The sequence below is a fragment of the Streptomyces herbicida genome (assembly GCF_032656585.1).
GTDB lineage: Bacteria > Actinomycetota > Actinomycetes > Streptomycetales > Streptomycetaceae > Streptomyces > Streptomyces herbicida.
The window spans coordinates 55,888-171,230 of sequence record NZ_JAUYWJ010000007.1; the positions used below are offsets into that span (position 1 = coordinate 55,888).

General features: G+C 70.7%; 97 protein-coding genes and 1 pseudogene (1 of these 98 running past the window's edge). 51 read left to right on the plus strand and 47 right to left on the minus strand.

Annotation, left to right across the window (positions count from 1 at the left end; all coding sequences use genetic code 11):
- Positions 1 to 154: the 5' portion of a hypothetical protein gene (locus Q8A52_RS16415; protein ID WP_316752663.1), read on the minus strand. It extends 578 nt beyond the left edge of the window; the window shows 154 of its 732 coding nt (coding positions 1-154); its start codon is at positions 152 to 154; its stop codon lies off the left edge, out of view.
- A 79-nt stretch (positions 155 to 233) separates the two neighbouring features.
- Positions 234 to 365 carry a hypothetical protein gene (locus tag Q8A52_RS16420; protein WP_316752666.1) on the minus strand — a complete coding sequence of 44 codons (132 nt, stop codon included), beginning with the start codon at positions 363 to 365 and terminating at the stop codon, positions 234 to 236.
- Positions 366 to 761: 396 nt separating this feature from the next.
- Here Q8A52_RS16420 and Q8A52_RS16425 point away from each other — a divergent pair, with 396 nt between their 5' ends.
- The 4 genes from Q8A52_RS16425 to Q8A52_RS16440 all read left to right on the plus strand — a co-directional run bounded on the left by Q8A52_RS16425 (position 762) and on the right by Q8A52_RS16440 (position 5,165).
- Entirely contained in the window at positions 762 to 2,729 is a 1,968-nt protein-coding gene (locus tag Q8A52_RS16425) for a tetratricopeptide repeat protein (RefSeq protein WP_316752668.1), read from the plus strand.
- Entirely contained in the window at positions 2,722 to 3,114 is a 393-nt protein-coding gene (locus Q8A52_RS16430) for a hypothetical protein (RefSeq protein ID WP_316752670.1), read from the plus strand. Before Q8A52_RS16425 ends, Q8A52_RS16430 begins: the two co-directional genes overlap by 8 nt.
- On the plus strand, positions 3,114 to 4,016 hold the full coding sequence (locus Q8A52_RS16435) for an LD-carboxypeptidase (protein ID WP_316752672.1): 903 nt from the start codon (positions 3,114 to 3,116) through the stop codon (positions 4,014 to 4,016). The genes Q8A52_RS16430 and Q8A52_RS16435 overlap by 1 nt, the downstream gene beginning before the upstream one ends.
- Before the next feature lie 150 nt (positions 4,017 to 4,166).
- Positions 4,167 to 5,165 (plus strand): LuxR C-terminal-related transcriptional regulator, encoded by a 999-nt coding sequence (locus Q8A52_RS16440; RefSeq protein WP_316752673.1) that lies wholly within the window; start codon positions 4,167 to 4,169, stop codon positions 5,163 to 5,165.
- On the opposite strand, the gene Q8A52_RS16445 is transcribed toward Q8A52_RS16440, so the two are convergent.
- The 6 genes from Q8A52_RS16445 to Q8A52_RS16470 form a co-directional block, all read right to left on the minus strand.
- Positions 5,134 to 7,929 carry a class III lanthionine synthetase LanKC N-terminal domain-containing protein gene (locus tag Q8A52_RS16445; protein ID WP_316752676.1) on the minus strand — a complete coding sequence of 932 codons (2,796 nt, stop codon included), beginning with the start codon at positions 7,927 to 7,929 and terminating at the stop codon, positions 5,134 to 5,136. The genes Q8A52_RS16440 and Q8A52_RS16445 overlap by 32 nt on opposite strands.
- Positions 7,930 to 7,933: 4 nt before the next feature.
- Complete coding sequence (locus Q8A52_RS16450; protein WP_316752678.1) at positions 7,934 to 9,217, minus strand: M16 family metallopeptidase; 1,284 nt, start codon at positions 9,215 to 9,217, stop codon at positions 7,934 to 7,936.
- A complete protein-coding gene (locus Q8A52_RS16455) occupies positions 9,214 to 9,786 on the minus strand; it encodes an NADPH-dependent FMN reductase (protein WP_316752680.1) in 573 nt (190 codons plus the stop codon). The genes Q8A52_RS16450 and Q8A52_RS16455 overlap by 4 nt, the downstream gene beginning before the upstream one ends.
- A 116-nt stretch (positions 9,787 to 9,902) precedes the next feature.
- Positions 9,903 to 10,631: a class I SAM-dependent methyltransferase gene (locus Q8A52_RS16460; RefSeq protein WP_316752682.1), complete on the minus strand. Its 729-nt coding sequence runs from the start codon at positions 10,629 to 10,631 to the stop codon at positions 9,903 to 9,905.
- On the minus strand, positions 10,628 to 12,646 hold the full coding sequence (locus Q8A52_RS16465) for a hypothetical protein (protein ID WP_316752684.1): 2,019 nt from the start codon (positions 12,644 to 12,646) through the stop codon (positions 10,628 to 10,630). Before Q8A52_RS16465 ends, Q8A52_RS16460 begins: the two co-directional genes overlap by 4 nt.
- Positions 12,647 to 13,315: 669 nt before the next feature.
- Positions 13,316 to 14,845 (minus strand): helix-turn-helix domain-containing protein, encoded by a 1,530-nt coding sequence (locus tag Q8A52_RS16470; RefSeq protein WP_316752685.1) that lies wholly within the window; start codon positions 14,843 to 14,845, stop codon positions 13,316 to 13,318.
- A 460-nt stretch (positions 14,846 to 15,305) separates the two neighbouring features.
- Here Q8A52_RS16470 and acnA point away from each other — a divergent pair, with 460 nt between their 5' ends.
- The 3 genes from acnA (at position 15,306) to Q8A52_RS16485 (ending at position 20,135) form a co-directional block, all read left to right on the plus strand.
- Positions 15,306 to 18,023 (plus strand): aconitate hydratase AcnA, encoded by a 2,718-nt coding sequence (acnA, locus tag Q8A52_RS16475; RefSeq protein ID WP_316752688.1) that lies wholly within the window; start codon positions 15,306 to 15,308, stop codon positions 18,021 to 18,023.
- Positions 18,024 to 18,180: 157 nt separating this feature from the next.
- Complete coding sequence (locus Q8A52_RS16480) at positions 18,181 to 19,665, plus strand: ATP-binding protein (RefSeq protein WP_316752691.1); 1,485 nt, start codon at positions 18,181 to 18,183, stop codon at positions 19,663 to 19,665.
- Positions 19,666 to 19,892: 227 nt separating this feature from the next.
- Entirely contained in the window at positions 19,893 to 20,135 is a 243-nt protein-coding gene (locus Q8A52_RS16485; RefSeq protein ID WP_316752693.1) for a DUF397 domain-containing protein, read from the plus strand.
- A 269-nt stretch (positions 20,136 to 20,404) separates the two neighbouring features.
- On the opposite strand, the gene Q8A52_RS16490 is transcribed toward Q8A52_RS16485, so the two are convergent.
- The 3 genes from Q8A52_RS16490 to Q8A52_RS16500 form a co-directional block, all read right to left on the minus strand.
- A complete protein-coding gene (locus Q8A52_RS16490; RefSeq protein ID WP_316752696.1) occupies positions 20,405 to 20,845 on the minus strand; it encodes a hypothetical protein in 441 nt (146 codons plus the stop codon).
- Between the two features lie 45 nt (positions 20,846 to 20,890).
- Positions 20,891 to 21,751, minus strand: a complete 861-nt coding sequence (locus tag Q8A52_RS16495) for a helix-turn-helix domain-containing protein (RefSeq protein WP_316752698.1) — start codon at positions 21,749 to 21,751, stop codon at positions 20,891 to 20,893.
- Positions 21,752 to 22,150: 399 nt separating this feature from the next.
- Positions 22,151 to 24,871, minus strand: a complete 2,721-nt coding sequence (locus Q8A52_RS16500) for a SpoIIE family protein phosphatase (RefSeq protein WP_316752700.1) — start codon at positions 24,869 to 24,871, stop codon at positions 22,151 to 22,153.
- 549 nt (positions 24,872 to 25,420) lie between these two features.
- On the opposite strand from Q8A52_RS16500, the gene Q8A52_RS48925 reads away from it, so the two are divergent.
- Both Q8A52_RS48925 and Q8A52_RS16505 read left to right on the plus strand, forming a co-directional pair.
- On the plus strand, positions 25,421 to 25,753 hold the full coding sequence (locus tag Q8A52_RS48925) for a hypothetical protein (protein WP_332845895.1): 333 nt from the start codon (positions 25,421 to 25,423) through the stop codon (positions 25,751 to 25,753).
- Between the two features lie 178 nt (positions 25,754 to 25,931).
- Entirely contained in the window at positions 25,932 to 29,198 is a 3,267-nt protein-coding gene (locus Q8A52_RS16505) for a GH92 family glycosyl hydrolase (protein ID WP_316752701.1), read from the plus strand.
- 241 nt (positions 29,199 to 29,439) lie between these two features.
- Here Q8A52_RS16505 and Q8A52_RS16510 read toward each other — a convergent pair whose 3' ends face one another.
- Complete coding sequence (locus Q8A52_RS16510) at positions 29,440 to 33,195, minus strand: GH92 family glycosyl hydrolase (protein ID WP_316753235.1); 3,756 nt, start codon at positions 33,193 to 33,195, stop codon at positions 29,440 to 29,442.
- Between the two features lie 402 nt (positions 33,196 to 33,597).
- Here Q8A52_RS16510 and ngcE point away from each other — a divergent pair, with 402 nt between their 5' ends.
- The 10 genes from ngcE (at position 33,598) to Q8A52_RS16560 (ending at position 47,305) form a co-directional block, all read left to right on the plus strand.
- Positions 33,598 to 35,043 (plus strand): N-acetylglucosamine/diacetylchitobiose ABC transporter substrate-binding protein, encoded by a 1,446-nt coding sequence (ngcE, locus tag Q8A52_RS16515; RefSeq protein ID WP_316752704.1) that lies wholly within the window; start codon positions 33,598 to 33,600, stop codon positions 35,041 to 35,043.
- Between the two features lie 65 nt (positions 35,044 to 35,108).
- Entirely contained in the window at positions 35,109 to 36,044 is a 936-nt protein-coding gene (locus Q8A52_RS16520) for a carbohydrate ABC transporter permease (RefSeq protein WP_316752706.1), read from the plus strand.
- Between the two features lie 17 nt (positions 36,045 to 36,061).
- Complete coding sequence (locus Q8A52_RS16525; protein WP_316752708.1) at positions 36,062 to 36,985, plus strand: carbohydrate ABC transporter permease; 924 nt, start codon at positions 36,062 to 36,064, stop codon at positions 36,983 to 36,985.
- A gap of 208 nt (positions 36,986 to 37,193) precedes the next feature.
- On the plus strand, positions 37,194 to 38,393 hold the full coding sequence (locus Q8A52_RS16530; RefSeq protein ID WP_316753236.1) for an ROK family transcriptional regulator: 1,200 nt from the start codon (positions 37,194 to 37,196) through the stop codon (positions 38,391 to 38,393).
- A 122-nt stretch (positions 38,394 to 38,515) separates the two neighbouring features.
- Positions 38,516 to 39,619 (plus strand): sugar ABC transporter substrate-binding protein, encoded by a 1,104-nt coding sequence (locus Q8A52_RS16535; protein ID WP_316752710.1) that lies wholly within the window; start codon positions 38,516 to 38,518, stop codon positions 39,617 to 39,619.
- Between the two features lie 245 nt (positions 39,620 to 39,864).
- Positions 39,865 to 40,656, plus strand: a complete 792-nt coding sequence (locus Q8A52_RS16540; RefSeq protein WP_316752713.1) for an ATP-binding cassette domain-containing protein — start codon at positions 39,865 to 39,867, stop codon at positions 40,654 to 40,656.
- On the plus strand, positions 40,653 to 41,975 hold the full coding sequence (locus tag Q8A52_RS16545) for a sugar ABC transporter permease (protein ID WP_316752715.1): 1,323 nt from the start codon (positions 40,653 to 40,655) through the stop codon (positions 41,973 to 41,975). Before Q8A52_RS16540 ends, Q8A52_RS16545 begins: the two co-directional genes overlap by 4 nt.
- Before the next feature lie 201 nt (positions 41,976 to 42,176).
- Complete coding sequence (gene dxs, locus Q8A52_RS16550) at positions 42,177 to 44,105, plus strand: 1-deoxy-D-xylulose-5-phosphate synthase (RefSeq protein WP_316752718.1); 1,929 nt, start codon at positions 42,177 to 42,179, stop codon at positions 44,103 to 44,105.
- 154 nt (positions 44,106 to 44,259) lie between these two features.
- Entirely contained in the window at positions 44,260 to 45,783 is a 1,524-nt protein-coding gene (locus Q8A52_RS16555) for an amino acid permease (RefSeq protein WP_316752720.1), read from the plus strand.
- A 73-nt stretch (positions 45,784 to 45,856) separates the two neighbouring features.
- Complete coding sequence (locus Q8A52_RS16560) at positions 45,857 to 47,305, plus strand: ArnT family glycosyltransferase (protein WP_316752722.1); 1,449 nt, start codon at positions 45,857 to 45,859, stop codon at positions 47,303 to 47,305.
- Between the two features lie 229 nt (positions 47,306 to 47,534).
- Here the strand turns inward: Q8A52_RS16560 and Q8A52_RS16565 are convergent, their stop codons facing one another.
- A complete protein-coding gene (locus tag Q8A52_RS16565) occupies positions 47,535 to 47,915 on the minus strand; it encodes an NTP pyrophosphohydrolase (RefSeq protein WP_316752723.1) in 381 nt (126 codons plus the stop codon).
- A 145-nt stretch (positions 47,916 to 48,060) separates the two neighbouring features.
- On the opposite strand from Q8A52_RS16565, the gene Q8A52_RS16570 reads away from it, so the two are divergent.
- Positions 48,061 to 49,077 (plus strand): hypothetical protein, encoded by a 1,017-nt coding sequence (locus tag Q8A52_RS16570; protein ID WP_316752725.1) that lies wholly within the window; start codon positions 48,061 to 48,063, stop codon positions 49,075 to 49,077.
- Positions 49,078 to 49,095: 18 nt separating this feature from the next.
- Positions 49,096 to 49,479, plus strand: coding sequence for a hypothetical protein (locus Q8A52_RS16575; RefSeq protein ID WP_316752727.1), 384 nt, complete (start codon positions 49,096 to 49,098; stop codon positions 49,477 to 49,479).
- A gap of 69 nt (positions 49,480 to 49,548) precedes the next feature.
- On the opposite strand, the gene Q8A52_RS16580 is transcribed toward Q8A52_RS16575, so the two are convergent.
- From Q8A52_RS16580 to Q8A52_RS16600, 5 genes are all read right to left on the minus strand, one after another.
- Positions 49,549 to 51,678: a 3-hydroxyacyl-CoA dehydrogenase NAD-binding domain-containing protein gene (locus tag Q8A52_RS16580; RefSeq protein WP_316752730.1), complete on the minus strand. Its 2,130-nt coding sequence runs from the start codon at positions 51,676 to 51,678 to the stop codon at positions 49,549 to 49,551.
- Complete coding sequence (locus Q8A52_RS16585) at positions 51,675 to 52,892, minus strand: thiolase family protein (RefSeq protein WP_316752731.1); 1,218 nt, start codon at positions 52,890 to 52,892, stop codon at positions 51,675 to 51,677. Before Q8A52_RS16585 ends, Q8A52_RS16580 begins: the two co-directional genes overlap by 4 nt.
- Before the next feature lie 269 nt (positions 52,893 to 53,161).
- The gene (locus tag Q8A52_RS16590) at positions 53,162 to 54,451 is read right to left on the minus strand and encodes a ribonuclease D (protein WP_316752734.1); all 1,290 of its coding nucleotides are present in this window, start codon (positions 54,449 to 54,451) and stop codon (positions 53,162 to 53,164) included.
- A 171-nt stretch (positions 54,452 to 54,622) separates the two neighbouring features.
- The gene (locus Q8A52_RS16595; RefSeq protein ID WP_263213751.1) at positions 54,623 to 55,285 is read right to left on the minus strand and encodes a response regulator transcription factor; all 663 of its coding nucleotides are present in this window, start codon (positions 55,283 to 55,285) and stop codon (positions 54,623 to 54,625) included.
- A gap of 329 nt (positions 55,286 to 55,614) precedes the next feature.
- Complete coding sequence (locus Q8A52_RS16600) at positions 55,615 to 56,295, minus strand: DUF3000 domain-containing protein (protein WP_316752740.1); 681 nt, start codon at positions 56,293 to 56,295, stop codon at positions 55,615 to 55,617.
- A 96-nt stretch (positions 56,296 to 56,391) separates the two neighbouring features.
- On the opposite strand from Q8A52_RS16600, the gene hemE reads away from it, so the two are divergent.
- Positions 56,392 to 57,459: a uroporphyrinogen decarboxylase gene (gene hemE, locus Q8A52_RS16605; protein WP_316752742.1), complete on the plus strand. Its 1,068-nt coding sequence runs from the start codon at positions 56,392 to 56,394 to the stop codon at positions 57,457 to 57,459.
- Position 57,460: 1 nt separating this feature from the next.
- On the opposite strand, the gene Q8A52_RS16610 is transcribed toward hemE, so the two are convergent.
- Positions 57,461 to 58,285 carry a rhomboid family intramembrane serine protease gene (locus Q8A52_RS16610; RefSeq protein ID WP_316752744.1) on the minus strand — a complete coding sequence of 275 codons (825 nt, stop codon included), beginning with the start codon at positions 58,283 to 58,285 and terminating at the stop codon, positions 57,461 to 57,463.
- A 92-nt stretch (positions 58,286 to 58,377) separates the two neighbouring features.
- Here Q8A52_RS16610 and Q8A52_RS16615 point away from each other — a divergent pair, with 92 nt between their 5' ends.
- A complete protein-coding gene (locus Q8A52_RS16615) occupies positions 58,378 to 58,662 on the plus strand; it encodes a hypothetical protein (protein WP_316752746.1) in 285 nt (94 codons plus the stop codon).
- Between the two features lie 6 nt (positions 58,663 to 58,668).
- Here Q8A52_RS16615 and Q8A52_RS16620 read toward each other — a convergent pair whose 3' ends face one another.
- Positions 58,669 to 60,117, minus strand: coding sequence for an FAD-dependent oxidoreductase (locus Q8A52_RS16620; RefSeq protein WP_316752748.1), 1,449 nt, complete (start codon positions 60,115 to 60,117; stop codon positions 58,669 to 58,671).
- A gap of 37 nt (positions 60,118 to 60,154) precedes the next feature.
- Entirely contained in the window at positions 60,155 to 61,102 is a 948-nt protein-coding gene (locus Q8A52_RS16625) for a DUF4349 domain-containing protein (RefSeq protein ID WP_316752750.1), read from the minus strand.
- Positions 61,103 to 61,259: 157 nt separating this feature from the next.
- On the opposite strand from Q8A52_RS16625, the gene hemG reads away from it, so the two are divergent.
- Both hemG and hemQ read left to right on the plus strand, forming a co-directional pair.
- Positions 61,260 to 62,714, plus strand: coding sequence for a protoporphyrinogen oxidase (gene hemG / locus Q8A52_RS16630; protein WP_316752752.1), 1,455 nt, complete (start codon positions 61,260 to 61,262; stop codon positions 62,712 to 62,714).
- Positions 62,715 to 62,719: 5 nt separating this feature from the next.
- On the plus strand, positions 62,720 to 63,451 hold the full coding sequence (gene hemQ / locus Q8A52_RS16635) for a hydrogen peroxide-dependent heme synthase (RefSeq protein ID WP_316752754.1): 732 nt from the start codon (positions 62,720 to 62,722) through the stop codon (positions 63,449 to 63,451).
- Positions 63,452 to 63,594: 143 nt separating this feature from the next.
- Here the strand turns inward: hemQ and Q8A52_RS16640 are convergent, their stop codons facing one another.
- From Q8A52_RS16640 to Q8A52_RS16660, 5 genes are all read right to left on the minus strand, one after another.
- Positions 63,595 to 65,247, minus strand: coding sequence for an alpha/beta hydrolase (locus Q8A52_RS16640; RefSeq protein ID WP_316752757.1), 1,653 nt, complete (start codon positions 65,245 to 65,247; stop codon positions 63,595 to 63,597).
- 134 nt (positions 65,248 to 65,381) lie between these two features.
- A complete protein-coding gene (locus Q8A52_RS16645) occupies positions 65,382 to 66,167 on the minus strand; it encodes a TIGR04222 domain-containing membrane protein (RefSeq protein WP_316752759.1) in 786 nt (261 codons plus the stop codon).
- A gap of 95 nt (positions 66,168 to 66,262) precedes the next feature.
- Positions 66,263 to 67,036 (minus strand): DUF4142 domain-containing protein, encoded by a 774-nt coding sequence (locus Q8A52_RS16650; RefSeq protein ID WP_316752762.1) that lies wholly within the window; start codon positions 67,034 to 67,036, stop codon positions 66,263 to 66,265.
- Between the two features lie 147 nt (positions 67,037 to 67,183).
- Entirely contained in the window at positions 67,184 to 68,536 is a 1,353-nt protein-coding gene (locus Q8A52_RS16655) for a DUF692 domain-containing protein (RefSeq protein WP_316752764.1), read from the minus strand.
- Between the two features lie 144 nt (positions 68,537 to 68,680).
- A complete protein-coding gene (locus Q8A52_RS16660) occupies positions 68,681 to 69,430 on the minus strand; it encodes a peptidyl-tRNA hydrolase (protein WP_316752766.1) in 750 nt (249 codons plus the stop codon).
- A 35-nt stretch (positions 69,431 to 69,465) separates the two neighbouring features.
- Here Q8A52_RS16660 and Q8A52_RS16665 point away from each other — a divergent pair, with 35 nt between their 5' ends.
- Positions 69,466 to 70,347, plus strand: coding sequence for an ABC transporter ATP-binding protein (locus Q8A52_RS16665; RefSeq protein WP_316752769.1), 882 nt, complete (start codon positions 69,466 to 69,468; stop codon positions 70,345 to 70,347).
- Positions 70,344 to 71,015 (plus strand): ABC transporter, encoded by a 672-nt coding sequence (locus Q8A52_RS16670; RefSeq protein WP_316752772.1) that lies wholly within the window; start codon positions 70,344 to 70,346, stop codon positions 71,013 to 71,015. Before Q8A52_RS16665 ends, Q8A52_RS16670 begins: the two co-directional genes overlap by 4 nt.
- On the opposite strand, the gene Q8A52_RS16675 is transcribed toward Q8A52_RS16670, so the two are convergent.
- The 7 genes from Q8A52_RS16675 to zapE form a co-directional block, all read right to left on the minus strand.
- Positions 71,007 to 71,189, minus strand: a complete 183-nt coding sequence (locus Q8A52_RS16675; protein WP_316752774.1) for a hypothetical protein — start codon at positions 71,187 to 71,189, stop codon at positions 71,007 to 71,009. The two genes, Q8A52_RS16670 and Q8A52_RS16675, sit on opposite strands and share 9 nt — an antisense overlap.
- A 47-nt stretch (positions 71,190 to 71,236) precedes the next feature.
- On the minus strand, positions 71,237 to 72,088 hold the full coding sequence (locus Q8A52_RS16680) for a polysaccharide deacetylase family protein (RefSeq protein ID WP_408649208.1): 852 nt from the start codon (positions 72,086 to 72,088) through the stop codon (positions 71,237 to 71,239).
- 85 nt (positions 72,089 to 72,173) lie between these two features.
- Positions 72,174 to 72,725, minus strand: a complete 552-nt coding sequence (locus Q8A52_RS16685; RefSeq protein ID WP_316752775.1) for a YbhB/YbcL family Raf kinase inhibitor-like protein — start codon at positions 72,723 to 72,725, stop codon at positions 72,174 to 72,176.
- 264 nt (positions 72,726 to 72,989) lie between these two features.
- Entirely contained in the window at positions 72,990 to 73,922 is a 933-nt protein-coding gene (locus tag Q8A52_RS16690; protein WP_316752777.1) for a slipin family protein, read from the minus strand.
- A gap of 108 nt (positions 73,923 to 74,030) precedes the next feature.
- On the minus strand, positions 74,031 to 75,503 hold the full coding sequence (locus Q8A52_RS16695) for a SulP family inorganic anion transporter (protein ID WP_316752779.1): 1,473 nt from the start codon (positions 75,501 to 75,503) through the stop codon (positions 74,031 to 74,033).
- Between the two features lie 8 nt (positions 75,504 to 75,511).
- Positions 75,512 to 76,090: a carbonic anhydrase gene (locus Q8A52_RS16700; RefSeq protein ID WP_316752783.1), complete on the minus strand. Its 579-nt coding sequence runs from the start codon at positions 76,088 to 76,090 to the stop codon at positions 75,512 to 75,514.
- Between the two features lie 445 nt (positions 76,091 to 76,535).
- Positions 76,536 to 77,642, minus strand: a complete 1,107-nt coding sequence (gene zapE / locus Q8A52_RS16705) for a cell division protein ZapE (RefSeq protein ID WP_316752785.1) — start codon at positions 77,640 to 77,642, stop codon at positions 76,536 to 76,538.
- 37 nt (positions 77,643 to 77,679) lie between these two features.
- On the opposite strand from zapE, the gene Q8A52_RS16710 reads away from it, so the two are divergent.
- The 6 genes from Q8A52_RS16710 (at position 77,680) to betA (ending at position 85,789) form a co-directional block, all read left to right on the plus strand.
- Entirely contained in the window at positions 77,680 to 78,537 is an 858-nt protein-coding gene (locus Q8A52_RS16710; protein ID WP_316752787.1) for a pyrimidine reductase family protein, read from the plus strand.
- Positions 78,538 to 78,665: 128 nt separating this feature from the next.
- The gene (locus tag Q8A52_RS16715) at positions 78,666 to 79,139 is read left to right on the plus strand and encodes an indole-3-glycerol phosphate synthase (protein WP_316752789.1); all 474 of its coding nucleotides are present in this window, start codon (positions 78,666 to 78,668) and stop codon (positions 79,137 to 79,139) included.
- A 125-nt stretch (positions 79,140 to 79,264) separates the two neighbouring features.
- Positions 79,265 to 80,656 (plus strand): UDP-N-acetylmuramate--L-alanine ligase, encoded by a 1,392-nt coding sequence (murC, locus tag Q8A52_RS16720; RefSeq protein ID WP_316752791.1) that lies wholly within the window; start codon positions 79,265 to 79,267, stop codon positions 80,654 to 80,656.
- A 13-nt stretch (positions 80,657 to 80,669) separates the two neighbouring features.
- Positions 80,670 to 81,077 carry a peptide-methionine (R)-S-oxide reductase MsrB gene (gene msrB, locus Q8A52_RS16725; protein ID WP_316752793.1) on the plus strand — a complete coding sequence of 136 codons (408 nt, stop codon included), beginning with the start codon at positions 80,670 to 80,672 and terminating at the stop codon, positions 81,075 to 81,077.
- 160 nt (positions 81,078 to 81,237) lie between these two features.
- A complete protein-coding gene (locus Q8A52_RS16730) occupies positions 81,238 to 84,042 on the plus strand; it encodes a SpoIIE family protein phosphatase (RefSeq protein WP_316752795.1) in 2,805 nt (934 codons plus the stop codon).
- A gap of 88 nt (positions 84,043 to 84,130) precedes the next feature.
- Positions 84,131 to 85,789, plus strand: coding sequence for a choline dehydrogenase (gene betA, locus Q8A52_RS16735; protein ID WP_316752798.1), 1,659 nt, complete (start codon positions 84,131 to 84,133; stop codon positions 85,787 to 85,789).
- 38 nt (positions 85,790 to 85,827) lie between these two features.
- Here betA and Q8A52_RS16740 read toward each other — a convergent pair whose 3' ends face one another.
- Positions 85,828 to 87,366, minus strand: coding sequence for an amino acid permease (locus Q8A52_RS16740; protein ID WP_316752801.1), 1,539 nt, complete (start codon positions 87,364 to 87,366; stop codon positions 85,828 to 85,830).
- Positions 87,367 to 88,259: 893 nt separating this feature from the next.
- Here Q8A52_RS16740 and Q8A52_RS16745 point away from each other — a divergent pair.
- Positions 88,260 to 89,516, plus strand: coding sequence for a PP2C family protein-serine/threonine phosphatase (locus Q8A52_RS16745; protein ID WP_316752803.1), 1,257 nt, complete (start codon positions 88,260 to 88,262; stop codon positions 89,514 to 89,516).
- 26 nt (positions 89,517 to 89,542) lie between these two features.
- Here the strand turns inward: Q8A52_RS16745 and Q8A52_RS16750 are convergent, their stop codons facing one another.
- From Q8A52_RS16750 to Q8A52_RS16765, 4 genes are read right to left on the minus strand one after another with little or no spacing between them, the layout of a single operon-like run.
- Positions 89,543 to 90,694 carry a CHAT domain-containing protein gene (locus tag Q8A52_RS16750; RefSeq protein WP_316752805.1) on the minus strand — a complete coding sequence of 384 codons (1,152 nt, stop codon included), beginning with the start codon at positions 90,692 to 90,694 and terminating at the stop codon, positions 89,543 to 89,545.
- Positions 90,695 to 90,704: 10 nt separating this feature from the next.
- Positions 90,705 to 91,091 carry a hypothetical protein gene (locus Q8A52_RS16755; protein WP_316752807.1) on the minus strand — a complete coding sequence of 129 codons (387 nt, stop codon included), beginning with the start codon at positions 91,089 to 91,091 and terminating at the stop codon, positions 90,705 to 90,707.
- 35 nt (positions 91,092 to 91,126) lie between these two features.
- Positions 91,127 to 92,599, minus strand: a complete 1,473-nt coding sequence (locus tag Q8A52_RS16760) for a sensor histidine kinase (RefSeq protein WP_316752809.1) — start codon at positions 92,597 to 92,599, stop codon at positions 91,127 to 91,129.
- Positions 92,596 to 93,288: a response regulator transcription factor gene (locus tag Q8A52_RS16765; RefSeq protein ID WP_316752811.1), complete on the minus strand. Its 693-nt coding sequence runs from the start codon at positions 93,286 to 93,288 to the stop codon at positions 92,596 to 92,598. Before Q8A52_RS16765 ends, Q8A52_RS16760 begins: the two co-directional genes overlap by 4 nt.
- 150 nt (positions 93,289 to 93,438) lie before the next feature.
- Here Q8A52_RS16765 and Q8A52_RS16770 point away from each other — a divergent pair, with 150 nt between their 5' ends.
- From Q8A52_RS16770 to Q8A52_RS16795, 6 genes are all read left to right on the plus strand, one after another.
- Entirely contained in the window at positions 93,439 to 94,776 is a 1,338-nt protein-coding gene (locus Q8A52_RS16770; RefSeq protein WP_316752813.1) for a ferredoxin reductase family protein, read from the plus strand.
- A gap of 25 nt (positions 94,777 to 94,801) precedes the next feature.
- Positions 94,802 to 95,194 carry an FMN-binding protein gene (locus tag Q8A52_RS16775; protein ID WP_316752815.1) on the plus strand — a complete coding sequence of 131 codons (393 nt, stop codon included), beginning with the start codon at positions 94,802 to 94,804 and terminating at the stop codon, positions 95,192 to 95,194.
- A complete protein-coding gene (locus Q8A52_RS16780; RefSeq protein ID WP_316752817.1) occupies positions 95,195 to 95,947 on the plus strand; it encodes an FAD:protein FMN transferase in 753 nt (250 codons plus the stop codon). It abuts the gene before it with no gap.
- 84 nt (positions 95,948 to 96,031) lie between these two features.
- Positions 96,032 to 97,165, plus strand: coding sequence for an ABC transporter ATP-binding protein (locus tag Q8A52_RS16785; RefSeq protein ID WP_316752820.1), 1,134 nt, complete (start codon positions 96,032 to 96,034; stop codon positions 97,163 to 97,165).
- The gene (locus tag Q8A52_RS16790) at positions 97,162 to 97,815 is read left to right on the plus strand and encodes an ABC transporter permease (RefSeq protein ID WP_316752823.1); all 654 of its coding nucleotides are present in this window, start codon (positions 97,162 to 97,164) and stop codon (positions 97,813 to 97,815) included. Before Q8A52_RS16785 ends, Q8A52_RS16790 begins: the two co-directional genes overlap by 4 nt.
- On the plus strand, positions 97,812 to 98,480 hold the full coding sequence (locus Q8A52_RS16795; RefSeq protein WP_316752825.1) for an ABC transporter permease: 669 nt from the start codon (positions 97,812 to 97,814) through the stop codon (positions 98,478 to 98,480). The genes Q8A52_RS16790 and Q8A52_RS16795 overlap by 4 nt, the downstream gene beginning before the upstream one ends.
- A 3-nt stretch (positions 98,481 to 98,483) precedes the next feature.
- Here the strand turns inward: Q8A52_RS16795 and Q8A52_RS16800 are convergent, their stop codons facing one another.
- The 4 genes from Q8A52_RS16800 to Q8A52_RS16815 are packed head-to-tail and all read right to left on the minus strand — an operon-like array spanning position 98,484 to position 102,535.
- On the minus strand, positions 98,484 to 99,077 hold the full coding sequence (locus Q8A52_RS16800) for a GTP-binding protein (protein WP_316752828.1): 594 nt from the start codon (positions 99,075 to 99,077) through the stop codon (positions 98,484 to 98,486).
- A complete protein-coding gene (locus Q8A52_RS16805) occupies positions 99,064 to 99,480 on the minus strand; it encodes a DUF742 domain-containing protein (RefSeq protein WP_316752830.1) in 417 nt (138 codons plus the stop codon). The genes Q8A52_RS16800 and Q8A52_RS16805 overlap by 14 nt, the downstream gene beginning before the upstream one ends.
- Before the next feature lie 35 nt (positions 99,481 to 99,515).
- Positions 99,516 to 99,992, minus strand: coding sequence for a roadblock/LC7 domain-containing protein (locus tag Q8A52_RS16810; protein ID WP_316752833.1), 477 nt, complete (start codon positions 99,990 to 99,992; stop codon positions 99,516 to 99,518).
- Positions 99,989 to 102,535: a sensor histidine kinase gene (locus tag Q8A52_RS16815; RefSeq protein WP_316752835.1), complete on the minus strand. Its 2,547-nt coding sequence runs from the start codon at positions 102,533 to 102,535 to the stop codon at positions 99,989 to 99,991. Before Q8A52_RS16815 ends, Q8A52_RS16810 begins: the two co-directional genes overlap by 4 nt.
- Before the next feature lie 320 nt (positions 102,536 to 102,855).
- Here Q8A52_RS16815 and Q8A52_RS16820 point away from each other — a divergent pair, with 320 nt between their 5' ends.
- From Q8A52_RS16820 to Q8A52_RS16835, 4 genes are all read left to right on the plus strand, one after another.
- Positions 102,856 to 103,821, plus strand: coding sequence for an ABC transporter substrate-binding protein (locus Q8A52_RS16820; protein WP_316752837.1), 966 nt, complete (start codon positions 102,856 to 102,858; stop codon positions 103,819 to 103,821).
- 10 nt (positions 103,822 to 103,831) lie between these two features.
- A complete protein-coding gene (locus Q8A52_RS16825; RefSeq protein WP_316752839.1) occupies positions 103,832 to 104,128 on the plus strand; it encodes a hypothetical protein in 297 nt (98 codons plus the stop codon).
- Positions 104,129 to 104,319: 191 nt separating this feature from the next.
- A complete protein-coding gene (locus Q8A52_RS16830) occupies positions 104,320 to 105,834 on the plus strand; it encodes an MFS transporter (protein WP_316752842.1) in 1,515 nt (504 codons plus the stop codon).
- A complete protein-coding gene (locus Q8A52_RS16835; RefSeq protein WP_316752844.1) occupies positions 105,791 to 106,252 on the plus strand; it encodes a nuclear transport factor 2 family protein in 462 nt (153 codons plus the stop codon). Before Q8A52_RS16830 ends, Q8A52_RS16835 begins: the two co-directional genes overlap by 44 nt.
- Here Q8A52_RS16835 and Q8A52_RS16840 read toward each other — a convergent pair.
- Complete coding sequence (locus Q8A52_RS16840; RefSeq protein WP_316752846.1) at positions 106,185 to 107,285, minus strand: Lrp/AsnC family transcriptional regulator; 1,101 nt, start codon at positions 107,283 to 107,285, stop codon at positions 106,185 to 106,187. The genes Q8A52_RS16835 and Q8A52_RS16840 overlap by 68 nt on opposite strands.
- Before the next feature lie 129 nt (positions 107,286 to 107,414).
- On the opposite strand from Q8A52_RS16840, the gene Q8A52_RS16845 reads away from it, so the two are divergent.
- From Q8A52_RS16845 to Q8A52_RS16855, 3 genes and pseudogenes are all read left to right on the plus strand, one after another.
- On the plus strand, positions 107,415 to 107,768 hold the full coding sequence (locus Q8A52_RS16845) for an ArsR/SmtB family transcription factor (protein ID WP_316752847.1): 354 nt from the start codon (positions 107,415 to 107,417) through the stop codon (positions 107,766 to 107,768).
- 13 nt (positions 107,769 to 107,781) lie between these two features.
- Positions 107,782 to 108,057: a cation-transporting P-type ATPase gene (locus Q8A52_RS16850; protein ID WP_408649212.1), complete on the plus strand. Its 276-nt coding sequence runs from the start codon at positions 107,782 to 107,784 to the stop codon at positions 108,055 to 108,057.
- Positions 108,054 to 109,007 (plus strand): annotated as a pseudogene (locus Q8A52_RS16855) (HAD-IC family P-type ATPase); the annotation flags it as partial. The gene Q8A52_RS16850 and the pseudogene Q8A52_RS16855, both read left to right, overlap by 4 nt.
- Here Q8A52_RS16855 and Q8A52_RS16860 read toward each other — a convergent pair.
- Positions 108,998 to 110,485 carry an LCP family protein gene (locus Q8A52_RS16860; RefSeq protein ID WP_316752852.1) on the minus strand — a complete coding sequence of 496 codons (1,488 nt, stop codon included), beginning with the start codon at positions 110,483 to 110,485 and terminating at the stop codon, positions 108,998 to 109,000. The pseudogene Q8A52_RS16855 and the gene Q8A52_RS16860 overlap by 10 nt on opposite strands.
- 94 nt (positions 110,486 to 110,579) lie before the next feature.
- Between Q8A52_RS16860 and tatA the strand changes: the two genes are divergently transcribed.
- Both tatA and Q8A52_RS16870 read left to right on the plus strand, forming a co-directional pair.
- Complete coding sequence (gene tatA, locus Q8A52_RS16865; protein WP_316752856.1) at positions 110,580 to 110,783, plus strand: Sec-independent protein translocase subunit TatA; 204 nt, start codon at positions 110,580 to 110,582, stop codon at positions 110,781 to 110,783.
- Between the two features lie 28 nt (positions 110,784 to 110,811).
- On the plus strand, positions 110,812 to 111,546 hold the full coding sequence (locus Q8A52_RS16870; protein ID WP_316752859.1) for a Type 1 glutamine amidotransferase-like domain-containing protein: 735 nt from the start codon (positions 110,812 to 110,814) through the stop codon (positions 111,544 to 111,546).
- A gap of 50 nt (positions 111,547 to 111,596) precedes the next feature.
- On the opposite strand, the gene Q8A52_RS16875 is transcribed toward Q8A52_RS16870, so the two are convergent.
- Both Q8A52_RS16875 and Q8A52_RS16880 read right to left on the minus strand, forming a co-directional pair.
- On the minus strand, positions 111,597 to 112,049 hold the full coding sequence (locus Q8A52_RS16875; protein ID WP_316752863.1) for a DUF6114 domain-containing protein: 453 nt from the start codon (positions 112,047 to 112,049) through the stop codon (positions 111,597 to 111,599).
- Positions 112,049 to 112,711, minus strand: a complete 663-nt coding sequence (locus Q8A52_RS16880) for a DUF6230 family protein (protein ID WP_316753239.1) — start codon at positions 112,709 to 112,711, stop codon at positions 112,049 to 112,051. Before Q8A52_RS16880 ends, Q8A52_RS16875 begins: the two co-directional genes overlap by 1 nt.
- Positions 112,712 to 113,312: 601 nt before the next feature.
- Between Q8A52_RS16880 and Q8A52_RS16885 the strand changes: the two genes are divergently transcribed.
- Entirely contained in the window at positions 113,313 to 113,963 is a 651-nt protein-coding gene (locus tag Q8A52_RS16885) for a Tat pathway signal sequence domain protein (RefSeq protein ID WP_316752865.1), read from the plus strand.
- An 18-nt stretch (positions 113,964 to 113,981) separates the two neighbouring features.
- Here Q8A52_RS16885 and Q8A52_RS16890 read toward each other — a convergent pair whose 3' ends face one another.
- Entirely contained in the window at positions 113,982 to 114,923 is a 942-nt protein-coding gene (locus Q8A52_RS16890) for a lytic polysaccharide monooxygenase (RefSeq protein WP_316752867.1), read from the minus strand.
- A 39-nt stretch (positions 114,924 to 114,962) separates the two neighbouring features.
- Here Q8A52_RS16890 and Q8A52_RS16895 point away from each other — a divergent pair, with 39 nt between their 5' ends.
- Entirely contained in the window at positions 114,963 to 115,142 is a 180-nt protein-coding gene (locus Q8A52_RS16895) for a hypothetical protein (protein WP_316752870.1), read from the plus strand.
- The last annotated feature ends 201 nt before the right edge of the window (positions 115,143 to 115,343 follow it).

Below are 115,343 nucleotides of genomic sequence, written 5' to 3' on the forward strand. Positions count from 1 at the left end.
TGTCGAACAACGTCCGCGTGATGCCGTACATGGCCGGCACCTGGTAGGAGAGCTGGTGGTCGAGCGCCGCCGTCATCGACTCGATGTAGAGCGGACCCAGCTCGATTTCGCGTTCCTTGTAGAGGTTCTTCAGGTCAGCCAAGACGTCGTACACTGCCGGGCTCCTTTTTCGGTGATGAGATCGGCAGGAAAGGGAGGCGTCCTGTCGCGGACGCCTCCCGTCCCTCGATGCCTTACTTCTTCTCGCTGGGCTTGGCGAACGCCGAGTTGGCGCGAACCAGGCGCGGCGGCTCCTGCCCCGGGGCGGCAAGCTTCTTGCCGATAACCGCCTCGAGCTTGGTGTTGAGCTGCTGAGTGGAAGCCATTTCGAATCACCTCCTCGTTTTCCGACCTGCCACAGATCTTTCGCCGGACCGGCATCATGTGTCAATGAAATCCAGGGCAGTTGGCCGGGTCATGACGGCGCGGTCGGAAAGCGGCCAGAGCGCTTCTCCCGGCACACCGAATGTTTCACGGTGGAGTTCGCGTCCGGCGAACTGAAAGGAAGAGCCGCATGTGGAACATCGAGCTGACCTGTGCGCTCGACCGGGTTCCGGCCGGCCTCGACTGACAACGCGCCCGGGCGCCGGCCGGAGTCCCGGACCGAGACGGCCATCACGGACGAGGAGTGCCCGGCCCGCGGGACGGGCCGGGCACTCGCCCGTACCCCGGATCCCGGCGCGCGCACGGGAGCCCCTGGCCCCTGGAGGGAGAGTCCCACCGTGATCACGAAAGGCCCTGAGCTTTCCACCAGCCTTTCCTTTCCCGTCTTCACCGACGCGAGCGTGGAGTTGGTCGTCGACCCGCAGGCCCACGCCGCGGCCTCCGTCCCGGCGTCGGGCGAATCGGACCCCTCCCGCACGGTCCGGGTACCGCCACCCGGACCGGACACCGGTTTCGCCACCATGGCGGGCGTGATCGCCCTGACCGATGCAGCCCTGCCGGTGCTGGGCTCCGGCGCCATGGGCGCCCGAGATGAACTCACCGCCCAGCTGTGCGGCTTCCGGAACGCGATCGACCGTGCCGAACCGGACGGTCTGCTGCCGCTGACCCGATCGGCCGTGCTCGGTGTGACCCGGCGTCTCCACCGTGAGTCCCACGACAGTGCCGTGATCATCGACCGGCTGGCACGCACTCTGGCGGCGAGCCTGACCCCGCCGACACCCGCAACGGGGGCCGGACGCGGCCGGATCACGGTGCTGGTGGAACGGCTGGACCTGTGGGACCGGCCCTCGTTGCGCGTCCTGTACCGGCTCTGCCTCCTGTCCGGGAACAGCGGCCCCCTGGTGGTGGCCTCCGCCCACGAGTGGCACGGCATGGATGTCACCGGCCTCACACCGCTGTGCCGGCTGGCAGCGGACGCCCGTATCGACTGGCTGAACCGGCTGCGCGACCTGCCGCACGTCGTCTGGCGCATCCCGGCGGACGAACCGGTCGTGGACCCGGCGGAGCCGGCGTCGGTGGCCCGGCACGCGGGCGGGCGCTGGCTGGAGCTGCGTGAGCGGTCGTTCGAGACGGCCCTGCTGGAGCTGGAGAACGCTCTGGCCTTCCAGAATTTCGAGCACTTCTTCTTCGTCGCCGCCGCCGCACTCGAGGCAGCCCGGGATCCGGAGGAAATCTCCGGCATCCACCGGCTGACGGCCATCGCCGAGGTGCAGTCGGGCCACTACGACGCCGCCATGGAATGGCTTCGACAGGCCAGGAGCGCCACGGCCGTCGCGACGACCGCAGCCCACATCAGCGGTCTCATGGGCCTGTTGCGGACCGAGCGGACCCTGTCCCCGGCCGAGGGAGCCAGGCACCACGACGAAGGTCTGGCACTGCTGGAGGCCGCCGAGGTCACCCCTCGCGCCGCTGTGGAGCACGGCTGGCTCCTCAACGGCAAAGCCCTGAGCCTGGCGATGTCCGCTCGCCGCGCGGCGACGCAGCAGGAACGGACCGAGACCTTTGACAGGGCTTTCCGGCTGTGCTCCGACGCACTGGCCCGCATCAGCGGACTGAGTGGGGGGCACGCCGAGCACCTGCGGCACAACCTCGTCTCCGACATCACGTTCCTGTTGGAGATCACCGGACGGCACCGAGAGGGGGCACGCTTCTGGGAGCGTGCCTTCGGCGGTCTCGCCGCCACCGGCGCATCCGGTTGCCTCGTGCCCTACCACGCCCGGCTCGGCCGGCTCCTGGGCCACGAGCGCGACGACGGGGCCCAGGAGCACTTCGCGCAGGCGACCACCCACGCCCGCCGGCTCGGCGACCGCTTCCACGAGGAGCGGATCCGCTATGCCCGCGGTTATGCCTGCTTCCGCGCCGACCGGTTCGACGCCGCCGTGCAGCACTTCCGTACCGGGGCACATCTCGCGGCCGGCCTGTGCGACCGCACGGGCTATTTCCAGCAGTTGTCCGGCGCGCTCGTGGCGCTGGTGGAGGCGGGCGACGCCGAGACGGCCGCCGCACTGGCGGAACGATCGCCGCTGCTGCCCGACGGCCTGGCCGGTGGGCTGCGCGCCGCCGGGACCGTTCAGGCGCAGCGCCAGGTCCTGACCCTCAACAGCGTACGTCTGGAGAAACCCTTGCCCGAACTGCCTGCATACATCGCCCACGTGGACCTGGAGGGCACGGAAGAGGAATCGCTCAGCCGGATCCCGGTGACGCCGGCGGGCACCGGAGACCGAGGAGCCGGCCGTGGTGAGTGAGTCAGGGCACCAGCCGCCGAGCAGGCTGGTGGCGGCACTGCTGCAGACGCTGCGCGACTTCCCCGGCGCGATCGCGGTGGTGCGCGGTGACGGATGGTCGGCCAACCTGTGCGGACAACTGGTCATGGGGCGGGACGGCGCGGACCCGTACGCGCTGCGTCTCAAGGACTGCGGCTGCCATCTGCACTTCGACTGGAGCCGGGTGGCCCGTTTCACCTACCACGACGAGGACGTGGGATACGGCCCCGAACCGATGGTGGCGCTGCGCGACGCCGAAGGGGCGGTGGTGGCACGGTTCTTCTATCAGCCCGACAGCCGCACGGAGCTGATCGCCGCCCTGCGCGATCTCGTCGCACAGCTGCGTTGCGCTGGGGAGCCCGGCTGATGACCGTCCGAGCCGCGGTCGTACACACCTCCGGCCGCCCGCTGCTGTCCGCGCGGGGCCGGGCCGCGCATCGTACGGCCCTCAGGCGGCTGGGTGTCGAACTGGACGACCGGGGGCCCGGCGACGACGCCGCCGCACGTCATGGCTACAGCGTCGCCACTCCGCGGGAGCGGGCGGCGATCCTGGCCGCCGCCCTCACCGACCCGGACATCCCGGTGGTGTGGGCTGCGCAAGGCGGGTTCGGAGCCACCGAAGTGCTACCCGATCTGGAACGGCTGCTGCCCGCCCGGCTGCCCGCCACGACGTTCGTGGGGTTCTCGGACTCGTGTGCGATCGGTGCCACACTCGCGCTGTGCCACACCGGTGTGGACTTCCTCCACGCCACCCACGCCTTCGACCCGCACCTGCTCACCGGGCGCCGCACGGATGCGGCCGCCTTGATCCGGCACCTCCACGGCGTACCGAAAGTGATCACCGGGACGGCCACGGCCGGCGGTACGGGTGGCCACGGAAGGGTCGCAGGGCACGTGGTCCCGCTCAATCTGAGCATCGCGGCCTGCCTGCCGGCCGTAGTCGAACTGCCGGACGGACCGGTGCTGTTCCTCGAAGACGTCGACGACGACCTGCGGCGGCTGCTGCGCGCCCTGGACGTGCTGTGCGCGGCGGGCTGGCTGGAAGCGGCGAAGGCCGTCGTCCTGGGAGAGTTCGCGGCCTGCCGGGACGAGAGCGGCGCCACACTCCCGCTGGAGCGGATCGCCCGCGCGGTGGCCGAGCGGACCGCGACGCCCGTCCTCGTGTGGCCGGAGTTCGGTCATGGCCGTGCGCGGGTGCCGCTGCGGCTCGGCGCGCCGGTGGAGCTCGTCCCCGCCGGGGACATGTGCCGGCTGACCGTCGGTGTCTGAACGAGGGCGTGCGACCTGCCCGCCGGCCCGGGAGAAGAGGAGCGGTGGCAGCCGACGTCGCAAGCCATTGCCTGCGGTGACCGGCGCCCTGGCAAACACGGAAGGGGGAACCGCCGTCCGGTCCGTCAACGGGTGCGGCGGTGAACAGATATGTCCGATGAGCTCGAATCTCTGCGATCCGACGTACTGCCACGCCAGGTCTACGAGACCCTGAGAGCCCGTGGCCCACTGCAGGCGGAACAGCTGCGGTCGTGCCTCGGAGTGTCACAGGAGCGGCTCACCTCCGCACTCGACGACCTGTGCGATCTGCGGATGGTGAGGCCGGACCCGCAGGACCGCAGGATCACCGCCTTGCCGACCGGTGCCGCACTCAGAGAGCTCCTTCGGGACCAGCGTGACCAGCTCGACGCCGCTCTGGAAGACGTCCTCCGCCGGACCGCCACCGTTGACCGAGTACTGAGGGACTACCCCCTGCGATTCGAGGGGGAGCAGGCGGAGCCTCCGGTGACGGTGCTCACCGAGCGCAGTGAGATCGAGCAGTTCCTCACGGATCTGGCCGAGACGGCGACCTCCACCCTGGAGTCGATGCACCCTGGCCCGCTGCCCTCCGCCGAGATGCTCTCCGCTTCGCTGGCCAAGGACCGACGGCTGCTCAGCCGCGGCGTTGTCGTCCGATCCCTCTATCCGACGAGCTTCCCCGCGGCCACCCGGCTGCGCCGCTACTTCCAGGACGCGGCCGAGGCGGGCAGTCGCATAAGGCTCAGCAGCCATGTCCCGGTCGATCTGCTGATCGCGGACCGGCGGGAGGTGGTCCTGCCGCTGGATGTCGCCAACCCGGGTCTGGGCATATGCATCCTGCACGGGGGCCCGGTGGTCCAGGCGTTCGTCTCGTTCTTCGAGTGCTTCTGGCTCCTGGCCGCGCCCCCTTCGGCCGAGGCGCCCGGACAGAGCGAGGCACCACTGGGCGACCAGCAACTGGTGCTGCTGAAGCTGCTCGCCGGCGGCATGAAGGACGAGCGCATCGCCCGCGTGCTGGGAGTGTCGCCGAGGACCTTGAGCCGACTGATCTCCGAACTGATGGCCATCCTGGAAGCGGAAAGCCGATTCGAAGCCGGGGTCAAGGCCGCCCGGCGCGGCTGGCTCGGCTAGACCGACCTCTCTCAGAATCTCGTGTGCCCGGGGGATACTCATGCACTTCTGTGACAGCAAGATCTGGTGGCCCGACCCGCCCCCGGAGCGGCGTCGCGGCTGCCGGGGTTCGTACGGTACGGGCCGTGGCCGGGTCCCACAGGCCGGGCCTCTGGTCGGCGGCTCGTAGCAGCACCCACAGGGCGCCGCAGCCGCCGTCGGCGAGCGAGTGGTTGACGTGCGCTCCCGAGTCGTCGGGGACGGTGATCCGGCCGTGGCGGATGTTGGCCCGCGCGGCGATGGCCGCGAGCAACGGCTCTGCTGTGCCGCCACCAGCGTCCACGTCCAGTAGGAACTCGGTCCACCCGCTGATTCCTCGTGCGAGCCCGGTGGGTGCCGTACTGTGGCGGGCCTTGACGAGGTCCTCGATCCGCCGGAGGGCGTACTCGGTGGTCATTCCGTGGCGAGCGGCGGCGGCCAGCAGACGCCCCTCGCCTGCCAGTCCGTCGTGGTGCGCCAAGCGGGGACCAGGCCCTGTCACCGCCTTGACCACTCGTTCGCAACGCTTTCGCACCGTCTGCTCGGCCCAGCTGACGGCCGGGTCATGGTCCAGCGCATGACCGAGAGCCAGCAGGAACCAGGCGACTCCGGCCGTTCCGTCCAGCAACCCGCCCGCATCCGGTTCAGCCGCCCGCTCGTGTGCCGCCAGCAGGGCATCGGCGCAGGTCAGCGCCGCCTGCCGCAGTTCCGCGCTGCCAGTGGCGAGGTACAGCTTCAGTTGCAGGGTGCCCAGACCTGCGATGCCATGACCCAAGCTCAGCCGCAGCGGTGTCCCCCCGGCCCCGGCAAGCGGGCGGACCGCTGTGGTCAGTTCGGTTGCCCGTGCCAGCAGCCGCGCGCGGATGCCGCGGTCGTCCAGCACGGCGGCTGCGTCCCAGAGGGCCCACAAGCACCCTGCTTCTCCCGTGCCCAGGCCGAGGCGAGGGCCAGAGCTCAGGGAGTCCGGACGTGGCAGCCGCTGGAGATGCTCGACGATCCGTCGGATCGCGTCGTGGAGCCGGGTCGGGTCGACGCCGGTGAGGGAGGGGGGCACCGCCATGGCACGAGTCAGCAGCAGGAGAGGTCCGCACACGCCGAAGTCCGCGCCGACTCCGTCCCGTCGACTTCGCCAGGGGACGTCCAGGAGGAGGGCTTCGGGGCCACGCCTGCGGACGAGTTCGACCAGTTCACCGATGCCGTCGGCCAGGACCGTCCGGGCAGCGGAGCGGGGAACCTCGGCTTCTGCTCTGCCACCGCCCGGCCGGCCGGTGGCGGCCGACGTCCGGGAGCGGGCCGCCTTGAGCCGGACCAGCCGGGACGCGGTCGCCGCCGCGGTGGGCCGGTCCCGGGGATCCCCGTGCAACAGGGCTTCCACCAAGGGCGCGACAGAGGCGGCGAACCCCTGCCGGTCTTGCAGCGCGCTCAGTTGACCGGCCAGGCGCTCGCCCGCACTCCACATACCGTTCAGGTGAAGCGGATCGCGCCCAGCGGCCAGCAGGAACAGCAGGCCGCCCAGCGCGTGGCAGTCGGCTGCCGGACCCGGAGCCCGGTCGACGAGGGCTGCGTATCGCTGTTCGGGGGACGCGTAGCCGGGAGTGTTGTCACGCAGGACACGGTCGCCGGGCCGGGCCGCCAACTCGAGGTCGACAAGGGTGCAGTGGCCGGCCGGGCCGACCATCACATTGCCCGGCGACAGGTCGCACAGGGTCCAGCCTGCGGCGTGTACGGCACTGACGGCGCGTGCCAGTGACGTGGCCACCTGCCACACCTGGTCGCCGACGGTCTGCCCGGGGCTCCACTGCTCGGCGGCGAACTGCCGCAAGGTGACGCCTTCCAGCCGCTCCTCGACGAGGTACGTGGCCCGCTCGGTCTCCACGAGATCGATCAGGTCGGGCACCACGCCGGTGCCCGACAGTTCCCGCAGGACCCGCGCCTCGTGCCCCAGCACATCGCGTGCGTCCTGACCGGCGGGAGTGACGCCGACGTGCGCCCGCGCATGTTTGATCACCACCGGCTGGCCAGTGGCGAGGTCCTGACCCGAGAAGACCCCGCCGCGGGCGGAACGCCGCAGCACCGATTCGATGCGGTACCGGTCGGCGACGAGCAGCGCCCGGCCGGCATCCGGAGTGCGGACGGCCGCGGGCCGGGGCAGGGCGGGTGCCCAGGAGGGAGGCGAGAACCGGTCGCGGACATCACGCTCGGCGGTTCCGTCGGGCCTGAGCAGCACAGGGACGAACCTGCCGTCGTCGGTGAGGCGGTCCTCTGTGGTGAAGGCTCCGTAGCGGAAGTGGACGGGCGAACCCGGTTGCCAGGTCGCGTCGGAGACCACGGTAGGACCCGCCAGCCCTGCGGTGGCCTCGGCAAGGAGGTCGCCGACGGCGACACAGGTGCCGGCGTCGGGCGGGTAGGCGGTGAGGAACTTGCCCATCCCGCCGGCCTCGTACCGGCTCGACAGCAACTGGAGGAGCACAGCGGTGTCCTCGGCGCACTTGAACGCCACCCGATGCTCGCGCAGGACCGGCACGCAGGCGGCCAGAACGGTCGCGGCAGTGTCGGGGACGGCCGATACGTGAAGTTTCCATCCCTGGACCGGCAGCCGGCTGCCGATCAGGCGGGCATGCAGCCAGAAGCCGTCCGCTCGGGACTCCCAGTCGTTGCCGAGCAGGGAGTCGACCAAGGGTGTGAACGGGGTGTTGCCGTCCGCAGTGAGGACCTCGCGCCATTCGGCGCCTCGGTGACCGAACACCCTGTCACTCCGCCGGCTGCCAGGTGCCGGGGAGTACCGCGGTCTCGCGCAGGGGCTGAAGGGTGCCCGGTGGCCCGACCACCGCGCACCTGGTCTGCTTCGGGACGAGGACCCGCCGAGCCGTCTCCAGGACCTCCTCGGCGCCTATGTCGGCCCAGAGGGCAAACTGCTCGTCCTCGGACTGCGGCACGCCGCGCCGCAGGATCTCCCTGCCTCTGGCCAGGCACCGGGCGGCGGCCGTTTCACGGTTCCGCACGTGGTCGCCCCGGTTCATGGCGACTGCCCCGGCCAGTTCCGATGTGCTCATCGGTGCGTCCAGCGCCTCGTCGACGAGTGCCGTCACCGCGCGCACAGCCTCCGCGACCCGCTCGGGCGCACAGGTGAAGAGCGCGAGGAGGGCTCCGGTGCCGGCGTGGGGTTCCAGGACGGTGCGGGCCTGGTAGGCCACACCGAGTTCGTTGCGCAAGCGGGTGCTGAGGCGGCTGCCCCGAATGCCGCCGAGGACGGTGTGGAACAGGCGAATGGCGTGCATTTCACGCGAAGTGAGCCGGTATGAGACACCGGGTATCGCGAGGGCCACGATGGCGGTGCGGCCCGGGAGTTCCAAGGCCAGATGGGTCAGAGGGCCGTAGTCGGCCGGAGAAGGCCCGGCGGTCGGCCTGCCCGCTGCCGGCACGACGTGCCGGGCGATGACATCGTCGACGCGGCTGTCGTGGCGTGGGCTGTCGACGAGTATCGTCAGCCGGTCGGGGCCGGCGTGGCCTCGGGCGAAGGCCGCGACATCGGTGCCGGTGAGGGGGGCGATCTCGTCCGCTCTGCCGAGCGGCGACAGCGCGAAGGGCCCGGGGCCGTGCAGGGCCTCGGTGGCCAACTGGCGTACCCGCCGCCCGCGGTCGTCGGCGAACATGCGCAGCTCGTTGTCGATCGCACGCTTTTGGATGGCCATTTCACCGTCTTCCCGGCGGGGGGCCGTGTAGCAGGTGAGGAGGAGCTCCATGGCTTGGTCGAGGGTGTCCTCCGGGCCGCTGAGGTAGAAGTAGGAATACTCCGCAGTTGTATGGCCGTTGAAGGTGTGACCGAGCGCGGTCGCCGCCGCGGCGATGTCGTGTGCCGTGTGGTGGCGACCGGAACCGGCGAAGAACGCGTGCTCCCACAGATGCGCCAGCCCGGACTTGCCCTGTGGGTCCGACCAGGATCCCGCGGACACGAACACCATGGCGCATGCGGAGCGGCCGGGCCCCGAGCTGCCGCGATGCACCGGGACCGAGCCCGTGACCGTCGCGGTCATCGTTGGGCCGCTTTGACCACCGCGGCCGCCAGGCCGTCGACTCGGGCACGCATCCGGGGCGCCGACAGGCGCCAGTCCCCGCTGTCGTCGCGGTCGTAGTCCTCCGGTGTGGTGACGGCCTGTTCCGGGACGCAGTGGCCGTAGAGGCTGCGCACCACGATACGCAGGTGATCGCAGACCTGTACGGCGGTCAGCTGGGGGCCGTGGGCGAGGAGGCCGACGGATTTGCCGGCGAACTCGGACATGGACACGCAGTCGAGGGCGTTCTTGAGCACCCCGGAGTAGGAGCTGTGGTACACGGGGCTCGCAAGGAGCAAGGCGTCGGCACGCCGCGCAGCGGCCACGAATCGGCGTACGGCTGGGTCCGGGTTGGCCGCCGGCTCATGGTGGTATGCGGGATTCGCCATGGGCAGTGGGCGTTCGGCCAGGTTCCAGAGCATGACCCGGTGACCGTCGCCGTCGAGCCGGGCGGCGGCGTACCGGGTGAGGGCCTGGGTGTGTCCGCCGGGGCGCACGCTGCCGCACACGATGAGCACCTCGGGCGATCGGGCGGCGGTGTGATCGGTCATGGTCCGTCCTTTCTCAAGTGCGCGCACCGGCCGGCGAGGCCGTCAGGCGAGGGGGTGCGATCGGTGAAGTCCGGCACCGGCCACCGGGGCCCGTCGGCCATGGAGTTCGGCGGACATCATGCGGTGATGCCGGCCCGATCACTCCAACGGGACACTTCAAGCCCGCACACGTCGGCCGGCAGTGTGGTGGTGGCGATGGCTCCGAGTCTGCGGGTGTGTTCGGCATATCCGGCGAGGTCGTGCGCGAAAGCGGGGTGTTTGACGTCGTGGGCGACCACGACTGCCCCCTCGGCCAGGTACGGCACCCAACGTTCCAGCACCCGGTGGTATCCGGCCTTACGGGCGCCGGGCTCGTCCACGTCGATCACTACGAGGTCCCAGGGACCCTGCGCGGCAAAGGCGTCCGCCGCGTAGGCGTCCGCGCACACCGCACGAGCCCCGGGGCTGTAGCCGGCCCCGCGGAGATTCCGCTCGGCGAGCGCGACCGCCGCCGCGTCCACGTCCAGACCGACGGCGCAGGCGCCCGTGAACCGCGCCTGCGGCCCGAACCCCGGCCCTGCCGTCCAGCCCAGCAGATTGCCGGCGTAGCACCCGAGGACCGCGAGGCGCTGCGGCCGGTGAAGGGCGGCGATGCCGTGCAGCAGCCGGGCGGCCAGTGGCGTCAGATGGGTGTCCGGGATGGTGAAGGTGTCGTACAGCCGGGACCGCAGCCGGTGATAGCCCTGCCAGAGCCCCTCGGGGCCGGGGGGCAGGATGCCCTGCTGCCGGCAGTGCTCCAGCATCCGGTCGGCCAGCGCGTCGGTCTGGGCGACGGTGAGAGTCGGCGGCACGGTCTCCTGACTCACCGCGTCTCCTTCTCGGCGCAGGGCGCTTCGGTGGTCGCCACACCGGCCAGGAACCGGTTGAGGTCCCGGCTGGGCCGGCCCTCCAGATCCACGGAGGCGACATAGGACGGCAACTTGGAAGAAGGCACCAGGAGTTGGGCATCGGCCGCACGCAGGGCGGCAATGGCACGGTCCCGGTCGTCCCCGTCCAGGTCGCGTACCACGGTGGGGAACCAGATCTCCGCCGCCTCGCGCACCTGCTCTTCCAGGTCCCTCCCGCCGAGGACGACCGACCACAGCAGACCGGTGAGCTGCTGACGGTAGGCGTCTTCGTCGCGTAGCCAACGGGCCAACCGGACCCCCTCCCGGAACACCGCGGCGGCCTCGACGTGGTTGCCGCGCCGGTGCTCGACATAGCCGAGAGCCGACAGCATGCGCTCCAGGTAGAACGGGTCGTGAAGCGATTCGGCCAGTTCTGTGGCGCGGCGCAGGGAGTGCGCGGCCCCGGCCAGGTCCTCGGTGCGCAGCCGCAGCAACCCGATTGCGTACTCGTACAGAGCGCCGTAGTCCGCCCGCTCGGCGGACAGCAGGACGGAGGAGACGGAGGCCAGGAACGACTGGGCCTGCTCGAACTTGCCGGTGATCTCTAGCAGGAACGACAAGTTGTAGCCCAGGTTGTAGCGGAGATAGAACGCGCTCATCCCGGGCAGCCCGCGGACCGCCGCGAAGGCGGCCAGCTCTTCCTCGTACGCCTCGGCGTAGCGCGCCTCCCGGACCTGTGGGTCTGTCGCGCTGCGGGCTTCCATGACCGCGACCAGCGCGAGCCCGTTGCCCACCCAGGCCCGTTCGACCAGGGCATCGACGCTGGGGTCGGCCAGATCGTCCACCGCGCGGCGGGCACGTCCGTAGTATTCACGGGCCGTCGCGAGGTCGTAATTGCGTTTCGTGGCGATCAGCGCAAGCAGATAATTGAGATGAGAAACGTCCTCGGGCCGCTGTGCCAGATCAAGGGCCTGTCGGAGCAGTTCCTCGGCTTCGGAGACATCGCCGACCTGCGCCGCCGCGATGGCTTCAAGACGCGTTATCTGAATGGGCAGGTCGAGCCCGGCCTCGGCAGGCAGCATGTCTTCCCGGTGCATTCGCAGGGCGGTAGCCGAAATGAGCCGGGCCCGCTCGAAGTTCTGCATGGCCAGAGAGCCGCCGACAAGCCGGAGAAGGCCGGGCAGCCCCTCCGCCAGCGACCGGCGCACCATGTCCTCCACGCCGGCTGTGCGGGCGCTCAGGTCAACGCTGCGCGCATCGGCGGGAATTCCGGCGCGGGAATGGACCATCACGCCACGACGCTGGGCGAGGTGGGTGAAGAACGTCTTGCGCAAGCGTCCGATGACCTCGTCCTCGCCGTCGGCATGAGCCATCCGGCCGCGCACGAGCAGCTCGGCTCGCTCGCTCGCGGCCACCAGCGCCGAGCGGTAGAGCACTCGCAGGGATGGACGGTCCCAACTGTCCAGCGCCTCGATGTCGAGCAGCAGCGGACCGCCTCCGGCCACCAGTCGCGCGCAGTCCGCGATCAGGCGCGCCGCCTGGTCGATCCACAACGCGCTGGTGTGGGACTCCCTGCTGATGCGGCGGGTCGTGCCCAGCGCTGCCGCCTCCGAGATCGGCAGCAGGCGGCCGATGCCCTCGCGGTGGCCGGGAGATGTCAGCAAGTCGATCGTCCGGTGATGGCGCGAGCGCAGCTCGGCAGCCGCGTCCGGGGCTGAAGACTCCTCGACCTTCTTCAGCAGTGCGCGCAACAGGACGTCGGTGCCCGCGAGGTCCTCGAACCCCGCCGGCGGGGTGCTGATCCGGATGCGGAAGCCGGGCAGTTCCAGCCCGGCCGACGCCAGGCAGTCGGCGGTGCCGTGCCGCCGCGAGCACAATACGACAAGCCGATGGTCAGGCCGCCAGGCCAGGCCCGCCTCGGCCTGCCACGGTCCCCGGGATCCCCATGAGGAGACCGGCTCGGCTTCCAGCCTCGAACTCACCACTGCGCACACCCCGCTGTTTCCTCGAATTCCGGGACAGGGCGGCCCCGGTCGCCCGGGGGCCGCACCTTTGTCGCTGTTCCGAATTCTTTCCGGATCGGCCTTTTCGGTTACCAGGCCTTGGTCTCGCGAGCGAGCTCGTACTCACGCTCGGTCAGGTTCTCGTCAGCGGCCTCGAAAGAAGCGAGAACCTCTTCGAGCGCGCTGTTCAGGTCGGCGTCGGTCATGACAACCAATCCCTTCTGTCGATGGAGAATCGGAACCCTTCGAGGCGTCGAAGGGCATGCCAGAAGAGTGAACCCGCGGAATGACCGGCGGCAATGATCTGAGGTTGCGAGAGCGCGCCATGGCGTATGCCCGCCATACCGGACCCCGAAGGCCCGGGCATTCGGCCGGTGGCCGCAGGACGTCGAGGCCGGCGCCGAGCGGCCGGCGCCGAGCGGCCGGGGGCGATGAGGCAGCCCTCTGTGCGAGCCGGCCGACTTGTGCATGATGAGGATCGCTTCAAGTGGGCGACGCGTCAGGGTTCCGGATCCGGGAGGAGAATCACTCGCCGCCGTCAACCCGCCCGTTCAATGGGCCCAAAGTCCCAGAAAAGCGCCAGAGGCGCCGCCACGCCCCCTCCTGCCTGACGTTCATGCAGGCCAGGAGGGGTGTGGCGGCGGCTTTTGGGTAAGGCGTTCAGATGTCCCGGAAGATCTCGATCTGCGCCCCGATCGAGTTGAGGCGCTCGGCGAGGTCCTCGTAACCCCGGTTGATGACGTACACGTTGCGCAGCACCGAGGTGCCCTCGGCCGCCATCATCGCCAGCAGGACGACCACGGCGGGCCGCAGCGCGGGCGGGCACATCATCTCGGCGGCGCGCCAGCGCGTCGGGCCCTCGACGAGGACACGGTGCGGGTCCAGGAGCTGGAGACGGCCGCCGAGCCGGTTGAGGTCCGTCAGGTAGATGGCCCGGTTGTCGTAGACCCAGTCGTGGATCAGGGTCTTGCCCTGGGCCACCGCGGCGATGGCCGCGAAGAAGGGGACGTTGTCGATGTTCAGGCCGGGGAACGGCATCGGGTGGATCTTGTCGATCGGCGCCTCCAGCTTGGAGGGGCGCACGGTCAGGTCCACCAGACGGGTACGGCCGTTGTCGGCGACGTACTCCGGAGTGCGATCGTGGTCGAGGCCCATCTCCTCCAGGACCGCGAGTTCGATCTCGAGGAACTCGATGGGCACCCGGCGCACCGTCAGCTCCGACTCCGTGACGACCGCGGCGGCCAGCAGGCTCATCGCCTCGACCGGATCCTCCGAGGGGGAGTAGTCGACGTCGGCGTCGATGTCCGGCACGCCGTGCACGGTGAGGGTCGTCGTGCCGATGCCCTCGACCTTGACGCCCAGCACCTCGAGGAAGAAACAGAGGTCCTGGACCATGTAGTTGGAGGACGCGTTGCGGATGACGGTGACGCCGTCGTGCCGTGCGGCGGCCAGCAGCGCGTTCTCGGTCACGGTGTCGCCGCGCTCGGTCAGCACGATCGGCCGGTCGGGCCGTACGGAACGGTCCACCTGGGCGTGGTACTGCCCCTCGGTGGCGGCGATGTCGAGCCCGAAGCGGCGCAGCGCGATCATGTGCGGCTCGATGGTCCGCGTGCCGAGGTCGCAGCCGCCGGCGTAGGGCAGTTTGAACCGGTCCATACGGTGCAGCAGCGGGCCGAGGAACATGATGATGGAGCGCGTGCGCACGGCCGCGTCGGAGTCGATGGCGCCCATGTCGAGCTCGGCCGGCGGCACGATCTCCAGGTCGACCCCGTCGTTGATCCAGCGGGTCCGCACGCCGATCGAGTTGAGTACCTCCAGCAGGCGGTACACCTCCTCGATCCGGGCGACCCGACGCAGCACCGTGCGGCCCTTGTTGAGCAGCGTCGCGCACAGCAGGGCCACGCAGGCGTTCTTGCTGGTCTTCACATCGATGGCCCCGGACAGCCGGCGGCCGCCGACCACTCGCAGATGCATCGGACCCGCGTAGCCCAACGAGACGATCTCGCTGTCCAGGGCTTCACCGATTCGAGCGATCATCTCAAGGCTGATGTTTTGGTTGCCGCGCTCGATGCGATTGACAGCGCTCTGACTTGTGCCGAGCGCTTCCGCGAGCTGCGCCTGTGTCCAGCCACGGTGTTGCCGGGCGTCACGGATGAGCTTGCCGATGCGTACGAGGTAGTCGTCTGCCATGAGGCTGAGGCTATCTCAGATATGAGATGGCGCCTGTTGGGGGGTCCATTCGGGTGATGGGGTGTCAGTGTACTTCTGGATGAGAGGGATTGATCAGGTTATGTCGCACAAAAGTCTTACGTACTGATTTGCGAAGAACATTCCGCACTCGGTGCGCAGGTCGGGCACTCCGGGTTCCGGGCGGTGCCCCTGGTAATGCGTGACGTCGTCGCCCAGGGTGTTGTGTGGGTCACGCCACTGAATATCGGGGCGGCGGATTCGGTCCGGGCATGACCATTCGGCCCCCGTGTACTAGAGTTATCTCGACATCGAGATATCTGCCGAGGAGCACCGCAGCTGCACGCCGCCATCGAGTCCGGCGGTAAGGGTTACCTAACTTAGCCTTACCTTAGCGGAACGGCCAAGATGCCGTGGCGGCAGGATCGTGGTGAGTACGCGCACATCAATGAAGGAGACTGTCGTGTCGGCGAACAGCTTCGACGCCCGCAGCACGCTGCAGGTGGGCGACGAGTCGTACGAGATCTTCCGGCTGGACAAGGTGGAGGGCTCGGCCCGGCTGCCGTACAGCCTCAAGGTCCTGCTGGAGAACCTGCTCCGCACGGAGGACGGCGCGAACATCACCGCCGACCACATCCGCGCTCTCGGCGGCTGGGACTCGCAGGCCCAGCCCAGCCAGGAGATCCAGTTCACGCCGGCCCGCGTGATCATGCAGGACTTCACCGGCGTCCCCTGCGTCGTGGATCTCGCGACCATGCGTGAGGCCGTGAAGGAGCTGGGCGGCGACCCGGCGAAGATCAACCCGCTGGCCCCGGCCGAGCTGGTCATCGACCACTCCGTCATCGCCGACAAGTTCGGCACCAACGACGCCTTCAAGCAGAACGTCGAGCTGGAGTACGGCCGCAACAAGGAGCGCTACCAGTTCCTGCGCTGGGGTCAGACCGCCTTCGACGAGTTCAAGGTCGTCCCCCCGGGCACCGGCATCGTCCACCAGGTGAACATCGAGCACCTGGCGCGCACGGTCATGGTCCGAGGCGGCCAGGCCTACCCCGACACCCTCGTCGGCACCGACTCGCACACCACCATGGTCAACGGCCTCGGCGTCCTCGGCTGGGGCGTCGGCGGCATCGAGGCCGAGGCCGCCATGCTCGGCCAGCCGGTCTCCATGCTCATCCCGCGCGTCGTCGGCTTCAAGCTGACCGGTGAGCTCCAGCCCGGCACCACCGCCACCGACCTCGTGCTGACCATCACCGAGATGCTCCGCAAGCACGGTGTCGTCGGCAAGTTCGTCGAGTTCTACGGCGAGGGCGTGGCCGCGACCTCGCTCGCCAACCGCGCCACCATCGGCAACATGTCGCCGGAGTTCGGCTCCACCGCCGCGATCTTCCCGATCGACGGCGAGACCCTGAACTACCTGCGCCTGACCGGCCGCTCCGACCAGCAGGTCGCGCTCGTCGAGGCCTACGCCAAGGAGCAGGGCCTCTGGCTGGACCCGCAGGCCGAGCCGGACTTCTCCGAGAAGCTCGAGCTGGACCTGTCGACGGTCGTCCCGTCGATCGCCGGCCCGAAGCGCCCGCAGGACCGTATCGTCCTCGCCAACGCGGCCGAGCAGTTCAAGACCGACGTCCTGAACTACGTCTCCACCGCCGACGAGGCGGGCGAGGAGTCCTTCCCGGCCTCCGACGCCCCGGCCATCCACCCGAACGGCGCGCCGTCCAACCCGGTCCAGGTCACCGCCCCCGACGGCACGACCTACACCATCGACCACGGTGCGGTGACGGTCGCGGCCATCACCTCCTGCACCAACACCTCGAACCCGTACGTCATGGTCGCCGCCGCCCTGGTGGCCAAGAAGGCGGTCGAGAAGGGCCTGACCCGCAAGCCGTGGGTCAAGACCACCCTCGCCCCGGGCTCGAAGGTCGTCACGGACTACTTCGACAAGGCGGGTCTGACGCCGTACCTCGACAAGGTCGGCTTCAACCTGGTCGGTTACGGCTGCACCACGTGCATCGGCAACTCCGGCCCGCTGCCGGAGGAGGTCTCCAAGGCCGTCAACGACCACGACCTCGCGGTCACCTCGGTCCTCTCCGGCAACCGGAACTTCGAGGGCCGTATCAACCCCGACGTCAAGATGAACTACCTGGCCTCCCCGCCGCTGGTCGTCGCGTACGCCCTCGCGGGTTCCATGAAGGTGGACATCACCAAGGACGCGCTCGGCACCGACCAGGACGGCAAGCCGGTCTACCTGACCGACATCTGGCCGACCGAGGCCGAGGTCAACGACGTCGTGGCGAACGCCATCGGCGAGGACATGTTCAACAAGTCCTACCAGGACGTCTTCGCCGGCGACGCTCAGTGGCAGTCCCTGCCGATCCCGACCGGCAACACCTTCGAGTGGGACGCCGAGTCGACGTACGTCCGCAAGCCCCCGTACTTCGAGGGCATGCAGATGGAGCCGGCCCCGGTCACCGATATCGCCGGTGCCCGCGTACTCGCCAAGCTGGGCGACTCGGTCACCACCGACCACATCTCCCCGGCCGGCGCCATCAAGGCCGACACCCCGGCCGGCAAGTACCTCACCGAGCACGGTGTGGAGCGTCGTGACTTCAACTCCTACGGCTCCCGCCGTGGCAACCACGAGGTCATGATCCGCGGTACGTTCGCCAACATCCGCCTGCGCAACCAGATCGCGCCGGGCACCGAGGGCGGCTACACCCGAGACTTCACCCAGGCGGACGCGCCGGTGTCGTTCATCTACGACGCCTCGCGCAACTACATCGAGCAGGGCATCCCGCTGGTCGTCCTGGCCGGCAAGGAGTACGGCTCCGGCTCGTCCCGCGACTGGGCCGCCAAGGGCACCGCGCTGCTCGGCGTCAAGGCCGTCATCGCCGAGTCGTACGAGCGCATCCACCGCTCGAACCTCATCGGCATGGGCGTCCTGCCGCTGCAGTTCCCGGAGGGCGCCTCGGCCGAGTCCCTCGGTCTGACCGGCGAGGAGACCTTCTCCTTCGCGGGTGTCGAGGAGCTCAACAACGGCACCACGCCGCGCACGGTCAAGGTCACCACCGACACCGGTGTCGAGTTCGACGCGGTCGTCCGCATCGACACCCCCGGCGAGGCCGACTACTACCGCAACGGCGGCATCATGCAGTACGTGCTGCGCAACCTGATCCGCAAGTAAGCGGCAGCGCACGGCGGTACAGGGCCGCATCCCCGGTGACGGGGGTGCGGCCCTTCGCCATGTCCGGGCCGGGTAGGGCGATGGCCGTCATGAAGGTCATCACCCACCCTCAGACGGAACACAGGCTTCCCCCAGCGAACCGGGACAGGATCGGTACATGAGCCGCCGCCCGTGGGCCCGCTCGCTGCGCACACGCCTGCTGGTCCTCGTCACCGCCACCCTCGTGTGCGTGTGCGCCGCGCTCGCCCTCACCACCGTCCTCGCCCAGCGCGCCTGTCTCATGGGCAACCTGGACGACCGGGTGAACGACGCCGCCGAACGCAGCGTGGGCGGCGCCGCGCTGCACCCCGGACCCCCCGCCGACCTCGCCTTCCTCGGCGAGGGCGGCCACACCGAGGGCCTGCTCGCCGCCCGGCTCGACGCCGCCGGGCACATCGTCTCCGCCGCGGTCGTCACCCGGGACGCGGCCCCACGCACCCTCGGCCCCGCCCAGCGCGGCGTCCTCAACGGCATCCGGCCCGACGGCTCGCTGCACACCCGGACGCTGCCCGGACTCGGCACCTACCGGGTCACCGCCCTCGACGCGAGCGGCATCCGCGTCCTCACCGGCCTGCCCCTGGACGACGTCCGGGCCACGCTCGGCAGACTGGTCGAGATCGAGGCGGTCGTCGGCGCCGCCGGACTCGCCCTCGCCGGCGGCGTCTGCGCGATCGTCATCCGACGTCAGCTCCGCCCGCTCGCCCGGGTCGCCGCCAACGCCGTCGAGGTCTCCCGGGTACTACCGCTCGGCCACGGCTGCGTCGGCGCGCTGCCCCGGGTCCCCGGACGCGACACCGACCCCGGCAGCGAGGCCGGGCAGGTCGGTGCCGCCCTCAACCGGATGATCGACCACGTCGAGACCTCGCTCGCCGAACGCCGGCGCGGCGAGGAACGCATGCGCCGCTTCATCGCCGACGCGAGCCACGAACTGCGCACCCCGCTCGCCTCCATCGCCGGGTACGCCGAGCTGATGAACCGTGTCGCCCCCGACCCCGCCTGGAGCCGGGTCTTCGCCGATTCGGCGCGCATGACGGAGCTGGTCGAGGACCTGCTGCTGCTCGCCCGCCTCGACGAGGGCCGCCCGCCGTACAGCGCCGAGGTGGACCTCGCCGCCCTGGTCGCCGAGGCGGTATGGGACGCGCGGGCCGCGGGCGCCGGCCATGTCTGGCAACTCGACCTCTCCCCGGACAGCCCCGCACTGGTCGTGGGCGACGAGGCCCGCCTCCACCAGGTGGTGGCCAACCTGTTGGCCAACGCGCGTGTGCACACGCCTGTGGGCACGACGGTGACCGCCTCCGTCGCGTCCACACCCACCCATCACCTCATCCGCGTCCGCGACGACGGTCCCGGCATCCCGCCGGAACTCGTTCCGTCCGTCTTCGATCGGTTCACCAGGGCGGACACGTCCCGCACCCGGGCCGGGGCAACGGAAGGCGGATCGGGGCTGGGGCTGGCGATCGCGGCGGCCGTCACGGCGGCGCACGCGGGTCGTATCGACGTGCGGAGCGAGCCCGGGCGCACGGAGTTCACGGTCGTGCTCCCGTCGGCAGGCGGCTCGGGGGCGGACGCGTCGGCGTGCCGGTCCAGGGCCTCACTGCGGTGAGCACCGGCCGCGGGATCACGGCCCCGCGTCACTCTCTCGCCGAGCGGTCGGGGCGTTCAAATACGTATGGCATATCGACTGGATCGGGTATGGCTGCGGGAGTCCCGACTCGCCTACCCTTGCAATGTAGTAGCTGTGCGTAGTCTTTCGGGTGCCGCGTGTGTTTCCTGTGGCCCCGCGTGTTGGGGCATTTGCCTGCGGTAGTGCACAACCGTCCACTAACCTGGATGGGCACCATCCAGGCGCATCGGGGGAGCAGGGGGGCTGAGGTGGTGCATGGGGGGCAACTGTTCTGGCGCAGGAGCAGCATGTGCGGCAATGAGAACGAGTGCGTGGAGGTCGCCTCATGGGAGGGCCGAGTGCTCACCCGCGACTCCAAGAGGCCCACGCGTTCCCCTCTCTGCTTCACCGCCTCCGCCTGGACGGAGTTCCTCCGTGCGGTCGCGCAAGCCGAGTTACACGGCCCGTGACGTTTTTATCGAGCCATCGGCTGGAGGGTAGGGGGCCTTAATGGGTGCCGGGGTATCTGCAGTGGAGCGCTCCGGGGGGAAGATACCGAAGCGGTCCGGTGGTGTGACCGGAGCCGTGAGCTTCTCCCTGGGTGTCGGTGCGGCGGCGACGCTGTCCGCCGCTCTCGCTTCGCTGCTCGTCGACAACGTGATGGCCAAGCGGATTCTGTGGGTGCTCGTGGCCGTGGCGGTGGCCGTCGGTGCGGGGCTGTGGCGTGCGGCGTGCGCCACTATGACGCCATCTGATTCTGATCTCCTTCCGGAGGGTTCGCGGTCGGGTTCGCCGGAGTAGTGCCGACGGCCGCGCGGCGCTTCAGTACCCGCTTCGCCCACCAGGCCGTCAACGCGGCGAGGGCGGGCGCGCCCATGTACGTGCCCGCGATGGTCACGATCCGCGACCAGGGGAGCTTCAGGTCCGCGGCCGCCTGGACGACCACGAGCGCGGCCGAGACCAGCACCAGAAAGGCGCCCAGCAGCAGGCAGCCGACGAGCGCCACCAGCTTGAACTGATTCCTGCTGCGCTCGTTCTCTATTCGGATCAGGTTGTCCGTCTGCTTGTCGTCCTGGATCGCCCCAGCTTTGAGCTCCTCGTCGGACAGGCCGGTCTGTCCTGCCCCGAGTTGTGTATTGGCCCAGTCCTGCAGGGCCTGCCATATCGACCTGAAGACCACGTCGGTCCTCCCCCTGGCTCAACCAGCCATGGGCGCCGCAGCTCTCTAGCGGGCCCCGAGGTCTTGCTTGATGTGATCGATCAGGTCGAGAGACTCGGTGTCGCCGAGTGCCAGATCCGTGATCGTTTGAAAGCACTCCTGGTAACGCGCCAGCAGCTCCAGGTCCTCGCCGCCGGTCATGCTGCCCGCGGCGTGCTCCAGGTAGAGCAGATCGTCGTCGTCCGGAAAGCCCAGCAGGACGAAACTGCCCAGGGTGCTGTAGTGCGCCCCGGCACCGAAGGGCAGGACGCGGATCGTGACGCGCCGGCGCTCGCCGAAGTCGAGCAACTGCTGCAACTGTTCGGCGAGCACCTCCTTCCCGCCGATCTGCCGCCGCACGGCGGCCTCGTCCAGTACGAAGGTGGTGGTGGGCCCCTCGTCGCCGTCGAACATCCTCTTCTGCCGTTCCATCCTGAGGTCCACCACCCGCTCGGCCCGCTCCGGGGTCAGACCGCGGGGAGCGAGGAGCGCTTCGGCGTACCCACGCGTCTGCAGGTGTCCCGGGACGACGATGGGATGGTACGTGTTCAGGGACGTGGCAGCGCTCTCGTAGCCCAGGTACTGGGCGAACTGCGGGGTCACGACCTCGTGGTGCCGCGACCACCAGCTGGGCCCCTTGCTGCCGCGGGCCGCCTCCTCCAGCTCATGCACCCGGTCCGGGTCGGTGATCTCGTACAGCGTCATCAGCGCACGCAGGTCGCTGACGGACACACTGACGGTGCCGGTCTCGACCCTGATGAGTTTCGACTGCGACCACTCCACCCGCTCGGCGGCCTCACGCTGGCTCAACCCCGCGTGCTCGCGAGCCTGCCGCAGGGCAAGGCGCAGTTTCCGCCGGTTGAGGCTCGGGTCCACGGGGGGTGTCATCGTCGCTCCTTCGACCGTGCACGTACCCTGGCAACGACCGGCCATGCACAGAAAGTTCCTAGCTCTTAGACATGACCATTATGCCTCGCGCAAAATGCATAGAGCTGATTGACCTGAGCCTGATCGCTCACGGGTCGTGGTGTGCACCGGTCGCCCCCGAGCGGGCCCGTCCTCATTTAAGGGACAACGAACGTACGGGCATCTGTGCTCCGAAGAGGCGTTCTTCCGCCTCGATCGGCGGATGCGAGGGGGCTCAACCGGCGCACGAAATCCCCTGGCGGCGTGCAGAATTGCGCCCCGCGCGCACAGGGGCGCTCGTTGCGTTCACCGTAGTGCGGGGCGTCCAGTGCGGGTCGTCGAGTGCCAGGCCGGCCGTGGGGCAGTCCGGGAAGGCGTGGATCAGTCCGGGAAGAGGTCGTCCGGGAAGTCCGGCAGACCGACCTCGTCGGGATCCGGCGGGACCAGTTCGGCCCAGATCACCTTGCCCTGCGGGGTGTACCGGGTGCCCCAGCGCTCGGCCATCTGGGAGACCAGGAACAGGCCCCGGCCTCCCTCGTCGGTCGTCGCGGCGTACCGCAGATGCGGCGAGGTGCTGCTGCCGTCGGACACCTCGCAGGTCAGCGTGCGGTCCCGGATCAGGCGTACATGGATGAACTCGGAGCCGTAGCGGATGGCGTTGGTGATCAGTTCGCTCAGAACGAGTTCCATGCCGAAGCCGAGCTCGGACAGATCCCACTCGTCCAGCTTCGCGGAGACGGCGCTGCGCATCCCCGACACGGCGGCCGGATCGCGCGGCACGTCCCAGTCGGCGACCTGGTCGGACGGAAGTGCCCGGGTGCGCGCGATGAGCAGGGCGACGTCGTCCTTGGGCCGCCCGGGCAACAGCTCCTCCACCACCGCCCGGCAGCTCTCGTCGGGAGGACGGTCGGGGTGGCCCGACAGCGCCTGGCGCAGCAGTTCCATGCCCACGTCCAGATCGCGCGTACGGTCCTCGATGAGGCCATCGGTGTACAGAACCAGCTGGGTGCCCTCCGCGACGTCCACCTCGGCCGTCTGGAAGGGCATGCCGCCCAGGCCGAGCGGGGGCCCGGCAGGCAGGTCGGGGAAGGTGACGCTGCCGTCGGGATGGACCAGCGCCGGCTCCAGGTGTCCCGCGCGTGCCATGGCGCAGCGGCGGCTCACGGGGTCGTAGATCGCGTACAGGCAGGTGGCGCCCACCACCTCGGACGCCTCCGCGCACGCCTCGTCCTGGTCGATGCGGCCGACCAGGTCGTCCAGGTGGCTCAGCAGCTCGTCCGGCGGCAGGTCCAGGGTGGAGAAGTTGTGCACCGCGGTCCGCAGCCGGCCCATCGTCGCGGCGGCGTGCAGACCGTGCCCGACGACGTCGCCGACGGCCAGCGCCACCCGGTTCCCCGGCAGCGGGATCACATCGAACCAGTCACCGCTCACGCCCGACTGGGCGGGGATGTAGCGGTAGCCGACCTGCAGGGCGCTCAGCTCGGGCAGGGCCCGCGGCAGCAGGCTGCGCTGGAGAGTGACCGCCAGGGCGTGCTCGCGGGTGTACCGGCGGGCGTTGTCGATGCTCACCGCGGCGCGGGCGACCAGTTCCTCCGCGAGCGACAGCTCCTCGTCGTCGAAGGGTTCGTGCCGTTTGGAACGCCAGAAGTTGGCCATGCCCAGCACGACGCCGCGGGCCTGGATCGGTGCGGCGATGAGTGAGTGGATGCCGTAGGCGACGATCTCCCGGGCGCGCTCCGGGTCCTGTGCGCGCCACTCCGGTGCGCCCGACAGGTCCGTCACCAGCTCGGAGCGGCCGGTGCCATAGCCGCGTGCCTGGGGGGTGGAGGGCAGAAAGTCGATCAGCCGGCCCTTTTCGTAGAGCGGATGGTCCTCCCGGATGCCGCACACGGCGACCCGTCGCATGTCGGTCGCCGTGGGGGCGGGTTCCTCTCCGTGGATGACGGCGTCCGCCAGGTCCACGGTGACGAAGTCGGCGAAGCGGGGGACGGCGACCTGCGCCAGCTCGTCGGCGGTCTGGAGCACGTCGAGCGTGGTGCCGATGCTGAGTCCCGCGTCGTACAGCAGCTTGAGCCGCTCACGAGCGAGCTCCGCGCGGCCGGACACCGCCTGGAGCTCGGTGGAGTCGCGGAGCGTCACCACGGTTCCCCTGGGGCCGCCGTCGCGGTCCGTGGGCCGCTGGTTGACCGCGAGCAGCCGCTCCCCGGCGAAGTGCACCTCGTCGGTGGCCTCGCGCCCCGAGACGAGCAGGTCCACCATGTCGGGCTCGAGGTCGGAGAGCTCCCACACGTGCCACCCCTCCACGTCCGGGGCCAGCTCGAGGAGCCGTCTCGCCTCGTCGTTGGCGAGGAGCAACCGCCCGTCCTCACCGACGATCAGCACTCCTTCCCGTACGGAGTGCAGCACCGTGTCGTGGTGCTCGTACATGCGGGTCATCTCGGCCGGGGCCAGGCTGTGGGTCTGCCGCTGCAGCCGCCGGCCCACCAGTGCCGTACCGCCGGTCGCCACCACGAGCGCACCGGTTCCGGCGGCGAGGATGATCGGCAGCTGCCGGTTCACCTCGCTGGTCACGTTCTTGACCTTCATCCCCGCGGACACGAGGGCGACCACCTTGCCGTCGGCGTTCTCGATGGGCACCGTCGCCTGCACCTCATGACCCAGCGGGCCGTGAACGCTCTCGGTGTAGACCTTGCCTTCCAGCGACGGCTCGATCCTTCCCACGAACCGATGGCCGATCCGGCCCGGCATGGGGTGGGTGTAACGGATGCCTTTCGTGTCCATGACCACAATGAAGTCGACGCCCGCCGCCTTCCGTCCCGCCTCGGTCAGCGGCTGGAGCACCTTCGACGGTTGCTTGGTCTTCAGCGCCTCCAGGACGCCCGGGGAGTGCGCGAATGTCTGTGCAACGGCCACGGAGCGGCGCTTGGCCTCCGTGCTCGTGTCCCGCTCCGACTGCAGGACGAGGGCGAAGACGGCACCGATCACCAGCAACGCGACCAGCGTCACCTGCAGTACGAAGACCTGCCCGGCGACGCTTCGCGGGCTCTTGCCGGCAAGCGAGCGCCATGAGAAGCGTCGAAACCGGGCGAATCGGTCCGCCATGCGACATTTGTAGCACCGGCAATTCCCCCTGGCTATGGCCCGGCCCAATGTAGGGACAGAGTCACCGCATCTTCACGGACGGCGCTGCCGCCTCCTTTCCCACAGAAAGTGGCCTTTTTTGCCGGAAACCCCCCGCCTCCCGGGAGGTCACCCGCCCTTGCGGCATCGGGCGTTCACAGCCGTCTCAGTCCGCGCCGGCTTCACGAGGGAGTGGGCGGGAGCGCTCCCATTCGGCGGACCGGAACCCGCCGTCCCGGCCCGCTACCACGCGCCCTTCGGTGCACATCCGCGCATGTTCGGCACGGCCGTCGAGTGTTCCGCATGATGAAGGAAGAGCTGTCATGCCTACGGCAATCAAAGCTGTCATGCCTACGGCAATCTCGACTGGTCCCCTCTTGGCCGGTCCCCGGTCCCCGGGGCGCCCGCGACTACCGCACTCGACTTCCCGCGGCAGGGTGTTCTTCCTGATTTCGCCCGCAAGGGGGCCCAGCAGGTCGGACGGACGGTGAGCCGTGCAGCGGCGGCAACCCCGACTCCACCCGATTCGACCTGCCGCGGAGCAACCGGTCCCGCACCCGCCTCACCTCGGGCGCGACAGTCGACTTCTTCTGCAACGCCCGGGTGGCGCGCCCGGGTTGGTCCCATGTTCACGTCACCAAGGACGGCTACGACCCGACCGACCGCTCACCTGGTACGACGTGGAGGACCGGCCCCACATCATTCACTGGTCTGGCAGCGTACGGTCGCTCTGGGCGGACCCGGTGGCGGTGCACACCGGGTCCGCGAGCCGGGCGGGCGAGGGGGTGCGGCCCGCCCGGGTGGAGCGTGGCTTGTGTCGACGCCGTGATGTGCGACAACGTTGTCTACTCGGTCTGTACATGACTCTACCGCCCCAACCGACAACGATGTCAAGCGACTTGGGGTCACCCGACAGGGTGGTCCCGGAGTGCGTCGGCGCCAGTGCGCGCGGTCTTCCGTGGTACTGCCGACGCGCGTTACTGTCCCTGCGGCTTGTGCGACCTGTGATGCGCGACCCGTCCGAAGGAGGAGGGGCCGCGTCATGCGTTTCCGTCCCACGTCACTGCTGCTCGCCGCGGTACTCGCGGTGGGCGGCGGCACCCCCGCCCTGGCGGCGACCGCCGATCCCCCCGATCTCGTCAAGGACCCCACCGCATACGTCGATCCGCTGATCGGCACCAAGAACGGCGGCAATGTCTTCCCGGGTGCCGTCGTGCCGTTCGGCATGCTCTCCTGGAGCCCCGAGAACACCCGAGGCGACGCCACCCGCACCGCCGCACCCGGCGGTTACCAGTACGACGCCACCCGCATCCGCGGCTTCAGCCTCACCCATATGTCCGGCACGGGCTGTGCGGGCGGCAGCGGAGACATCCCGCTCTTCCCGTACGTGGGCGAGGTCACCTCGTCCCCGGCGAGCGATACCAAGGACGCCGTCTACGCCTCCGACTTCAGCCATGCGGACGAGACCGCCGAACCCGGCCACTACAAGGTGGGCCTCGCCTCCGGCGTCACGGCCGACCTCACCGCGACCGCCCGCACCGGCTCGGCCCGCTTCACCTTCCCGGCGGACAAGCCGGCCTCGCTGCTCGTCCGCACCGCCAACTCCGAAGTGGGGTCGGCCGGTTCGACGGTCACGATCGACCCCGCGACCCGAACGGTCTCCGGCTCCGTCACCTCCGGCGACTTCTGTGGCTATCTGGACACGGAGGGCCGACGCGCCTACTACACCCTCTACTTCACCGCCCGCTTCGACCGAGCCTTCAAGTCCACCGGCACCTGGCAGGACGACCGGCTCGACCCGGGATCCACGACGGCCTCCGGCGGCACGGGCGGCTTCGCCGGCGGCGGGCGGCCCGTCGCGGGCAAGGGCGCGGGCGGGTACGTCGAGTTCGCGCCCGGAACCGGCCCGGTGAACGTCAAGGTCGGTATCTCGTACGTGAGTCAGGCCGGCGCCGAGGCGAACCTCTCGGCCGAGAACCCGTCGTACCGCTCCTTCGAGTCGGTCCAGGCCGCGGCCCGGCACGCCTGGCGGCACCGGCTGGGCGCCGTACGGGTCGGCGGCGGCACGGACACGGACCGCACCACCTTCTACACCGCCCTCTACCACTCCCTGCTGCACCCGAACGTCATCAGCGACGCCGACCGCAGATACCGGGGCAGCGACGACAGGGTGCACCGGGTGGGCGGCGGTCACCGGGCCCAGTACGGCACCTTCTCCGGCTGGGACGTCTACCGCGACCAGGTGCAGCTGCTCACCCTCCTCGATCCGCGCACCGGCTCCGACATCGCCCAGTCGCTGTACGAACTCGCCCGGCAGAACGGCGGCATCTGGGACCGCTGGCTGCACGGCGCGAGCGGCACGCACGTCATGAACGGCGACCCGTCGCCCACCGCCCTGGCCGGTATCCACGCGTTCGGCGGCACCCGCTTCGACCTGCGCGGCGCGCTGGACTCGCTGGTGAAGGCGGCGACCGTACCGACCGACAAGGACCTGTCGGCCGCGGGCAAGCCGGTGCTGTCGGTCGGCCAACGCCCGTCCCTGGACAAGTACTTGGCCCACCACTACATGCCGTCCGTGTCCAACGCCTGGGGCGGCGCGGCCGAGACCCTGGAGATGTCCACCGCCGACTTCTCACTCTCCCGGCTCGCCGCGGCGGCGGGGGAGAAGGACACGGCGGCGGCCTTCGCCCGGCGCGCCCAGTGGTGGCAGAACAACTTCAACATCGCCGCGGACTCCACGGGCGGATACATCGCCAACCGCAAGGCCGACGGCAGCTGGGTCACCGGCTTCACCCCGGACACCGGCAACGGGTTCGTCGAGGGCACGGCCGCCCAGTACACCTGGATGGTCCAGCACAACCCGGCCGGCCTGTTCGCGGCGATGGGCGGCACGGACAAGGCGCTGGCCCGGCTCGACGACTTCTTCCACAACGCGGACGGCAGCTGGGCCTTCACCGGCAGCGGTGGCGCCAAGTCCGAGCTGGACAACGAGCCCTCCCTCAACGTCCCCTACCTGTACGACTACGCGGGTGCTGCGTACAAGACGCAGGAAACGGTCCGCGCGGCGATGAAGCAGCTCTGGTCGACGCGGCCCGGCGGCATCCCCGGCAACGACGACCTCGGCGCCATGTCGTCCTGGTACGTCTTCTCCGCGCTCGGCATGTACCCCCAGGTCCCCTCCCGCGCCGAACTCGTCCTCGCGTCACCGCTGTTCGAGCGCATCGAGATCGGCCGTCCGCAGGGGAACGACATCTCGATCCGCGCGAGGGGAGCGGGCGCCGACGCCCCCTACGTCCAGTCCCTGAAGGTCAACGGCCGTACCAGTGACCAGCCTTGGCTTCCGGACTCCTTCGTGCGTGACGGCGGCCGTCTGGACTACACGCTCTCCGCCACCCCGAACCGGTCTTGGGGCACCTCCGCCCCGCCCCCGTCCTTCCGGGAGGGCGAGCAGCCTTACCAGATCGGCGTCGGCCCGACCGCGGCGACCGTCGCGCCCGGCGGCAGCACCGAGCTCGGCATCCGCGCCCTGTCGCTGAGCGGCGGCGCCGGCCCCGAGGTCCGCTTCCGCGTCGAGACCCCGGACGGTGTCACGGCCGCACCCGCCGACGGCACGGTCACCGACGGCTCGCAGGAGATCACCCTCTCCGCGGCCGACGGCGCCCGCCAGGGCTTCTACTCCGTCAAGGTCACCGTGACCTCGGGCGACACCTCGTACGAGCAGCCGGTCGCCCTGACCGTGGCCGCCCCCGGCACCCTCCTCGCCGCCTACAACAGCACCGGCGTTTCGGACGACGAGGGCGACCACGACGAGGCCGACTTCGACGGCGGCGGCTGGAGCTACTCCCGTCAGGCGCTCGCGGCGGCGGGTCTGATCCCCGGCAGGCAGGGCACGGTGGACGGACTCACCTTCATCTGGCCGAGCTCGCCCACGGGCCGCCCGGACAACGCCGCAGCGGCCGGTCAGACCGTTGAACTGCCCACCCCGGCCGCCAAGTTGTCCTTCATCGGCAGCGGGGTCAACGGAAACCAGCAGACGAAGGCGACCGTCACCTACACCGACGGCACCACCGACGCGGTCGACCTCTCCTTCACCGACTGGACCGTCGGCGGAGGCGGCGGAACCGTCCAGTACGGCAACGAGGTCGTCGCCAAGAGCGCGTACCGCAATGTCGCGGGCGCGGACAAGGACCCGGTGGCGACCTACGTCTTCGCGACGAAGCCGTTCGAGGCGCCGTCCGGGAAGACCATCAGGAGCGTGAAACTCCCGGACGACACGGATCTGCACGTGTTCACGCTCGCGGTGGGCTGAGCATCCTGCCGTCACCCCGGGCGCAAGAGGCCGCCCCCGGTTCTTCCGGGGGCGGCCCCTTCGCACAGCACGACGGCCCGGACCTCATCGGGCTTGGGGAACGGCAGGTCGCTGCCGAACTCCGGCGGGGCACCACCCGTAGCCCTCGTCCGGCCCGCGGACGACCAGCGGCCCATGCAGCGAGGAGCCGGTGGGCTTCCTGCGTCTCCTGCACGGGCCGGCTGTCTCACCGTGGGTTGGGTCAGGCCAGCAGCTCCACCTCCGCCAGCGTCGCCTCGCCGTCGAGGACCAGGCGGTACTTGGCGTACGAGCCCGGTGTGGTGATCGTGAAGGCCCGGGTCTGCCGGTCCCAGGCGAACGATTCTCCGGTGCGCCGGTCCAGGGTCTGCCAGGTCGTGCCGTCCGCCGAGCCCTGCAGCGTCCAGCCGGTCGGCGCCTTGGCGCGGTCCGCGGAGGACGTCAGCGTGTACTGGACGGCCTTGGCGGCGCCGCCCACCGGCAGGTCCGCCGAGGTGACCGTGGCGTCCGTCGCCGACGTGTTGTCGAACAGGGCGCCGTCACCCTTCAGCACGTCCGCGCGCGGCGTGGGCACCTCGTCGTTCCGGGTGATGGAGACCGGGGCCGCGTTCTTGCCGGTGCCCCAGGTCGAGGACTTGGAGCCCATGTGGAAGTCCAGCACCCCGCCCTTGGCGAGCAGCGAGTGGGGGAGCGAAGTCGACGTCCAGGGATGGCCGTTGACGGTAAGACCCTGTACGTACACGTTCTTGGCGCTGTTCCTCGGTGCCCTGATCACCAGGTCCTGGCCGTTCTCCAGGTGCACGGTCGCCTTTGTGAACAGCGGGGAGCCGATGGCGTACTCACCGCTGCCCATGACCAGCGGGTAGAGGCCGAGCGAGGAGAAGAGGTACCAGGCCGACTGCTCGCCGTTGTCCTCGTCGCCGTGGTAGCCCTGTCCGATCTCGCTGCCCGTGTAGAGGCGGGAGAGCGCCTCGCGGACGTACCGCTGGGCCTTCCAGGGCCGGCCGGCCGCGTCGTACATGTAGATCACGTGGTGCGCGACCTGGTTGGAGTGGCCGTACATGCCCATCCGCACGTCCCGTGCCTCGGTCATCTCGTGGATGACGCCGCCGTAGGAGCCGACGAAGTCGGGGGAGGCGGTCTCCGGGGTGGAGAAGTACTCGTCGAGCTTGTCGCCCAGGGCGCCGCGGCCGCCGTAGAGGTTGGCGAGGCCGCGGCTGTCCTGCGGGGCGGTGAAGGCGTAGCCCCAGCCGTTGGTCTCGGTGTAGTCGTAGCCCCACACGCGCGGGTCGTACTTGGACGAGTCCAGGCGCCAGTCGCCCTTGGCGTCGCGGCCCTGGAAGAAGCCCGCCTTGGAGTCGAAGAGGTTGACGTAGTCCTGGGCGCGGTTGAGGAAGTACGCGGACTCGTCCTTGTAGTGCTTCGCGCCCGTCCTCCGGTAGAGGGCCTCGCCCATCTTGGCGATGCCGTAGTCGTTGACGTAGCCCTCCATCGCCCACGACAGGCCCTCGTGCGTGTCGGTGCTGGTGTAGCCGAGGAAGGGCGAGGTGCTCATGCCCTTGCGGCCCACGCCCGAGGCCGGCGGGACGACGGTGGCGTTCTTCAGGGCCGCGTCGTACGCCGCCTTCGCGTCGAAGCGGACGCCCTTGACGTATGCGTCCGCGAAGGCGACGTCGGAGGAGGTGCCGGTCATCAGGTCGGCGTAGCCGGGGGAGGACCAGCGGGAGGTCCAGCCGCCGTCCTTGTACTGCTGCACGAACCCGTCGACCATGTCGCCCGCCTGACTGGGCGTCAGAAGAGAATAGGCCGGCCAGGTCGTCCGATAGGTATCCCAGAAGCCGTTGTTGACGTACACCCGGCCGTCCACGATCTTGGCGCCGGTGCGGGTCGGCGTGTCCGGCCCCGGCATGGGGGAGAACGGGGAGGCGTACTGGTCCTTGCCGGCCACCTTCTCGAAGCCGGAGTTGGGGTACAGATACAGCCGGTACATGCTGGAGTACAGCGTGGTCAGCTGGTCCGCGGTGGCGCCCTCGACCTCGACCTTGCCGAGCAGCCGGTCCCAGGTCCGCTGGGCGCGTGCCTTCACCGTGTCGAAGGGGGTGCCGTCGGGGATCTCCTGGCGCAGATTGTCCTGCGCCTGGTCGATGCTGATCAGCGAGGTCGCCAGGCGCAGGGTGACAGTGCGGTCCGCGCCCGCGTCGAACCTCAGATAGCCCTTGACACCGCTGGAGCCGCCGTCCGTCACCGGCTTGTCGAACTGCCCGTACACGAAGAGCCGGGTCGCGCCCGTGGACAGGCCCGACTTCACGTCGGAGTAGCCGGTGACGATCCCGTGGTCCTCGTCCAGGGTGAGGCCCGCCTGCTCGGTGACATTGTCGAAGAGCACGCTCGCGTCGTCGCCGGGGTAGGTGAACCGCAGCGCGGCCGCGTGGTCGGTCGGGGTCATCTCGGCCTTGAGCCCGTTCTCGAACCGTACGCCGTAGTAGTACGGCCGTGCCGTCTCGTTCTCGTGCCGGAAGGCCAGCGCCCGTGCCGTGCGGTCGGTGTCCGGGGCGCCGGCGGCGGCCGACGGCATCAGCTGGAAGGTCTGCCGGTCGCCCATCCAGGGGCTGGGTTCATGACTGGCGCTGAACGCCTGGATGGTCGGCAGGTTGGCGTCGTTGTTGGCGCGCGCGTACTCGTAGAGCCAGCTCAGCGAGGACGCGTTGGTCGCCGGCGTCCAGAAGTTGAAGCCGTGCGGCAGGGCGGTCGCCGGGAAGTTGTTGCCGCGCGAGAAGCTGCCGCTGGAGTTGGTGCCGCGGGTGGTCAGCGCATAGTCGGACAGGTGCGCCCTGGGCGGCTCCGGGGCGGCCGGCCGGATCGCCACGTCGTCTATCCAGCCGCGGAACTTGGCGGGACCGCTCGGGGAGTCGTAGGCCAGCAGGATCCGGTCGACCGTCCTGCCCGCGGCGACCGAGCCGATGCGTGAGGCCACGTTGTTCCACTGGTTGACGTACAGCGCCTTGGCCGCGCCCTGGCCCCGCGGCGAGAGCGGGAAGCCGTGCTGGTCGGTCGCGCCGAGGTCGCTCAGATAGGTGCCGTCGGTGAAGGCCAGGTCGACGGAGACGTTCGTGGCGTCGTAGTCACGGTCGCCGTCGGCCATCGACGGGAAGATCCGGTACGCCAGCTGTGTGTCCCGGCCGACCGTGACGTTCACGTCGAAGACCCTGTTGTACGAGTACCCCCGGCCGGCCGCCGTGTGCCGACCGGCGTAGCGCAGGGCCCGGGTGCCGGTGAAGCCCGCGCGGGCCTTGGCGGTCGGCGAGCCGCTCGGGCCGCGATCGACCAGGGAGAGCATGTCCTGCGGGACCGGGCCTCCGCCGCCGCCCGTCGAGAACTGGACATCGGCGAGCTGCACGATGCCGGAGGCGCCGTTGTTCTTCGTGATGTCGAGGCGGAAGTGCCGGTACTCGGCCGGCTGGGCGAGGTCGTACGACTTGGTCTGGAACCGCTCGGAGAAGGTCTCGCCGGTGCGGGTGTCGACGGTCTCCCAGTCCTTGCCGTCCGTGGAGCCCTGAAGGGTCCAGTCCTTCGGGTCGCGCTCGTCGTAGTCATTGGCCGACGTGAGGGCGTACGTCATGAGTTTGATGGGTTTGTCCAGGTCGAACTCGACCCAGCCGGTGGGCTCGAAGGCCAGCCATTTCGTGCCCGGTTCGCCGTCGACGAGGTTCTCCTTCACCTCGCCCGCGCCCGTGTTCTCGGCGCTCGCCCGTACATCGGTGACATGGTCGGTCACATTGCCCGGGATGCCGGTGCTGTAGCCGCCGTCGACGCCCGAGGCACGCTTGCTCCCGTCCGGCCCCGTATCGACGGTGTTCAGCCAGTCCGGCGCCGGGTCGTCAGCCTCGAACGAGGATGCGAACTCCCGGTCGGTGGCGGCTGCCTGGGCGGGCGCCTGCGCCGGCCGGGCGACCGCGGCTCCCTGCGAGGCCACCGCCATGACGAAGGCGGCCGTGAGCACGGCCGCCGTACCGAATCTGTGCCGAGTTCTCCGCTGCAACAAAACGGGTTCCCTCCCTGCGCGGACTTCAGACAACGTTGTCAGCTTCGTGCGCAGGATCCAGTAGGTGGCCAAGTGGCCCTTGGTGTCAAGGGTGTTGGGTGTGGCATTCAGGGACCTATGTCGCGGACTTTTCCGGCAGTGCGGTCACAGGCGGCTCATATTTCCGTGAGGTCTCAACTCGGAAAAGACCCATGGCCAACCTTGCGTTCGATCTTGCTCCGTCGGCCGGAAGTGGACTATACCTGTCGGCGTTTCCTGCATGACCCAGCGCTACCCGACCGCGGTGCCGGGGAGGATCCGGTTCACCGCCTGAGTCCTGGAGAAGGCGAGGACTTGAGCATGGGATCCCAATCCGCAGCGAACCACGGTGCCGAGGGTGTGGGCCGCCGTGATCTGATCAAGCGGTCCGCCGCACTCGGTCTGCTCACCATTCCGACGGCAGGCTTCCTGTCCGCCTGCGCGAGCGGCGGCGGCGACAGCTCCAACGACAGCGGCGACCAGGGCAAGACGTCCAAGTCGAACCCGTTCGGCGTGAAGAAGGGCGGCAAGCTCGACGTCGTCATCTTCAAGGGTGGTTACGGCGACGACTACGCCAAGGCGTGGGAGGCGGACTACCAGAAGAAGCTCGGCATCACCTCCACCCATACCGGCACCCAGGAGATCACGGGCAAGCTCCAGCCGCGCTTCAACGCCGGCAACCCGCCGGACATCGTGGACGACTCCGGCGCCCAGCAGATCAAGGTCGACGTTCTCTACAAGAACGGCCAGCTGCTCGACCTCGCCTCGGTGCTCGACGCGCCGTCGGTCGACGACCCGGGCAAGAAGGTCCGGGACATGATCATCCCCGGCACCCTGGACGCGGGCATGCAGGAGGGCAAGATCGTCGCCCTCAACTACATCTACACCGTGTGGGGTCTGTGGTACTCCGGCAAGCTCTTCAAGGAGAAGGGCTGGGAGGAGCCCAAGACCTGGGCGGACTTCCTCACCATCTGCCAGGACGCCAAGAAGCAGGGCATCGGCGGCCTGGCCCACCAGGGCAAGTACCCGTACTACATCAACGTCGCCATCATGGACCTGATCGCCAAGACCGGTGGTCTGGACGCGATGAAGGCGATCGACAACCTCGACCCCAAGGCGTTCGTCGGCTCGGACGCGGCGCAGGCCGGTGTCGAGGCGATCTATGAGGTCGTCGAAAAGGGCCTGCTGATGCCCGGCACCAACGGCCTGACCCACACCGAGTCCCAGACCCGCTGGAACCAGTACAAGGCCGCCTTCATCACCTGCGGCTCCTGGCTGGAGAACGAGCAGCTCAAGCAGACGCCTGCGGACTTCGACATGAAGTTCATGCCGATGCCGCTGCTGCCCGGCAGCAAGCTGCCGTTCGAGGCGATCCGGGCCGGCTCCGGCGAGCCCTTCATCATCCCGGCGAAGGCCAAGAACCTGGCCGGGGCGAAGGAGTTCATGCGGCGCATGCTCTCCAAGGAGTGGTCGACGCTGTTCGCCAAGGAGGCCAACTCGCTCACCATCCTCAAGGACGGCGTCGACCCCAGCGTCAAGCTCCGGCCGGGCACCCAGTCCACGGTCGAGGCGTCCAAGGCGGCCGGTGACAACACCTTCCGTTACCTCTACACGGAGTGGTACAGCGAGATGGGCGCCGCCATCGAGGCCGCGTCCAACGAGTTGATGGCCAAGCGCATCCAGCCGAAGGAGTGGCTGAAGCGGTGCCAGGCCGCGGTCGACAAGCAGGCGAAGGACCCGGCCTCCAAGAAGAACCACCGGGACTGACCGCACGCCGTATCCCGGGCCGGAGCGATCCGGCCCGGGGGAGGACACCAGGAGCAGGAAGGCCAATGCGCAAAGGGCAGTACAGATTCGTCGCGGGATTTCTCTTCGTGCCCGTGGCGCTTTATGTGATCTTCGTGATCTGGCCGTACATCCAGACGTTCGGCTATTCGCTGACCGACTGGAAGGGCCAGTCGCAGACCTTCAAGTTCGTCGGACTGGACAACTACAAGGCGCTGTTCCAGGACGACGTCTTCATGCAGGCCATCTGGCACAACATCCTGTTCCTGATCTTCATCCCGGTGATCACCATCCTGCTCGCCCTGTTCTTCGCCTTCATGGTGAACGCGGGCGGCCGCAGCAGGGCGGGCGGAGTGCAGGGCGTCGCAGGGTCCCGGTTCTACAAAATCGTCTACTTCTTCCCGCAGGTGCTGTCGCTGGCGATCGTCGCGGTGCTCTTCAACGCGGTGTACCGCAGTGACGGCGGCGGCCTTCTCAACGGCTTCCTGATCAAACTCGGACTGGTCGACACCGACAATCCCGTGGAATGGCTCAACGAGCCCAACCTGGTGCTGTGGATGCTGATCGCCGCCGTGGTCTGGCACGGCGTCGGCTTCTACCTGGTGCTGTTCTCGGCCGCCATGCAGTCCATTCCGAAGGACATCTACGAGGCCGCCCTCATCGACGGCGCGGGCCGCAACCAGTCCTTCTTCCGCATCACCCTGCCCCTGCTGTGGGACACCGTGCAGACCGCGTGGGTCTATCTGGGCATCGTCGCGATGGACATGTTCGTCCTGGTTTCCTCCATGACCCAGAACATGGGCGCGTACGGCGGCGGCCCCGATCACCACAGCGACGTGATGTCGACGGTGATGATGCGCAACTTCCAATACTTCGGGAAGAGCGGCTACGCCTGCGCCATGGGCGTGGTCATGCTGGTGCTCACCCTGGTCCTGTCCGTGGTCATGCTGCGCGCCACCCGCCGCGAGCGCGTCGAGTTCTGAGCGGGAGATACGACGACATGAGCGCACCTTCGAAGGAGACCGAGGCCGTTCCCGCCGAGCGGTTCGCCGACAAGGTTTCCGAACGCCCCGGCGAGCAGCGCGGCGAGGGCATCGTCCTGAACGTCTTCTCGCACGGCTTCCTCGCCCTGTGGGCCCTGCTGATCGTGCTGCCGCTGCTGTGGCTGGTGCTCAGCTCCTTCAAGACCGACGCCCAGATCGGCGGCTCGGCCTTCGGCTGGCCGCACAACTGGTCCTTCGACGTCTTCCACCGGGCCTGGAACAAGGGCATCGGCGACTACTTCCTGAACACCGTCATCGTGCTGGTGTTCAGCGTGCCGCTGACGATGCTCTTCGGCTCGATGGCCGCGTACGTCCTGGCCCGCTACCAGTTCTGGGGCAACCGGCTCCTCTACTACTTCTTCGTCGCCGGCGCGATGTTCCCGGTGTTCCTGGCCCTGGTCCCGCTGTTCTTCATGGTCAAACGGCTGGACATGCTGAACACCTACCAGGGTCTGATCCTGGTCTACATCGCCTACTCGATGCCGTTCACGGTGTTCTTCATGCACGCCTTCTTCCGGACCCTGCCCACGGCGGTCTTCGAGGCGGCGATCCTGGACGGTGCCTCGCACACCCGGACCTTCTTCCAGGTGATGCTTCCGATGGCGAAGCCTGGCCTGATCAGCGTTGGGATCTTCAACACTTTGGGCCAGTGGAACCAGTTCATCCTGCCGACGGTCCTCATGCAGCCGCAGAGCGGCTCGGACCCCGAGCGCTATGTCCTCACCCAGGGCCTCATCCAGCTGCAGCAACAGCAGGGATACGCCTCTGACCTGCCCGTTCTCTTCGCGGGCGTCACCATCGCGATGATCCCGATGCTGGTCGTGTATCTGTCCTTCCAGCGTCAGGTGCAGGCCGGACTGACCTCGGCGACCCTGAAGTAATGCCTGTTCGGAGGGCTCGGCGTAGCGCTCCGAAACAGTCCGTACGCGCGCCGTTCCCGGGTTCGGGGGCGGCGCGCGGTCGTGTGGGCAAGACCCCGGAAACAGTTCAACCTCTTGACGGGAGCCGACCCGAACGGCTCAGCTTAGAGTTCACTAGTTGGACATAGACGGGGCCTCGCCGAAGCGGTCCCGCGCGCAGGAGGTCGTCGTGGAGACTCCGGGGTCGCAGTCATCACTGCACCGAGCCAACCTGGAGAGGGTCGTGCGCGCCGTACGACTCGCCGGTTCGCTCACGCAGGCGGAGATCGCAAGGACCACGGGTTTGTCCGCAGCGACCGTCTCCAACATCGTGCGGGAGCTGAAGGACGGCGGAACGGTCGAGGTCACGCCCACGTCGGCGGGGGGCCGCAGGGCACGCAGCGTCTCTCTGAGCGGGGACGCGGGGATAGTGATCGGTGTCGATTTCGGCCATACCCATCTACGGGTCGCGGTCGGCAATCTGGCCCATCAGGTGCTTGCCGAGGAGTCCGAGCCACTGGATGTGGACGCCTCCGCGGCACAGGGCTTCGACCGGGCGGAACAGCTGGTCAACCGCCTGATCGGGGCAACGGGAGTGGATCGCTCCAAGATCGCCGGCGTGGGTCTCGGCGTACCCGGCCCGATCGATCTGGAGTCCGGCACGCTCGGCTCGTCCGCGATCCTGCCGGGCTGGAGCGGCACCAGACCCGCCGAGGAGCTGCAGGGGCGGCTCGGGGTGCCGGTGCACGTGGACAACGACGCCAACCTGGGCGCCCTGGGCGAGCTGGTCTGGGGCAGCGGCCGGGGGGTCCGTGATCTTGCTTACATCAAGGTCGCGAGCGGTGTCGGCGCCGGCCTGGTGATCGAGGGGAAGATCTATCGCGGGCCCGGCGGTACGGCGGGTGAAATCGGGCATATTACGCTGGACGAGTCCGGCCCGGTCTGCCGCTGTGGCAACCGCGGCTGCCTGGAGACGTTCGCGGCCGCGCGCTACGTGCTCCCGTTGCTCCAGTCCAGTCATGGCACCGACCTGACCATGGAAGGCGTCGTACGGCTGGCCAGGGACGGTGATCCGGGCTGCCGTCGGGTGATCGCCGACGTCGGCCGCCACATCGGCAGTGGAGTGGCCAATCTCTGCAATCTCCTGAACCCGAGCCGGGTGGTCCTCGGCGGTGATCTCGCGGAGGCCGGAGAGCTGGTTCTGGGGCCCATCAGGGAGTCCGTGAGCCGCTATGCGATCCCCAGTGCCGCCCGCCAGCTCTCCGTGCTCCCAGGGGCACTCGGGGGCCGTGCGGAGGTGCTCGGCGCGCTTGCCCTCGCCCTCAGCGAGATGGGCGATTCGACCCTTTTGGACGGTACTCTGGCTGCCGCGGCACCTGCCTTCACTTAGAGAACGCATGACGCCGTTGCCATCTCGTTAAGTATTTACTTCTTGACGTCGAACTTGCGGCCGAGTTGACTTCGAGCCACCTCGGCCGCAGCGTTGCGGCCCTGTCAGGGAGGCACCCCCAAATGAACGCAACGATGCGCAGAGTCGTCATCGGTACGGCCGCGGTTTCGATGGCACTGTCCATGGCCGCGTGTGGCAAGGCCGGCGACAAGAAGGACGACTCGTCGAGCAGCAACAGCTCCTCCGGCAGCAAGACCATCGGTCTGCTGCTCCCCGACAGCGTGACCGCTCGCTACGAGAAGTTCGACCACCCGCTCTTCGAGGCGAAGGTCAAGGAGCTGTGCTCGGACTGCAAGGTCGAGTACGCGAACGCCGCCGGTGACGCGGCCAAGCAGGCCCAGCAGGTCAGCAGCATGATCACCAAGGGCGTCAAGGTCCTCGTGATCAGCGCCCAGGACTCGGCCGCCATCAAGTCCTCCATCCAGACCGCCGTCGACAAGGGCATCAAGGTCGTCGCGTACGACCGCCTCGCCCAGGGCCCGGTCTCCGCGTACGTCTCCTTCGACAACGTCAAGGTCGGCGAGCTCCAGGGTCAGGCGCTGCTCGACTCGCTCGGCTCCAAGGCCGACAAGAAGTCGAAGGTCGTCATGATCAACGGTGACGACGCCGACCCGAACGCCGGTCAGTTCAAGAAGGGTGCCCACAACATCCTCGACGGCAAGGTCGACATCGCCTACGAGCAGTCCGGCCTCTGGAAGGACACCGTCGCCGCGCAGAAGATGAAGGCGGCCATCACCCAGCTGGGCGCCAAGAAGATCGCGGGCGTCTACGCCGCCAACGACGGCATGGCCGGCGGCATCGCCACCACGCTGAAGGGCGCCGGCATCAGCGGCATCCCGCTGACCGGTCAGGACGCGGAGCTCGCGGGCATCCAGCGCATCGTCGCCGGCACCCAGTCCTCCACCGTCTACAAGGCCTTCAAGCCGGAGGCGGACGCCGCTGCCCAGCTCGCGGTCAACCTGCTGCAGGGCAAGGACATCAAGTCCCTCGCCAACCAGGAGCTGACCAGCGGCTCCGGCGACAAGGTGCCCTCGCAGCTGCTGACCCCGGTGTCGGTCACCAAGGCCAACATCAAGGACACGGTGATCAAGGACAAGCTGTACACCGTCCAGGACATCTGCACCGCCGAGTTCGCGAAGGCCTGCAAGGCCGCCGGCCTCGAGTAATCACTCGGCCCATGCCCGGTGAGGCGCGTACGAGCCTCACCGGGCCCCGACCGCCCACGGCGGTCCCGCGAACCCCTCCGACGCCCGCCCCGGCCTACATACCCCGCTGCCGGGACGGGCGTCGGACGGAACCGTTGCCAAGGGCAGCGGATTCGCGCATGTTCATCTTGTAAACCTCGTGCTTTGTGCACGTCCCTCCGCGCCTGTCCAAGCGCGGCATCCCCGCCGGTCAGGCGGCGAAGGAGATGGTTCACGTGTCCGCTACGCCCGTGCTGGCGTTGCGCGGAGTCTCCAAGCGATTCGGTGCGGTCCAGGCCCTCACCGACGTCGAGCTGGAGGTCCACGCCGGAGAAGTGGTCGCCCTGGTGGGCGACAACGGCGCAGGAAAGTCGACCCTGGTCAAGACGATCGCCGGTGTCCACCCCATCGATGAGGGCGTCATCGAGTGGGAGGGCAAGCCGGTCAGCATCAACAAGCCGCACGACGCCCAGGGACTCGGCGTCGCGACGGTCTACCAGGACCTCGCGCTGTGCGACAACCTCGACGTGGTCGGCAACCTCTTCCTCGGTCGCGAGCTGCTGCACCGGGGAGTCATCGACGAGGTGTCGATGGAGAAGCAGGCCCGTGAGCTGCTGAGCACGCTCTCGATCCGCATCCCCAGCGTGCGCATCCCGATCGCGAGCCTCTCCGGCGGTCAGCGCCAGGTCGTCGCCATCGCCCGCGCCCTGATCGGTGACCCGAAGGTCGTCATCCTCGACGAGCCGACCGCCGCGCTCGGTGTCGAGCAGACCGCGCAGGTCCTCGACCTGGTCGAGCGGCTGCGTGAGCGCAACCTCGGCGTCATCCTCATCAGCCACAACATGGCGGACGTGAAGGCTGTCGCGGACACCGTCGCCGTCCTGCGCCTGGGCAAGAACAACGGTTCCTTCCCCGTGAAGAGCACCAGCCACGAAGAGATCATCGCCGCGATCACGGGAGCCACGGACAACGCCGTGACTCGTCGTGCGGAGCGTCGCACCACGGAGGCGGCAAAGTGAGTGACACGTCTAAGGTCGAGAAGGTAGACCCCGCCGCCCCGGTTCAGGACACCGTGGCCCCCGCCGACGACCCCACGGCCGCGCCGGTCGCCGTCGTCGACCCCCGCCTGCTGGTCCGCGAAGAGGGCTTCAAGGGCTACCTCACCGAGTTCAAGCGCAAGATCAAGGGCGGCGAGCTCGGTTCGCTGCCGGTCTTCGTCGGTCTGGTCGTCATCTGGACGATCTTCCAGCTGAAGAACGACCTCTTCCTCAGCGCCGACAACCTGTCGAGCATCAGCTACTTCCTCTCGGCCACCGGCATGCTCGCCATCGGCCTGGTGTTCGTGCTGCTGCTCGGCGAGATCGACCTCTCCGTCGGCTCGGTCAGCGGTCTGGCGTCCACCGTGTTCGCGGTCTTCGTCGTCAACCACGGCATGAACGGCTGGCTGGCGCTGGTCCTGGCCATCGTGACCGGTGTCGCCATCGGCGCGCTGCAGGGCTGGTTCTTCGCCAAGATCGGCGTACCGGCGTTCGTGGTGACCCTGGCCGGCTTCCTCGGCTGGAACGGTCTGATGCTGTGGCTCCTCGGCGACAGCGGCACCATCAACATCCCGGGCGACTCCGGCCCGGTGCACCTGCTCGGCCAGAGCTCCTTCTTCATGGACCAGGCCATCGTCGGCGCCTACCTGCTCGCGGGCCTCGGTGTCGTCCTGATGGCCGTCGGCTCCTTCAACGAGCAGCGCCGCCGCCGCGCCGCCGGTGTGCCCTTCCGGCCCACCAGCGAGATCCTGATCCGGGTCGTCCTGCTCGCCATCGCGTCCTTCGCCGCCGCGGCCGTGCTGAACAACGCCTCCGGTGTCTCCAACGCCCTGGTGATCTTCCTCGCCGCGCTGGTGATCGTCGACTTCGTGCTGCGTCGTACGACCTACGGCCGGAAGGTCTTTGCAGTCGGTGGCGGCATCGAGGCCGCGCGCCGTGCCGGTATCAGCGTGCCGATGGTCCGGATCACCGTGTTCGCCATCTCCGGCGGCTTCGCGGCGGTCGGCGGTATGTTCTTCGCCGGCCAGACCGCGAGCGCCACGCTCAACGCCGGTGGTGGCAACACCCTGATGCTCGCCATCGCGGCGGCCGTCATCGGTGGTACGAGCCTCTTCGGCGGCCGCGGCTCCGTCTGGTCCGCCCTGCTGGGCATGCTGGTCATCCAGTCCATCCAGACCGGACTCGACCTGCTCAACATGAACACCTCCATCCAGTACATGATCACCGGTGGAGTGCTTCTGGGTGCCGTCGTCATCGACTCGGTCTCCCGCAAGAGCCAAAAGGCGGCCGGCCGCGCATAACGCGGTCGCGGTCCCTCGCAAGACCCCTGTGCCCGGCGCCAATGGCGGTGCCGGGCACAGGTGTGTCCCGGGAACGCTTCTGGTGGGTACGGCCGTTCGCGTGACGTACGACGCACGGCCCGGGCGTCGGCCGCAAAGGCGGAACATTAGACTCGACAAGCCCGGCAACAGCTCGATCAGCTCTACTGCAAGGAGGCACGGGTGCCGCTGCTGACCCGCATCAGGGGACCGCGCGATCTGGACCGGCTCAGCCTGGAGGAGCTGGACCTGCTGGCAGAGGAGATCCGGAGCTTCCTCGTCGACGCCGTCTCCAAGACAGGCGGACATCTCGGACCCAACCTGGGCGTGGTCGAGCTCACCATCGCCCTGCACCGCGTCTTCGAGTCCCCGAAGGACAAGGTGCTGTGGGACACGGGCCACCAGTCCTATGTGCACAAGCTGCTCACGGGCCGGCAGGACTTCTCCAAGCTGAAGATGAAGGGCGGTCTGTCCGGCTACCCCTCGCAGGCCGAATCCGAGCACGACATCATCGAGAACTCGCACGCCTCGACGGTGCTCGGCTGGGCTGACGGTCTGGCAAAAGCCAATGAACTGCGCAAAAAGGGCAGTCATGTCGTCGCCGTCATCGGCGACGGCGCGCTCACCGGCGGCATGGCCTGGGAGGCGCTGAACAACATCGCCGACGCCAAGGACCGCCCGCTGGTCATCGTCGTCAACGACAACGAGCGGTCGTACGCGCCGACCATCGGCGGCCTCGCCAACCACCTCGCGACGCTGCGCACGACCGACGGCTACGAGCGCTTCCTGGCCCGCACCAAGGAGGTCCTGGAGCGCACCCCGGTCGTCGGCAAGCCGCTCTACGAGACCCTGCACGGCGCGAAGAAGGGCCTGAAGGACTTCATCGCTCCGCAGGGCATGTTCGAGGACCTGGGCCTGAAGTACGTCGGCCCGATCGACGGCCACGACATCGAGGCCCTGGAGTCGGCGCTGGCCCGCGCCAAGCGGTTCGGCGGCCCGGTCATCGTGCACTGCCTCACCGAGAAGGGCCGCGGCTACCAGCCCGCCCTCCAGGACGAGGCCGACCGGTTCCACGCCGTCGGCAAGATCCACCCCGACACGGGCCTGCCCATCGCCAGTTCCGGCGCCGACTGGACCTCCGTCTTCGGCGACGAGATGGTCAAGCTGGGTCACGAGCGGGAGGACGTCGTCGCCATCACCGCCGCGATGCTCCAGCCGGTCGGACTCGACCGGTTCGCCAAGGCCTTCCCGGAGCGGGTGTACGACGTCGGCATCGCCGAGCAGCACGCCGCCGTCTCCGCGGCGGGCCTCGCGACGGGCGGGGTGCACCCCGTCTTCGCCGTGTACGCCACCTTCCTCAACCGCGCCTTCGACCAGGTGCTGATGGACGTGGCCCTGCACAAGTGCGGCGTGACCTTCGTGCTGGACCGGGCGGGCATCACCGGCACCGACGGCGCCTCCCACAACGGTATGTGGGACATGTCGATCCTTCAGGTCGTGCCGGGGCTCAGGCTGGCCGCGCCACGCGACGCCGACCAGGTGCGCGCGCAGCTGCGCGAGGCCGTCGAGGTGAAGGACGCGCCGACCGTCGTGCGCTTCTCGAAGGGTGCGGTCGGTCCCGCGGTACCGGCCGTGGGCCGCGTCGGCGGCATGGACGTGCTGCGCGAGCCGGGCACCGACACCCCGGACGTGCTGCTGGTCTCCGTGGGCGCCCTCGCCCCGATGTGCCTGGAGATCGCCGGCCTGCTGGACCGGCAGGGCATCTCCACCACCGTCGTCGACCCGCGCTGGGTCAAGCCCGTCGACGAGGCCATGGCCCCGCTCGCCGAACGGCACCGCGTGGTCGTCACCGTCGAGGACAACTCCCGGGTCGGCGGCGTCGGCTCGGCCGTCGCCCAGGCCCTGCGGGACGCCGGCGTCGACGTCCCGCTGCGCGACTTCGGCATCCCGCCGCGCTTCCTCGACCACGCCTCCCGCGCCGAGGTCATGGCCGAGATCGGGCTGACCGCCCCCGACATCGCCCGCCAGGTCACCGGCCTGGTCTCCAAGCTGGACGGCCGCTTCGACCGCCCGACGAGCGAGGTCGACTCGGTGGAGCCCGCGCGCGACTAGCGACAGAGGAAGCGGGAAGGCGGCCTTCCGGGCCGGTTTTGCCACTGCCAAGAGTGGCGAAACCGGCCCATTTGCGTGAATGCCCACGCTCCGGGGCATACGTACCACGCCCCCTCTCGATCATGTCGAGGACGACAAGCGTGGGAGGTACCCCGTGAGCAGTTCCCTCTTCCGGACGAAAAAGGTGGAGCAGTCCATCCTCGATACCGAGGAGCCAGAGCACGCGCTCAAGAAATCCTTGTCCGCGCTGGATCTGACCGTCTTCGGCGTCGGTGTCATCATCGGCACCGGCATCTTCGTCCTGACCGGCAAGGTCGCCAAGGAGAACGCGGGCCCCTCCGTCTCCCTGGCCTTCGTCGCGGCCGGCGTCGTCTGCGCCCTGGCCGCGCTCTGCTACGCGGAGTTCGCCTCCACGGTCCCGGTGGCCGGATCCGCGTACACCTTCTCGTACGCCTCCCTCGGTGAACTGCCCGCCTGGATCATCGGCTGGGACCTCGTCCTGGAGTTCGCGCTCGGCACGGCGGTGGTCGCCGTCGGCTGGTCCGGCTACATGCGCTCGCTCCTCGACAACGCCGGCTGGCACCTGCCCGACTACCTCGCCGGCCGGGACGGGGCCCACGGCTTCGGCTTCGACATCCTCGCCGCCGCGCTGGTCCTGGTGCTCACCGCCATCCTCGTGATCGGCATGAAGCTGTCCGCGCGGGTCACCGAAGTGGTCGTCGCCATCAAGGTGACGGTCGTCCTGATCGTGATCATCGCCGGTTCCTTCTTCATCAACAGCGACAACTACAAGCCGTTCATCCCCAAGGCCCAGCCGGTGGAGGCCGGGGGCACTCTCAAGGCGCCGCTCATCCAACTGATGGTCGGCTGGGCGCCGTCCAACTTCGGCGTGATGGGCATCTTCACCGCCGCATCCGTCGTCTTCTTCGCCTTCATCGGCTTCGACGTCGTGGCCACCGCCGCCGAGGAGACCAAGAACCCGCAGCGGGACATGCCGCGCGGCATCCTCGGATCCCTGTTCATCTGCACGGCGCTGTACGTGGCGGTGTCCATCGTCGTCACCGGGATGCAGCACTACTCCGATCTCTCGGTGGACGCCCCGCTCGCCGACGCCTTCAAGGCCCTCGGCCACCCCTGGTACGCGGGCGCGATCAGCTTCGGTGCCGTCGTCGGCCTGACCACGGTCTGCATGATCCTGCTGCTCGGTCAGACCCGGGTGTTCTTCGCGATGAGCCGCGACGGGCTGCTGCCCCGCTTCTTCTCCATCGTCCACCCCCGGTTCCGGACCCCGCACCGGCCGACCATCCTGCTCGGCGTCCTCATCGCGGTCATCGCGGGCTTCACCAGTCTGAGCGAACTCGCCGAGCTCGTGAACATCGGCACGCTGTTCGCCTTCGTCGTCGTCGCGCTCGGCGTGATCATCCTCCGCCGCACCCGCCCCGACCTGCACCGCGCCTTCCGTACCCCGTGGGTGCCCTTCGTTCCGATCCTGTCCGTCGCCGCCACGCTCTGGCTGATGCTGAACCTGCCCGCCGAGACCTGGCTCCGGTTCGCCATCTGGATGGTGATCGGCTTCGTCGTGTACTTCGCGTACGGCCGCTCGCACAGCCGCCTCGGACGCCACGCGGAGACGTCGCCCCAAGAGGTCGGCAGGCCGCCGGGCGGAGACGCTCCGTAGTCGGCCCGGCGGACGCACCGGCTCCGTATGTCCTGCTTCGGTGAGGACCGCGGGGCCGGATAGCGTGCTCCCCATGTCCGCCGTGTCGCTCGCCCCACCACGTTCCGTAGTCGCAGGGAAGGCGTACTGGACGCGGCTGCTGCCGCTGCTGGCGGCCCTGGCCTGCGTGACCCGGGTGCCGTCCTTCGCGCGGCCGCTGTGGAATCCGGACGAGGGCTTTCTCGCCGTGCAGGCCCGGATACTGGCACACGGCGGGCAGCTGTACGAGACGGTGGTGGACCGCAAGCCGCCGCTCGTGCCGTGGCTGTACCAGGCCGCGTTCGCGCTGGGCGGCTCCGGAACGCTCACAGCGGTACGGATCCTCGCAGTGCTCGCCCAGCTGCTCACCGCCGTCCTGCTGGCCTCGCTCGCCCGGCGCCGGTGGGGCGACACCGCGGGGCGGACGGCCGGGGTGCTGTATCTGCTCGTCTCCGTGGGGCTCAACCCCGAGGACGCGCAGGCCGCCACGTTCGAGGTGTTCATGCTGCCCTGCACGGCCGCCGCCATGTGGTGCGCGGACCGGCGCCGCTGGGGCGCGGCCGGGGCGGCCGTCGCCTGCGCCCTGCTCACCAAGCAGACCGGCGGGGCGGTGCTGGTGCCGGTGCTGTGGCTTGCGTACCGGTACGGCGCGCCGCGCGGCGGGGTGCTGCGGCTGGTCGCCGGGGTGGCCCTGCCGGTGCTGGGCGCGGCCCTGGTCACCGATCCGGCCGGCTTCGTCTTCTGGACGGTCACCGGCTCGGGGGCGTACGCCTCCTTCACCGGGTCCGAACTCCACGTCCTGGTCCGGGCGCTGACCAACACGGCGATCCTGGCCGTGGCCTGCGCGGGCCTGATCCCGCCGGTGGTACGGGCGCTGCGGCTGGCCCGCACGGGCGCGGCCGACCTGTGGCTGTGGCTCGCCTCCTCGGCCCTGGCCGTCCTCCTCGGCTTCCACTTCTTCGGCCACTACTACCTGCAACTCATCCCGCCGCTCGCCCTGCTGGCGACGGCCGCGCTGCAGATCCTGCCCCGGGAACGGCTGGCGCCGGCGGTCCTCACCTCGGCCTGCAGCTGCGTCCTCTTCCTGGCCTGGGGTCTGCTGGCACCCCGCCCCGAACTCACCCACGTCCAGCGCCTCGCCTCCGCCGTGGCCCATCGCACGGCGCTCACGGACCGGGTCCTCGTGTGGGGGATACACCCGGAGACGTACTGGCTGTCCGAGCGTGCCCCCGCCAGCCGCTATCTCACCGCGGGGCTCCTCACCAACTACAGCGGCGGCCGCAACGGCCCCCAGGTCGGCGAGAAGTACGCCGTCCAGGGCACCTGGCCCGTGTTCCGCGAAGAAATGACCACCCACGCACCGGCCCTGGTGGTCGACGACTCCAGGGGCAAGCCGTACGCCCCGGAACGCGTCCCGGATCTGCGCAGGCTGCTTGCCGCACGGTACGAGCCGGTGGGGGAGGTGGACGGGGCGGTGCTGTACGCGCGGGTGCCGCGGGACTAGGCCATGTCGTATCCCCGCCTGCCCGGCGACGCCATGCACGCTCCCCCGAGCTCTTCGAGCAGGGGGACCCCCACTCGCCGCACCGGGCACAGCCCCAAGTACATCCGGTCCGAGGGCCTGCGCCCGGCACGCCGAGAGCACGCTCCCCCGAGCTCTCGGCTTCGCTCGGGCAGGGGGACCCCCATGACGCCGCCCGGCCCGTCCTCCTGGCGGACGACGGGGATTTGACTCAGGGCGTGCCGCCGAGCACCGCCCGTGGGCCCGTCACCTCCGCGTCCAACTCCGTCACCCGGCCCCGCAGTTCGCGGTCGGCCGTGATGACCAGGGTGGGTCGGCCGCGGTTCTCCTCGACCAGTTCGACGATACGGTCGTCGCCGCTGCCCCGCGCCGACTCCACCCGCAGGCCGGGTGCGGACTCCACTCCGCGTGCCGCGCCCTCGACGACCAGCACGATCTCCACGGGGTTCGGATGACCGGGCAGTCCCTCCGACGCCAGCCGGTCCCGCAGCCGCTCGGCGGCCCCCTTCCGGTCCCGCCACCATCCGTCGGGCACCGACCCGACCACGTTCGCGGCATCGACGATCACGAGCAACGGGGCATCCTCGTCCATACGCCAAGCGTCCCACGGCGACGCGGCCCGAACACCACTGAACACCGGCGCGGCCACCTCGGTCCTCCGGCCTCCAGGGCATCCGTTGTGGTGACCGGCAGGGGGCGGGACCCTGTCGGCGGTTCGTCCGGCATAGAGTGAAGCGGTGAACGGCGACTGGCTCATACGCGGCCGTGACGGCCGGCTCAGCGTCTACCTGCCGTCGGGCGAAGCCGTCCTGTGCCGGGCGGAGCGCGGTCCCGATGGTCCCTGGGGCGCCCCGCGGAAGGTCGGCGGTGACCAGAGGCTGCACCCCGCGCTCGCCGTCGGACAGGGCGCCGACGGCTACGCCCATCTGGTCTCCTGGCGGCCCACGGCGGCCGGTGAGTCGGGGCTGGTTCACTCCACCCACTTCCGGCCCCATCTCGCCGCACTGGACTGGAGCCCGGTCGGACACCCCGACAAGAAGGGCGACCGCACCGGCATCCCGGCGGTCGCCGTGGACGCGGAGGGCCGTGCCCATGTCTTCGTACGCAACAAGGACGGCGGGGTGAGTCTGCTGGCCCAGAAGGAGAAGGGCGGCTGGGACCCCTGGCGCGACCTGAAGGGCCGGGACGTCCAGGAGGAACTCGCGGCGGTGACGGGGGAGTCCGGCCGGGTCGAGCTCTACGCGGCGGTCCCCGGCGCCGTACTGCACTGGCGTCAGGCGGAACCGGGCACCGAGCCGGTCCTGGAGGAGGCGCTGGAGGCCCCGGCCCGCCCGGGTACCCTGCACGCCCTGGCCACCTCCCCCGACAGCACCACCCTCTTCTACACCGACGACTCGGGCGACATCTGCGCCTGGCGCCCCGGCGGCAAGCCGGTCGCCCTGCTCCCCGCGTCCGGCGACGGCCCGGTCGCGGCGGTCCGCTGCGAACTGGACGGCCACGACTGCACCCTCCTCGCCCAGCGTTCGTCGAGCGGCCGCGTGGCCTTCGCCGCGTATCCCACGGAGGACGAGACGGCGGGTGCCTGGTGGACCGAGTCGGGTCCGCAGCTCCCCGCGGACGCCTTGGTCGGCCTCGCGCTGAACGAGAACGACCGTGTGGCAGCGGCAACGTTGTCCCCGTCGACCGGCCAACTCCTGGTCACCCGCCGCAAGGAGGAGCCGGGGCTGGCACTGGAGGCGTGGCGGGAGGTCTGAGTGCGCGAAGATGACCGCGTGGACACCGAGACACTCATCGAGACATGGCGCAGTCTCCTCGCCGGATCCGGAACATCATGGGTGCTCTACGAGCACGGCACCTGTGTGGTGCTGGAGGAGCCCGAGGGAGAACTCGCCGAGCGGGCCACCGAGCTCCTGCGGGAGTTCGGCCCCGTGCAGGTGGCCGGCCCGGCGGGCGACTTCCGCGTGCTGGAGCTCAAGAGCGGCGAGGGCTGGCTGGTGACGGGCCATCACCCGGACGTGGTCACCTTCGTCGGTCCCGACGAACCCGACGACCCCTCGCACCTGGCCGTCGGGATCCACGGCCGGTCCAAGCGCGACGAGGACGGCCGGGAACTGCACGTCGTCCATGTCGAGGACGCGCGTCCGCCCGCTTCCTGAGACGCCGATGCCCGGCACACCACTCGGGTGCGCCGGGCATCGTCCGTTCGTAGAACGCCGCGGAACCGGTTACGCCGGGACGCTCGCCACGCCCGGAGCCAGGAACTTCTTGCCGTTCACCCGCTCCGAGACGCCCTCACGGTCCAGGTACGGCGTGATGCCGCCCAGGTGGAAGGGCCACCCGGCGCCCGTGATCAGGCACAGGTCGATGTCCTGGGCCTCGGCCACGACACCCTCGTCGAGCATCAGCCCGATCTCCTGGGCCACCGCGTCGAGGACGCGGTCGCGGACCTGCTCCTCGGTCAGGACGACATCGCCCTGCTTGAGCAGCGCGGCGACCTCGGGGTCCAGCTCCGGCTTGCCGCTGTCGTAGACGTAGAAGCCGCGCTTGCCCGCCTTGACGACGGCCGCGAGGTTCGGGGAGACCTTGAATCGGTCCGGGAAGGCCCGGTTGAGGGTCTCCGAGACGTGCAGACCGATCGCGGGGCCGACCAGCTCCAGCAGCACCAGCGGGGACATCGGCAGGCCGAGCGGCTCGATGGCCTTCTCGGCGATCTCGACCGGGGTGCCCTCGTCGATGACGTTCTGGATCTCGCCCATGAAGCGGGTCAGGATGCGGTTCACCACGAACGCCGGGGCGTCCTTGGTGAGGACCGCGGTCTTCTTCAGCTTCTTGGCGACCGCGAAGGCGGTGGCCAGCGAGGCGTCGTCGGTCTTCTCGCCGCGGACGATCTCGAGGAGCGGGAGGACGGCGACCGGGTTGAAGAAGTGGAAGCCGACGACCCGCTCGGGGTTCTTCAGCTTCGACGCCATCTCCGTCACCGACAGGGAGGAGGTGTTGGTCGCGAGGATCGCGTGCGCCGGGGCGACCGCCTCGACCTCCGCGAACACCTGCTGCTTGACGCCGATCTCCTCGAAGACGGCCTCGATGATGAAGTCCGCGTCAAAGAAGCCCTCGGCCTTGTCCAGGACACCGGTGACCAGCGCCTTGAGGCGGTTGGCCTTGTCCTGGTTGATACGGCCCTTGCCCAGCAGCTTCTCGATCTCGGCGTGGACGTAGCCCACACCCTTGTCGACGCGCTCCTGGTCGATGTCCGTGAGGACGACCGGGACCTCCAGGCGACGGAGGAAGAGCAGCGCGAGCTGGCTGGCCATCAGGCCCGCGCCGACCACGCCGACCTTGGTGACCGGGCGCGCCAGGTTCTTGTCCGGGGCGCCGGCCGGGCGCTTGCCGCGCTTCTGCACCAGGTTGAACGCGTAGATGCCGGAGCGCAGTTCGCCACCCATGATCAGGTCGGCGAGCGCCTTGTCCTCGGCGTCGTAACCCTGCTGCAGGTCGCCGTTCTTGGCGGCCGCGATGATGTCGAGGGCGCGGTAGGCGGCCGGGGCCGCGCCGTGCACCTTGGAGTCCGCGATGAAGCGGCCCTTGGCGACGGCCTGGTCCCAGCCCTCGCCGCGGTCGATCACCGGGCGCTCGACCTCGACGTCGCCCTTGAGGACGCTGGCCGTCCAGAGCAGCGACTGCTCCAGGAAGTCGGCGCCCTCGAAGATGGCGTCGGCGATGCCCAGGTCGAAGACCTGCTGGCCCCCCAGCTGCTTGTTCTGGTTCAGGCTGTTCTCGATGATCACCGAGACGGCCTTGTCGGCGCCGATCAGGTTCGGCAGGATCGTGCAGCCGCCCCAGCCCGGGACCAGACCCAGGAAGACCTCGGGGAGGGAGAACGCCGGGATCGCCTTGGAGACGGTCCGGTAGGAGCAGTGCAGGCCGACCTCGACGCCGCCGCCCATCGCCGCACCGTTGTAGTACGCGAAGGTCGGGACCGCGAGGCCCGCGAGGCGCTTGAAGACCTCGTGGCCGCCCTTGCCGATGGCCAGCGCGTCCTCGTGCTTCTTCAGCAGCTCGACGCCCTTGAGGTCGGCGCCGACCGCGAAGATGAACGGCTTGCCGGTGATGCCGACGCCGACGATGTCACCGGCCGCGGCCTCCGCCTCGACCTGGTCGATGGCGGTGTTGAGGTTCGCCAGCGAGGCCGGGCCGAAGGTGGTCGGCTTGGTGTGGTCGAAGCCGTTGTCCAGCGTGACGAGCGCGAAGCGCCCGGCGCCGAACGGCAGGTCGAGGTGGCGTACGTGCGCGGACGTCACGACCTCGTCGGGGAACAGCTCGGCCGCACCCTTCAAAAGCTCAGCGGTGGTGCTCACTTGTCCCCCTCGAAGTGCGGGTTCTCCCAGATGACCGTCGCGCCCATGCCGAAGCCGACGCACATGGTGTTCAGGCCGTAGCGGACGTTCGGCTGCTCCTCGAACTGGCGGGCCAGCTGCGTCATCAGACGGACACCGGAGGAGGCCAGCGGGTGGCCGTAGGCGATGGCGCCGCCGTACTGGTTGACGCGCGCGTCGTCGTCGGCGATGCCGTAGTGCTCCAGGAAGGCCAGGACCTGGACGGCGAAGGCCTCGTTGATCTCGAAGAGACCGATGTCGGAGATGGACAGCCCCGCCTGGGCGAGGGCCTTCTCCGTGGCCGGGATCGGGCCGTAGCCCATGACCTCGGGCTCGACGCCGGCGAAGGCGTAGGAGACCAGGCGCATCTTGACCGGCAGGTTGTTCTCGCGGGCGAAGTCCTCGCTCGCGATGATGGAGGCGGTGGCGCCGTCGTTCAGACCGGCCGCGTTGCCCGCGGTGACCCGGCCGTGGACGCGGAACGGCGTCTTGAGGCCGGACAGGTTCTCCAGGGTCGTACCCGGGCGCATCGGCTCGTCGGCCGTGACCAGGCCCCAACCGGTCTCGCCGGCCTCGGGGTTGGTGCGGCGCACCGAGATCGGCACCAGGTCCTGCTGGATCTTGCCGTTGGCGTACGCCTTGGCGGCCTTCTCCTGCGAGCGCACGGCGTATTCGTCGGCACGCTGCTTGGTGATGGTCGGGTAGCGGTCGTGCAGGTTCTCGGCGGTCATGCCCATGAACAGGGCGGACTCGTCGACCAGCTTCTCGCTGACGAAGCGCGGGTTCGGGTCCACGCCCTCGCCCATCGGGTGGCGGCCCATGTGCTCGACGCCACCGGCGATGACGGCGTCGTAGGCGCCGAACGCGATCGAACCGGCGGTGGTCGTCACGGCGGTCAGGGCGCCGGCGCACATGCGGTCGATCGAGTAGCCCGGGACGGACTGGGGGAGACCGGCGAGGATGCCGGCGGTGCGGCCGAGGGTCAGGCCCTGGTCGCCGATCTGCGTGGTCGCGGCGATGGCGACCTCGTCGATCTTCTTCGGGTCGAGACCGGGGTTGCGGCGCAGCAGCTCCCGGATCGCCTTCACGACGAGGTCGTCGGCGCGGGTCTCGTGGTAGATGCCCTTCGGGCCCGCCTTGCCGAACGGGGTGCGGACGCCGTCGACGAAGACGACATCCCTGACGGTACGAGGCACGATGGCTCTCCTCCAGGGTGCGGGATGGCACTGCTGCGACGCGCAAGCGCTGAGCGCGCGCTCAGGACCCATGCTACTTGTGGGTAACGTAGCTGCACACCCCTGACGCGGGGAGCGGCGAACGTCACATCGGCGGGGATGCGCCCGTCATCAGGAAGCGCGTGGAGCCGGGCCGCCTCGTCGAAGGCGGCCACCTCTCCTCGGCCGGGGCGTCCCAGGATCTTGGCGTGATCTCGACGCCCGCAGTGCGTCACTAACCGCTGGGGCGGTTACGCGTCCTTCACCGACAGTGCGTCGACGAGCGCCGGCGTCACCTGCTCCACCTGCCACGGCCGCGCGCCATACCCGGAGAGCGCACCGCTCACGGAGTCGATGTCGACAGACTTCGGCGGCTCCCAGCAGAGCCGCCGCACGGTGTCCGGGGCGATGAGATTCTCCTGGGGCATGGTGAGCCGCTCGGCCAGCGCCGACACCGCGGCGCGCGCGGCGGAGAGCCGAGCCGCGGCGGCCGGGTCCTTGTCGGCCCAGGCCCGGGGCGGCGGCGGCCCGGCGACGGGCTGCCCCGGCTGCGGCAGCTGTGCGTCCGTGAGCGCCTTGGCACGATCCACAGCGGCCTGCCACTGCTCCAGCTGGCGCCGCCCCATCCGGTGCCCGAACCCGTTCAGCCCCGCGAGCGCGTGCTCATTGACCGGGAGGGAGAGCGCCGCCTCGACGATCGCGGTGTCACTGAGCACCTTCCCGGGCGAGACGTCCCGCCGCTGGGCGATCCGGTCCCGCGTCTCCCACAGCTCCCGCACCACGGCCAGCTGCCGGCGGCGCCGCACCTTGTGCATCCCGGACGTACGACGCCAGGGATCCTTGCGCGGCTCTGCGGGCGGGGCGGTCGCGATCGCGTCGAACTCCTGGCGGGCCCACTCCAGCTTGCCCTGCCGGTCCAGCTCCTTCTCCAGGGAGTTGCGCAGGTCGACGAGGAGCTCGACGTCCAGGGCCGCGTACCGCAGCCACGGCTCGGGCAGCGGCCGGGTCGACCAGTCGACGGCGGAGTGCCCCTTCTCGAGTACGTATCCGAGCACGCCCTCGACCATCGCGCCCAGGCCGACCCGGGGGAACCCGGCGAGCCGGCCGGCCAGCTCGGTGTCGAACAGGCGGCTGGGCACCATGCCTATCTCGCGCAGGCAGGGCAGGTCCTGGGTGGCGGCGTGCAGTACCCACTCCACACCGGACAGAACCTCGCCGAGACCGGACAGGTCGGGGCAGGCGACGGGGTCGATCAGTGCGGTCCCGGCGCCCTCGCGGCGCAGCTGCACCAGATAGGCGCGCTGGCCGTAGCGGTAGCCGGAGGCACGCTCGGCGTCCACGGCGACGGGGCCGGAGCCGGCGGCGAAGGCGGCGATCACCTCGGCCAGCGAGGCCTCGTCGGCGATCACCGGCGGAATGCCCTCACGCGGTTCGAGCAAAGGGATCGGCGTCCCCGCCGCAGACGATCCGCCGTCGTCCGGAGGGGTCCCTCCGGTGGTGCGCAGTGGCATGTCGGCTGCGGTGTCTTGGGCGTCGGTCACCTGTCAAGGGTATCTGTGCGTGGACAGCGCCCGTCGACGGAACGTTCCGTCGACGGGCGTCAGGGGGTCGTAAACCAGTCAGGTCGGTGAAACATCTCGTTCACGTGAGTGAACGATCACAGTAGGTGGGTGCGGGGCCTCCAGCGGTTCGGGCGGGCGGTTTCGGCCGGTTCAGTGGATGATCCCGGTGCGCAGGGCGACTGCGACCATTCCGGCCCGGTCGCCGGTGCCGAGCTTGCGGGCGATACGGGCGAGGTGGCTCTTGACGGTCAGTGCGGACAGGCCCATCGAGACGCCGATCGCCTTGTTCGACTGGCCCTCGGCGACCAGCCGCAGCACCTCGACCTCGCGGCCGGACAGCTCGCGGTAGCCACCCGGGTGGCTCGGGGAACCCGGGGGGCGGCGGTGCATACGGGCTGCGGTGGCGCCGATGGGGGAGGTGCCGGGCCGGGTGGGGAGTCCGATGTTGGTCCGGGTTCCGGTGACGACATAGCCCTTGACCCCGCCGGCCAGGGCGTTGCGCACGGCGCCGATGTCGTCGGCGGCGGACAGTGCCAGCCCGTTCGGCCAGCCTGCGGCGCGGGTCTCGGAGAGGAGGGTCAGACCGGAACCGTCGGGAAGGTGGACGTCGGCGACGCAGATGTCGCGGGGGTTGCCGATGCGGGGACGAGCCTCCGCGATGGACGAGGCCTCGATGACATCGCGCACACCGAGCGCCCACAGATGGCGGGTGACGGTGGAGCGGACGCGCGGGTCGGCCACGACCACCATGGCGGTCGGCTTGTTCGGGCGGTAGGCGACCAGGCTTGCGGGCTGCTCAAGAAGAACGGACACCAGGCCTCCTGGAGTGCGGGACGGGGCCGGCTCTGGGGATGAAGCCGGGACGAACCGTGCTTTCAAGGTCACAGCTGTCTTCGGCATCAAACCCGTCCGCCTTTAGAGAATGATCACGATCTAGTGAGTAACAATCCGTGCAATTCGGACACGCGATCGATCATCCGAAGATCGAGTCGGCTCGAGTAGTGGCGGTTACGGGACTGAAAGTGGCCGTATCGACAAAGAGATGGTCAACGAGATGATGATCAACCGAGGGTCGCCGAAAGCGGGCCGAAAAGCTGGCTGATGGAGCGGGCGGAAGGCCGGGCGGAAGGCCGGGTGAAGGGTCAGCGGGACTGCGGTCCCCGGCGGCGCTGCGGCAGGGTCACCACCGAGGCGTCGCCCGGCGCGGCCGGCGGCAGACCCGCGACCTGGGCCAGCAGATCGCACCAGGAGGCCAGGTGCGCCGCGCTGTCCGGGACTCCGCCCAGGCCCTCACGGGGCGTCCAGGAAGCACGGATCTCGATCTGCGAGGCGGCCGGGCGCTCGGACAGCCCGCCGAAGTAGTGCGAGCTCGCGCGCGTGACCGTGCCGCTCGGCTCGCCGTACGACAGCCCGCGCGTCTGGAGCGCCCCGGTCAGCCACGACCAGCACACCTCGGGCAGCAGCGGATCCGCGGCCATCTCCGGCTCCAGCTCGGCGCGCACCAGCGTCACCAGCCGGAAGGTGCCGTGCCAGGCCTCGTGCCCGTCCGGGTCGTGCAGCAGCACCAGACGGCCGTCGGCGAGGTCCTGGTCGCCGTCGACCACCGCGGCTTCCAGGGCGTACGCGAACGGGGCGAGCCGCTGCGGCGCCGGCGTGGGCTCCACCTCGACCTGCGGCCGCAGCCGCGCGCCCCTGAGCGCCTCGACCGCGGCCCGGAAGGCCGGTGGAGCCGCATTGTCCTTGTGCCGCTCCGCCTCCTCCTTCTCCTTCGCGTCGTCCATTTCGCCAGCGCCGTCCGACAGTCGTCCCTGAGCCGCAGCCATGCGGGGAAGATTAAGGGGAACGGGGCCTCCGCGCAGGGAGAGACACCCTCAAGGCCGCGGCCACGTCGGCTTCCGGGCCGTGCGAGACTTGCCGTCGTGAGTGCGAACGGAAGCCCCACGGGCCAGCAGCCGACAGCGACGTACGACAGCGCCTTCCTCAAGGCGTGCAGGCGTGAACCCGTGCCGCACACCCCCGTGTGGTTCATGCGGCAGGCCGGGCGCTCGCTGCCGGAGTACCGCAAGGTGCGCGAGGGCATTCCGATGCTGGAGTCCTGCATGCTGCCCGAGCTGGTCACCGAGATCACACTCCAGCCGGTGCGTCGGCACAACGTGGACGCGGCGATCTACTTCAGCGACATCGTCGTACCGCTCAAGGCCATCGGTATCGACCTCGACATCAAGCCCGGCGTGGGCCCGGTCGTCGAGCGCCCGATCCGCACCCGCGCCGACCTGGCCCAGCTGCGCGACCTCAGCCCCGAGGACGTCTCCTACGTCACCGAGGCCATCGGGATGCTCACCCGCGAGCTGGGATCCACCCCGCTGATCGGCTTCGCGGGTGCTCCTTTCACCCTTGCGAGCTACCTCGTCGAGGGCGGTCCGTCGCGCACGTACGAGAACGCCAAGGCGATGATGTACGGCGACCCCGAGCTGTGGGCCGACCTTCTCGACCGCCTCGCCGAGATCACGGCCGCCTTCCTCAAGGTCCAGATCGAGGCGGGCGCGAGCGCGGTCCAGCTGTTCGACTCCTGGGCCGGAGCCCTGGCACCGGCTGACTACCGTCGCTCGGTGCTGCCCGCCTCCGCCAAGGTCTTCCAGGCGGTCGCCGGGTACGGCGTCCCGCGCATCCACTTCGGCGTCGGCACCGGTGAGCTGCTGAAGCTCATGGGCGAGGCCGGCGCGGACGTGGTCGGCGTCGACTGGCGCGTCCCGCTGGACGAGGCCGCCCGCCGTGTCGGCCCCGGCAAGGCGCTCCAGGGCAACCTCGACCCGACGGTGCTGTTCGCCACCAAGGAGGCCGTCGAGGCCAAGACGCGTGAGGTGCTCGAGACGGCCGCCGGCCTCGAGGGGCACGTCTTCAACCTCGGCCACGGTGTGATGCCCTCCACCGACCCGGACGCCCTGACCCGGCTCGTGGAGTACGTCCACACGCAGACCGCCCGCTGACTCACCAGGTGTGCCGGGGCCGGGCCTGCCTGCCGAACAGCAGGCTGCGCGGCTCCGGTGGCGGCGGGGTGCCGGGCTTGAGCGGCCAGGCGAGCAGCATCCCCGCCATGAAGCCGACCACATGCGCCGCGTAGGCCACCGTCCCGGCGCCGGAGACGCCGTGGCCGGACGAGTACACCGCCTGGAGCACGAACCAGAAGCCCAGCACCAGCCAGGCGGGCAGCCGTAGCGGCAGGAAGATCAGGAACGGGACCAGAACCCAGACCCGCGCCCTGGGAAACAGCACCAGATAGGCGCCCAGGACCCCGGCGATCGCCCCGGACGCGCCGATCAGCGGGGCGCCCGAGGAGTCGTTGAGCAGCGCGAAGCCGTAACCGGCCGCGTAGCCGCAGACGACGTAGAAGAGGAAGTACCGGATGTGGCCCATCCGGTCCTCGACGTTGTTGCCGAAGATCAGCAGGAAGAGCATGTTGCCCAGCAGGTGCAGCCAGCTGCCGTGCAGGAACATCGCCGTGAACACCGACAGCGTCGGCGACTTGGCGTAGCGCGGCGGGGCCACGACGCACCCGGGGCCGTGCGGGCCCAGCCCCACCTCGCCCGTCGGGACCGCCCGGGGCAGCTGATGGTGGATCAGTTCTCTGGGCACGGCCGCGTAGTGGTCCATGAACGCCTGGAGGTGGCACAGCTGGGCCAGGTCACTGCCGCCGGCCACGGAACCCGCGATGCCGGGCGTGGACACGAAGACGAGGACGGTCGCGGCGATGAGCGCATACGTCACCCAAGGGGTGCGGCGTACCGGGTTCACGTCATGCACGGGGATGACCACACAGAAGTAGTGCCCCCGATGCGGCCCGCGAATCGGTGAACACGCTCGCCCGCGCACGCGTATCACTGGTCAACCGACGTGAGGATCAGGCGATGAACGAGCGAGTTACTCCTCCCATGCATGCTCTGCCCGACGGGGAGGCGGAGCTCTCCCTTCTCGTACGGCTGCCCTGGGAGGATGTCGCCAGACTCGGCCAGGAGGCCGGGCGGCTGGCCGCGCAGATGCAGCGGCCGGTGACGCTGGACGAGGCCGTCAGCAACCGACTGCGGTCCACCCGGCCGTCCGCCGCGCACGCCAAGCCGGCGGGCGAGCAGCCCGCGCCGGCGACCTCGACCTCGGGCGTGACCGCCCTCCCGCGGATCAGCGGGACGGCCTAGCCGGGCCTAGTCGGCGCTCGCGCGCACCTTCGCCGCCGCCTTTCTCGCCGCCACCAGGACCGGGTCCCACACCGGCGAGAACGGCGGGGCGTAGCCCAGGTCCAGGGCCGTCATCTGTTCCACCGTCATGCCCGCAGTGAGGGCCACCGCGGCGATGTCGACCCGCTTGGCCGCGCCCTCCCGGCCGACGATCTGCACGCCGAGCAGCCGTCCCGTGCGGCGTTCGGCGAGCATCTTCACCGTCATGGGGGAGGCGCCGGGGTAGTAGGCCGCGCGGCTGGTCGACTCGATGGTGACCGTCTCGAAGCGCAGGCCGACCCGGTGGGCGTCCTTCTCGCGCAGGCCGGTTCGGGCGATCTCCAGGTCGCAGACCTTGCTCACCGCCGTGCCGACCACGCCCGGGAAGGTGGCGTAGCCGCCGCCCGCATTGGTGCCGATGACCTGGCCGTGCTTGTTGGCGTGGGTGCCCAGGGCGATGTGCCGCTCCTGGCCGGAGACCAGGTCGAGGACCTCCACGCAGTCGCCGCCGGCCCAGATGTTCTCGTGGCCGCGGACGCGCATCGCGAGGTCGGTGAGCAGACCGCGCCGCCGGCCGAGGGGAAGACCCGCCGCCTCGGCGAGGACGGTCTCCGGGCGTACGCCGATGCCCAGCACGACCACGTCCGCCGGGTACTCCTCGTCCTCCGTGGCCACCGCGCGCACCCGGCCGTCCGGCCCGGTGGGCATCTTGGTGACCTCGGCGTCATTGACCATCGTGATGCCCAGGCCCTCCATGGCCGTGTGCACCAGGCGTCCCATGTCCGGGTCGAGGGTGGCCATGGGCTCCTCGCCGCGGTTGACCACCGTCACCTCGTAGCCCCGGTTGATGAGGGCCTCGGCCATCTCGACCCCGATGTAGCCCGCACCGACGACGACCGCCCGCCCGCGGTCTCGATACCGGCTTCGGTGCTCCGGAGGCGCCGAATCGACGCCGCCACGCGTGCGTGCCAGCGTGTCGAGGAGCGCCTGGCCGTCGTCCAGGGTCTGCACGCCGTGCACCCCGGGGGCGTCCACACCCGGCAGGTCGGGGCGGACCGGGCGCGCGCCCGTCGCGATCACGAGCTTGTCGTACGACGTCCAGGACTCGGCGCCGGAATCGACGTCACGCGCGCGTACCCGCTGCCGGTCCACGTCGATCTCCGTGACCTCGGTGCGCAGCCGCAGATCGATCCCCCGCGCGCGGTGCTCCTCGGGCGTGCGCGCGATCAGCCGGTCCCGATCGGGTACGCCGCCGCCGACCCAGTACGGGATCCCGCACGCCGAGTACGAGGTGAAGTGGCCGCGCTCGAACGCCACGATCTCCAGCTCGCCGGGCCCGCGCATCCGGCGCGCCTGCGACGCCGCGGACATCCCCGCGGCGTCGCCACCGATCACGACCAGCCGTTCCGTCCCGCCGCGCCCACCGCTCATGTTCATGTGAACACGCTACGGGGACGCGCCATTTCGGGCTCGCTCAGCTCTCCTCACCGGGTTCCCGGCCGCCCGCCGGCTCCGGCGCGGACGCCCCGGCCGCGGGAGCAGCGCGGAGCGGCAGCCGGCGCCGCCGGACCTGCAGCCACACCAGCGCCGGCAGTGCCACCAGGGCGGCGAACGGCAGTACCGCGCCGAGTGCCAGGGCGACCCAGCGCAGCATCGTGACGAAGACGTGCCAGCCGCCGGACACCGCGTCCGTGAAGCCGGGGGAGTCGTCCTTCGCGGCCTTCTTCACCGGCGTCTCGGACAGCGACAGGGTGATGGTGGCCAGGCTCGTACGGTCCTTCAGGGACGCCTGCCGGGCGAGCAGCGCCTCCAGGTCTGCCTCCCGGCTGCTCAACTCCCCTTCCAGGGTGACCACGTCAGCGAGCTTGGTCGCCTTGTCCATCAGCGCGCGGACCCGGGCCACGCTGGCCCGCTGCGACCGGATGCGGCTGTCCACGTCCACCACCTGGTCGGTGACGTCCTGCGCCTTCGACGTGCGGTCGATCAGCTTGCCCGTGCCCTGGAGGTCGGTGAGGACCTCGTCGTACTTCTCGACGGGGACGCGCAGGACCACGCGGGTCCGCTCGTGGCCCCGGGCATCCCGGGTGGTGCTCTCGTTGCCGATGTAGCCGCCCGCGTTCTCGGTGGTGCCGCGGGCTTCGTCCAGCGCCTTGGGCACGTCCTTGACCTGCACGGTGAGGGAGGCGGTGCGGATGATGCGGTTCGCGGTGAGGTCGGGTGCCTTCGCCTGGGAGCCCTTCGAGCCATCGCCGGAGTAGCTGTCGGAGGCGCCCCGCTGGGGCGCGCCTCCCGCGGCTGCCTTGGCGTCGCTCGTGGCTCCGCCGGAGGAGTCCGTGCCGCTGCAGCCCGCGAGCGCGAGCGTGGCGGCGAGCAGGATCCCTGTCAGGGCCCGGGCCGGTCGTACGGAACGTCGTGTGCGCATGTGGCAGTACCCCCGAGGGTCGTGACGATGACGCTCCTTCGACGCCGGGCCGGGCCGGGACGTTTGGCGGGGACGGTCCCGATGCGGTCACGGTCGGGACTCGGCAGGGCCACATGGCCCTGGCGGGACTGTCGGTCGGGTCTGAGAGGGTGGAGCCATGAGCGGATCACCTACGGGCACGGGGCATGTCGTCGTCATCGGGGCCGGTATCGCGGGGCTGGCCGCCGCACACCGGCTGCTGGAGCGCGGCGCGCGCGTGACCGTGCTGGAGGCGGGCCGCGGACTCGGCGGCAAACTGCGGGCCGGGGAGATCGAGGGCGTGCGGGTCGACCTCGGCGCCGAGTCGATGCTGGCCCGCCGCCCCGAAGCGGTCGGGCTCGCGCGCGAGGTGGGCCTCGGCGACCGGCTCCGGCCGCCCGCCACCGCGACCGCCTCGATCTGGACCCGCGGCGCCCTGCGCCCCATGCCCAAGGGGCATGTGATGGGCGTCCCCGGGACCGCCTCCGCCCTGTCCGGCGTGCTGTCCGACGAGGGCCTCGCCCGTATCGAGCGCGACGCCGACCTCCCCCGCACCGAGGTCGGGGAGGACGTGGCGGTCGGGGAGTACGTGGCGGCGCGGCTCGGCCGCGAGGTCGTCGACCGCCTCGTCGAACCCCTGCTCGGCGGGGTCTACGCCGGTGACGCCTACCGCATCTCGATGCGCTCGGCGGTGCCACAGCTCTTCCAGGCCGCCCAAACCCATGACTCCCTGACGGAAGCCGTCCGCGAGATCCAGGCGAAGGCGGCGGTCGGCGGGCAGAGCGGGCCCGTGTTCATGGGCATCGAGGGCGGTGTCGGCACGCTGCCCCTCGCCGTCGCCGAGTCCGTCACCGCGCGCGGGGGCGAGATCCTCACCTCGCGGCCGGCGACGGAGCTGCGCCGGGACGCCGACGGCGGCTGGCGCGTGACGGCCGGCGACCGCGTCCTGCACGCGGACGCCGTGGTCGTCGCCGTCCCCGCGCCCGCGGCCGCGGACCTGCTGGCCGCGGAGTCCCCGGGGGCCGCGGCCGAGCTGCGGGCCGTCGAGTACGCCTCCATGGCCCTGGTCACCCTCGCCTACCGGCGCAGCGAGGCCGCGCTGCCCGACGGCAGCGGCTTTCTCGTCCCGCCCGTGGACGGCCGCACCATCAAGGCGTCTACGTTCGCCTCCCGGAAGTGGGGCTGGATCGCCGAGGAGGACCCCGACGTGGTCGTCCTGCGTACCTCGGTGGGGCGGTACGGCGAGACGGAGATCCTCGAGCACGAGGACGCCCATCTGGTCGACGTGTCCCGGCACGACCTGAGGGCGGCCATCGGTCTCGACGCCACACCCGTGCGGACGGTCGTGACCCGCTGGACCGACGGCCTGCCCCAGTACCCCGTCGGCCACCACGCGCGCGTGGCCCGCATCCGCGAGCACGTCGCCGAACTGCCGGGGCTGGCCGTGTGCGGAGCGCAGTACGACGGCGTGGGCATCCCGGCCTGCATCGCGAGCGCTTACGCCGCCGTGGACCGGCTGGGCGGCGATCCGAGCGGTGTGCAGGAGCTCACCGCCAACCCGGTGCAGAGCCTTCACGGCGGAGCGGGAGAATAAGGGACATGAGTGACGACGCCCCCACCACCGAGACCGGCAGGATCCCGAACAAGGGCAAGCTGGCCAAGGACCTCAACGAGGTCATCCGCTACACCCTGTGGTCGGTCTTCAAGCTGAAGGACGTGCTGCCCGAGGACCGCGCGGGTTACGCGGACGAGGTCCAGGAGCTGTTCGACCAGCTCGCCTCGAAGGACGTGACCATCCGCGGCACGTACGACCTGTCCGGTCTGCGCGCCGACGCCGACCTCATGATCTGGTGGCACGCCGAGACCAGTGACCAGCTGCAGGAGGCGTACAACCTCTTCCGCCGCACGAAGCTGGGCCGCGCGCTGGAGCCGGTCTGGTCGAACATGGCGCTGCACCGTCCGGCGGAGTTCAACCGCTCGCACATCCCGGCGTTCCTCGCCGACGAGACGCCGCGCAACTACGTCAGCGTGTACCCCTTCGTGCGCTCCTACGACTGGTATCTGCTGCCCGACGAGGACCGCCGCCGCATGCTCGCCGACCACGGCAAGATGGCCCGCGGCTTCCCGGACGTCCGGGCCAACACGGTCGCCTCGTTCTCGCTCGGCGACTACGAGTGGATCCTGGCATTCGAGGCCGACGACCTGTACCGCATCGTCGACCTCATGCGCCACCTCCGAGGCTCGGAGGCCCGCATGCACGTCCGAGAGGAAATCCCGTTCTTCACCGGCCGCCGCAAGGAGATCGGCGAGTTGATCGCCGGGCTTGCCTGATCGGCTGCGGTGTTTTGTGGGTTGGCCCGCGAGGAGGTCGTCGAGCTGTTCGCGGGCTTGCCTGATCGGGGGCGCCGTCTTGCGGGTCCGGGCCTGCCTGACCGGGCTGCGGGCTCATTCGTCCCGCCCGATCCGCGGAGCGCTCAGTGCTGGTCGGCTTTTCCCTTCAGGGCGTCTCTTTGGGACTGTCGCCGGGAGCGGTCGGCCGGCGGTTGGGGCTTCGGTTCCGGGTGGGCGGCGCAGGCCGCGCGGCGGTTCGGGAGGCGGCCCTCCAGTAGGTACGCGTCCAGGTGGGCGTTGACGCACTGGTTCGGCCCGCCCGCGATCCCGTGTGTGCCCGCGTCCCGCTCGGTCACCAGGACCGAGTCGGCCAGCCGCCGGTTCATCTCCAGCGCCCCGTCGTAGGGTGCGGCAGCGTCCCGCTCGGCGGCCAGGATCAGTGTCGGAGACAGCTCACCCGGCCCGGTCCGCACGTCGAGCGGCCGCTGCCGGGGCGCCTTCCAGTAGGCGCACGGCAGATTCGCCCACGCGTTGTCCCAGGTCTCGAAGGGCGCCACGCGCGCGAGCCGGGTGTTGTCGCGGTCCCACACCGCCCAGTCCGTCGGCCAGGGGGCGTCGTTGCACTCGACGGCCGTATACACCGCGCTCGCGTTCTCCGCCTCGGCGGCCGTCCCGCCGACCGGCGAGGCGATCTTCACCAGCGGCCCGGTGTCGCCCTTCAGATACGCCGACAGCGCCGCGGCGCGGCTCGGCCAGACATCGTCGTAGTACCCGGCCATCAGGAACGCGGCCTGCAGCTGCCCCGGCCCGACCTTCCCGCCCGCCGGCTCCGCGGCCAGCGCCGCCCGCGCGCGGTCGTAGCTGCGCTGCACCTTCTCGGCCGTGGCACCGAGCCCGTACACGTCGTCGTGCCGGGCGACCCATTCACGGAAGTCGGTCCAGCGGTTCTCGAACGCGGCCGACTGCTCCAGGTTGCTGCGGTACCAGATCTGCGCCGGGTCCGGGTTCACGGCCGCGTCCAGCACCATCCGCCGTACGTGCGAGGGGAACAGCGTCGCGTACGCGGCCCCGAAGTAGGTGCCGTACGACGCGCCCATGAAGGTCAGCTTCTGCTCGTCCAGCGCGGCACGCAGGACGTCCAGGTCACGCGCGTTGTTGAGCGAGTTGTAGTACTGCAGTCCGCTGCCGGAGCGCTTGGCACAGTCGTGCGCGTACGACTTCGCCTCGGCGATCCGCTCCTTCTTGTACGACTCCGAGGGGTGCGTCGGCGACTGCGAGGGCCCCTTGAAGAAGCGCTCCGGGGCCTGGCAGGACAGCGGCGCCGACCGGCCCACCCCGCGCGGGGCGTATCCGACGAGGTCGTACGCGGCCGCGATCCGCTGCCACTCGGGCAGTGCGCCGACGAGCGGAAAGGCCATGCCGGAGGCGCCCGGACCACCCGGGTTGTAGACGAGCGAGCCCTGGCGGGGCACCTTCCGCTTGCTGTTGCGCGGGTCCTTGTGCGTGGCCGCGGTCCGGCTCACGGTCAGCTCGATCTGCTTGCCGTCGGGATGCGCGTAGTCCAGCGGGACGCGCACCGTGCCGCACTGCAGGCTGTCCGGCAGGCCCTCTTCGGCGGGGCACTTCCCGAAGGCGATGCCTTCCGCACGGGCACGCGCGGCGGCGACCGCCGTGCCGCGCGTCTCGGTCGCCGTGCCCGGGACACCCGAAGCGCCGGGCGCGCCCCCGGCCGGAGCGGCGGCGAGGGTGGTCAGCAGCAACGACCCGGCGGCCGAGTAGAGGGCGGCAGCTCGCATGGCGTATCCCTTCGGTGCGCGGCAGCACTGGCACTGCGGCAACAAAAGGGATGTTTCGTTCGGGCGTTGGCGAAGGCAAGCACCACCCCGCCGGTGTCGGCGTCAATACTCCCTGTGCGCCCCCGCGGATGCGGTCACTCCCGCCAGGGCTGGTCGCGATGGGCGAACGCCGCGCGCAGCTCAGGTTCGCCGATCGCGCGAATGCCGCGAACGGCGACGGAGGTCAGATAGGTGCGGTCGTCACCGGACCCGGTCGCGCGCCGGATCAGCGCGCCGAGCAGCCGCTGCCCGGCCGGGGAGGCCCAGCGGGAGTACGGGTGCACCTCGACCCGGGCGATGGCGAGGCAGCTCAGGGTCAGGGCGAGGGGGAGCGCGAACCAGACGGCGACCAGGTCACGGGGCATGTCGGTCTGAGCCGGCATCAGCAGCGCGGTCGCGCCCAGGGCGACGACGGCCAGCGCGGCCACCCGGACCTGACGGACCCCGGACGCCACGGTCGTACGCGCCCCGTCGGGCACCGCGAGCCCCGCCCGGACCAGCCCGTCCGCGATGCTGCGCACGGCATCGGCCCCGGCCGCGGCGGAGCGTACGGGCTCGATGCGGGACTGGCCCTGAGGCCCTATGGCGCCTATGACGGACCGCTCCATCTCGTCCCGCCCTCGCGGATCGACGACGGTCGCCCAGCCCGTGTGCGCGAGCAGCAGGCGCCGCTGCCGAGCCATGGAGACCATGGTGAGATCGGCGACCCGTGCGGGTCCGCCCGACAGGAACGCCGCCTCGTACAGCGTCAGATCGTGCCCCCGGTCCGCGGTCGCACCCTCCGCGTCGACGGCCGCCGAACGTACGGCTGCCAGGCACAGCCGCGTACACGCCGTGCCCGCGACGGCCCAGGCCAGCAGCAGGAGAATGACCCAGAACATGACGTGTTTCTATGCCAGGGGCCTGGGAAACGCCATGCCCTTTTCACCATCTGGACGGAGTGTTGCCGGTACGTGACGTTCCGTTTCGGGGCAGGTCAGGAGCCGTCGCCCGGCGGCGGGCTGGAGGCGGCCGGCGGAAGCGAGTAGGTGGGCGAGGGCGAGGAGGCGATCGGAGTCGCCGAACCGGGCTGGACCACCGGCGGCGACGGCACGGGGGAGGCGGCGGCCGCCAAGTCCCGGGCCAGCGCGGCGAAGTCCACGTAGCCGGTCGCCTCCAGCACCCTGATGTGATCCAGCACGGTGGTGTTGGCGTCGTCGGCGAGATCGCGGACCAGCGAGTTCTGGGTACTGGCCCGGATCTGGGCGACGACCGAGAACACCCTGCCGTGGGCCAGGCGCAGGATGTTGGCGAACTCGCGGTCGAAGTCCTGCCCCTGTGCCGTGCTCAGCGTGGCGAGCCACTGTTTCTGCTGCTCGTTGGGCTGGTTGGGCAGCGGCAGGCCGAGCCGGGTGGCGACGGTGCGGACATGCGCGTCCAGGGACGTGTGCCCCGCGATCAGGTGCTGCCCGGCCGTCCGTACGGCCTGGGTGGTGCCCTTCGCCTCGGCCATCTGCCCGGCGGGCAGCTCCCACAGCCCGGCCAGCCGGACCTTGGTGACGAAGTCCCGGTCCAGTGGGGACAGCGGGCCGTACTGGGTCGTCACGGTCTGGGCGTTCAGCACATCGGCGCCGGAACCGGCGGTCCCGGTGCGGTCCGCGTACGACCAGACAGGAAACAGCAGTGCCGCCAGCGTCGCGGCCAGGCCCGTGATGATGAGCCCGGTCCCGCTGAAAATGCCTCTGCCCTTGATCGAGGGTCGCGGTCGCATGGTGCCTCCTGCTTGCGGCACCGCACGCCAGTGCGCTTCGGGTGGGTGCGGGTTGGCATATTACTGCGGAGTCCGGGCCAACCACCGTGCGGGCAGGGAGACATAGGGTGTGCGAACCCATCAAATGGGATGCCGGTGTTACGGCTGTCACCCTCGCCGCAGCAGCACCCTCCGCGCCGCCCGGGCCGCCCGCACCACCGGCCGTCGCGACCGGGGCACCGGCCCCGACCGCTCCAGCCACCACTCCCGCAGCTCCCGCCGCACCCCCGCGTCCTCGATCCGCCCCGCGAACAGCAACTGCCCCGCGAAGTCCAGCGCGTCCTGCCGGTATCCACAGGTCATCGGGTGCCCGTGGGCGTAGTCGAGGAACGCCGGCCGGTACTCCGCCCCCAGGATCACCGGCAGCTCGGGCGCGATCTTCGCCACCACGTTCGCCCGCTTCGCGGCGAGCGCCCGCGCCTGCACCCCCATCCGCACCCGGTCGAACCCCTCGGGCACGGGCGTCCCGGCGACCAGCGAGGACAGCACCGCGGTCTGTGCGAGCGCGAGCCGCTCCCGGGTGTCGTCGTCGCCGGCGACGGGCTCAGTCACGGCGCGGGCCCGCGGGGCGGCCCCGGAAACCGAGCGCATCGCCCGCCCCTCCTCCATCGCGCCCCCGGAAACCGAGCGCATCGCCCGCCCCTCGTCCACCGCGCCCCGAATCGACTCCACCTCCCGCTCCAGTTCACCGGGTTCCGGGAAGTTCTCGTCCCGCTCCAGCAGCACGCCGGGCGGCGCGACCCGCGAGGCGAGGTCGGTCAGGATGCCGAGCACCGGTCGCGGGACGGGGTGGGCGTGGCTGTCGTGCCAGACTCCGTCGCGCTCGAAGCCGCCCGCGACATGCACATACGCGATGGCCTCCAGCGGCAGCTCGGCGAGCGCCTTGGCCGGGTCCTCGCCCCGGTTGACATGGTTGGTGTGCAGGTTCGCCACGTCGATGAGCAGCCGCACCCCGGTCCGCTCGGCCAGCTCGTACAGGAACTGCCCCTCGGTCATCTCCTCGCCGGGCCAGGAGATCAGCGCGGCTATGTTCTCGACGGCGAGCGGCACGGGCAGCGCCTCCTGGGCGATGCGCACGTTCTCGCACAGCACATCGAGGGCGTCGCGGGTGCGGGGGACGGGCAGCAGATGGCCCGCCTCCAGACGCGCGGAGGCGGTCAGCGCCCCGCCCGCCCGTACGAACGCGATGTGTTCGGTGACCAGCGGCGCGCCCAGCGCCGCCGCCCGCTCGGCGAGTGCGGTCAGCCGTCCCTCGTCGGGCCGGTCCGCGCCGCCGAGGCCCAGCGAGACACCGTGCGGCACCACGGTCACCCCGCGCTCGCGCAGCCGCAGCAGCGGCTCGGGGAGGTGTCCGGGGCAGACGTTCTCCGCCACGACCTCCACCCAGTCGATGCCGGGCATGCGCTCCACGGCGTCCGCGATCTCCGGCCGCCAGCCGATCCCCGTTCCCAGTCGCCGCATGGTCCTTCCCCCTCCTTCGCGTGACGGGGGTATCACCCCGGCGCCCGGCTCCGAACCACGCCGCCCGCACCTTCAGAGCAACATTTGAGGTTCGCGGCGGAGCAAGATGTGAGTTCGCGGCCCGGCACCCGGCGCGGACCGGCCCTACCCGGGCACGCCCTGCGAGTCCACCGGATCCCGCCGCAGCGCCGGATGATCGGCGACCACGGTGCAGGAGCCCGGCGCGATCTCCGTGAAGCCCGCGTCCCGTACCAACGGCAGCCCGCTCTCCGTCAGCCGGCTCCACTCGGCCGGGTCCGCGGTCCGCACGGCGAGCGGGAAGCCCGCGTCACGCCAGGCCGCCCGCTCCTCGTCGGACAGCTCCCACCACGCGAGTTGGGCGCCGTGCCCGGCCTGGGCCATCGCCTTTCCGGCCGACATGTCGAGATCGGGATTCATCCAGAGCACGGGCAGCGCACGGTCGGGCTCGGCCGGCGGCTCCGGGTCGTCGAGATCGGTGCCCGACACCTGGAGTTTGGCCAGTTCCTTGGGCCAGCCGTCCAGCGGGACGGGCGGGAAGACCCGTACCTCCGCCGACTTGCCGGTCGCCGTGATCCCGGGCAGCGCCGCCGCCCGCCGCCACTCCGCTCCACGGGCCCGCCGTACGACCTTGCGGATCCGGGCGTCCTGCCAGTCCCGCACGGCCTCGGCCCACTCGCCGTCCCCCAGCGCCCGCTCGTCGGCGAGCAGCACCAGCACGGAACGCGCGGCCGTCTCCAGCGCATCTGTACGGGCGGGCGGCGCATCGCGCTCGATGCGCACCACCAGAGGCAGCACGAACTGCGGTGCCTCGTCACGCGTACTGCGCTCGGACCGGAAGGGACTGTCACCGGGGGATGTCGAATCGTGGCTCACAACAGCCAACCCTAAAGCCGGACCAAAATAGCTCCATGCGATGTGATCTTCGACTGGCCCGCGTAGGCCGCCGCTACGGCTTACGCGGCCCCTGGGTGTTAAGAGGCATCGACCTCACCGTCACCCCCGGCTCGCTCATCCGCGTGGAAGGAGCCAACGGCAGCGGCAAGTCCACCCTCCTTCGCATCCTCGCCGGACTGGACGCGCCCACGGAGGGCCGTATCATCGGCCGCCCCCGCACGGCGTACGTCCCGGAGCGGTTCCCCTCTGCGCTCCCCTTCACCGCCGCCGGCTATCTCACCCATCTCGGTACGGTGCACGGCCTGTCCCGCCGGACGGCGGCCGACGCCGCCGTCGCATGGCTGGACCGCTTCGGCGCCGCCGCGCATGCCGGCACGCCGATGGCCCAGCTGTCCAAGGGCAGCAGCCAGAAGGTCGCGGTGGCCCAGGCCCTGCTCGCCGAACCCGGGCTGCTGGTGCTGGACGAGGCCTGGACCGGTCTGGACGCCGCGGCCCGGGCGGAACTGGAGCGGGCGGTCGCCGAGCGCACGGCCACCGGATGCGCCGTCGTGTTCGTCGACCACGACCCGAGCCGCCTGGCCGGGGCGCCCGACGCGACGTACACGGTTGTCGACGGCGCCCTCAACCGCCGTACCGAGAGCGAGAGTTCACCGACCGGCCGGCACGCCGTGGTCGTCGCGCAGGGCCCGTCGGGCGGCGCGCTGCCCGCCGGCGCGGCACGGACGGTCACCTCGGCCGAGGAGACCGCGCCCCGCACCTACCGGCTCACCGTCCCCGAGTCCCACTCCGACGTCCTGCTCCGCGCCCTGCTGACGGCCCGCCCGCCCTGGCACGTGGTGAGCGTGAGCCCCGGTAGACCCCCCGAAACGCCGCCCGATCCCGAAAGCCGCTCATGACCGCACTCCTGTGCTACCAGGCCGCACTCCTCGTACGCTCCCAGCGCTGGCTGCCGCCCGTCGTCCTGTACGCGGCCTTCCTCGCCGTCGGCGTGCAGAGCGGCCAGCCGGTGCTCGACTCGCTCGGCTACACGGCGGCGGCACTGCTGCCCGTCGCCGCCTGGCTGGTGCGGATCTGTGTCACCAACGAGCCGCCCGCGGCCCGTGCCTGCGTCGCCGCGGCGGCCGGACCGGCCAGGGCCCATCTCGCCTGTCTCCTGGCGGCGCTCCTCGCGTCGGCGGCACTCGGCACCGTGGCGACCCTGGCCGTGACGCTGATCAGCGACCCGGCGGCCAACGGCCATCGCGCCCACGTCCCGCGCCTCGAGGCGGGGGCGGCCGGGCTGCTGGCCGCACTCTCCTGTGCGCTGCTGGGCACGGCCGTCGGCGCGCTCACCAACTGGCCGCTGCTGCGCTCGCCGGGCCGGGCGGTGCCCGCGATGCTGCTGGCCGCGCTGCTGTCGGTGGTCGTCGCGGGCTCACCGGCGCAGGCGGCGGTGAGCGGACTGGTCACCGGCTCGCAGTCCGGCCGGGTCCCGGTGCCGCTGCTGCCGCTGGCCGCGGCAGCGCTGCTGACCGCCGCGGCGTGCGCCGTGGCCTGCGCCCTCACCCGCCGCCGGTCATCCTGAGCAGGCGGTGCGCTGCGCCTCCTGCCACTCGCAGACCGGGCACAGCGTGATGCCCCTGTACGACGCGGGGTACTCCGTCGGCTTCCGGCACATCACGCACTCCGCGTACGGCGGCCCGTCCGCGGGCTGCGACTCGGTGGTGTCGATGATCGTGCAGTAGTCCTCGTCGCTCATGTCTTCAGGGTAGGCCGGTCACCGGTGGGCTCTTCAGGGCAGGCCGGTCACCGGTGGCCGCCGGTCTCCCCGATCAGCTCGGACACCTTCACGAACCGGAAGCCCCGCTTACGCAGTTCCGGCACGACCGTCCGTACCACCTGCTCCGTCGTCGGGGCCGCGCTGCGGGTGCAGTGCATCACGACGACCGAGCCGGGCTTCACCCCGTCCAGCACCTGCCGGGTGACGGCGTCGGCATCCGTCGCGAAGGCGTCCCCGCTCACCACGTCCCACTGCACCGCGGTGACGCCGAGGCCGCTCAGCGCGCGCAGCGCCCTGTGGTCGTAGCAGCCGCCGGGGAAGCGGAAGTACGGCATCGGCCGCGGCACACCGGCCTTGCGGATCGCGGTGTACGCCCGCTCCACGTCCGTCCGCATCTTGTCGTCGCCGACGGTCGGCAGGCCGTAGCAGTCGCCGGTGAAGGCGTAGTGGCTGTAGGAGTGGTTGGCGACCTCGAACAACGGGTCGTTGCCGAGGGAGCGCGCCTCGGCCGGGTACTGGTCGGCCCACCGGCCGGTCATGAAGACGGTGGCCGGGACCTTCAGCGAGCGCAGCGTGGCGATGAGCGCCGGATTGTCGAAGTGCTCGCCCGCGGCCGCTCGCGGCCCCTGGTCGGCGGTCATGTCGGCGTCGAAGGTGAGGGCGACGGTCTTGCCCTGCGTGCGCGGGCCGTTCGTGAAGACCGGCGTGAGGCCGCCCGGGCCCGGGACGAGCGTGGGCGGTCGCGAGGCGGAAGCGGAGGCGGAGGACGGGTTGGGGCCCGGGTGGGCGGAGTGCGGGGCGCTCGCGGTGCCGCAGGCGGCGAGGGTGGCGCCCAGGGCGCAGAGGGCGGTGACACGGCGTACAAGAGTGAACACCATATGAAGATATGATCGTAAATATGCTCATTCGACCGACGCGCCCTGCCGGTCGTACCGGAGTCACCCGCCCGGCGGCCGGCCCGGGTCAGCGGCCGTATCGGCCCGTCAGGGTGCCGGTGGCCAGGGTGTGGCCGGTCAGGGCGCGTCGGATGTCGTCGGGCCCGGCGTCGGGGGCGAGGTCCAGACGCCGGTCGGCGGCGTAGACCGTGAACGCGTAGTGGTGCGGACTGTCGCCCTTGGGCGGGCAGGGGCCGCCGTAGCCCGTCTTGCGGAAGCCGTTGCGGCCCTGTGTCGCGCCCTCGGGCGCCTGCCCGGCGGCCAGCTCCGTGGTCCGCGGGCCGATGTTCCACACCAGCCAGTGCGTGAACGTGCCGTGGGGGGCGTCGGGGTCCTCGACGATGAGGACCAGTCCGGTCGTGTCCGCGGGAACGCCGGAGAAGGCGAGCGGCGGCGACACGTCCTCTCCGTCGCAGGTGTGGCGGCGCGGGATCGTGCCGCCCTCGGTGAACGCGGCGCTCGTCACCGTGAGGCGATGCGAGGCGGTGGGGCTGGGGGCGGACGAGTCGCCCGTGTCGTTCCCGCAGCCCGGGACCAGGCCCATGGCGGTCACCAACGCGATCAGCAAGCTCCGGCGCATGCCCGGAACGTTAGGGCCTGTCCGGCGGATCATGCCGCAGACGCGGGGTCTGGCACGCCCTCCCCCAAGCTCTGCGAGCAGGGGGGACCCCCAGGCGTTGTCGTCAGTCGCCGACGCTCCCAAGCTCTCGGCTTCGCTCGAGCAGGGGGGACCCCCATCGCGTCGACTCCTTCCTCCGCCTTGCAGCTGGACGCACCAGACCCCACTCACCTGCGCCGATCGGATGCCGCTTCTTTGCTGCGACCTGATCCGCCGGACAGGCCCCTAGCCGCGGGGGACCGCCGAGTCACCGACGCCGGCCGGTTGCTGCGCGCCGTTGATGGCGGCGGGCTGCTGTGCGTCGTCGCCGGCGTCCGGCTGTCGCAGGTCACCTTCGCCGTCGGCCTGGTGCGAGCCGGTGATTCCGTCCGGCTGGTGCGACTCGCCGACGACGGCCGGCTGCTGGCCCCTTTCCAGGAAGCGCAGCAGCTCCACCGGGATGGGCAGCACCAGCGTGGAGTTCTTCTCCGCCGCCACCGCCATCACCGTCTGCAGCAGTCGCAGCTGCAGTGCGGAGGGCGTGTCGGCCATCTGCTGTGCGGCCTCGGCCAGCTTCCTGGAAGCCTGGAGCTCGGCGTCGGCGTTGATGATCCTCGCCCGGCGCTCACGGTCGGCCTCGGCCTGGCGGGCCATGGAACGCTTCATCGCGTCCGGCAGGGACACGTCCTTGATCTCGACCCGGTCGATCTGTACGCCCCAGCCGATGGCGGGGCTGTCGATCATCAGCTCCAGGCCCTGGTTGAGCTTCTCGCGATTGGAGAGCAGATCGTCGAGGTCGCTCTTGCCGATGATCGAGCGCAGGGAGGTCTGTGCCATCTGGGAGACGGCGAAGCGGTAGTCCTCGACGTTGATGGTGGCGGCCGCCGCGTCCACGACCTTGAAGTAGACGACCGCGTCGACGCGCACCGTCACGTTGTCCCGCGTGATGCCCTCCTGGGCGGGCACGGGCATCGTGACGATCTGCATGTTGACCTTGTAGAGCCGGTCCACGACCGGGACGATCAGCGCCAGCCCCGGCGAACGTATCTCGCCTCGCAGGCGGCCGAGCCGGAGGATCACCCCGCGTTCGTACTGCTTGACGACCCGCACTCCCGCGGACAGGTACACCAGTCCGACGGCACCGGCTGCGACGATCGCCCCCAGCAGTTCCTGGAACATGACGACCTCCTCCATAAGAGGCCCTTTGTGTCCGTTCCTGTAACGATATGCCCGGTGTCTGGTCCGGGGCCACGCCCCGTGCCCCGGACCAGACGGACCCGGGTCCGGTCAGGCCGCCGTCACCTTCACCGGTTCGGTACCGGCCGCGCTGTGCCGCTCGGCCCAGGCCTCCAGTGCCGTACGGCAGGCGTGGTCCAGATGGTGCAGGCCGGACAGGTCCAGCCGGACCGGGCGGTCCTGGGGGAGCGCCTCCAGGCTGTCGAGGATCTTCGGCAGCCGCAGGAAGGTCGCGTTGCCCGACAGATACGCCTCGACGGGGCCGGCGCCCTTGTCGACGACCTCCAGCCGGACGTGCGAGGCCTCCCAGGCGGTCTTGACGATCGCCAGCGCAAGTCCGATGAGCACGCCCTCGAACATGCTGACCACGACGATCGACACGGCGGTGACGACCAGGATCAGCGCCTCGCCGCGGTGCTCGCGCCACAGGGACGCGATCGCGTGTACCGGGATGAGCCTGGCGCCCGAGTACACCAGGATGCCCGCGAGGGCGGGGATCGGTATGTGGCCGAGCACACCCGGCAGCAGGGCGGCGAACAGCAGCAGCCAGACGCCGTGCAGCACCCGGGACGCCTTGGTGCGCGCGCCCGCCTGGACGTTCGCCGCGCTGCGCACGATCACCGCGGTCATCGGCAGCGCGCCGAGCAGCCCGCACACCGTGTTGCCCGCCCCCTGGGCGAGCAGCTCCTTGTCGTACTCGGTGCGCGGCCCGTCGTGCAGCCGGTCCACGGCCGCCGCGCTGAACAGCGACTCGGCGGACGCGATCAGCGTGAACGCCACGATCGTGCCGATCACCCCGAAGCCGGCCGACTCCCCGAAGGTGCTGAGCGGCGGCGGCTGGATCGCGCCCAGCAGCCCCTTCACCTCGACGGAGGCCACCGGCAGGCTCAGCGCGAGCGCGGCCAGTGTGGCAAGGCCCACCGCGGCGAGCGGAGCGGGCACCGTACGGACCTTCGCGGGCGCGTGCCTCCACAGCACGAGGACGGCGATCGTGCCCGCGCCCAGGGCGAGCGAGGACAGTGCCTTCCCGTCCCCGAGGGCGTCGGCGAACGCCCCGGGGAGCCCGGCCATCTTGCCCGGCCCCGACGCCGGGGCCTTGGCGGCCAGCGCCGGGTAGAGCTGCCCGGCGATCAGCACCAGGCCGATACCGGCCAGCATGCCCTCGACGACCGAGACCGAGATGGCCCGGAAGTAGCGCCCCAGCCGCAGGGCGCCCATGAGGATCTGGAGCGCCCCGGTGGCGAGCACGATCACGCCGAGGACGGGGAGCCCGAACTCCCGCACCGCCTCGAAGACCAGCACGGTCAGACCGGCGGCCGGCCCGGACACCTGGAGGCTGCTGCCCCGCATCAGCCCGGTGACGACACCGCCCACGATGCCGGTGACCAGGCCGAGTTCGGCCGGGACACCGGAGGCGGCGGCCACGCCCACACACAGCGGGAGCGCGACCAGGAAGACGACGAGCGAGGCGGCGAAGTCCTGCCTGAGATGAGGGAACCTCGCCGCGATGCCTGCGGTGGTCATCGGCGCGCTCACAGGGCCTCGAACGTGTCGGTGTGCGGGCGGTGCGTCCGTACTGCGCCGGTGTGCACCTCGTAGTACCAGGCGTGCAGGGCGAGCCGGCCCTTCGCCAGCTTCTCGGCCACGCACGGGTACGAGCGCAGGCGCAGCAGCTGGGTCAGTACATGGCTCTGGACGCCCTCGGCGACCTCCGGGTCCTCGGCCGCTCCCGCCGGGCGCGGGGTCGCCTGCGCCAGCCAGTCGCGCACGGCGGGTACGGCGTTCAGGTCGTCGCCGCGCACCAGCGCGCCGACGGCGCCGCAGTGCGAGTGGCCGCAGACGACGACGTCGCGGACGCCGAGCACCTCCACGGCGTACTCGATGGTGGCCGCCTCGCCGGTGGGGTGCTCGGAGGCGTACGGGGGAACGATGTTGCCCGCGGTGCGGAGTTCGAAGAGCTCACCGGGGCGGGCGCCCGTGATCAGGGCCGGCACGACCCGGGAGTCGGAGCAGGTGATGAACAGCACCTGCGGGGACTGGCCTTCGGCGAGCTTGGCGAACTCCTCAGGGCGCTGTCCGAAGGTACGGGCGTTGTCGATGAGGGGCTGCATGGCGTGGATTCCTCCTGGCGCGCCTCGGCGGCGCGTCGGACTTGCACGACGGTTGTGGGGGGCGTGAACCGGTCTCACGGAACGCACTGGAACCGTTGCGTACCGTCATCGAGGAAGGCTTGAATCCGAGCTGGGCCTTGGCCTCGGCATGACGGAGAGTGTGCGCGAGTGTGAAGGTTTCCGCGGGTGCGAAGGGTTGCGGGGTGGGCGGGGCGCCAATGAGGGGCGAGGTCGCGGTCCGGACCGCCGCACCTCGGAACATGCGCCCCCCTTCCACCGGTTCACGTTTCTTGCACGCACCAAAGGATGGTCAATGGATGGTCAAGAAACACGTTAACCCCGCAAAGTCGTTTGCAGGGTCAACTCGGTGTTTCGCGCGAAAGGGAGCGTGAAAAGTGCGGGTCGGGTGGCCTGAACCGGCCCTTGACCCGGGGCTCCGGGCGGGCTAATCGGCGGCGACAAGTCCCTTCGCGTCCCGGGCGAGCGCGGTGAGCCGGGATATCGCGCGGAAGTACTTCTTGCGGTAGCCGCCCTTCAGCATCTCCTCGCTGAACAGCTTGTCGAAGGGCAACCCCGAGGCCAGTACGGGGACTTCACGGTCGTAGAGCCGGTCCGCGAGGACCACGAGCCGCAGCGCCGTCGACTGGTCCGGCACCGGCCGCACACCGACGAGGCACACCGCCTTCAGATCGCCGGTCAGCGCGCCGTACCGGCTGGGGTGCACCTTGGCCAAGTGGTCCAGCAGATGCGGGAAATCGTCGAGCGAGGCGCCTGCCGTGGCGTAGGCGGCCTTCGTCACCTGCTCGTCCGAGTAGGGCGCCGGTGCCTCGGGCAGGCCCCGGTGGCGGTAGTCCTCGCCGTCGATGCGCAGGGCGCGGAAGTGGGCGGACAGGCCCTGGATCTCGCGCAGGAAGTCGGCCGCCGCGAACCGGCCCTCACCGAGCTTGCCCGGCAGGGTGTTGGAGGTTGCGGCGAGGGCGACGCCGGCGTCGACGAGCTTGCCGAGCAGGGTGGACACGAGCACGGTGTCGCCCGGGTCGTCGAGCTCGAACTCGTCGATGCACAGCAGCCGGTGACCGGACAGGGTCCGGACGGTCTGCTGGAATCCGAGGGCGCCGACGAGGTTGGTCAGCTCGACGAAGGTGCCGAACGCCTTGAGCGCGGGCTCTGCAGGGGTGGCGTGCCACAGGGAGGCGAGGAGGTGGGTCTTGCCGACGCCGTACCCGCCGTCCAGATAGACACCGCGGGGTCCGGCCGGCGTCTTGGGGGCCTTCGCCTTGCCGAACCCGAAGAATCCCCGTCGGCCGGCGCCGGTGGCGTGCGCCCCGCCGAGACCGGCCGCGAACCCCTCCAGGACCCCTACGGCCTCGGTCTGGCTCGGCTGGTTGGGGTCCGGGATGTACGTGGCGAAGCGGACCGAGTCGAAGCGCGGCGGCGGCACCATCTCGGCGACCAGCCGGTCCGCGGGGACGTGCGGCTCGCGGGCGCACAGGGACAACGGGGTCGCGTCGGCTATCGGGCTGAGGGCGGACGCGGCGGTGGAGGACGACACGGTTACCCATGCTAAGGGCCGTGTCACACTGCACGACATGCGACGCCTGTTCCCTGTGACCGACGAAACAGCAGCCCAGCCCTTCGGCGGGGGCACCGAGAGGGAGGGTGCGCGGGCGGCCGAGGGGGGCGGTGGGGCCGCCGCGACCGGCGAGGCCCTCGGTGACCGGGAGTGGAGTCTTGCCGAGCTGGCGGCCGCATACGCCTACCCCGAGCCGGCGGCCGGCGGTCGGGGGACCTGGCTGCGGGCCAACATGGTGTCCACGCTCGACGGGGCCGCCCAGCACGAGGGCCGCTCGCAGCCCATCTCCAGCGCGGCCGACATGCGGATCTTCGGCACGCTACGGGCGCTGGCGGATGTCGTCCTGGTGGGCGCGGAAACGGTACGGCAGGAGGCCTACCGCCCCGCACGCGCGCGTGCGGAGTTCGCGGACGCCAGGAAGGCGGCGGGACAGGCCCCGGCCCCGGCGATCGCGGTCGTCACCGCGAGCCTGGACCTGGACTACTCGCTCCCGCTGTTCACCTCCCCCCAGGTGCCCACCCTGGTCCTGACCGGCGCCGCGGCGGCGCCGGACCGTATCGCCACCGCCGAGAAGGCGGGCGCGCGGGTGGTGATCGCGGGCGACGGTGTCGGAGTGGACCCGGTGCGGGCCGTGGAGGCCCTCGCCGGCCTCGGTCACACCCGGCTGCTCAGCGAGGGCGGCCCCCGGCTGCTCGGCCAGCTGATCGCCGCCGAAGCGCTCGACGAGCTCTGTCTGACGCTCTCCCCGATGCTCACCGCGGGTGACGCGCAGCGCATCGCCGGGGGGCCGTCGGTGGCGCTGCCGCGGCGCTTCGAGCTGGTGTCGCTCCTGGAAGAGGCCGGGTTCCTGTTCGGTCGATACCGTCGGTCATGAAATGAGCGGAATCTACCGTTCCGCTTAGCTTTCGACGGGCACACTAAAACCGGCAGTACCCGTGCGATCACGGGGCAGGATGGTTTCCGCAGGGCCTGACACGGCCCACGGAGCAGAATGGGGCGCTGGTGTTCACAAGCGTATTGATGATCGAGAAGGCCCTGACGTCCGCCGACGTGGAGTTCGTCACCACCTTGCACGGAGACGAGCTGGTCGCCTTCCACGTGCTGCTCCAGCCTCGGGGCGACCAGGCCGACCGCCTCCTGCGGGCCATCGACGACATCGCGCTCGGCGAACTCGACGAGGCGGCGCGCGAGGGCGAGACACCCGAGGGCGCCGCCGCGAAGGAGCCCGCGGAGCAGGCCCTGGAGGTGTCCCTGAAGGCGCTGCGCGCGGCGGGCGGCGAGGCGAAGGGCAGGCTGGTGGAGGACCATCCGCTGGACGCCCTGAAGGCCCTGGTCGACGAGATCGGCGCCGACGAGGTGATCGTCCTGACCGACCCCCACTACGTGGAAGAGTTCTTCCACCGGGACTGGGCGTCCCGGGCCCGGCACAAGGTCGGCGTCCCGGTGCTCAAGCTGTTCTCGCACAGCAAGGCGTGACCGGCCACCGCGGCGGACACGACGTGACCGGGGGGCGTAACGGACCTAATAGGTGTTGGGTGCGCCGGGGCCATATGGTGGTGCGCTGAATGTTCGCTTCGCCGCACCACTCCAGGGAGACGCACATGGCCCCGGGCCTTCCTACCGCCATGGACCGACCGCACTTCATCGGCATCGGCGGCGCCGGAATGTCGGGCATCGCGAAGATTCTCGCGCAGCGCGGGGCCAAGGTGGCGGGCAGTGACGCCAAGGAGTCGGCGACCGCCGAGGCGCTGCGCGCGCTGGGCGCGACCGTGCACATCGGGCACGCGGCCGAGCACCTCGCCGACGACGCCAGTTGTGTGGTCGTCTCGTCGGCGATCCGCAAGGACAACCCGGAGCTGGCCCGCGCGGCGGAGCTCGGCATCCCCGTGGTCCACCGCTCGGACGCCTTGGCCGCCCTGATGGAGGGCCTGCGCCCGATCGCGGTCGCGGGCACCCACGGCAAGACGACCACCACGTCGATGCTCGCGGTGTCCCTGTCCGAGCTGGGCCTGGACCCCTCGTACGCCATCGGCGGCGACCTGGACGCCCCCGGCTCCAACGCCCTGCACGGCGACGGCGAGATCTTCGTCGCCGAGGCGGACGAATCGGACCGCAGCTTCCACAAGTACGCGCCCGAGGTCGCGATCGTCCTCAACGTCGAGCTCGACCACCACGCCAACTACGCCTCGATCGACGAGATCTACGAGTCCTTCGAGACCTTCGCCGGCCGGATCGTGCCCGGTGGCACCCTGGTGATCTCCGCCGACCACGAGGGCGCCCGCGAGCTGACCGCGCGCTTGGCCGGTCCGGTGCGGACGGTGACGTACGGAGAGTCGGCGGACGCCGACGTACGCATCCTGGCCGTCGTCCCGCAGGGTCTGAAGAGTGAGGTCACCGTCCTCCTGGACGGGACGGAGCTCACCTTCACGGTCTCCGTCCCCGGCCGCCACTACGCCCACAACGCGGTGGCCGCCCTGGCGGCGGGCGTGGCGCTGGGCGTCCCGGCCGCCGAGCTGGCGCCCGCGCTGGCCGCGTACACCGGTGTCAAGCGGCGCCTGCAGCTCAAGGGCGAGGCGGCCGGCGTCCAGGTCATCGACTCCTACGCCCACCACCCCACCGAGATGACCGCCGACTTGGAGGCGATGCGCGGGGCCGCGGGCGACTCCCGCATCCTCGTCGTCTTCCAGCCGCACCTGTTCTCCCGCACCCAGGAACTGGGCAAGGAGATGGGCGAGTCCCTGGCCCTCGCGGACGAGTCCGTCGTCCTCGACATCTACCCGGCCCGCGAGGACCCGATCCCCGGCGTGACCAGCGAGCTGATCATCGACGCGGCGCGCGCGGCGGGCGCGGTCGTCATGGCCCTGCACGACAAGGCGGAGGTCCCCTCGGTGATCGCGGGAATGGCGAAGCCGGGTGATCTCGTTCTCACCATGGGCGCGGGTGATGTGACCGACCTGGGCCCGCAGATCCTGGATCACCTGTCGCAGCAGTGAGGGGCTGAAGCTCATGTCGTACGACGTCGAGAAGCCGGACGAGCAGTGGCGCGCGGAGCTGACCCCGGCCGAGTACGCCGTCCTGCGCAGGGCCGGCACCGAGCCGGCCTTCGTCGGCGAGTACACGGACACCAAGACCAAGGGCGTCTACTCCTGTCGAGCCTGCGGCGCCGAACTCTTCACCTCTGAGACCAAGTTCGACTCCCACTGCGGCTGGCCGAGCTTCTACGACGCACGCAACTCGGATGCCGTGGAACTGTTGGCCGACACGTCGCACGGGATGGTCCGAACCGAGGTCAGGTGCGCCCGGTGCGGCTCCCACCTCGGGCACGTCTTCGAGGGGGAGGGTTACGCGACCCCGACCGACCAGCGGTACTGCATCAACTCGATCTCTCTGCGGCTGATCCCGGACGAGGACTGAGAGGGGTTTGGGACAGCGCCTGTCGGGAGTTCCCGTGGAAAGGCATGCAGGGTTCCGCATGGATGAGGGGCTGCGTCTTCACTCGGCAGGCGATGTTTGAAACCGTCTGGTGTATTTTCGAAAAGTCACCTGAATTGTCTACAGGTGGGAAGTGGTCCGAATGGCTCGCGACGGCCGGAGCGATGACCTCACGGCGCGCAGCCGTGAGCGCTTCTTGGCCGGGGGGCCGGTGGTCGCCGGGGTGCGCAGCGAGATCTTGTCCTCGTGGAGCCGTTGCCAGTCCATTGGTCTGCGTCCGAGTCTGGGGACCACTTACCTGGGAGAACCCGACCTGGACACGGAGCTCGTCCACGCGGCGGAACCGGTGCTCGACGAACTGGCTGCCGCGATCGCCGGAACCTGGTCCACTGTGATCCTCACCGACGGCGAGGGCGTGGTGCTCCGCTGCCTCACCGGCGAGCCGCAGATGACCCGGTATCTCGACACCGCGGGCGGCGGGGCGCCCGGCTTCAGCTTCCACGAGTCCGTCGGCGGTACCACGTCCATCGGCCTCGCGCTCGCGGAGCGGCGCGCCAGCCGCGTCTACGGCCACGAGCACTTCGCGGACGCATGGACCGTGCAGGGCTGCGTGGCCGTGCCCGTGCACGAGCCCTTGAGCGGCCGCATCGTCGGCGTTGTGGACCTTGCGACTGAGATGTCCGAGTTCACTTCGATGCTGGAAACCATGGCGCGCAAGGCCGCTCAGGCCATCGAACGAAGGCTGTTGGGGCAGAAGACCGACCGGGAGCGCACCCTGCTGCGGGCCTACCTGCAGACCGCTCGCCAGGTGCAGGCACCCGAGTTCAGGGACGGAAGGCAGATCGTCCTCGGCGCCCCGGCCGAGGAGCTGCTGACGGGGTCCGACCGGCTGATCCTGGAGGAGAAGGCGGCAGGACTGATCGCCTCGGGCCGCAGGGCCGCCATCGAGGTACCCATGTCCGGTGGACGGGTGGCGACCCTCCTGGCGCGCCCGGTGGCGGACGTGTGCGAGGGCGTCGCGGTCGAGGTCATCGTTCCGGCAGGTCGCGAGCTGTTCCCCGCGGGCGGGACGCCCGCTCCCACCTCGTGCGTGCCGCGAACCGACACACCCGACACACCCGACACGCCCGAAACGGCCTCTGGTGCCTGGCGCGGCCCTCCCACCGCGGTTCCGGCTCCCACGGCGGTTCCGGCTCCCGCCGCGGCTTCGTCCGCAAGGGCGAGCGAGGGGCAGTACCACCGATGGCTGCTGGCCGTCGGGGAACCGGGGATCGGCAGGCTCGCCCTCGCGGCGCGCCGCCGCCTGGAGCTGCTGCGCGAGTCCAGCCGCCGCATCGGCACCACTTTGGACGTCGTCCGCACGGCCGAAGAACTGGCTGAGGTGGTGGTCGAGAACTTCGCCGACGTCGTCACCGTCGACCTGTATCCCGCGGTGCTCCGTGGCGACGAGCCCGCGGTGGCCGGTGTGCTGCTGATGCAGCGCGCCGCAGTGGGCGGAGTGGAGGGTTTCCCCTTCCGCGGGGTGGGCGAGCAGATCGGCTTCGCCCCCACCAGCCTGCAGGCCCAGTGTCTGGCCAGTGGCTCTCCGGCGATGGAGGCGGACCTGCAGGCCTCGCGGTGCTGGGCCGCCGAGGACCCTGTGGGGGCCTCGAAGATCCTCGACCGGGGCATACACTCCCTCATCACCGTGCCGCTGAGCGCCCGCGGCGTGCCCCTGGGGATGGCCAGCTTCTACCGCTCGCGAAGATCCGCGCCCTTCGAGGACGACGACGTCTCACTCGCCGCGGAACTGGTCGCCTGCGCCTCGCTCTGCATCGACAACGCGCGCCGCTACACGCGCGAGCACGCCACCGCCCTCGCCCTTCAGCGGAGTCTGCTCCCCCAGGGCCTGCCCGAACAGAACGCGCTGGAGGTCGCCTACCGTTACCTGCCCGCACACACGGGAGTCAGTGGCGACTGGTTCGATCTGATCCCCCTGTCAGGGGCCCGCATCGCACTTGTCGTGGGCGATGTGGTCGGCCACGGCGTCCACGCCGCCGCCACCATGGGGCGGCTGCGCACCGCCGTGGACAACTTCGCCTCCTTCGAGCTCACCCCCGACGAACTCCTCACGCATCTGGACGACCTGGTCGCCCGGATGGCCCGGGAGGAGAGCAGCACGGATCCCTTCATCGGAGCCACCTGCCTGTACGGGGTGTACGACCCGACAACCCGCCGTTGCAGTCTCGCGCGCGCGGGACACCTCCCGCCGGCGCTCATCTCCGGCGACGGGACGGTGACCTTCCCCGAGGTGCCCGCTGCGCCGCCGCTCGGCCTGGGCGGATTCCCCTTCGAGACGGTCGAGATCGAGCTGCCGGACGACAGCCAGCTGGTGCTCTACACCGATGGGCTCGTCGAGGACCGCGAACGGTGCATCGAGACCGTGCTGGAGGAGCTCCGGCAGACTCTGGGCCACCCCGGACGCTCGCCGGAGGAGACCTGCCAGGCCGCCATAGCGGCCCTGCCGCCGTCCCAGCCGGCCGAGGACGACGTCACCCTGCTCGTCGTCCGCCCCCGCGGTCTGGACGCTTCGGACATGGCCTGCTGGGACGACCTTCCGCCGGACCCGGCCGTGGTGTCCGAGATACGGGCCGCTGTCGGCCGCCAGCTCGCCGACTGGGAGCTGGAGGAGGCGGCCTTCACCACAGAGCTGATCCTCAGCGAACTGCTCACCAACGCCATCCGCCACGCCACCGGCCCCTTCCGGGTACGGCTGCTGCGCGACCGGATGCTCATCTGCGAGGTCGCCGACACCAGCAGTACCTCTCCGCACCTGCGTCAGGCCGACATGACCGACGAAGGCGGCCGCGGCCTCTTCCTCGTTGCCCAGCTCGCCCAGCGCTGGGGAACCCGTTACACACCTCGCGGCAAGGTCATCTGGACCGAGCAGCCGATGCCCGGGGGCTGACCGGGGTCCGGCGCCGACCCGCGCGCGCCCGCCGCACGGCGGAGGGCACGTTCTGCCGGTCCCCACGGCCAGGCAGGAGATCAAGGCCTTGGAAGACAGCTACGACTTCGTCATCGTCGGCGGAGGCTCCGCAGGCTGCGCGCTGGCGGCACGGTTCAGTGCCGATCCCGCCAACCGCGTGCTGGTGCTCGAAGCCGGACGCCCCGACTACCCGTGGGACGTCCTCATCCACATGCCCGCCGCCCTGGCCTTTCCCATCGGAAGCCGGTTCTACGACTGGAGGTACGAGTCCGAGCCGGAACCCTTCCTGCACGACCGGCGGATCGCCCACGCCCGGGGCAAGGTGCTCGGCGGCTCCAGCAGCATCAACGGGATGATCTTCCAGCGTGGGAATCCCCTGGACTACGAACGCTGGAGCGCCGACCCGGGGATGAAGACCTGGGACTACGCCCACTGCCTGCCGTACTTCAAGCGGATGGAGAACTGTCTCGCCGACCGGAAGGGGGACTTCCGCGGCCACCACGGGCCGCTCGTCCTCGAACGGGGACCGGCCGACAGCCCGCTGTTCGCCGCCTTCTTCGAAGCCGTGCAGCAGGCGGGGTATCGGCTGACCGACGATGTGAACGGCTTCCGCCAGGAGGGCTTCGCCCCGTTCGACCGGAACGTGCACCGCGGCCGTCGGCTCAGCGCCGCCCGGGCCTATCTGCACCCCGCGATGCGTCGCCCCAACCTGTCGGTGCGGACCCGGGCGACGGTCACCCGCATCCTGTTCGAGGGCGGGCGGGCGGTGGGCGTGGAGTACACCGCGCGGGGCCGCGGCGGGCTGCGGCAGAGCCGCGGCGGAAGGGTGGTCCTGTGCGGCGGAGCCGTCAACTCCCCGCAGTTGCTCCAGCTCTCCGGCGTGGGGAACGCGGACGAGCTGGCTGCGCTCGGCATCGAGCCGGTCCTGAACCTGCCGGGCGTCGGCGAGAACCTGCAGGACCACTTGGAGGTGTATGTGCAGCACGGCAGCAGGAGACCGGTGTCGGTGCAGCCCGCGCTCAAGCTGTGGCGGCAGCCCCTTGTCGCCGCCGAGTGGCTGCTCCTGCACCGCGGGCCCGGGGCGACGAACCACTTCGAGGCCGGTGGCTTCGTACGAAGCAACGCGGACGTGGCCTACCCCAACCTGATGTTCCACTTCCTGCCCGCCGCAGTCCGCTACGACGGGTCCTCGCCTGCACGGGGGCACGGTTATCAGGTGCATGTCGGGCCCATGTACTCGGACGCGCGGGGATCGGTGAAGATCGTCTCACGCGCCCCCGGCACGCACCCCGCGCTGCGGTTCAACTACCTCTCGACCGCCAAGGACCGCAGGGAGTGGGTCGAGGCGATCCGCATCGCCCGGCACATCCTCGGCCGGCCCGCCTTCCAGGAGTTCAGCACCGGTGAGCTCTCCCCGGGCCCCGGGGTCGAGACCGACGAGCAGATCCTGGACTGGGTGGCGGCCGACGGCGAGACCGCCCTCCACCCCTCGTGCACCTGCAGGATGGGCATCGACGAAGACTCGGTCGTGGACCCTGACACCATGGCGGTGCACGGCCTGGTGGGGCTGTACGTCGTGGACGCCTCCGTGATGCCGTATGTGACCAACGGCAACATCTACGCCCCGGTGATGATGCTCGCCGAGAAGTCCGCCGACATCATCCTTGGCAACAAGCCCCTGGCGCCCGAACCCGTCGAGTTCTACCGCCACTCCGGCGCCGGATGAATCTCCCGCTGCTAGCGGGCACACCGTCGACGGACCGCTCACGGACCGGCTCGACGCGCAGAGCGGTGGGCGCGGCGGTGGACGAGGTAGAGGGCCGCGCCGACGGCGGTGATGACGGCAGGGAAGAACAGGGCCCCCCACCGGTAGTACCAGCCGTCCCCGGGGTACACCGCGGCCCGTGGCCAGGCCACGTTGACGGTCATGGCCATGCCGTACAGCACGGCGAGGAGGTTCACGGCGACCCCCCAGCGGCCCAGGGAGAAGTACGGCCCGTGGTCGGCACGAGGCCACGCGCCACGTAGCCGACGCACCAGCATGGGGCCGGTCACCAGCAGGTACGGGACGTAGAACAGCACGATGCCGGCCGAGGTCAGGGTGTAGAACAGGTGCCGGTTGCCGAGGTTGACCACCAGCAGCGCAATGGTCAGCAGGCAGGTGAGGAGGGCCGGCACGACGGGGGTCCTGGAATGCGGGGAGACCCGGGAGATGGCCCGGCTGAAGGGCAGCCGGCCGTCGCGGGCCATGGAGAACAGAAGCCGGATGGCCGCGGTCTGCACGGCCAGGCAGCAGACGGTGACGGCGATCGCCACGCACACCAGAAAGGCGGAGCCGAGCGCGGAGCCGAGCGTGGACTTGACGAGGTAGGGCATGCCCAGGTCCCCCAGTTCCGGGTCCCTGATGTCGCCGACCGCCATCAGCGCGACCAGAATCAGCAGCCCACCGGCGACGAACGCCGCAGTGAGCGCCCGCAGGATGGCACGGGGTGCGTGGCGTCTGGGCTCCCTCGTCTCCTCCGCCAGCGATCCTGCGGTGTCGAAGCCGTAGAAGACGTAGGCGCTCGCGAGAGAGGCGACCAGGAACGCGCCGAGGTAGCCGGAGGAGTGGCCCGCCCCGGTGCCATGCGTCTGCAGGACGACCTGCGGCCCGCGCCTGACGTGCAGGGCCAGCATGGCGATGAGCAGGGTCACGGCGATCAGCTCCACCACCACGCCGAAGTCGTTGATCCTTGCCATCAGCCGGACACCGCACAGGTTGACCACGGTCGTGAAGACCACCAGACCAAGAGCGAGCACGATGGCGTTCTGGGCACCGCCGCGGGTGTCGGTCACGCCCGCGTCGCCGGGGCTGCCGAGGATCTGGAAGGCTGCCGAGATCTGCGGCAGTACGACCTGGTAGGCGACCGCGACGGCGGCCGCGGTCACTACCGCGCCGCCGGCCATGATCCAGCCCGACAGCCACGAGGTGAGGGGCCGGGCGAGGTGCTTGGACCACTGGTACACCGAGCCGGCCAGCGGGAACTGTCCGACCGTCTCGGCGAAGCACAGGGCGACGGCGAGTTGCCCGAGGAACACCAGCGGCCAGGTCCAGATGTACGCCGGGCCGCCGGAGGCGAAGCCGAAGCCGAAGAGCTGGAACACTCCGGTCAGGACCGAGATGTAGCTGAAACTTGCGGCGAAACTGGACAGCGGCCCGAGGGACCGCTTCAGCTCCTGACGGTAGCCGAACCGTGCCAGGTCGTCGCTGTCGTCGCCGGGCACCTCGGCAGGACGGCTTCTCGGGATCCTCACAGTTCCCATGATGGCTCCGTGGGCATGTGTCGCATGCAGGGGCCGTGGATCACCAGAGACGGGGATGACGACGAGTGATCCGCGCGCTTGCGGCCGCCGGACGCAGTCACCTCCTCCTCGCCTCCCGAGACGGCGGGGCCGTCCTTGCGGTGGATGACGGTTGGCTGCGGTCCGTCCGGCGCGGAACTGCGAACGTCGGTTCCGCTCTTGATGTGGCGTGACCCGATACTCCGTCAGTTTCGGCATGCACGACAGGAACGGCGGTGTCCGGACACCACCAACCGGGGCGGCGTCGTCGGTGAGGGATTCGACCTGTCGTCCTCCTCGTACGTGGAGCGTTCCTACGGCCCTTGCGGCGACGGGCAGGACGACACGTACGACACGTGCTGGAAGTACGACAACGCCTCACGGCGCCGGCGCCGAGCGCACCAACCCCACCTGGACCGTACCCGTTTTCGGTGACGACTCCCACGCGATGTCGTACTGGTACACGGACGAGACCAACGCCTACAGGAGCGGCGACAACTGCGACGCCAAGAGCCCCTCCTTCTTCACCCGGAACCGGCTGACGGGGGGTGAACTCCTTCGCCTGGAACGCGGCGAGCAGCACCTGCACCCCCGTGGACTCCTGGGCTCGATTCCGTGCGACTGGACACGGGGTACACGCTGCCCGCGACCCGGAAGGGCCCCGTTCGTTCCGGAACTCCTCCGTTTGCGGCCGGTCGGCATGTGACCGTCGGTGACCGTCGTGTCGCTCGGCATGATGTTCGTCAACGGCATCTCGCCGTGACCGGCACCGGGCGAGGATTGGGCCGAGGGGCGCCTCCGGTGTCCTCGCCGGGGCAGACTGGATAGGTGCCCCGAATGCCCCGGTTTGAGATTCTGTGAGGGTGTTGGGTGTCGTGCGGTGGATCCAGTCCCGTCGAAGGACGGCGCAGGTCGACGGCCGGAGCCGGGAGAACGGGCTGAAGGCGTTGCGGGTGGCGGCGGCCGGTATCGGTACGACGCTCGACGAGAGCACGACCTGCGCCGAACTGGCCCGGGCGGTCGTACGGCTGGCCGGGGGCTCGGCGGCGGTCATGCACCGGGTCGGCAGGAACGTCTCCGGATACGACTCGATCATCGGGGACGCCGGCGCGCTGCCCGACGCCCGCTGGGCCGCCGCGGTGGCCCAGGACGCCGCGACCCCGGCGGCCGACGGCCGCGAGGAGCCGTGGACCGAGTACCCGGCCGACGGCGGGGCCCGGCCCGCGATCTGCCTGCCGCTGACCACCGGGGAGGTCCAGTACGGCGTGCTCGTCTGCGCGCGCGACGGACCACCGTTCACCCGCTCCGAGGTGGAGCTCCTCGCCGTCCTGGCGGAACGCGCCGCATCCCACATCCGGCACGCCCGCGAGTACGACCGGGTCAGCAGCACCGCCGCCGATCTGCAGCGCGCCCTGCTCGCCGAGCCCGGCCGGCCGCACCCCAACCTTGACGTCGCCGTCCGCTACCTGCCCGCGGGCAGGCGCACGCTGGTCGGCGGCGACTGGTGCGAGACCGTACGGCTGCACTTCGGCCGTACCCTGCTCGTCGTCGGCGACGTCATGGGCCACGGCCTGGAGGCCGCCGTCGACATGAACGCCTACCGCTCCTCCCTGCGCTACATCGCCTCCGCCGACCTGCCTCCGCACCGGGTACTGCGCCAGATGGACGACCTCGCCTCCGGCGAGGCGGACCGCAGACCCGCCACCTGCCTGATCGCGCGCGTGGACCCGGCCCGCGGCCAGCTCACCGTGGCCAGCGCGGGCCACCTGCCCGCCGCCCTGATCACGCGCAGCGGCGTCACCTCACTGCTGCCCGCCCCGGTCGGCCCACCCCTGGGCACCGGCTTCGGCGGCTACGAGTCGACCACGTACCGGCTCGACCCCGACCAGACGCTGGTGCTGTTCACCGACGGCCTCGTGGAGCACCGCGGCGAGGACATCGACAGCTCCCTGCAACGCCTGGCCGAGATCCGCTTCGCGGTCGGCGCGGGCGTCCACGAGATCCTGGAGACCATCGTCACCCGCCTCGACGTGAAGAACGCTGAGGACGACGTGGCGGTCATGGCGGCCCGCCCACGACTGCGCCACGGCTCCCACATTCCGGTGGAGGGCTCTCCCGAGAGGGGATGGTGAGCCCCTGGTCTCGTCGCCCCGCCCGCTCACGCCCCCGCATGCACCAGCGCCGCCCAGGTCCACGGCAGGTCCGGCCGCTCCGCGCGCAGCGAGCGCACGGTGTGGTGCAGGGCCTGTGCGGCGGGCAGGGGGCCGGGATGCGGCAGGGCCGGGGCCAGCGTGCGGTGGAACCTGGCGGCGGCGTCGGCCGCGAAGGCGTCGCCGATCTCCCAGAGCGTGGCCACCGACTGGGCGTATCCGGCCAGCTGGAAGGCGGAGGCGAGGTGGATGGCCTCGTCGACCAGGGCGGGTGCGGTGCTGCCGCGGGCCGTGCCGCAGGCCGAGAGATAGGCCAACTCGGCGGACTCCAGGCGCAGTTCGGCGATGTCCTGGAGGAACAGATCGCCGTCGGCCAGCAGCAGCCGGCCGGCGGCCGGCTGCTCCGGGTCGCTGTCGGCATGGCAGGCGAAGTGCACCAGGGACGCCACCGGCACAGCCGTGCGCACCGCGTCCCGGGTGGCGGCCGCTCCGATCAGCGGGACCCCGCCGCCCGCCGCGACCGCCTCGGCGGCCTCGGCGACCGTACGGGCCAGGGGCGCCTGCCCCGCCGTCTCCGGCATGGCCACGGCCAGGGTGCTGCGCCGGCCGGGTGCCGCGCGCCGGCGGGCCCGGCTGAACAGCAGGGCGCGCAGCGTCGGCGTGTAGGAGGCACGCAGCCGGTCCCCGGTCCAGGTGGGGCACTCCGGCGGGACCAGCGCCACCTGGTTCCGCCGCACCTCCAGCCCGCCCACCCGGACGGCGTCCTCGCCCTCCTCCCGGGCCCGGCGGCAGGCCTCGTCCCGCTCCCGCCAGATCCGGCGCCGCCGTCCGGTGAGCGCGTCCGCCGCCCCACCCAGGGGCCAGGGCCAACTCCCCAGCAGGACACGCTCGTACGGCCCGGAGAGCGCGTCGGCCAGCAGCCCGGCCGCGAAGGAGGCGGCGAGCGCACCGAGGAGCAGCACGGCCGTTCGCGTCGAGCCCGCGCCGGAACTCAGCTCGGTCAGCGGGTGCCGTAGCAACTCCATGTCGTACCAGTTGCCCTGACGCAACGTCACGCCGGTCGCCAGAGCGCAGGTGAACAGCAGCCCGGGCAGCACCACCGCACCGGCCCAGCGCTCCGCCAGCTTCCGTCCGACGTCGGTGACGAATCCGGTGAGCATGCCCGTCCGCTCAGTCCTCGGCTTCGAAGCGCAGTGCCAGGTCGAAGACCTCGCACACCGGCCGCTGCGCATCGGCCGACCGCTGCTCCCGCCGCGCGCAGACCCCGCGCGGGCAGACGTGGTCGCCGAGCAGGGCGCGTGGTGCGGCGTCCGTGACCCGGGTCGGCAGGGACGAGCGCGGTTCGTCCTCCTGCGTACCCCGCGGTGCAGGCGCCTGCGGCAGACCCAGGGCGGCCAGATGCTCCTCGATCGGCTCGCCGGCCCGTGCGGCCGTCACCGCGCGGTCGATCGCCAGCCGTCTCGCCGCGCCCACCGGTCCCCGGTACATCCGCCGCAGCCGGGGCAACTGCTGGCAGAACACAGTCAGTTGATGATCGTGGTCCTCAGGTGACGACACGTCACCCATGCTAGTCGGATCGTCCGCCGAGTTCCTCAACGCCAACTCTGTACCGGCGGCGCCCCCGTTCTCGCGGACGGTGCGCCCAGCGGCAGGGTGACGGTGAACACCGTCGTCCCCTCCTCGCCGCCGAGTGCGATCGTCCCCCCGTGCGCCTCCACCAGCGCCCGGGCGACCGACAACCCCAGCCCGCTCCCGCCCCGGTCCCGGCTGCGGGCCTTGTCGACGCGGTAGAAGCGGTCGAAGACCCGGTCCCGGTCGGCGGCCGGGACACCGGGACCGGCGTCGCCGACGCCCACCGACGCCAGGCCGCCCGCGGCCGAGACCGTCACGGACACCTCGGTGCCGGTCGGAGTGTGCACGGCCGCGTTGGTGAGCAGGTTGTCCAGGACCTGCCGTATGCGCACGGGGTCCAGCCGCAGCTTCACCGCGTCGGAACCGGCGGTCACCGTCAGCGGGTGCTCCGGGTGGCCGGCCCGGAAGGCGTCCGCCGCCTCCCGCACGAGTTCCGTCAGGTCGGTGTCCTCCAGGCGGAGCGGGGCCTCGACCTCCGCCGCGTCCAGGCGGGCGAGCAGCAGCAGGTCGTCGAGGAGCACGCCCATCCGGGCCGCCTCGGCGCGCAACCGGGCCAGATGGCGCTCGCGCTCCCCGGGCTCGTTGGCGGCCGCGTACTGGAACAGGTCCGCATAGCCCCGTACCGACATCAGCGGTGTGCGCAGCTCGTGCGAGGCGTCCGCCACGAAGCGGCGCAGCCGCTGCTCGGCCTCCGCGCGCACCGCCAGGGACGCGTCGATGTGTTCCAGCATCGTGTTGAAGGCGGTGCGCAGTTCCTCGACCTCCGGTCCGCCCCCGGGCCGGTCGGCGCGCAGCGGCAGCCGGGCCGCGGACTCGGTCAGGTCGTGGGAGGCGATGCCATGGGCGGTGTGGGCCATGTCGCTCAGGGGTTTCAGACCACGCCGCAGCATCTTGCGGCCGAACACCACCAGGGCGAGCAGCGCCAGTGCGAACGCCACCACCTGCACCACGATCAGCTGCCGTACCGTCCCCTCGACATCCGCCAGGGGCGCCGCGCTGACCAGTACCACCCCCGGCTCCACCTCGCAGGCCCGCAGCCGGTAGGTGCCCTCGCCGTCGATGTGCGCGGTGCGGAACATCTCCGTGGACGAGCGCGCCCGCGCCTCGGCCAGTGCCGCCAGCGCGCTGGTGTCCTCGGGCGCGTCCGCCGGTCTGCGCAGCGTGGCGTTGCCGTCGGTGACGTCGAACACGGCCGTGTACCAGCCGTAGTAGGGCCGGCGCCGCACCGTGCCGTGCGTGTACGCGTCCTTGGTCTGCACGGCCTGTACGAGCTTCAGCTGCTCGCCCAGCTGCCGCTGGAGGTAGTCGTGCATATACGTCGTCAGTGCCGTGCCCACGACCGCGAACACGACCAGCGACAGCGCGCCCAGGCCCAGCGCCAGCCGGGTGCCCAGGCGAAGCCTGCCGTACGCCCGCCGCAGCCGGCCTGTCACCGGGCCGCCTGCCGGACGACGTACCCGAAGCCGCGCACGGTGTGGATCAGCGGCTCCCCGCCTGCCTCGTCGAGCTTGCGGCGCAGCCGGCTGACCACCAGCTCGACGACGTTGGAGCGGCCGCCGAAGCCGTACTCCCAGACATGGTCGAGGATCTGCGCCTTGGTGAGCACGGTCGGGGACTTGCGCATCAGATAGCGCAGCACCTCGAACTCGGTGGGGGTGAGGGACAGCAGACCGGTGCCGCGGCGCACCTCCCGGGTGTCCTCGTCCATCGTCAGATCTGCGACCTGCAGGACGGAGCGCTGGAAGCCGGGCCCGGAGCTGCGCCGCAGCACCGTGCGCAGCCGGGCCATCAACTCCTCCACCGCGAACGGTTTGACCAGGTAGTCGTCCCCGCCCCGGGTCAGCCCCGCGACCCGGTCGGCGACGCCGTCGCGCGCGGTGAGGAACACCACCGGCACCATCGTGCCCGAGCGGCGCAGCCGGTCCAGGACGCCGAAGCCGTCCACGTCGGGCAGCATCAGGTCGAGGACGACGATGTCCGGGCGGAACTCGGCGGCCCGCCCGAGCGCCTCCTCGCCGGAGTAGGCGGTGACCGCGTCCCAGCCCTCGTACCGGGCGACCGTCGCGACCAGGTCGGCGATCGGCGGGTCGTCGTCCACGACGAGGAGTCGTACTTTTTCCACCCGCTCATACTGCGCCACCCGGCCGCGGGCGCCAGACCCCGCCCACCCCACCGGCCACATCGATAACCAGTTGAAAGTCGGCCGACAGGAAAACGACAGCTGCCCCGGGTCAAGCTCGTGTCCCAGGACCCGATCAAGGAGCTGCCGTCCGTGACGACCCTCCAATCACCCCCTGCGCCCCCCACGGCGATAGGCCCCAGGGTGGTGGCCCGCACCGGCCTCTGCGCACTGCTGGCCGTGAACGCCGCCGTGGTGGCCGTCCTCTTCGTCCGGGCCGGATTCGGCACGAACGCGCTTGTCCTGCTGGGCCGCCTCACCGGGCTGTACGGCGCGCTCCTCATGGCCTGCCAGCTGCTGCTGGTGGCCCGGCTGCCCTGGCTGGACCGCCGCATCGGCATGGACCGGCTCACCTCCTGGCACCGCTGGACCGGTTTCGGCCTGGTGTGGACGCTGGCCGGGCACGTCGTCTTCATCACGCTCGGGTACGCCGAGATGTCCTCCCTGGACCCGGTGAGCCAACTCGTCGACCTCGCCGAGACGACGCAGGGCGTGCTGCGGGCGGTGGTCGCCCTGGCGCTGATCATGACGGTGGGCGCGGTCTCGGCCCGCTGGGCGCGACGCCGGCTGGCGTACGAGACCTGGCACTTCATCCATCTCTACACCTACCTGGCGGTGGTCCTCGCCTTCACCCATCAGGTCGCCGTCGGTACGACCTTCACCGCGTCGTCCGCCGCGACGACGTACTGGTACGCGGTGTGGGGCACGGCCCTGGGCGCGGTGCTGGTGGGGCGCGTCGTCCTTCCGCTGTGGCGGAACCTGCGGCACCGGCTGCGGGTGTCGGCCGTCGTGCACGAGTCGGACGACGTCGTGTCGGTGTACGTCACCGGACGCGACCTCGACAAGCTGCCCGCCGCGGCCGGTCAGTTCTTCCTCTGGCGGTTCCTGACCCCAGGCCGCTGGTGGCAGGCCAATCCCTTCTCGCTGTCCGCCGCGCCCGACGGCCGGCGGCTGCGGCTGACCGTGAAGACGGCCGGCTACGGCACGGCCGCCCTGCGCCATCTCAAGGTCGGCACCCGGGTGTTCGCCGAGGGTCCCTACGGCGCCTTCACCACCCTGCACCGCACCCGCCCCGCCGGCCTGCTCATCGCGGGCGGCGTCGGTATCACCCCGATCCGCGCCCTGCTGGAGGAACTGGAGGGCCACGCGATTGTGATCTACCGGGTAGCCAGTGACCGGCACGCGGTCCTCTACGAGGAGCTGTCCGAACTGGCCGCCGCCAAGGGCGCCGAACTGCACCTGATCACCGGGCCGGCGGTCCCCGACCTGCTGGCGCCGCGCGAACTGGCCCGGCTGGTGCCCGACATCGGCGACCGGGACGTCTTCGTCTGCGGCCCGCCCGGGATGACGAGTGCGGTGCTCCGCAGCCTCGCCGACATGGGCGTACCCAAGCACCAGATCCACTTCGAGCGCTTCAGCCTGGCCGGATGAGCCGGACCGAGAGGGACACGAGAACGTGAAACGAGCACTGCCCGTCCTGGCCCTGACCGTCGCGGGTCTGATCCCGCTGTGGCGCTACGAGCCGTCGCACGACACGGCGACGCCGACGGCCGGGGCCGCCCCGACGCCCGCCGCCTCCGACAGCTCTTCCAAGGTGGTCGCGGGGCCCACGGTGAACACCGAGAAGGGCGACGTCCAGGTCGAGGTCACCCTCGACGGCGACACGATCCGTTCCGTACGCATGCTCAAGCAGCCGAACAGCCCGCAGACGCAGGGTGCGGTACCGACGCTGATCCAGGAGACGCTGAAGGCGCAGAGCGCCGACATCGACACGGTGTCCGGGGCCACGATCACCAGCGAGGGCTACGAGAAGTCCCTCCAGGGCGCGCTCGACGAGGCGGGCAGGTAGGTGCGGCGCGTCGAGCACGTCATGGGCTTCCCGGTCTCGCTGCGGATCGACGACGAGGGCGGCGGTGTCGGTGAGGAGGCGGTGGACGAGGTGTTCGCCTGGCTGCGTTCGGCGGACGCCCGCTTCAGCCCCTTCAAGGCGGACAGCGAGGTGTCTCGGTTTGACCGGGGCGAGTTGTCCGCGGAGGAGCTGAGCCCGGACCTCGCCGAGGTCCTCGCCCTCTGCGAGGAGTACCGGATCGCGACCGGCGGCGCCTTCGACGCCCGCCTGCCCGGCCGGGGCCTCGACCCCTGCGCGGTGGTCAAGGGCTGGTCGGTGCAGCGGGCGGCGGACCTGCTGACGGCGGCCGGGGCACGGCGCTTCTGCCTCAACGCCGGGGGAGACGTGGTCGCGACCGGCGGCCCCTGGCGCGTCGGGGTACGGCACCCCGAGCAGGCGGACCGGCTGTGCGCGGTGCTGGAGATCACGGACGGCGCGGTGGCCACGTCCGGGCGGTACGAGCGTGGCGCCCACATCCTCGACGGCCGCACCGGCCGCCCGGCGACGGGTCTCCTCGGCCTGACGGTGGTCGCGCCCACCCTGACCGATGCCGACGCCACCGCGACGGCCGCCTTCGCGATGGGCGAGGAGGGCGTGGCGTGGGCGGCCGCCCGGCCCGGCTGCGAGGTGTTCGCGGTCGACGCCGGGCGGCGGGTGGTGCGTACGGCGGGTGTGCCGCTGGCAGGGGCCGGTGCCGAAACCCTCGCGGTCTAGACTCGTCCCCGCAACGGCCTGCGCAAGGACAACCGTGGCCGAAAGTGGGCAGGTTTCTGCCAAACCCGAAGGGTATTCGGCGTTTTGATACGGATAGATACAGTCACCAAGCGGTACCCGGATGGCACGGTCGCGGTCGACCGGCTGTCGTTGGAGATACCGGACCGCTCGATCACCGTCCTGGTCGGGCCCTCGGGCTGCGGGAAGACGACGACCCTGCGAATGATCAACAGGATGGTCGAACCCAGCGAGGGCACCATCCACCTCGACGGCGTCGACATCCAGCAGCAGCCGGTCAACACGCTGCGGCGGTCCATGGGTTACGTCATCCAGAACGCCGGTCTCTTCCAGCACCGCACGATCGTCGACAACATCGCCACCGTGCCCCGCCTGCTGGGCTGGAGCAAGCAGAAGGCCCGGGCACGGGCGGCGGAGCTGATGGAGCGGGTCGGGCTCGACTCGGCCCTCGCCAAGCGGTACCCGTACCAGCTGTCCGGCGGCCAGCAGCAGCGCGTCGGCGTGGCGCGGGCGCTCGCCGCGGATCCGCCGGTGCTGCTGATGGACGAGCCGTTCTCCGCGGTCGACCCCGTGGTGCGCAAGGGGCTGCAGGACGAACTCCTCCGAATCCAGGAGGAGTTGGGCAAGACCATCGTCTTCGTCACGCACGACATCGACGAGGCCATCAAGCTGGGCACCATGGTGGCCGTGATGCGCACCGGCGGCAGGCTCGCCCAGTACGCGCCGCCCGCCGAACTGCTGACCGCGCCCGCGGACCCCTTCGTCGAGGACTTCCTCGGCACCGACCGCGGCATCCGGCGGCTGTCCTTCTTCCCGTCCGGCCGACTGGAGCTGCTGACCGCTCCGATCGTCGCCGTGGACGCCGACGCCGAGAAGATCGCCGCGCGCGGTTCCGCGGACGTGCCCCATCTCCTCGTGACCGACCTGGACGGCAAGCCCCTTGGCTGGGGCGAGCCCAAGGACCTCACGGCGGGCGAGATCGTGCCCGAGCGGCTGCTGTCCCACGGGCGGCCCTTCGTGCACGGCAAGGACTCGCTGCGGGCCGCGCTCGACTGCGCGGTGCTGTCGCCGACCGGCTGGGCCGTCGGTGTGGACGACACCGGGCGGGCCGTCGGGGTCGTGTCCCAGCAGACCATCGCCGAGGCCATTCGCCACGCCCACGCCGACGGACGCACCGACGAGGTGAAGGCCGCCGGATGAACGGCTTCTTCGACATCCCCAGCGACCTCCAGCACAGCTACGCCGGCCTGATCGGACTGCATCTGCGCGAGGCGCTGCTGCCGGTCCTCATGGGCCTGGTCGTCTCGCTGCCGGTCGCCCAGCTCTGTGTGCGCTTCCGCTGGCTGTACCCGCCCGTGCTCGGCGTGACCACCGTGCTCTACGCCATCCCGTCGCTGGCGTTCTTCGTCGTCCTCATCGACTACACCGGCCAGAGCGAGACCACGGTGATGATCCCGCTGGCCGTGTACAGCCTGGTGGTGCTCGTCCCGGCGATCGTGGACGGTGTGCGCTCGGTGCCGCAGGAGACGCTGGCGGCCGCCACCGCCATGGGCTTCGGGCCCGTACGCCGTTATGTCCAGGTCCAGTTGCCGATCGCCGTGCCCGCGATCATCGCCGGTCTGCGGGTGGCCACCGTGTCCAGCATCAGCCTGGTCAGCGTCGGCATGCTGATCGGCAACCAGGGCGCGCTGGGCAACCTGCTGCACGACGCACAGATCTACAACCGGCCCGTGCTCGCGGTGAACTCCGTTCTGACGACCGCCGTGCTGGCGACACTGGTCGACGCGGCCCTGGTCGCCGTGCGCGTCCTGCTGACCCCCTGGATGCCGAAGGAGAGCGCGGCCCGGTGAACGTACTGAACTTCATCCACGCCTTCTTCAGCGACAGTTCCCACTGGCAGGGCTACGACGGCATCCCCACCCGGGTCACCGAGCACATCCAGTACTCCCTCGAGGCGCTCGCCCTCGCCGCCGTGATCGGACTGCCGGTCGGCCTGGTCACCGGGCACTACGGGCGCGGCGGCAACGCCCTCGCGCTGATCGCCACCGCGGGCCGGGCGCTGCCCACCTTCGGCCTGCTGGTGCTGGTGGTCACCTGGCTGGGCTTCGGCATCGAGATCGTGATGATCCCGCTGGTCGTCCTCGCCGTTCCGCCGATCCTGGTCACCACCTACGAGGCGATGCGCTCCGTCGACCCGTCCCCGGTGGACGCCGCCCGGGGCATGGGCATGCAGGAGTCACGGATCCTCTTCCAGGTGGAACTCCCGGTGGCGCTCCCGCTGATCCTGGGCGGTCTGCGCTCGGCGGCCATCCAGATCGTGTCCACCGCCACCATCGCCGCGTACGTCAGCCTCGGCGGCCTCGGCCGTTACATCATCGACGGCCTCTACCAGAAGAACTACGAGAAGGTCGTCGGCGGCGCCACCCTGGTCGCCGCGATGGCCCTGGCCACGCTCGCGGTGTTCTGGGCGGTGGGCCGGATCACGGTGTCGCCGGGAGTACGGCGCAGCGGCTGACGGTCACGCCTCGGCGCGGGCCAGCGCCAGCTCCAGTACGACGAGCAGCGCGTCCCGCACCGAGCCGCGTTCCCGGGCGTCGAAGACGACGAGCGGGGTGCCCTCGGCGACGTCGAGGGCCCAGCGGACCTCATCCAGGGTGTGCTCCACCTTCCCGTCGAAGGCGTTGATGGCCACCGCGAACGGGATGCCCTTGTGCTCGAAGTAGTCGACGGCCGCGTAGCAGTCGTCCAGCCGCCGGGTGTCGACGATGACGAGCCCGCCGACCGCGCCCTCGACGATGTCGTCCCACATGAACCCGAACCGCTCCTGTCCGGGCGTGCCGAACAGATACAGCTTCAGCGTCGGGTCGATGGTGATGCAGCCGAAGTCCATCGCCACCGTGGTCGTGGTCTTGCACGGGGTGTGCGTGAGGTCGTCCACGCCCGCCGCGACCTCCGTGATGGCCGCCTCGGTGGTAAGCGGCTCGATCTCGGAGACGGAGCCCACGGCCGTGGTCTTGCCGACGCCGAAGCCGCCCGCGATCACCATCTTGACCGGCAGCGGTGGCCGTACGGCGGCCTGCGTGCCGCGGACCAGCGGTTCAGTCGGTGTCACGGAGTTCCCCTCGGGAGTCGGGGACGGCACGGAGGCCGTCGATAACCCTGCGCAGGACGGAGGCGTCGTGGGTGGCTTCGACGTCGGGCACGTACACCGCCAACTGCCCGGCGTCACGCAGATCCTCGGCCAGCACACGCACCACGTTGAGATGCAGCCGCAGCCGGGCCGCCAGCTCCGCGATGGACTGCGGCAGACGGCAGGCGGCGACGATGTCGTGCTGCTCGAAGGAGAGCCGGCCGAGCGCCTCGAGCCCCGCGGTGGTGGCCACCACCTGGGTCTCGACCGGCATCGCCCGGCCGGGGGCGCTGTCCGCCACCCGGCCGGCGGTGACCAGGAACGGCCGTACGGCGGGGGCGGGGCCGACCGGGTCAGGGCCCGGTGGCGGGGAGCCGTCCGCCATGGCTGTGTCGCTTCCTTCCTGGACCGGGCGTCCGGTCAGCGCGCCGACACGGAGCCGACGGTGTTCTTCAGTTCGAGCACGAGCTGCGGGCTGAGCGCGGCACCGGCGCGATTGGCGAACACGGTCATCTCGTAGGCGATGTTGCCGAGCTTGGCCTCCTTGTCGGCGACCACGCCGAGCACGGCGCCGTTGCCGATCGCGGAGACGATGACATGGCCGCCCTCCAGATCGATGATGACCTTGTTCAGACCGCCCAGCCCATAGTTGCCCGAGGCCCCGGCGGCCAGGCTGGTGATGCCGGAGACGATCGCGGCCAGCCGCTCCGAGTGCGCGCGCTCACGCAGCTCGGACACGGCGATCAGCAGCCCGTCGGACGACACGGCGATGGCGTCGACGACGCCGGCGGTCTCGGTCGCGAATCGGTTCAGCAGCCAGTTGAAGTCGGCTGCGGCGGCCTGCAGGTCGGTCGGCGTGGTGCCGCCCGTCGGGGTGTCACCTGTCGACGTGCTCACTGCTCGGCTCCTTCCGGAAGGTGGTTCTCGTCCTGCGGGGGGTTCGTGGTCTGCGGGGCGGCCGCCGGACCGGCCTCGCCGCCGGGGCGGGCGAAGTTCCCGGTGTCGCTGTCGCGCTGGGCGCGCTCGACCGCCGCCTCGAACTCGTCCAGCGCGCTGCGCACGGCCTCCGCGTCCCGCTCCCGTGCCTCTTGCGGCAGGACCTGCGCGGCACCGGCGGTGGTCCGCAGGGTGGCCCCGCGGACCCGGCGGCGCAGGGGACGGGAGCCGTCCTGTGCGGGTGGCGTCCCGGTGCGTGCGGCGGGCACGAGCGGGGTCTTCCCGTCGGTCACCGGTGACTCGCGGCGGGGGAGCCGGCGGGGAAGCGAGCCGGAGTGTTCCGGGTCTGCGTCCGGGGATGCGGCACGGTCCTCGGCGGTGGCCGAGGGCATGGGACCGGAGACGGCCGGGGACGGGGCCTTCGCCGCCGTGGCCACGGAGGCACCCACGGCGGCGGGCGCACCGCCGCCGACCGGCGCCGGGTCCGTCCCACCGCCGGCCGAGTCCGCCGCCGAACCGCCGGAGGCATCCGCCGTCACCGGGCTCATCGTCAGCAGCAGTGCCGCGGGAAGCTTCACCTCGGCCGTCACACCGCCGCCCGGGGTGCGGGTCAGTTCGACCCCGATGTCCCAGCGGCGGGCCAGGGCGCCGATCACGAAGAGGCCGAGGACCTTGGTGGGCACCACGTCCAGGCGCTCGCGGCGGATCAGACGGGCGTTCTCCTCGGCCAGGCGCTCGGGGCTCATACCGAGTCCGTGGTCGGTGATCACGACGTACGCGGCCTCGTCGGCGGAGCGGACGGTGACCTCGACCGGGCTGCCCTCGGGGGAGAACGACACCGCGTTCTCCAGGAGTTCGGCCACCATGAGGGTCAGGTCGCCGATGATGTCCGGCTCGACCACGGCGTCCGTCCCGGCGTACAGCCGCACCCGCTGGTAGCCCTCGATCTGCCCGAGCGCGGCCCGCACGACGTTGGTCAGGGCCGTGGGCTCCGCGTCCAGCGCCGTCTCGCGGATGCCGGCCAGCAGCATGAGGCTGTCGGCGTTGCGCCGCAGACGTACGGCGATGTGGTCGATGGAGTAGAGGCGTTCCAGCAGGGCGGGGTCGGTCTCCCCCCGCTCGACGGCGTCGATCAGCGCAAGCTGGCGGGTCGTCAGATTGCTGACACGGCGGCCCACGTTGCCGAACATCTCGGCGACGTTGCGCCGGCTGAGCACCTGACGCTCCAGCAGCGCTGCGGCGGTCGTCTGCACATTGTCGAAGGCCTCGGCCAGGTCGCCGATCTCGTCCCGCGCGGTGACGGGCATGCCGCGCAGCCGGGGCGGCCCGTCGTCCTCGGCGTCGTCGTCGGCCACCCGGGCCAGCTCCCGGCCGGCCACGTCGGCGACCTCCCGTGCGGCGCCCGTGAGGGACTGCACGGGGCGGATGACCGAGCGGCGGACCAGCACGGAGAAGGCGAGCCACAGCGCGAAGCCGACCAGTGTGCCGCTGAGCAGCAGGAGTGCGCGCCACTGTGCCGCGTTGGAGGCCTGGTCGGCCCGTTCGGCGATGTCCCGGATCAGCGAGGTGGTGATCTTCAGCCGGGCGGCTGCCTGGTCCGGGTAGTCGGGGAAGTCGCTCAGCGCGTCCTGCACCGCCTTGTGGATCTCGTCCTGTGTCCCGGCCTCCAGTTGCGTGGGGTCGATCTGCAACTCGGCGAAGGACTCGGCGATGCGCTGCTGCGCGGGGGTGTGCTCGATCCCCGCCAGCTTGCGGGCCTGGTCCGGTGTGGCGAACCGGTTGAAGCGGTCGGCCTGGTGGGAGTAGAGGTCGTAGGCGCCGACCGCGTTGGTGAACTCGATCAGGGCGTTGGTGTCACCGGTCGACGCCGAGAACACGCTGGTCTCGAAGGCGCCGTGGGCGGCGTCCGCGCGCAGCAGGGAGTCCAGCAGGTTGCCGGTGAAGGTGGACGCGAGCGAGGTGTTGCGGTCCAGCCCGAGTCCGTCGATCACGCCCTTGGCCGCGGAGGTGTAGGCCGGGTCGATGTTGTCGGCCGGCAGATAGCCCCGCTCGACGCTCTGCCGCAGGCTGGAGAGACCCTCGACCTCCCTGAGCGCCTGCGTCTCGGTCTCCGGCAGCCGCTCGCCGAAGGTGTCGCGCACCGTCTCGACCTGGTCGTCCACCGCGTCCTGGGCCGCGCGGTAGGCGGCCAGGGAGGGCCTGGAGTAGCCGGACTCGAAGCGCGCGGAGAGCAGGATGGCCTGCTGGTGCTCCGCCTCCACGCGGTCCACCAGCCGGGCCACCGTGGCGCTGTCGCGGACGACGCGCGCCGCCGACTCCGCGGTGTTCGACTCCTCGATCAGGTCGCTGACGAGGTAGGACAGCAGGACGGCGATCACGGCGAGCGGCACGCCGACGAGCAGGTTGAGTTTGCGCCGGAAGGGCCAGCGGTCGGCGAAGCCTCGTGGGTCGGCCCGCTCCGGGCGGGCAGGCCGGGCGGGCGCGTCCACCTCGTTCGTGGACACCGGGCCTCCTTGGTCGGGGTGTCTCCACCCGAACTGATGCGTAACGACACCGAAGCGGGCCCCGTGCACCGCTGTGACCGGTATCAACTGCCGCGAGACTACAGCGTCCTTGAACGTCCAACCGGCTCGCCTTTTATCAAGAATCCGTTACAAAGGCACCGCTCTTCATCCACAACTTGCCACGGATCGAATCCAATCGGTGACCAAGAGGCACTTGACTGACGGAGAACTGGCTGGATTGGATCAGTGAGTGCTGTTCCCGGCGCTGTGTCCAGCGCTGCTCCCTCCACCCCACCACCTCTGAGTCCGGAACGGGAATCGTGACTGCCACCACCCACACCAGCAGGTCCATCCGGAGACACCGAGGCGCGGCGGTGGTCGCGCTCGCCGCGGCTACGGCCTTGCTGGCGGGCTGTTCCTCCTCCGACGACAAGGCCGGCGACCCACTCAAGCAAGACGGCGGCAAGGCGAGCGGCGACACCGTCGTCGTCGGCTCCAACAACTTCGCCGAGAGCATCCTTCTCGCCGACATCTACGGCGAGGCCCTGAAGGCCAAGGGAATCAAGGTCAGTTACAAGCCGAACATCGGCAGTCGTGAGACGACCTACGGCCTGCTCAAGAACGGCTCCGTCTCGGTCCTGCCCGAGTACAACGGCGCCCTGCTGGCCTACCTCGACTCCAAGGCCGCCCCGAAGACCGTCGAGGCGACCACCTCGGCCATCGAGGCCAAGCTCGACTCCAAGCTGACGCTGCTCGATCCGGCGCCGGCGCAGGACAAGGACTCGGTCACGGTCAACGCGGCCACCGCGAAGAAGTACGACCTCACCGACAAGTCCTCCATCTCCGACCTCAAGAGCGTCGCCAAGGACCTGGTCATCGGCGCCTCGCCGGAGTTCCAGACCCGCCAGCAGGGCCTGGTCGGCCTGAAGTCCGTGTACGGCCTGGAGTTCAAGTCCTTCAAGGCGCTCGACGCGGGCGGTCCGCTCACCCAGGCGGCGCTGAAGAAGAACACCGTGCAGGCCGCGGACATCTTCACCACGGACCCGACGATCGCCAAGGAGAAGTTCGTCGTCCTGCAGGACACGGAGAACCTGTTCGGGTTCGAGAACGTCCAGCCGCTGGTCTACAAGGGCGCGCTCTCCCAGAAGGGCGTCGACGCGCTGAACGCCGTCTCCGCCAAGCTCGACACGGCGACCCTGCTGGACCTGGACACCCAGGTGCAGTCGGAGAACAAGGACCCGCTGGACGTCGCCAAGGCCTGGCTGAAGTCCGCCGGCCTCGGCTGACGTTCCGCAGGTGGGCACGACCCACGACGACGACTCGACGCGGGTGCCCCCGGATGCCGGGGACACCCGCGTCGTGCTCGACGGCCGCGGACTCGACGTGCCCGGACTCGTCCGGCTCGCCGACGCTGCCGCCGAACCCGTCGTACCGCCCGAGGCCCTCGACCGGGTCCGCCGGGCCCGGGAGGCCGTCGACCGCCTCGCCGTGCGTTGCGCCCGAGTCGAGTGCCTCCGGCCGTTCCCGCGTTCACCGTCGCGGCCGCCGCCCTCCCGCCGGGCACCGAGGACCGCCCGCTCACGGGCGATGTGACGACTGCGATGGAACTCCTGCCCGTGCTCGCCGGGTTGTGAGGGTTTTCGCCGTCGACGGCCCGTCCGATGGAAGAAATCCACCACCGCCCGGCCGTGGTTGGAGCCCCCCTGCCTCCCGCTCGCACGCTGGCCCCTGACCGGCCCTGCCCGGTGCCGGAGTGCCCTGCGTGTCGAGAGGAACCAACCCCCATGACCACGGAACGTGTACGACCACCCGCCGACCCGCCCGCCTACCGATGGCGGTGGCCGGCGCTGGTCGCGCTGTTGCTCGGTGAGGCGATGAACCTGTTGGACGCGACCGTCGTCCAGGTGGCCGCGCCCGCCGCCCACGCCGATCTCGGCGGATCGGTCTCGGACATCCAGTGGTTCGGGACGGCCTACACCCTGCCGTTCGCGGTGCTGCTGATCACCGGCGGTCGGCTCGGCGACATCGCGGGCCGCCGACGCGTGTTCGTCCTCGGCGTCATCGTCTTCGCGGCCGCGTCCGTGGCCTGCGCCCTGGCGCCGACGGCGGGCCTGCTCATCGCCTTCCGGGCGGTGCAGGGGGCCGCGGCGGCCGTGATCATCCCCCAGACCATCGGGCTGATCAAGGCGATGTTCTCCGGTGACGAGATGGCCCGGGCCCTGGGCAGCATCGGACCCGTGATGGGAGTCGCCGCCGTGTGCGGTCCCGTCCTCGGCGGCGTGCTCACCCACGCCGACCTGTTCGGTTCGTCCTGGCGCGCGGCGTTCCTGGTGAACGTCCCCGTCTCCCTGGTCGTCCTCGCCCTGTCCCCGCGGCTGCCGGAGAACCGTGCTCCATGCCGCCCCGCGCTCGACGTGCCGGGCACGGCCCTCGCGGCGCTCGGCACCGGGCTCGTGGTGTACCCGCTGATCGGCGCGGACGTCCTCGAACTCCGGGCGCGGAGCTGGGTGTTGGTCGGCAGCGGCTTCCTCCTCCTGACCGGCTTCGCGCTGCACCAGCGCCGGGTGGCGGCCCTGGGCGGCAGCCCCCTGCTGGAGCCGAGCCTGTTCGCCCACCGTGGCTTCCCGGCCGCGCTGGTCACCTCGATGGCCTTCTTCGCGGTGACCAACGGACTGATGACCGTGGTGGTCCTGCAACTGCAACTCGGCGTGGGGACGGGCGTGCTGGCGGCGGGTCTGAGCCTGTCCCCGTGGTCGGTCGGGCTGGCGGTCGCCTCGTGGCCGGCAGCGGCCCGGCTGGTGCGGCGATTCGGGCGCCGGGTGATGCCGTACGGGCTCGGCGTACTCCTGACCGGCCTGCTGGCATGCGCGGCGGTCTATCACTGGGCCGACCCCGTCCGCTATCCCCGCCCTCTCCTCCCCGCCCTGGCCCTCGTCGGCCTCGGCGCCGGCCTGTTCACCCCGGCCTTCTTCACCCTCGCCCTCAAGCCCCTGCGTCCTCAGGAGATCGGCTCGGCCGCCGGGCTGCTCAACGCCGTGCAACAACTCGGTGCGACCTTGGGCGTCGCGGTCCTCGGGAGCGTGTATCTGAACGGCGCGAGGACGGGGCATCCGCAGGCGGCGGCCGGGGCGGCGCAGGCCGCGTGCTGGGTCGCGGTCGGACTGGTGGGGGTGACGTGGATCGCGAGTTCTCGTTTCGCGGGTCGACCGCAGGCGGGGTTGACCTCAAGTCCACTTGAGGCAGGAGGCTCCGATCATGACCACGCAGACGGATCACGCAGAGATCAGCATGCTCGTTGACCGGCTCTTCCAGGCCCTGGACGAACGGAAGTTCGCAGCGGACCGGGCACGCGACTTCCTCACGGGCGACGCGCGCATGGAGACCCCCTTGGGGACGTCCCAGGGAACAGAGGCCGTCCGCGCCACCGAGGAGGCGCTCGGACGCTACGACCGCACGCAGCACATCGCCTCGGGGATCATCACCGATGTGGACGCCGCGGCGGAGCGGGCCACCGCCTCGTGGAACGCCCTGATGACCCACGTCCATCATGACGCCACGCTCCGGGAGCGCGGTGGTGAGGCCGACCCTCTGTTCACAGTGGGCGGCCGCTTCGAGGCCGACCTTCGCCGCACCCCCGACGGCTGGCGCTTCAGCCGGGTGGCCGTCCGGCCGATCTGGACGAAGGGAGAGCCGCCCCTGGGCGTCGGCGCCCAGTGACCTGCCCAGTGACGTGTCCGGACGAACCGGCCTGGCCGCGGCCGGCGGTGCCAATGCGCCCGCCGCGGGCGAGGTCCGTGAGTGCCGGGCTCGCCGCCTTGAGCGTGCGCAGGACCGAGCTGGTCTCCAGCGTGCGGATGGCGTCCAGCGCCCCGACCCGCCGCGTCAGATACCGGTGCAGGTCTGCGGGGTCCCGGCACAGCGCCTGGGCCACCAGATTCGTCGGCCCCGTGGTCGCCGCGACGAACGCCAGCTCGTCGTGGTCCGCGAGGGCCGTCGCCACCGCCTCCAGATCGGCCGGCCGCACCGCCATCCACAGCAGCGCACGCGTATGCACCCCGAAGAGCCCGGCGTCCACCTCCACATCGAAGAACACCCCGGCGCCGGCCCGCAGTTCGGCCAGCCGACGCGCCACCGTGGCCGCCGACCACCCGGTCACCCGCGCCAGCTCTCCCTGCCCGGCCCGTCCGTCCTTCTCCAGCGCGGCCAGCAGCTCCGCGTCCCGCGGACCGGGTCGGCGCACCTCCTCGGCGGGCTCCGGACACCCGCGCAGCTCCGCCTGCTGCTCCGCGTCGAGCGTCTCGGCGCTGCGCCGCCAGTTCGCCGGTCCGCCGAGATAGGTGTGCAGCAGACAGTGCGCCGACACCGCGGTTATCCCGCCGGTGCGCGGAATGTCCCTCAGCAACAGGGAGTTGCCCGCCGCTTCGTCCGTCGGCGCGTGGATGACCGCCGTGATCTCGGTCCCGCCGGAGGTGAGCTTCACCCACGAGGTGTCCGGCCGCCGCACCAGAGCCGCCGCGATGTCCTGCGCGGAGCGCGCCGTGGCGGTCAGCCGGACCAGCCACTGCGTCCGCCCGGCCCGGTGCGGATCGGCCAGGCCCACGACCCGCAGCCCCGCCTCGGTGCGCAGCCGCCGATAGCGGCGGGCGACGGTCTGCGCCGAGACACCCAGCACGGCGGCGATCCGGCTGAACGGCGCACGCCCGTCGATGTGCAGCGCATGGATCAGGGCACGGTCGAGATCGTCGAGCATGCCCCCATCCTCGCGGCGGCGGCGTTCGGCCGGCGACCTAGACTGGTGCGGCTCGCACAAGCGGTGGAGGGCGTTCCGTACAGTTCCGTACAGGTCCGTACAGGTCCATGCAGGAGGACGACAACGGTGATGCCGGTCGGCAGCGGCTTCGAGGACCCCTCCGCCGAGGTGCTCGCGGAGGCGGCCGCGGCCTTCGGCCTGCTGGCCTCGCCCGCCCGGCTGCACATCGTGTGGGCGCTGGCCCAGGGCGAGAGCGACGTCACCGGCCTCGCCGAGCGGGTCGGCGGCGCGCTGCCCGCGGTCAGCCAGCACCTGACCAAGCTCAAGCTCGCGGGACTGGTCCGCTCCCGCCGCGAGGGCCGCCGCCAGGTCTACTTCGTCGACGATCCGGACGTGGTGGACGTCGTACGGCTCCTGGTCGGCCGCCTCACCGACCGCGCCACACCGGCCGGGACCCCGGCGCGCCGCCTCCGTGGCCTCTGACACCGCGCTCCAGGTGCTGCGGCGCCTGGACACGGGCCCCCGCGGGCTCACCGACGCCGAGGCAACGGCCCGGCTGACGGCGGTCGGCGAGAACACACCGTCCCGCGCGCACACGACGTCCTGGCCCCGGCTGTGCGCCACGGGTCTGCGTGACCCCTTCACGGCCGTACTGCTCTGCCTCGGTCTGGTCTCGGCGCTGGTCGCCTCCTGGGGCACCGCCGCGGTGATCCTCGCGCTGGTCGCGGTCAGCTGCGCGCTGCGGGCCGGCGGCGAGCACCGCGCCGACTGACCGCGCTGGGCGTCACGGTGAAGATCCTCACCGGCGACCATCCGGGCACGGCGGCCCGGGTCTGCCGCGACCTCGGACTCGCACCGGGTGCGGTGCGGGTGGCAAGGGACCCCGAGGACAAGGCCCGCGTCGTCGCCGGGCTGCGCGCGGCCGGGTACACCGTCGGCTTCCTCGGGGACGGTGTCAACGACCTGCCCGCGCTACGGGCGGCGGACGTCGGGATCGCCCCGCGGACGGCCGTCGACGTGGCCCGGGAGGGCGCCGACGTCGTACTCGCCGAGAAGGACCTCACCGCGATCGGGCACGCCGTCACCGCGGGACGGCACAGCAGCGCCAACATCGCCTCGTATCTGCGCGTCACCCTGTCCTCGAACCTCGGCAACGTTCTCGCGATGCTCGCGGCAGGTCTGCTGCTGCCCTTCCTGCCGATGCTCCCGGCCCAGGTGCTCGCCCAGAACCTGTGCTTCGACGCGGCGCAGCTCGCCTTCGCCCACGAGCGCCCCGACCCGGCGGCGCTGCGCCGCCCCACCGTGCTGCGGCCGCGCTCGTTCCTGCGGTTCATCACGGGGTTCGGGGCGCTCAACGCGGTCGCCGACCTCGCCACCTTCGTCGTGCTGGCGCTCGCCCTGCGCGGCCCCGACGCGCTGGACGACCAGGCGGTCTTCCACTCGGCCTGGTTCACCGAGGACCTGCTGACCCAGGCCCTGGTGATGCTGCTTCTGCGCACCGGCCGCCGCCGTGCGGCCGGGAACCGGCGGCCCGGACCGGTCGGTGTCGCCGCCGCCCTGCTCGCCGCCGTCGGCCTGTTGCTGCCACCGAGCCCGCTGGGCACGTCCCTCGGCATGACCGGCCTGCCCGCCGGCTGCAATCCGCTGCTCGCCGTCGTCCTCGGCCTGTACGCCCTCGCCCTTACGGCGGCCCGGGCGCGCCGTGAACGGCCTCAGCCGTAGGTCAGGTTCGAGCAGGGGTTGTCGTCCGCCGAGCGGGCTCCGTTCGCCACCGCGGACGGGACCGACGCAGGGGTCGCAGAGGCGGAGGGGGAGGCGGAGGCGGAGGCGGCGTACGACTGCCCGAGGACGACGTTGATCCTGGCCGCCCCGATGGGTTCGAGCCGGGCGCCCGGGAAGACCTGGGCCACGGTCCGCGCCTGCGCCGCCAGGCCGGGGCCGTACTCGACGACCGTGGTGGCGTGGTCCTGGGCGGTGGCCGTGGCGGTGCCGGTGACCGTGAAGCCGTCCGCGGTGAGGTCGGCGGCGCCCCGGGCGGCGAGTCCGCGCACGGTGGTGCCGTTGTAGACGGCGACGTCGATGCCGGAGCCGGAGACCGGGGCGGCGGAGGGGGAGGGGGACGCGGAGGCCCGGGCGCTCTGCTTTCCGCCGGCGTTCTTGCCGTCGATCGTGCGGTCGGCCCTGAGCGCGGCCCACAGGGCGCTCGCGTCCGGCTCCACGACGGCGACGCGCGAACCCTCGTACCGCCAGGGGACGGTGTCGAACTTGGTGTTGTGCAGGTCGATGTCCCTCAGCGACATCGCGAAGGAGACGAGCTTGTCGGCGGTGCCGAGCCCGGTGTCCACCGTCAGCGACCTGGTCGCGGCGTCGGCCAGCGGCAGCAGCTTGGTGGGGGTCAGCCCCTTGCTCTTGATCTCCTTCAACAGGCTTGCCACGAAGGCCTGCTGGCGTTTGATGCGGCCGATGTCGGAGCCGTCGCCGATCCCGTGCCGGATGCGCACATAGTCCAGGGCCCGCTGCCCGGACACGGTCTGCGCGCCCTTCTTGAACAGCAGATTCCCGCGGGTGGTGCGGTGAGGGTTGAGGTCGTTCTCGTACACGTCGCCCGGCACACACACCTTGACGCCGCCCACCACCTCGGTCAGGGCCGCGAAGCCCTTGAAGTCGACGACGACGGTGTGGTCGACACGCAGTCCGGTCAGCTTCTCGATGGTGTTCTGGGTGCAGGCGGGGTTGCCCTCGTCGGTCTGTCCCACGGAGAAGGCCGCGTTGAACATCGTGTCGGCCCGGGCCTTCGTCCAGCTGCCGTCGGGGAGTCTGCAGGGCGGAACGGTGACCAGGGTGTCGCGGGGGACGGAGACCGCGAGCGCGTGCTTGTGGTCGGCATATATGTGCAGCAGGAAGGTCGTGTCGGAGCGGCCTATGTCGTCCTTGCTGCCGCCGCCCAGGGCCGCGTTGCCGTCGGTGCGCGCGTCGGAGCCGATGACCAGGACGTTCTCGCCCTTGGACGAGCCCGCCGGGGGACGGTTGTCGGAGAGGCCGTCGGAGTCGAACGTGTTGATGTTCCCGTTCAGCTTCAGATACAGCCAGCCGGCCCCGCCCCCGACGAGCACCAGCAGGGACAGGCAGACGGCGAGCGCGATCCGTATCCGGCCGCCGGGGCGGCGGTGCCGCTCCCTGCTCCTGCTGGCGATGGTCATCGACGCCCTCTCACGGTCTCAACCCCTGGTTGTACAGTTGCGCAATGTAGCAACCATCGGTGAGTGGGAAACGTAAGAAAGAGAGGATGCGGTCATGCTCCGCAACGGACTGGAACCCTGGCACCTGCTGATCGTCGCGGTCGTGTTCATCGTGCTGTTCGGCTCCAGGAAGCTGCCCGACACGGCGCGGGCCCTGGGCAAGTCGATGCGCATCCTCAAGAGCGAGGCGAAGGCGATGAAGGGCGAGAACCCGGTGCCGGTGACGGACACCGCGGAGCCGCCTGCCGCAGCGGGCTGACACCGGCGGTTCCGCTAACATCCGGACCGTGCCGGCTTCCGAACCCACCATTCTCGCCACCTCCGGCGGACACCGCGCGGGCGGCCGGACCATGGTCGAGTTCGACGCGCTGGTCCGTCACGCGGTGGACCTCTCGGGCGTCCACGGCCGTCCGCCGCGCGTCATGTACGTCGGTACGGCGATCGGCGACGCCGAGCACTTCACGGCCCGTATGTCGGAGGCGGCGCGGGTGGCGGGGTTCGACCTGACCCCGCTCCACCTCTTCCCGATGCCCAACCTGGACGACGTCGAGGGCGCGGTCCTCGCGCAGGACGTCGTCTGGGTCATGGGCGGCTCGGTGGCCAATCTGCTGGCCGTGTGGCGGGTGCACGGCCTGGACCGGATCATGCGCCGGGCCTGGGAGGCGGGAGTCGTGCTCAGCGGGGTCAGCGCCGGCTCCATCTGCTGGTTCCGGGGCGGCACCACCGACTCCTTCGGCCCCGAACTCCGCCCGCTCACGGACGCGCTCGGCTTCCTCCCCTACGGCAACGGCGTCCACTACGACACCGACCGGGGCCGCCGCCCCCTGGTCCACCGTCTGGTCGCCGACGGCACCCTGCCCACCACCCACTGCACGGACGACGGCGTCGGCCTGGTCTACCGGGGCACGGAACTCACCGAGGCGGTCACCGAAATCCCGGGCAAGGGCGCGTACGTCGTCCTACGGGACGGCAACACAGCACTGGAGAAACGCCTCGAGCCCCGGCTGCTGCCGGGAGTGTGAGCCGCGCAGGCCGGGAGCGGTCCGTCGGTCCGACCGGCCGAGCCGCAGGCTCACGCCGGTTCGCCCGTGCCCTCCGCCAGGGCGGGGGCCGTTGCCCTGGCCGCCTCCTTCTTGCGTCGGCGGCGGCTCACCCGGGGCTTCTGGTCCGGGAGCCAGCCGAAGGTGAGGCAGCTGCCGATGACGCCGAGGAGGAGGCCGAGGAAGAAGCCGCCGAGGTTCGAGGTGAGCCAGGTGGCCAGGGAGGCCAGGACACCGATGAGGGAGTAGAAGATCCGCTGGGCGGGGTTGAACAGGGTCAGCAGGCCGCACAGCAGCATCACGGTCGGCAGGAGATAGCCCGCCAGGCCCTGCATGCCGACGTGCATGACGACCTTCATCGACGCCTTCATGGTGAGCAGGACCTCCGCCCCGCCCAGGGCGAGCAACAGCCCGCCCCAGAACGGACGGCGAGCCCGCCAGCGCCGGAAGGCGGGCCTCATCCCCTGCGGTGACCGCTCGGTCATCAGCAAGCCGAATCGCTGAAGCGGAGCTTCAGCCCCGGCAGCTTGAACACACCGGCGGTGGTGGCGTAGTTGGTCTGCCGCAGATCGCCGATGTGCACGGTGTCGGCCTGCTGGCTGAAGACGCCGATCGGGCCCTTCACCCCGGCCTTCGTCAGCGTGCTGGCGTCGTTGCCGATCTCGATGTTGTCGAACGCGGCCTCGCCCGACAGCTCGGTGGAGTCGGTGGTCAGGTCGGTCGCCGTCACCTTGTCCTTGCCGCCGCCCGCGGTGATCTTCAGGTTGATGCCACCGAGGTCGACGCTCTGGCACAGCTTGGTGAGCGTGGCGTTCTTGATCGCGGAGGTGACCACCAGCACCTGCCCGCCCGTGTCACCCGTGTTGGGGCTTCCCTCGGCCATGTTGTCGAGGTTGCCGAACTGCTCGAAGCCGGTGCCGTCGAGGTTGGTCGCCGTGACCGTGAACGGCATGCCGGATATGGCGAACTGGACACCCAGCGCGCCCTGAGCGGTGAGCACCGCGAGGCCCGCGGCGACCAGGGTGGCCGGCACGGCCATCACGACGGCTCGGCGCAGCCGGACCCGGCCACGTCTGTCAGTACCTTCGGTGTTCTCCCCGGAACCGCTTTCCGGGTTCTCGGGGATGTTGTCGACGGACGAGGCCATCTCTGCTCCCATGGGCAAAATCAACGCGGTTTGGGCTTCAGTGGCACGTTGTCCTGGCGCGGACAGCGGCTGCCGCGCACGACTCCTCACAACTCCCGGCGATTGCAAGGGCTTTCTCGTTACGCGTCAGTAGCCGACGAGGAAGTTACCGGGGGTTACATTTCACGGTCAAGAGAGTTGTGAAAAAAGAGTGTTGAATGTGGTTCAGTTGTGCGCCGACCTTGAACTCCCTTGATCGGCCTTGACGTTGACGGACGCTCAGGTCTACAACTCTCCCTGGTTTCCCTCGGATCCGTGGCGCCGGATCCGCCGCCGCGGCATCGGCCGCGTCCCGGCCCGAACCCCCTTCTCTCCCTTCACCGCTCCGCATCAGCGCGGCAACGCCACGGTCGGTTTCCCCTCCCGGTTCGTGCCCGGCCGCCCCCCACCCGGCCCGGCCGGAGGCCTCTCCCCCCGAAGTCTCCGGCCGGTGTCCGGTCGGCTGCCGTTGCCGGCCCATCACGTACGGAGAAGGCGTGACGGACCGGCAACGGCCGGCGGCGCACGCGCCCCCACCCACCTCACCTCACACAGCCCCCCACCCAAGGAAAGAGGCACCCGCATGCGTACGCGATCCCTCCTCGCCCTCGCCGGAACCGTCGTCGCCCTCACGGCCGCGGCCACCGTCCCCGGCTCCGCGGACGGCGCCGTGCTCACCACGGGCGGCACCGGCGGCACCGCCGTGGCGGTCGGCGATGTGCTCACCGCGCCGCTGGCCGGCGGCAGCAGCGCGACGCTCTACTCCAGCGCGACCGGCACCAGTGGAGTCACCTGCACGTCCTCGACGTTCACCGCCACCGTCACGGACAACCCCGCCGCCCCCGGCACGGCCACCGAGTCGGTCAACGCGCAGACCTTCGACAGCAGCAGCTGCACGAGCAATGTCCTCGGTGTCACCGGCGTCACCAGCATCACGGTCGACAACCTGCCGTACGCGACCTCGGTCGCCTCCGACGGCACCCTCACCGTCACCCCGGCGAGCGGCTCCACCATCCGGACCACGGTCAAGCTGAAGACCCTGCTGGGCAGCATCACCTGCGTCTACCAGGCCGCCGGCCTGACCGGCAAGGCCGACAACACCGACAACAGCATCGCCTTCACCAACCAGCAGTTCACGAAGAGCTCCGGCTCCTCGCTCTGCTTCGCCAGCGGCTTCTTCACCGCGAAGTACGCCCCCGTCAGCGACGCGGGCGCGGCCGTCTACGTGAACTGACGTCCCGCGCCCCGGCGTTCAGCGTCGGCGCAGTCGCAGCACGAGGGCGGCGCCCCCGGTGAGCACCAGCACCGCGGCGGCGCCGCCCGCCACCAGTGGCGCGGAGGGGCCCGAGCCGGTCGCCGTGTCGGAGGCGACCGGCGTACTGTCGGTGGTGGTGCCCTCGGCCGACTGAGGGGCGGCCGCCGTCCCGGCCGCCGCCGGGGCCGAAGGGGCCGCGGCGCTCTTCGAGGGCGTCGAAGGGCTCGGCTCCGCGCTCCTCGACGGCCCGGCGCTCTCCCGCTTCTTCGCCGGCCCGGCCGCCCCGCCCGACGCCTTGGCGGACTTGGTGAGCACCACGTCGGAGCACGAGTAGTAGGTGTCCGGCGTGCTGCTGTTCTGCCAGATGGTGTACAGCACCTGACGTCCCGTCCGGTCCGACGGCAGCTTCGCCGTGATGTGGTACGCCCCGTTCGTCAGAGCCGGGTCGGTGACCTGGGCGAAGGGCTGCGCCGGCAGGTCGGACCACCGCAGCGGTTCGGCCGGATCGTAGCCGGGCTTGGTCAGATACAGCTTGAACGTTCCCGTGTGCGCGATCGTCGAGGCGTACGTCATCGTCAGCCGTCCGCCCGGCGCCAGTTGCGTTGACGGCCAGTCCGTACGGGCCAGGTCGAGGCCCTTGTAGGCGGGCAGTCCTCCGCTGCACAGCTTGCCGTCCGGAATCAGTTGCCGGTCCCGGCCGTTCACTCCGGCCACCCGCAGGTTGTCCCACGCGACGAAGGACGTGCCGTTCGCGGCGATCGCCGCCCGGCAGGCCGCCGTCGAGGCGCTGCCGCCGCTGGGGGAGCAGGCGTACACCCGGCTGACCGGATCCGTGGGCGCGCCGTGTGCCAGGGCGGGTTCCGCCGCCCACAGGGAGAGCAGGGCCGAGGCCGCGACGGCGGCCCCCGTGACCCTGAGGTGTGCGGTCATCCGAGTCATCAGGGCGTCTCCTCGGCCGGCGCTGGAACGGTCTGCTCCGTGCAGTACGCAAAGGGCACCCGTCCCGTTCACGTCACGGCCGCACTTCGAGGTGAACGTCAACGCCGCCTGCACGGCGAACGCCTCCAGCGAGACCGCGAACGGTACCCGGAGCCGCGTGTCCAGGTCGCCGCCGCCCAGGACGCGGGGACGCTCACCGGCTGCAGGCTGACCTTCTGATCCAACTCCGGTCGCCCATGGGCCGGTCCGTGCGTCAATGCACCGACCGGCCCGTCTGTTTTGAGGTACTGTCGAGGGCCCATTGAGAACGGGCCGCCCGCCTCGTATCGTGGCGATCACCGGTGCGGCGGCCCGTCGGCCGCCAAAGCCTCCGGAAATACGGGAGATGTCGAGGGAGGGACGCACTTTGACTTCGTCCGT

What these genes read in the sequence shown, in the direction of transcription:
- Q8A52_RS16540 (WP_316752713.1), top strand. Translation starts at nt 39,865, where the DNA reads ATGGTTCACGTGTCCGCTACGCCCGTGCTGGCGTTGCGCGGAGTCTCC.
- Q8A52_RS16525 (WP_316752708.1), top strand. Translation starts at nt 36,062, where the DNA reads ATGAGCGCACCTTCGAAGGAGACCGAGGCCGTTCCCGCCGAGCGGTTC.
- Q8A52_RS16500 (WP_316752700.1), bottom strand. Translation starts at nt 24,871, where the DNA reads ATGGCGGACCGATTCGCCCGGTTTCGACGCTTCTCATGGCGCTCGCTT.
- Q8A52_RS16565 (WP_316752723.1), bottom strand. Translation starts at nt 47,915, where the DNA reads ATGGACGAGGATGCCCCGTTGCTCGTGATCGTCGATGCCGCGAACGTG.
- Q8A52_RS16470 (WP_316752685.1), bottom strand. Translation starts at nt 14,845, where the DNA reads ATGGCAGACGACTACCTCGTACGCATCGGCAAGCTCATCCGTGACGCC.
- Q8A52_RS16860 (WP_316752852.1), bottom strand. Translation starts at nt 110,485, where the DNA reads ATGACCATCGCCAGCAGGAGCAGGGAGCGGCACCGCCGCCCCGGCGGC.
- Q8A52_RS16830 (WP_316752842.1), top strand. Translation starts at nt 104,320, where the DNA reads ATGACCACGGAACGTGTACGACCACCCGCCGACCCGCCCGCCTACCGA.
- ngcE (WP_316752704.1), top strand. Translation starts at nt 33,598, where the DNA reads ATGGGATCCCAATCCGCAGCGAACCACGGTGCCGAGGGTGTGGGCCGC.
- tatA (WP_316752856.1), top strand. Translation starts at nt 110,580, where the DNA reads ATGCTCCGCAACGGACTGGAACCCTGGCACCTGCTGATCGTCGCGGTC.
- Q8A52_RS16675 (WP_316752774.1), bottom strand. Translation starts at nt 71,189, where the DNA reads ATGAGCGACGAGGACTACTGCACGATCATCGACACCACCGAGTCGCAG.
- Q8A52_RS16600 (WP_316752740.1), bottom strand. Translation starts at nt 56,295, where the DNA reads ATGGCTGCGGCTCAGGGACGACTGTCGGACGGCGCTGGCGAAATGGAC.
- Q8A52_RS16885 (WP_316752865.1), top strand. Translation starts at nt 113,313, where the DNA reads ATGCGTACGCGATCCCTCCTCGCCCTCGCCGGAACCGTCGTCGCCCTC.
- Q8A52_RS16520 (WP_316752706.1), top strand. Translation starts at nt 35,109, where the DNA reads ATGCGCAAAGGGCAGTACAGATTCGTCGCGGGATTTCTCTTCGTGCCC.
- Q8A52_RS16880 (WP_316753239.1), bottom strand. Translation starts at nt 112,711, where the DNA reads ATGGCCTCGTCCGTCGACAACATCCCCGAGAACCCGGAAAGCGGTTCC.
- hemG (WP_316752752.1), top strand. Translation starts at nt 61,260, where the DNA reads ATGAGCGGATCACCTACGGGCACGGGGCATGTCGTCGTCATCGGGGCC.
- msrB (WP_316752793.1), top strand. Translation starts at nt 80,670, where the DNA reads ATGTCGTACGACGTCGAGAAGCCGGACGAGCAGTGGCGCGCGGAGCTG.
- Q8A52_RS16655 (WP_316752764.1), bottom strand. Translation starts at nt 68,536, where the DNA reads ATGCGGCGACTGGGAACGGGGATCGGCTGGCGGCCGGAGATCGCGGAC.
- Q8A52_RS16845 (WP_316752847.1), top strand. Translation starts at nt 107,415, where the DNA reads ATGCCGGTCGGCAGCGGCTTCGAGGACCCCTCCGCCGAGGTGCTCGCG.
- hemQ (WP_316752754.1), top strand. Translation starts at nt 62,720, where the DNA reads ATGAGTGACGACGCCCCCACCACCGAGACCGGCAGGATCCCGAACAAG.
- Q8A52_RS16835 (WP_316752844.1), top strand. Translation starts at nt 105,791, where the DNA reads ATGACCACGCAGACGGATCACGCAGAGATCAGCATGCTCGTTGACCGG.
- Q8A52_RS16440 (WP_316752673.1), top strand. Translation starts at nt 4,167, where the DNA reads ATGTCCGATGAGCTCGAATCTCTGCGATCCGACGTACTGCCACGCCAG.
- Q8A52_RS16625 (WP_316752750.1), bottom strand. Translation starts at nt 61,102, where the DNA reads ATGCGCACACGACGTTCCGTACGACCGGCCCGGGCCCTGACAGGGATC.
- Q8A52_RS16750 (WP_316752805.1), bottom strand. Translation starts at nt 90,694, where the DNA reads ATGCTCACCGGATTCGTCACCGACGTCGGACGGAAGCTGGCGGAGCGC.
- Q8A52_RS16790 (WP_316752823.1), top strand. Translation starts at nt 97,162, where the DNA reads ATGAACGGCTTCTTCGACATCCCCAGCGACCTCCAGCACAGCTACGCC.
- Q8A52_RS16480 (WP_316752691.1), top strand. Translation starts at nt 18,181, where the DNA reads ATGAGCCGCCGCCCGTGGGCCCGCTCGCTGCGCACACGCCTGCTGGTC.
- Q8A52_RS16670 (WP_316752772.1), top strand. Translation starts at nt 70,344, where the DNA reads ATGACCGCACTCCTGTGCTACCAGGCCGCACTCCTCGTACGCTCCCAG.
- Q8A52_RS16560 (WP_316752722.1), top strand. Translation starts at nt 45,857, where the DNA reads ATGTCCGCCGTGTCGCTCGCCCCACCACGTTCCGTAGTCGCAGGGAAG.
- Q8A52_RS16890 (WP_316752867.1), bottom strand. Translation starts at nt 114,923, where the DNA reads ATGACTCGGATGACCGCACACCTCAGGGTCACGGGGGCCGCCGTCGCG.
- Q8A52_RS16665 (WP_316752769.1), top strand. Translation starts at nt 69,466, where the DNA reads ATGCGATGTGATCTTCGACTGGCCCGCGTAGGCCGCCGCTACGGCTTA.
- Q8A52_RS16650 (WP_316752762.1), bottom strand. Translation starts at nt 67,036, where the DNA reads ATGCGACCGCGACCCTCGATCAAGGGCAGAGGCATTTTCAGCGGGACC.
- Q8A52_RS16700 (WP_316752783.1), bottom strand. Translation starts at nt 76,090, where the DNA reads ATGCAGCCCCTCATCGACAACGCCCGTACCTTCGGACAGCGCCCTGAG.
- Q8A52_RS16695 (WP_316752779.1), bottom strand. Translation starts at nt 75,503, where the DNA reads ATGACCACCGCAGGCATCGCGGCGAGGTTCCCTCATCTCAGGCAGGAC.
- Q8A52_RS16645 (WP_316752759.1), bottom strand. Translation starts at nt 66,167, where the DNA reads ATGTTCTGGGTCATTCTCCTGCTGCTGGCCTGGGCCGTCGCGGGCACG.
- Q8A52_RS16615 (WP_316752746.1), top strand. Translation starts at nt 58,378, where the DNA reads ATGAACGAGCGAGTTACTCCTCCCATGCATGCTCTGCCCGACGGGGAG.
- murC (WP_316752791.1), top strand. Translation starts at nt 79,265, where the DNA reads ATGGCCCCGGGCCTTCCTACCGCCATGGACCGACCGCACTTCATCGGC.
- Q8A52_RS16690 (WP_316752777.1), bottom strand. Translation starts at nt 73,922, where the DNA reads ATGTTCCAGGAACTGCTGGGGGCGATCGTCGCAGCCGGTGCCGTCGGA.
- Q8A52_RS16730 (WP_316752795.1), top strand. Translation starts at nt 81,238, where the DNA reads ATGGCTCGCGACGGCCGGAGCGATGACCTCACGGCGCGCAGCCGTGAG.
- Q8A52_RS16485 (WP_316752693.1), top strand. Translation starts at nt 19,893, where the DNA reads ATGGGCACCATCCAGGCGCATCGGGGGAGCAGGGGGGCTGAGGTGGTG.
- Q8A52_RS16740 (WP_316752801.1), bottom strand. Translation starts at nt 87,366, where the DNA reads ATGGGAACTGTGAGGATCCCGAGAAGCCGTCCTGCCGAGGTGCCCGGC.
- Q8A52_RS16875 (WP_316752863.1), bottom strand. Translation starts at nt 112,049, where the DNA reads ATGACCGAGCGGTCACCGCAGGGGATGAGGCCCGCCTTCCGGCGCTGG.
- Q8A52_RS16455 (WP_316752680.1), bottom strand. Translation starts at nt 9,786, where the DNA reads ATGACCGATCACACCGCCGCCCGATCGCCCGAGGTGCTCATCGTGTGC.
- Q8A52_RS16685 (WP_316752775.1), bottom strand. Translation starts at nt 72,725, where the DNA reads ATGCGCCGGAGCTTGCTGATCGCGTTGGTGACCGCCATGGGCCTGGTC.
- Q8A52_RS16640 (WP_316752757.1), bottom strand. Translation starts at nt 65,247, where the DNA reads ATGCGAGCTGCCGCCCTCTACTCGGCCGCCGGGTCGTTGCTGCTGACC.
- Q8A52_RS16680 (WP_408649208.1), bottom strand. Translation starts at nt 72,088, where the DNA reads ATGGTGTTCACTCTTGTACGCCGTGTCACCGCCCTCTGCGCCCTGGGC.
- Q8A52_RS16435 (WP_316752672.1), top strand. Translation starts at nt 3,114, where the DNA reads ATGACCGTCCGAGCCGCGGTCGTACACACCTCCGGCCGCCCGCTGCTG.
- Q8A52_RS16420 (WP_316752666.1), bottom strand. Translation starts at nt 365, where the DNA reads ATGGCTTCCACTCAGCAGCTCAACACCAAGCTCGAGGCGGTTATCGGC.
- Q8A52_RS16805 (WP_316752830.1), bottom strand. Translation starts at nt 99,480, where the DNA reads ATGGCGGACGGCTCCCCGCCACCGGGCCCTGACCCGGTCGGCCCCGCC.
- Q8A52_RS16840 (WP_316752846.1), bottom strand. Translation starts at nt 107,285, where the DNA reads ATGCTCGACGATCTCGACCGTGCCCTGATCCATGCGCTGCACATCGAC.
- Q8A52_RS16495 (WP_316752698.1), bottom strand. Translation starts at nt 21,751, where the DNA reads ATGACACCCCCCGTGGACCCGAGCCTCAACCGGCGGAAACTGCGCCTT.
- Q8A52_RS16510 (WP_316753235.1), bottom strand. Translation starts at nt 33,195, where the DNA reads ATGGCGGTGGCCTCGCAGGGAGCCGCGGTCGCCCGGCCGGCGCAGGCG.
- Q8A52_RS16620 (WP_316752748.1), bottom strand. Translation starts at nt 60,117, where the DNA reads ATGAACATGAGCGGTGGGCGCGGCGGGACGGAACGGCTGGTCGTGATC.
- Q8A52_RS16505 (WP_316752701.1), top strand. Translation starts at nt 25,932, where the DNA reads ATGCGTTTCCGTCCCACGTCACTGCTGCTCGCCGCGGTACTCGCGGTG.
- Q8A52_RS16535 (WP_316752710.1), top strand. Translation starts at nt 38,516, where the DNA reads ATGAACGCAACGATGCGCAGAGTCGTCATCGGTACGGCCGCGGTTTCG.
- Q8A52_RS16710 (WP_316752787.1), top strand. Translation starts at nt 77,680, where the DNA reads ATGCGACGCCTGTTCCCTGTGACCGACGAAACAGCAGCCCAGCCCTTC.
- Q8A52_RS16450 (WP_316752678.1), bottom strand. Translation starts at nt 9,217, where the DNA reads ATGACCGCGACGGTCACGGGCTCGGTCCCGGTGCATCGCGGCAGCTCG.